General features: G+C 49.6%; 101 protein-coding genes and 1 riboswitch (2 of these 102 only partly in view). Of the genes, 83 read left to right on the forward strand and 18 right to left on the reverse strand.

Features of this window, described 5'->3' with window-relative positions:
• The 7 genes in view from NST96_RS04905 to ltaE are tightly spaced (at most 29 nt apart) and all read left to right on the forward strand, a layout consistent with a single transcriptional unit that may run on beyond the window.
• Nucleotides 1-3,851, forward strand: partial view of an amino acid adenylation domain-containing protein gene (locus NST96_RS04905; RefSeq protein WP_342405652.1) — the end only. 4,327 nt of this gene lie to the left of the window's left edge; only the last 3,851 of its 8,178 coding nucleotides appear in the window; its start codon lies off the left edge, out of view; it ends in the stop codon at nucleotides 3,849-3,851.
• Between the two features lie 29 nt (nucleotides 3,852-3,880).
• The gene (locus NST96_RS04910; protein ID WP_327956236.1) at nucleotides 3,881-7,828 is read left to right on the forward strand and encodes an amino acid adenylation domain-containing protein; all 3,948 of its coding nucleotides are present in this window, start codon (nucleotides 3,881-3,883) and stop codon (nucleotides 7,826-7,828) included.
• 4 nt (nucleotides 7,829-7,832) lie between these two features.
• Complete coding sequence (locus NST96_RS04915; RefSeq protein ID WP_003389359.1) at nucleotides 7,833-9,338, forward strand: lyase family protein; 1,506 nt, start codon at nucleotides 7,833-7,835, stop codon at nucleotides 9,336-9,338.
• Nucleotides 9,335-10,225 (forward strand): hypothetical protein, encoded by an 891-nt coding sequence (locus NST96_RS04920; protein ID WP_003389357.1) that lies wholly within the window; start codon nucleotides 9,335-9,337, stop codon nucleotides 10,223-10,225. Before NST96_RS04915 ends, NST96_RS04920 begins: the two co-directional genes overlap by 4 nt.
• Complete coding sequence (locus tag NST96_RS04925) at nucleotides 10,225-11,280, forward strand: cysteine synthase family protein (RefSeq protein ID WP_003389356.1); 1,056 nt, start codon at nucleotides 10,225-10,227, stop codon at nucleotides 11,278-11,280. Before NST96_RS04920 ends, NST96_RS04925 begins: the two co-directional genes overlap by 1 nt.
• Complete coding sequence (locus NST96_RS04930) at nucleotides 11,255-12,511, forward strand: ATP-grasp domain-containing protein (protein WP_003389355.1); 1,257 nt, start codon at nucleotides 11,255-11,257, stop codon at nucleotides 12,509-12,511. Before NST96_RS04925 ends, NST96_RS04930 begins: the two co-directional genes overlap by 26 nt.
• Nucleotides 12,492-13,538 (forward strand): low-specificity L-threonine aldolase, encoded by a 1,047-nt coding sequence (ltaE, locus tag NST96_RS04935; RefSeq protein WP_003389354.1) that lies wholly within the window; start codon nucleotides 12,492-12,494, stop codon nucleotides 13,536-13,538. The genes NST96_RS04930 and ltaE overlap by 20 nt, the downstream gene beginning before the upstream one ends.
• Here ltaE and NST96_RS04940 read toward each other — a convergent pair.
• Nucleotides 13,486-14,532 (reverse strand): helix-turn-helix transcriptional regulator, encoded by a 1,047-nt coding sequence (locus NST96_RS04940; protein ID WP_342405655.1) that lies wholly within the window; start codon nucleotides 14,530-14,532, stop codon nucleotides 13,486-13,488. The genes ltaE and NST96_RS04940 overlap by 53 nt on opposite strands.
• A 232-nt stretch (nucleotides 14,533-14,764) precedes the next feature.
• Here NST96_RS04940 and NST96_RS04945 point away from each other — a divergent pair, with 232 nt between their 5' ends.
• The 21 genes from NST96_RS04945 (at nucleotide 14,765) to NST96_RS05045 (ending at nucleotide 40,562) form a co-directional block, all read left to right on the forward strand.
• On the forward strand, nucleotides 14,765-15,412 hold the full coding sequence (locus tag NST96_RS04945; protein WP_003389352.1) for a response regulator transcription factor: 648 nt from the start codon (nucleotides 14,765-14,767) through the stop codon (nucleotides 15,410-15,412).
• Between the two features lie 148 nt (nucleotides 15,413-15,560).
• Complete coding sequence (locus NST96_RS04950; RefSeq protein WP_024984241.1) at nucleotides 15,561-16,208, forward strand: GNAT family protein; 648 nt, start codon at nucleotides 15,561-15,563, stop codon at nucleotides 16,206-16,208.
• Nucleotides 16,189-16,950: a 3-oxoacyl-ACP reductase family protein gene (locus NST96_RS04955; protein WP_231504325.1), complete on the forward strand. Its 762-nt coding sequence runs from the start codon at nucleotides 16,189-16,191 to the stop codon at nucleotides 16,948-16,950. The genes NST96_RS04950 and NST96_RS04955 overlap by 20 nt, the downstream gene beginning before the upstream one ends.
• A gap of 19 nt (nucleotides 16,951-16,969) precedes the next feature.
• On the forward strand, nucleotides 16,970-17,905 hold the full coding sequence (locus NST96_RS04960) for an ACP S-malonyltransferase (protein ID WP_031932066.1): 936 nt from the start codon (nucleotides 16,970-16,972) through the stop codon (nucleotides 17,903-17,905).
• Nucleotides 17,906-17,917: 12 nt separating this feature from the next.
• Complete coding sequence (locus tag NST96_RS04965; RefSeq protein WP_024984243.1) at nucleotides 17,918-18,829, forward strand: hypothetical protein; 912 nt, start codon at nucleotides 17,918-17,920, stop codon at nucleotides 18,827-18,829.
• 10 nt (nucleotides 18,830-18,839) lie between these two features.
• The gene (locus NST96_RS04970) at nucleotides 18,840-20,294 is read left to right on the forward strand and encodes a class I adenylate-forming enzyme family protein (RefSeq protein ID WP_342405661.1); all 1,455 of its coding nucleotides are present in this window, start codon (nucleotides 18,840-18,842) and stop codon (nucleotides 20,292-20,294) included.
• Nucleotides 20,276-21,502, forward strand: coding sequence for an aldehyde dehydrogenase family protein (locus NST96_RS04975; protein WP_003389346.1), 1,227 nt, complete (start codon nucleotides 20,276-20,278; stop codon nucleotides 21,500-21,502). The genes NST96_RS04970 and NST96_RS04975 overlap by 19 nt, the downstream gene beginning before the upstream one ends.
• Entirely contained in the window at nucleotides 21,499-23,181 is a 1,683-nt protein-coding gene (locus NST96_RS04980) for a thiamine pyrophosphate-binding protein (protein WP_342405664.1), read from the forward strand. The genes NST96_RS04975 and NST96_RS04980 overlap by 4 nt, the downstream gene beginning before the upstream one ends.
• The gene (locus tag NST96_RS04985; protein WP_024984244.1) at nucleotides 23,182-24,219 is read left to right on the forward strand and encodes a ketoacyl-ACP synthase III; all 1,038 of its coding nucleotides are present in this window, start codon (nucleotides 23,182-23,184) and stop codon (nucleotides 24,217-24,219) included.
• 13 nt (nucleotides 24,220-24,232) lie between these two features.
• The gene (locus NST96_RS04990; protein ID WP_003389343.1) at nucleotides 24,233-24,493 is read left to right on the forward strand and encodes an acyl carrier protein; all 261 of its coding nucleotides are present in this window, start codon (nucleotides 24,233-24,235) and stop codon (nucleotides 24,491-24,493) included.
• Nucleotides 24,494-24,621: 128 nt separating this feature from the next.
• Complete coding sequence (locus tag NST96_RS04995; protein WP_024984245.1) at nucleotides 24,622-25,368, forward strand: 4'-phosphopantetheinyl transferase superfamily protein; 747 nt, start codon at nucleotides 24,622-24,624, stop codon at nucleotides 25,366-25,368.
• 311 nt (nucleotides 25,369-25,679) lie between these two features.
• Nucleotides 25,680-26,213 (forward strand): RNA polymerase sigma factor, encoded by a 534-nt coding sequence (locus NST96_RS05000; RefSeq protein ID WP_003389340.1) that lies wholly within the window; start codon nucleotides 25,680-25,682, stop codon nucleotides 26,211-26,213.
• 67 nt (nucleotides 26,214-26,280) lie between these two features.
• Nucleotides 26,281-27,261 (forward strand): hypothetical protein, encoded by a 981-nt coding sequence (locus tag NST96_RS05005; RefSeq protein WP_227277704.1) that lies wholly within the window; start codon nucleotides 26,281-26,283, stop codon nucleotides 27,259-27,261.
• Nucleotides 27,262-27,471: 210 nt separating this feature from the next.
• A complete protein-coding gene (locus tag NST96_RS05010) occupies nucleotides 27,472-28,611 on the forward strand; it encodes a response regulator (protein ID WP_122957596.1) in 1,140 nt (379 codons plus the stop codon).
• A gap of 43 nt (nucleotides 28,612-28,654) precedes the next feature.
• The gene (locus NST96_RS05015) at nucleotides 28,655-29,311 is read left to right on the forward strand and encodes a class D sortase (protein ID WP_342405666.1); all 657 of its coding nucleotides are present in this window, start codon (nucleotides 28,655-28,657) and stop codon (nucleotides 29,309-29,311) included.
• Nucleotides 29,312-29,402: 91 nt separating this feature from the next.
• Nucleotides 29,403-29,489, forward strand: a riboswitch (cyclic di-GMP riboswitch).
• 14 nt (nucleotides 29,490-29,503) lie between these two features.
• Entirely contained in the window at nucleotides 29,504-30,307 is an 804-nt protein-coding gene (locus NST96_RS05020) for a transglutaminase-like domain-containing protein (RefSeq protein ID WP_342405667.1), read from the forward strand.
• 368 nt (nucleotides 30,308-30,675) lie between these two features.
• The gene (locus NST96_RS05025; protein WP_342405668.1) at nucleotides 30,676-35,529 is read left to right on the forward strand and encodes a collagen binding domain-containing protein; all 4,854 of its coding nucleotides are present in this window, start codon (nucleotides 30,676-30,678) and stop codon (nucleotides 35,527-35,529) included.
• 200 nt (nucleotides 35,530-35,729) lie between these two features.
• Entirely contained in the window at nucleotides 35,730-36,047 is a 318-nt protein-coding gene (locus NST96_RS05030) for a metal-sulfur cluster assembly factor (protein ID WP_311067788.1), read from the forward strand.
• 510 nt (nucleotides 36,048-36,557) lie between these two features.
• Nucleotides 36,558-37,499, forward strand: a complete 942-nt coding sequence (erm, locus tag NST96_RS05035; RefSeq protein WP_003389332.1) for a 23S ribosomal RNA methyltransferase Erm — start codon at nucleotides 36,558-36,560, stop codon at nucleotides 37,497-37,499.
• 402 nt (nucleotides 37,500-37,901) lie between these two features.
• Nucleotides 37,902-38,669 (forward strand): ABC transporter ATP-binding protein, encoded by a 768-nt coding sequence (locus tag NST96_RS05040; RefSeq protein ID WP_003389331.1) that lies wholly within the window; start codon nucleotides 37,902-37,904, stop codon nucleotides 38,667-38,669.
• Nucleotides 38,670-38,681: 12 nt separating this feature from the next.
• Nucleotides 38,682-40,562, forward strand: a complete 1,881-nt coding sequence (locus tag NST96_RS05045) for an ABC transporter permease (protein ID WP_251247369.1) — start codon at nucleotides 38,682-38,684, stop codon at nucleotides 40,560-40,562.
• Between the two features lie 48 nt (nucleotides 40,563-40,610).
• Here NST96_RS05045 and NST96_RS05050 read toward each other — a convergent pair whose 3' ends face one another.
• From NST96_RS05050 to NST96_RS05060, 3 genes are all read right to left on the reverse strand, one after another.
• Nucleotides 40,611-41,264, reverse strand: coding sequence for a Crp/Fnr family transcriptional regulator (locus NST96_RS05050; RefSeq protein ID WP_003389329.1), 654 nt, complete (start codon nucleotides 41,262-41,264; stop codon nucleotides 40,611-40,613).
• 41 nt (nucleotides 41,265-41,305) lie between these two features.
• Nucleotides 41,306-41,953 (reverse strand): Crp/Fnr family transcriptional regulator, encoded by a 648-nt coding sequence (locus tag NST96_RS05055; RefSeq protein ID WP_003389328.1) that lies wholly within the window; start codon nucleotides 41,951-41,953, stop codon nucleotides 41,306-41,308.
• A gap of 64 nt (nucleotides 41,954-42,017) precedes the next feature.
• Nucleotides 42,018-42,857, reverse strand: a complete 840-nt coding sequence (locus NST96_RS05060) for a methyl-accepting chemotaxis protein (protein WP_003389327.1) — start codon at nucleotides 42,855-42,857, stop codon at nucleotides 42,018-42,020.
• A gap of 430 nt (nucleotides 42,858-43,287) precedes the next feature.
• On the opposite strand from NST96_RS05060, the gene NST96_RS05065 reads away from it, so the two are divergent.
• From NST96_RS05065 to speD, 21 genes are all read left to right on the forward strand, one after another.
• The gene (locus NST96_RS05065; protein ID WP_003389326.1) at nucleotides 43,288-44,328 is read left to right on the forward strand and encodes a TRAP transporter substrate-binding protein; all 1,041 of its coding nucleotides are present in this window, start codon (nucleotides 43,288-43,290) and stop codon (nucleotides 44,326-44,328) included.
• 21 nt (nucleotides 44,329-44,349) lie between these two features.
• Nucleotides 44,350-44,829 carry a TRAP transporter small permease gene (locus NST96_RS05070; protein ID WP_342405669.1) on the forward strand — a complete coding sequence of 160 codons (480 nt, stop codon included), beginning with the start codon at nucleotides 44,350-44,352 and terminating at the stop codon, nucleotides 44,827-44,829.
• Nucleotides 44,826-46,112 (forward strand): TRAP transporter large permease, encoded by a 1,287-nt coding sequence (locus tag NST96_RS05075; protein ID WP_003389324.1) that lies wholly within the window; start codon nucleotides 44,826-44,828, stop codon nucleotides 46,110-46,112. Before NST96_RS05070 ends, NST96_RS05075 begins: the two co-directional genes overlap by 4 nt.
• 145 nt (nucleotides 46,113-46,257) lie before the next feature.
• Nucleotides 46,258-47,766: a 4-hydroxyphenylacetate 3-hydroxylase N-terminal domain-containing protein gene (locus NST96_RS05080; protein ID WP_039070020.1), complete on the forward strand. Its 1,509-nt coding sequence runs from the start codon at nucleotides 46,258-46,260 to the stop codon at nucleotides 47,764-47,766.
• 163 nt (nucleotides 47,767-47,929) lie between these two features.
• Nucleotides 47,930-48,490 carry an NAD(P)H-dependent oxidoreductase gene (locus tag NST96_RS05085; protein ID WP_003389321.1) on the forward strand — a complete coding sequence of 187 codons (561 nt, stop codon included), beginning with the start codon at nucleotides 47,930-47,932 and terminating at the stop codon, nucleotides 48,488-48,490.
• A 43-nt stretch (nucleotides 48,491-48,533) separates the two neighbouring features.
• Nucleotides 48,534-49,070, forward strand: a complete 537-nt coding sequence (locus NST96_RS05090; RefSeq protein ID WP_243014518.1) for a 3-hydroxyanthranilate 3,4-dioxygenase — start codon at nucleotides 48,534-48,536, stop codon at nucleotides 49,068-49,070.
• Nucleotides 49,061-50,059: an amidohydrolase family protein gene (locus tag NST96_RS05095; RefSeq protein WP_031932079.1), complete on the forward strand. Its 999-nt coding sequence runs from the start codon at nucleotides 49,061-49,063 to the stop codon at nucleotides 50,057-50,059. The genes NST96_RS05090 and NST96_RS05095 overlap by 10 nt, the downstream gene beginning before the upstream one ends.
• Before the next feature lie 7 nt (nucleotides 50,060-50,066).
• Nucleotides 50,067-50,528, forward strand: a complete 462-nt coding sequence (locus tag NST96_RS05100) for a RidA family protein (RefSeq protein ID WP_031932080.1) — start codon at nucleotides 50,067-50,069, stop codon at nucleotides 50,526-50,528.
• Between the two features lie 11 nt (nucleotides 50,529-50,539).
• A complete protein-coding gene (locus NST96_RS05105) occupies nucleotides 50,540-52,009 on the forward strand; it encodes an aldehyde dehydrogenase (RefSeq protein ID WP_031932081.1) in 1,470 nt (489 codons plus the stop codon).
• 33 nt (nucleotides 52,010-52,042) lie between these two features.
• Nucleotides 52,043-52,828 carry a fumarylacetoacetate hydrolase family protein gene (locus NST96_RS05110; protein ID WP_003389316.1) on the forward strand — a complete coding sequence of 262 codons (786 nt, stop codon included), beginning with the start codon at nucleotides 52,043-52,045 and terminating at the stop codon, nucleotides 52,826-52,828.
• 20 nt (nucleotides 52,829-52,848) lie between these two features.
• Nucleotides 52,849-53,733, forward strand: a complete 885-nt coding sequence (locus tag NST96_RS05115; RefSeq protein WP_003389315.1) for an acetaldehyde dehydrogenase (acetylating) — start codon at nucleotides 52,849-52,851, stop codon at nucleotides 53,731-53,733.
• A 16-nt stretch (nucleotides 53,734-53,749) separates the two neighbouring features.
• Entirely contained in the window at nucleotides 53,750-54,778 is a 1,029-nt protein-coding gene (gene dmpG, locus NST96_RS05120) for a 4-hydroxy-2-oxovalerate aldolase (RefSeq protein WP_003389314.1), read from the forward strand.
• Between the two features lie 12 nt (nucleotides 54,779-54,790).
• A complete protein-coding gene (locus tag NST96_RS05125) occupies nucleotides 54,791-55,576 on the forward strand; it encodes a fumarylacetoacetate hydrolase family protein (RefSeq protein WP_122957602.1) in 786 nt (261 codons plus the stop codon).
• Between the two features lie 191 nt (nucleotides 55,577-55,767).
• The gene (locus NST96_RS05130; RefSeq protein ID WP_342405670.1) at nucleotides 55,768-57,669 is read left to right on the forward strand and encodes a 3'-5' exonuclease; all 1,902 of its coding nucleotides are present in this window, start codon (nucleotides 55,768-55,770) and stop codon (nucleotides 57,667-57,669) included.
• A gap of 29 nt (nucleotides 57,670-57,698) precedes the next feature.
• Nucleotides 57,699-58,937 carry a crosslink repair DNA glycosylase YcaQ family protein gene (locus tag NST96_RS05135; RefSeq protein WP_342405671.1) on the forward strand — a complete coding sequence of 413 codons (1,239 nt, stop codon included), beginning with the start codon at nucleotides 57,699-57,701 and terminating at the stop codon, nucleotides 58,935-58,937.
• A gap of 251 nt (nucleotides 58,938-59,188) precedes the next feature.
• Nucleotides 59,189-60,244 carry a fatty acid desaturase gene (locus NST96_RS05140; protein WP_342405672.1) on the forward strand — a complete coding sequence of 352 codons (1,056 nt, stop codon included), beginning with the start codon at nucleotides 59,189-59,191 and terminating at the stop codon, nucleotides 60,242-60,244.
• A gap of 66 nt (nucleotides 60,245-60,310) precedes the next feature.
• Nucleotides 60,311-61,447 (forward strand): sensor histidine kinase, encoded by a 1,137-nt coding sequence (locus NST96_RS05145; protein ID WP_243015141.1) that lies wholly within the window; start codon nucleotides 60,311-60,313, stop codon nucleotides 61,445-61,447.
• The gene (locus tag NST96_RS05150; protein ID WP_003389308.1) at nucleotides 61,444-62,043 is read left to right on the forward strand and encodes a response regulator transcription factor; all 600 of its coding nucleotides are present in this window, start codon (nucleotides 61,444-61,446) and stop codon (nucleotides 62,041-62,043) included. Before NST96_RS05145 ends, NST96_RS05150 begins: the two co-directional genes overlap by 4 nt.
• Nucleotides 62,044-62,221: 178 nt before the next feature.
• Entirely contained in the window at nucleotides 62,222-62,569 is a 348-nt protein-coding gene (locus tag NST96_RS05155) for a PadR family transcriptional regulator (protein WP_024984255.1), read from the forward strand.
• Complete coding sequence (locus tag NST96_RS05160) at nucleotides 62,562-63,110, forward strand: DUF2812 domain-containing protein (RefSeq protein WP_122957606.1); 549 nt, start codon at nucleotides 62,562-62,564, stop codon at nucleotides 63,108-63,110. The genes NST96_RS05155 and NST96_RS05160 overlap by 8 nt, the downstream gene beginning before the upstream one ends.
• Before the next feature lie 176 nt (nucleotides 63,111-63,286).
• Complete coding sequence (speD, locus tag NST96_RS05165; RefSeq protein WP_024984257.1) at nucleotides 63,287-64,105, forward strand: adenosylmethionine decarboxylase; 819 nt, start codon at nucleotides 63,287-63,289, stop codon at nucleotides 64,103-64,105.
• A 78-nt stretch (nucleotides 64,106-64,183) separates the two neighbouring features.
• Here speD and NST96_RS05170 read toward each other — a convergent pair whose 3' ends face one another.
• From NST96_RS05170 to NST96_RS05185, 4 genes are all read right to left on the reverse strand, one after another.
• The gene (locus NST96_RS05170; protein ID WP_122957607.1) at nucleotides 64,184-64,360 is read right to left on the reverse strand and encodes an aspartyl-phosphate phosphatase Spo0E family protein; all 177 of its coding nucleotides are present in this window, start codon (nucleotides 64,358-64,360) and stop codon (nucleotides 64,184-64,186) included.
• 521 nt (nucleotides 64,361-64,881) lie between these two features.
• The gene (locus NST96_RS05175) at nucleotides 64,882-65,022 is read right to left on the reverse strand and encodes a hypothetical protein (protein WP_155807985.1); all 141 of its coding nucleotides are present in this window, start codon (nucleotides 65,020-65,022) and stop codon (nucleotides 64,882-64,884) included.
• Nucleotides 65,023-65,035: 13 nt separating this feature from the next.
• Nucleotides 65,036-66,328 carry a helix-turn-helix transcriptional regulator gene (locus NST96_RS05180; RefSeq protein WP_024984258.1) on the reverse strand — a complete coding sequence of 431 codons (1,293 nt, stop codon included), beginning with the start codon at nucleotides 66,326-66,328 and terminating at the stop codon, nucleotides 65,036-65,038.
• 125 nt (nucleotides 66,329-66,453) lie between these two features.
• Nucleotides 66,454-66,654, reverse strand: a complete 201-nt coding sequence (locus NST96_RS05185; RefSeq protein WP_141334151.1) for a hypothetical protein — start codon at nucleotides 66,652-66,654, stop codon at nucleotides 66,454-66,456.
• 338 nt (nucleotides 66,655-66,992) lie between these two features.
• On the opposite strand from NST96_RS05185, the gene NST96_RS05190 reads away from it, so the two are divergent.
• The 7 genes from NST96_RS05190 (at nucleotide 66,993) to NST96_RS05220 (ending at nucleotide 75,332) form a co-directional block, all read left to right on the forward strand.
• Nucleotides 66,993-67,772: an amino acid ABC transporter substrate-binding protein gene (locus tag NST96_RS05190; RefSeq protein ID WP_024984260.1), complete on the forward strand. Its 780-nt coding sequence runs from the start codon at nucleotides 66,993-66,995 to the stop codon at nucleotides 67,770-67,772.
• 123 nt (nucleotides 67,773-67,895) lie between these two features.
• Entirely contained in the window at nucleotides 67,896-68,555 is a 660-nt protein-coding gene (locus NST96_RS05195; RefSeq protein ID WP_003389300.1) for an amino acid ABC transporter permease, read from the forward strand.
• A 14-nt stretch (nucleotides 68,556-68,569) separates the two neighbouring features.
• Complete coding sequence (locus NST96_RS05200) at nucleotides 68,570-69,316, forward strand: amino acid ABC transporter ATP-binding protein (protein WP_003389298.1); 747 nt, start codon at nucleotides 68,570-68,572, stop codon at nucleotides 69,314-69,316.
• Nucleotides 69,317-69,424: 108 nt separating this feature from the next.
• Nucleotides 69,425-69,637 carry a hypothetical protein gene (locus tag NST96_RS05205; RefSeq protein ID WP_003389297.1) on the forward strand — a complete coding sequence of 71 codons (213 nt, stop codon included), beginning with the start codon at nucleotides 69,425-69,427 and terminating at the stop codon, nucleotides 69,635-69,637.
• Nucleotides 69,638-69,820: 183 nt separating this feature from the next.
• Nucleotides 69,821-72,520, forward strand: a complete 2,700-nt coding sequence (locus NST96_RS05210) for an ATP-binding protein (RefSeq protein ID WP_003389296.1) — start codon at nucleotides 69,821-69,823, stop codon at nucleotides 72,518-72,520.
• 6 nt (nucleotides 72,521-72,526) lie between these two features.
• Nucleotides 72,527-73,384 (forward strand): protein-glutamate O-methyltransferase CheR, encoded by an 858-nt coding sequence (locus NST96_RS05215; RefSeq protein ID WP_051567392.1) that lies wholly within the window; start codon nucleotides 72,527-72,529, stop codon nucleotides 73,382-73,384.
• The gene (locus NST96_RS05220) at nucleotides 73,326-75,332 is read left to right on the forward strand and encodes a PAS domain S-box protein (RefSeq protein WP_342405673.1); all 2,007 of its coding nucleotides are present in this window, start codon (nucleotides 73,326-73,328) and stop codon (nucleotides 75,330-75,332) included. Before NST96_RS05215 ends, NST96_RS05220 begins: the two co-directional genes overlap by 59 nt.
• A 151-nt stretch (nucleotides 75,333-75,483) precedes the next feature.
• On the opposite strand, the gene NST96_RS05225 is transcribed toward NST96_RS05220, so the two are convergent.
• Nucleotides 75,484-77,001 (reverse strand): class I adenylate-forming enzyme family protein, encoded by a 1,518-nt coding sequence (locus NST96_RS05225; RefSeq protein WP_339167345.1) that lies wholly within the window; start codon nucleotides 76,999-77,001, stop codon nucleotides 75,484-75,486.
• A 276-nt stretch (nucleotides 77,002-77,277) separates the two neighbouring features.
• On the opposite strand from NST96_RS05225, the gene NST96_RS05230 reads away from it, so the two are divergent.
• Nucleotides 77,278-77,808, forward strand: a complete 531-nt coding sequence (locus NST96_RS05230) for a GNAT family N-acetyltransferase (RefSeq protein WP_003389292.1) — start codon at nucleotides 77,278-77,280, stop codon at nucleotides 77,806-77,808.
• 113 nt (nucleotides 77,809-77,921) lie between these two features.
• Here NST96_RS05230 and NST96_RS05235 read toward each other — a convergent pair whose 3' ends face one another.
• Complete coding sequence (locus NST96_RS05235; protein WP_171505755.1) at nucleotides 77,922-79,073, reverse strand: hypothetical protein; 1,152 nt, start codon at nucleotides 79,071-79,073, stop codon at nucleotides 77,922-77,924.
• 314 nt (nucleotides 79,074-79,387) lie between these two features.
• Here NST96_RS05235 and NST96_RS05240 point away from each other — a divergent pair, with 314 nt between their 5' ends.
• The 8 genes from NST96_RS05240 to NST96_RS05275 all read left to right on the forward strand — a co-directional run bounded on the left by NST96_RS05240 (nucleotide 79,388) and on the right by NST96_RS05275 (nucleotide 86,967).
• Nucleotides 79,388-80,752: a family 10 glycosylhydrolase gene (locus tag NST96_RS05240; protein ID WP_031932089.1), complete on the forward strand. Its 1,365-nt coding sequence runs from the start codon at nucleotides 79,388-79,390 to the stop codon at nucleotides 80,750-80,752.
• A gap of 184 nt (nucleotides 80,753-80,936) precedes the next feature.
• Nucleotides 80,937-81,278, forward strand: a complete 342-nt coding sequence (locus tag NST96_RS05245; protein WP_171505754.1) for a cupin domain-containing protein — start codon at nucleotides 80,937-80,939, stop codon at nucleotides 81,276-81,278.
• A 364-nt stretch (nucleotides 81,279-81,642) separates the two neighbouring features.
• On the forward strand, nucleotides 81,643-81,999 hold the full coding sequence (locus NST96_RS05250) for a PadR family transcriptional regulator (RefSeq protein ID WP_171505753.1): 357 nt from the start codon (nucleotides 81,643-81,645) through the stop codon (nucleotides 81,997-81,999).
• The gene (locus tag NST96_RS05255) at nucleotides 81,996-82,664 is read left to right on the forward strand and encodes a permease prefix domain 1-containing protein (protein WP_171505752.1); all 669 of its coding nucleotides are present in this window, start codon (nucleotides 81,996-81,998) and stop codon (nucleotides 82,662-82,664) included. Before NST96_RS05250 ends, NST96_RS05255 begins: the two co-directional genes overlap by 4 nt.
• A gap of 1 nt (nucleotide 82,665) precedes the next feature.
• Nucleotides 82,666-83,229, forward strand: coding sequence for a DUF4825 domain-containing protein (locus NST96_RS05260; RefSeq protein WP_171505751.1), 564 nt, complete (start codon nucleotides 82,666-82,668; stop codon nucleotides 83,227-83,229).
• Between the two features lie 590 nt (nucleotides 83,230-83,819).
• Nucleotides 83,820-85,067, forward strand: a complete 1,248-nt coding sequence (locus tag NST96_RS05265; protein ID WP_171505750.1) for an amidase domain-containing protein — start codon at nucleotides 83,820-83,822, stop codon at nucleotides 85,065-85,067.
• Between the two features lie 64 nt (nucleotides 85,068-85,131).
• Nucleotides 85,132-85,635 (forward strand): hypothetical protein, encoded by a 504-nt coding sequence (locus tag NST96_RS05270; protein WP_171505749.1) that lies wholly within the window; start codon nucleotides 85,132-85,134, stop codon nucleotides 85,633-85,635.
• A gap of 117 nt (nucleotides 85,636-85,752) precedes the next feature.
• Nucleotides 85,753-86,967, forward strand: a complete 1,215-nt coding sequence (locus tag NST96_RS05275) for an IS256 family transposase (RefSeq protein ID WP_342405674.1) — start codon at nucleotides 85,753-85,755, stop codon at nucleotides 86,965-86,967.
• Between the two features lie 277 nt (nucleotides 86,968-87,244).
• Here NST96_RS05275 and NST96_RS05280 read toward each other — a convergent pair whose 3' ends face one another.
• Complete coding sequence (locus tag NST96_RS05280; RefSeq protein WP_003389284.1) at nucleotides 87,245-87,586, reverse strand: GIY-YIG nuclease family protein; 342 nt, start codon at nucleotides 87,584-87,586, stop codon at nucleotides 87,245-87,247.
• 67 nt (nucleotides 87,587-87,653) lie between these two features.
• Nucleotides 87,654-88,409: a DUF2087 domain-containing protein gene (locus tag NST96_RS05285; RefSeq protein ID WP_171505748.1), complete on the reverse strand. Its 756-nt coding sequence runs from the start codon at nucleotides 88,407-88,409 to the stop codon at nucleotides 87,654-87,656.
• 425 nt (nucleotides 88,410-88,834) lie between these two features.
• Here NST96_RS05285 and NST96_RS05290 point away from each other — a divergent pair, with 425 nt between their 5' ends.
• Nucleotides 88,835-89,263: a CPBP family intramembrane glutamic endopeptidase gene (locus NST96_RS05290; protein ID WP_327986039.1), complete on the forward strand. Its 429-nt coding sequence runs from the start codon at nucleotides 88,835-88,837 to the stop codon at nucleotides 89,261-89,263.
• A 34-nt stretch (nucleotides 89,264-89,297) separates the two neighbouring features.
• Complete coding sequence (locus NST96_RS05295) at nucleotides 89,298-89,738, forward strand: GNAT family N-acetyltransferase (RefSeq protein WP_003389281.1); 441 nt, start codon at nucleotides 89,298-89,300, stop codon at nucleotides 89,736-89,738.
• 237 nt (nucleotides 89,739-89,975) lie between these two features.
• Here the strand turns inward: NST96_RS05295 and thrC are convergent, their stop codons facing one another.
• Complete coding sequence (thrC, locus tag NST96_RS05300) at nucleotides 89,976-91,238, reverse strand: threonine synthase (protein ID WP_031932097.1); 1,263 nt, start codon at nucleotides 91,236-91,238, stop codon at nucleotides 89,976-89,978.
• A 228-nt stretch (nucleotides 91,239-91,466) separates the two neighbouring features.
• Here thrC and NST96_RS05305 point away from each other — a divergent pair, with 228 nt between their 5' ends.
• Nucleotides 91,467-91,892, forward strand: a complete 426-nt coding sequence (locus NST96_RS05305) for a PH domain-containing protein (protein ID WP_157211829.1) — start codon at nucleotides 91,467-91,469, stop codon at nucleotides 91,890-91,892.
• 15 nt (nucleotides 91,893-91,907) lie between these two features.
• Nucleotides 91,908-92,756 (forward strand): dienelactone hydrolase family protein, encoded by an 849-nt coding sequence (locus NST96_RS05310; RefSeq protein WP_342405675.1) that lies wholly within the window; start codon nucleotides 91,908-91,910, stop codon nucleotides 92,754-92,756.
• A gap of 116 nt (nucleotides 92,757-92,872) precedes the next feature.
• Here the strand turns inward: NST96_RS05310 and NST96_RS05315 are convergent, their stop codons facing one another.
• Both NST96_RS05315 and NST96_RS05320 read right to left on the reverse strand, forming a co-directional pair.
• Nucleotides 92,873-93,568: an MBL fold metallo-hydrolase gene (locus NST96_RS05315; RefSeq protein ID WP_003389276.1), complete on the reverse strand. Its 696-nt coding sequence runs from the start codon at nucleotides 93,566-93,568 to the stop codon at nucleotides 92,873-92,875.
• Nucleotides 93,565-94,206, reverse strand: a complete 642-nt coding sequence (locus NST96_RS05320; protein WP_024985486.1) for a TetR/AcrR family transcriptional regulator — start codon at nucleotides 94,204-94,206, stop codon at nucleotides 93,565-93,567. Before NST96_RS05320 ends, NST96_RS05315 begins: the two co-directional genes overlap by 4 nt.
• A gap of 307 nt (nucleotides 94,207-94,513) precedes the next feature.
• On the opposite strand from NST96_RS05320, the gene NST96_RS05325 reads away from it, so the two are divergent.
• The 9 genes from NST96_RS05325 (at nucleotide 94,514) to NST96_RS05365 (ending at nucleotide 105,849) form a co-directional block, all read left to right on the forward strand.
• Nucleotides 94,514-94,939, forward strand: a complete 426-nt coding sequence (locus NST96_RS05325; RefSeq protein ID WP_003389273.1) for an NUDIX domain-containing protein — start codon at nucleotides 94,514-94,516, stop codon at nucleotides 94,937-94,939.
• A 128-nt stretch (nucleotides 94,940-95,067) separates the two neighbouring features.
• Entirely contained in the window at nucleotides 95,068-96,768 is a 1,701-nt protein-coding gene (locus NST96_RS05330) for a DUF262 domain-containing protein (RefSeq protein WP_003389272.1), read from the forward strand.
• Between the two features lie 548 nt (nucleotides 96,769-97,316).
• Nucleotides 97,317-98,591: an ethanolamine utilization protein EutH gene (eutH, locus tag NST96_RS05335; protein WP_003389271.1), complete on the forward strand. Its 1,275-nt coding sequence runs from the start codon at nucleotides 97,317-97,319 to the stop codon at nucleotides 98,589-98,591.
• Nucleotides 98,592-98,776: 185 nt separating this feature from the next.
• Entirely contained in the window at nucleotides 98,777-99,433 is a 657-nt protein-coding gene (locus NST96_RS05340; protein ID WP_003389270.1) for a TetR/AcrR family transcriptional regulator, read from the forward strand.
• Nucleotides 99,430-100,179 (forward strand): type I methionyl aminopeptidase, encoded by a 750-nt coding sequence (map, locus tag NST96_RS05345; protein WP_003389269.1) that lies wholly within the window; start codon nucleotides 99,430-99,432, stop codon nucleotides 100,177-100,179. The genes NST96_RS05340 and map overlap by 4 nt, the downstream gene beginning before the upstream one ends.
• Nucleotides 100,180-100,398: 219 nt before the next feature.
• Complete coding sequence (locus NST96_RS05350) at nucleotides 100,399-101,853, forward strand: nicotinate phosphoribosyltransferase (protein WP_003389268.1); 1,455 nt, start codon at nucleotides 100,399-100,401, stop codon at nucleotides 101,851-101,853.
• 302 nt (nucleotides 101,854-102,155) lie between these two features.
• Nucleotides 102,156-103,412, forward strand: coding sequence for a cytosine permease (gene codB / locus NST96_RS05355; RefSeq protein ID WP_031932101.1), 1,257 nt, complete (start codon nucleotides 102,156-102,158; stop codon nucleotides 103,410-103,412).
• A gap of 49 nt (nucleotides 103,413-103,461) precedes the next feature.
• Complete coding sequence (locus tag NST96_RS05360) at nucleotides 103,462-104,727, forward strand: cytosine deaminase (RefSeq protein WP_003389266.1); 1,266 nt, start codon at nucleotides 103,462-103,464, stop codon at nucleotides 104,725-104,727.
• A 228-nt stretch (nucleotides 104,728-104,955) separates the two neighbouring features.
• A complete protein-coding gene (locus tag NST96_RS05365; RefSeq protein WP_003389265.1) occupies nucleotides 104,956-105,849 on the forward strand; it encodes an AraC family transcriptional regulator in 894 nt (297 codons plus the stop codon).
• A gap of 5 nt (nucleotides 105,850-105,854) precedes the next feature.
• Here NST96_RS05365 and NST96_RS05370 read toward each other — a convergent pair whose 3' ends face one another.
• The 3 genes from NST96_RS05370 to NST96_RS05380 all read right to left on the reverse strand — a co-directional run bounded on the left by NST96_RS05370 (nucleotide 105,855) and on the right by NST96_RS05380 (nucleotide 107,691).
• A complete protein-coding gene (locus NST96_RS05370) occupies nucleotides 105,855-107,087 on the reverse strand; it encodes an MFS transporter (protein WP_342405678.1) in 1,233 nt (410 codons plus the stop codon).
• Between the two features lie 183 nt (nucleotides 107,088-107,270).
• A complete protein-coding gene (locus NST96_RS05375) occupies nucleotides 107,271-107,483 on the reverse strand; it encodes a hypothetical protein (protein ID WP_024985480.1) in 213 nt (70 codons plus the stop codon).
• 85 nt (nucleotides 107,484-107,568) lie between these two features.
• Nucleotides 107,569-107,691, reverse strand: a complete 123-nt coding sequence (locus tag NST96_RS05380; protein WP_255320373.1) for a hypothetical protein — start codon at nucleotides 107,689-107,691, stop codon at nucleotides 107,569-107,571.
• A gap of 651 nt (nucleotides 107,692-108,342) precedes the next feature.
• Here NST96_RS05380 and NST96_RS05385 point away from each other — a divergent pair.
• The 5 genes from NST96_RS05385 to NST96_RS05405 all read left to right on the forward strand — a co-directional run.
• Nucleotides 108,343-109,866, forward strand: a complete 1,524-nt coding sequence (locus NST96_RS05385; protein WP_342405679.1) for an MDR family MFS transporter — start codon at nucleotides 108,343-108,345, stop codon at nucleotides 109,864-109,866.
• 255 nt (nucleotides 109,867-110,121) lie between these two features.
• Nucleotides 110,122-111,039, forward strand: coding sequence for a homoserine O-succinyltransferase (gene metA / locus NST96_RS05390; protein WP_031932107.1), 918 nt, complete (start codon nucleotides 110,122-110,124; stop codon nucleotides 111,037-111,039).
• Between the two features lie 354 nt (nucleotides 111,040-111,393).
• Entirely contained in the window at nucleotides 111,394-112,575 is a 1,182-nt protein-coding gene (locus NST96_RS05395) for an ROK family transcriptional regulator (protein WP_035980150.1), read from the forward strand.
• Between the two features lie 198 nt (nucleotides 112,576-112,773).
• A complete protein-coding gene (locus NST96_RS05400) occupies nucleotides 112,774-114,432 on the forward strand; it encodes a peptide ABC transporter substrate-binding protein (RefSeq protein WP_003389255.1) in 1,659 nt (552 codons plus the stop codon).
• Between the two features lie 71 nt (nucleotides 114,433-114,503).
• Nucleotides 114,504-115,343 carry the 5' portion of an ABC transporter permease gene (locus tag NST96_RS05405; RefSeq protein WP_342405680.1) on the forward strand. 96 nt of this gene lie beyond the right edge of the window, so the window shows 840 of its 936 coding nt (coding positions 1-840); the start codon lies at nucleotides 114,504-114,506; its stop codon lies beyond the right edge, outside the window.

Here is a 115,343-nt window from a genome sequence, read left to right on the forward strand (position 1 = left end):
ACAATCCGGAAAGAACGGCTCAGTCCTTTATTCCCGATCCGTTTTATCCGGGGGAGTTCATGTACCGAACCGGTGATAGAGGGTACTTGAAACCAGATGGAAACATTATGTTCCTCGGCCGCCAGGACAATCAAATCAAGCTAAGAGGAATGCGTGTCGAACTCGGTGAGATCGAAACCACGCTGAGGGCTATCGCGGGGGTTTCCGAAGCTGTCGTCATCGTCCATAAAACCGAGTCTGACATTCAATATTTGGCTGCCTACTATACGTCCGCAGAAGGCGACATTCAACCCGGCGTATTAAAGCATGAGCTGAAAAAGGTGCTGCCTGATTATATGGTTCCCAGCTATTACGTTCAACTGCAGGCGTTCCCGTTAAATGCGAATGGGAAAATCGATCGGCACCAGCTGCCAAAACCATCCGAGCAAAATCTTGCTGCTGTTGGCGCTTACGTTGCCCCCAAGAACGACAAGGAACAAGCTATTTTGTCCATTTGGCTTGAGAAATTGGGCGTACAAAAAATAGGAGTCCAAGATAACTTCTTCGAGTTAGGCGGACATTCCTTATTAGCGGTTCAGATTATCTCGGAAGTAAATAAAAAGTTTGAGTCAAGGCTTTACGTGAAAGATCTGTTCGAAAATCCAACGATTGAAACATTGGCTGGCGTTTTGGAAAAGCGCAAGAACAGTGATGCGAGCAGCCCGGTTATGGAATTGGCTGATCGCAATCAACCGTTCCCTCTTTCGGATGCCCAAAAGCGGATTTGGTTTTTAGACCAGCTCTACCAAGACACAAAACATAATATGCCGCTCGTTTTAAAATTCCATGGATCTGTCGATTCAGAGAGATTGCAGGATTGCCTGAACCAACTGATTGACAGGCATGAATCATTGCGCACCGCTTTTCTCAATAAAAACGGCGAGCCAATCCAACGCATCTTGCCCCACGCCACAATTTCTTTGCAGGTGGAAGAGTGGGGAGATCGGGAATTGCAACAGATCGTGCGACGAGAAATGTCCATTCCGTTTGATCTTGCTGCGGCACCCTTGGTCAGAGGCACTCTGGTGAAAGGGAAGTCGGCGGATGTCCTGGTGCTTACCTTCCATCATATTATCAGTGATGGCTGGTCTCTAAAGGTTGTGAAAGAAGAGCTTCTGAAGCTGTATGCGGGTGAACGGACATTTTTAGAGGAAAAGCCTGTGCAATATGTGGACTACCTGTTAAGACACAACGATTTTATCAATCAGGCGGAATATCAGGAGCAGCTTTCCTATTGGAAGAAAAAGTTTGACGGAGAGATTCCCTTGCTTCAGCTTCCCATTAGCAGAAGCCGGCAAAGGGAGGGCAAGACGGGAAATGAAACGCTGAGAAAATCTTTGTCCATGCAAGTATCAAGCGACATAAAAGCTTTCAGTCAGGAACAGAGAGTCACACCTTTTATGACGCTGCTATCCGTATTCGGCGTACTGCTGTCCAGACTGTCCCAGCAAACCGATTTGATCATCGGCACTCCCGTAGTCAATCGGAATACCTCAGAATTGGAGAAGTCCGTAGGTCTCTATTTGAATACATTGCCATTGCGGATGGAACTTGATGCAAATGCGACATACAGAGATGTGTTGGATCAGGCAAAACAGACGGTGCTGGAGGCGTTTGCCAATCAGGATATTCCTTTTGAAAAAATTGTGGAAGAAGTGAATCCGAAGCGGAACCTTAACCGCAATCCGTTATTTGATGTGTCCATTAACTATCGCAGCTTCGATGAACCTAAGACATACGCAGCCGATAATGTGGTCGTGGAAGAGATCGAAGTGGATGAAATTGAATCGAAGTTCTTCATGACGCTCTATATTGAGGAAGCCGCAGACGGATTCCATCTAACGCTCGCCTATCAAAATCAATTGTTTGAAAAAGAGCGGATGGCTGAGTTTCTGAATCAGTATATCCACTTGTTGCAGCAGGCGATGAAACTGGCAGATCAATCCATCCAATCCTACTCATTGGTCACTGAACAAGCCAAACGCATTTTGCCTGACCCAACCGCGAGACTTCAACAGATCGATTATCCACGTATTATTGAACAAGTGAAGTACTGGAGTGAGCAGGCTCCCCATCAGGTTGCCGTAGAAGATAACGAAAAATCGTATACCTATCGGGAATTGTTCCAAGATTCCCTGCGGATTGCAAAAGGTTTGCGCCGCCGAAATGTACATTCCGGAGATGTAGTAGCTCTATATGGAGATAGAAGCTATGAAATGATTATCTCGATGATGGGCGTACATTTGGCAGATGCCATTTTTATGAACATGGACACGCAAGTACCGGAAAAAAGATTCGAGTCCATGCTACAGATTGCAAACGCACGCGTGATCGTAACGAGCGAGACACTGGGCCAAACATACAAAGACGCACTGGCAGCAAGTGGAGTCCAATCATTTGAAGTGAGCGACCTGCTAAAAGAAGAAGCGGAGACGGGCACTGATCTGCCTCCAGCGTATACTTGTCCGGATGCCTATATTTTCTTTACATCAGGAACAACGGGAGAGCCGAAAGGAATCCTGGGTACGCACAACAGTATCTCTCACTTCTTGAACTGGCAGCGGCAAGAATTCGGTGTCACGACTAAGGATCGCAACGCGCAGCTCATTCACATTACATTTGATGCGTACCTGCGAGATGTCTTTTTGCCATTGACAAGTGGAGCGTCTCTCTTCATTCCTTCGAAGCAAGAAACAGATATGCTCGATTGGCTGGCGAAAAAAGAGATTACGATGCTCCATACGGTCCCATCGCTCGCGGGCCATTGGCTCAAGCAACCAGCAAAGACAAAGTCATTGCCGTCATTGCGACATGTATTTTTTTCAGGAGAACCTTTGCTTGCCAGTCTCGTTCATGCTTGGCGTGAAATCACGGATGCCCAAATGAATAATTTCTATGGCCAGACAGAGACGACTCTGATCAAGTGCTTCTATGTAGTTCCAAAGGAGCTTGCCGAAGAGGTCCAGCCGCTAGGCAATCCAATGCCAGACACGCAATTGCTGATTGTCAATCAGGAAAAACAGCTATGCGGGATTGGGGAACCAGGAGAGATAATGGTTCGCACTCCTTATCGGACGAAAGGATATTTGAATAAGGAACTAGAGGCGTTTATCCCCAACTTTTTTGATCCAGAAGATGATATTTACTTGTATCGCAGCGGTGACATGGGACGCTATCGACCGGATGGAAGCTTGGAAATCATAGGTCGAGCAGACGATCAAATCAAAATAAGGGGCGTCCGTATTGATAAAAACGAGATTGTCGCAGCTATTCTGAGACAGCCATACACGAAACAGTGCATCATTTTAGATGCAAAACAAGCAGATGAGATCCAGTTGAATGCCTATATCGTAATGGAGGACGGCCACAAGCTCTATCCGGATCAGCTGCGGAAAGTTTTGCGCAATGAATTGCCACTGGTTATGATTCCGAACCGATTTATCCAGATTGATGAGGTGCCTGTAACCTCCATAGGCAAAATCGATCGAAAAAAACTGGCGGCTCTTGAAGTTTTTGAAGAGGCAGAATCAGATGACGTTTTCCAAACTCCTTTGGAAATGGAGCTGGGAAAAATTTGGACAAAGTTGTTGCCTGTGTCATCCGTAGGGCCCAACAGCAATTTCTTTGAATGCGGGGGGCATTCTCTGCTCATTGTAAAAATGATATCACGCATAGACAGCCTCGGTTATGAGATCAGCTTAATGGATGTCTTCGAATATCCCACGATCAGAGGCTTAGCTGCCCTCATGCCAGAGAGAAAGAAAAAGGATCTATCTATTCGAAAAGTCACACGGATTAAGCAAAAGTTATAAACTTCATTATGAATGAAGGCAGGGATAACATGGGTTCGCTATCCGTAGAAAATGAAGTCTATCTGCTTCCGTCTTCCTATGGTCAAAACCGAATTTGGTTTTTTGAACAAATGCTTCCAAATAGTCCTACCTACCATATACCGATTCTCCTGAAAATAACAGGAGATCTACAGCCAGCCGTATTAGAGAAAACGATTCAAAAAATAATAGAACGACATGAAGTTCTTCGCACTACTTTTTTAGAAGTCGAAGGGGAACTGAAACAAAAGGTTTCCCTTCACTTCCCTTCTTTTAGATTAGACGTGAAGACAAAAGAGGAGCTGGAAGAAGAGAAGCCTTTGACGGAGCATCTCAAGGAATTTGCTCTTGAGCCATTTGATTTGGAAAAAGGTCCGTTAATCAAATTCCAGCTTGTCCAGCTAAGCGCTGACCAATATTATTTGCTAGTGAATATTCACCACATTATTTTTGATGCTTGGTCCTTGGAAGTATTGCAGAAGGAAATTGTTACCATCTATACGATGGTTGAACAAGGCCGAGAAGCTGAATGCGGGGAACTTCCCCTCCAGTACGCAGACTACGCAAACTGGCAAAAGGAAATGTTCGAGGGAGAAACGCTGCAAAAAAAGTTGAATTTTTGGCAACAGCATTTGGATAATATCCCCTCCTTGCTGGAGCTTCCAACGGATCGGCCGAGGCCTAAAGAAATAACTTACGCAGGAGACATTGTCAAATTTGACTTGCCATTGGATGTAATTGAGCCCATAACGACTTTTTGCCGGACCCATCAAGCTACCCATTATACATTCTTTCTTGCCACGTTTAATGTGTTGCTTTACCGGTATACGGGACAAAAAGATATTGTGATCGGGACACCGATCACCAATCGACCTAATCAGATGATTCAAGATTTAATCGGTTTTTTTGTAAATACACTACCGGTGCGGACGTTTATCAGACCGTATAGCAGCTTTTTGAATATCTTGAAAACCACGATCAAATCATTTCTGCAGACCTATGAAAATAGCGAGGTTCCCTTTGAAAAATTAGTTCAGGAGTTAAAACCTGATCGGGACAGCAGCTACCATCCCATTTTTCAAGCGCTGTTCACTCTCCAAGACTATCAGAAAAAGGAAGTAGAAGTTCCGTTTACGATGGAATATGAAAAAATCAGCACAAATACTTCGAAATTTGATCTCGTGCTGTACATGTCATGCAGCAAACAAACGATGTCGGGTGAGATCGAATACAGCACGGATTTGTTCAATCGAAAAACAATGGAGCGTTTCGCTCAACACTATATTACGTTGATCCGAGAAATCTTGAAAAATCCTGACAAGCCCATTTGCAAATTGAACATTTTGACAGAGGAAGAGAAAAACCATGTTATTGAAAATAACGTCATTCTTGCCGAAATGGGAACAGATCTCATACACCATCTAGTAGATAAACAAGCCCTCAAACACGCAAGCAAGATTGCAGTAAAGGGACATGATCATTCGTTTACGTACGAGGAATTGTATAAAAAGTCGAACCAAATAGCCCATGAGCTGATTCGACGCGATATTCAGCCGGGGAGCATCGTGGGAATCCGGTTGAAACGCTCCCCCGACCAAATTGCTTGTATATTGGGTGTTTTGAAAAGCGGCTGCGTGTATATGCCGATTGATCCTTCCTTGCCGGTTGAACGGGTTGAAATGATGGTAGATGATTCCAAAGCGGCCGTAATTATTACAGACGATCTTTCATTCAATGAATGGAAAGAGAAAACAATCCTGGAACCCGATGTGGTTTTTAACAATCAGACTGCCAAAGATGCAGTGGAACTTTCTCTGCCGCCGGAAGAGGCAGTTGCCTACGTCATCTATACTTCGGGAACAACAGGCAAACCCAAGGGTGTCAGCGTTACGCATGCGGCCTTAATCAACCACGTTCAAGGATTTATTCAGGAGTTCCAGATCGGGGAAGGCGAGATGTTTCTGCAAAACATCAGCTCCAGCTTCGATCCATCCATGAGTGAGATTTTTTGCTCGCTGGTAAGTGGGGGAACATTGGTAATTACTCATCCCGACAAGCAATTTGACATTGATTATTTAGCAGATGTGATAGCGCATGAAGCAATTACGGTAACACATTTGTTCCATAGCTTGATAGAAAAGCTGTTGGATCTTCCTTCCTTCAGGCAAAATAAAACCCTCAAGTATATATTTACCGGGGGCGAAGCATTGCCTAATCAGCTTGTTCGGAAATTTTATGAAAATATGAAAGGGGAGGTTGCATTCGTCAATTTATATGGACCAACAGAAGCGTGTGTGGCCGCAACCTATTGGAGATGTCATCCTGAGCAACAATACCCTACCGCTCCAATCGGCATCCCCTTCCCGAATTATCATCTCGTTGTGTTGGATGAAAACTTGCAGGCAGTCCCACAAGGTGTCGTCGGGGAGTTGTTTATTGGCGGGCATAGTGTTGCCAAGGGGTATGAGAACAATCCAGAGTTGACGGCTGAGGCCTTCCCCCTATTAGACGTGGCAGGTGTGACACGTCGATATTATCGCACGGGAGATTTGGTTAAACAGCTGGATACAGGAGATTACCTCTTCATTTCAAGGAAGGACACGCAGGTTAAGGTTCGGGGTTTCCGTATCGAGCTAGATGAAATTCGTCATGTATTGCAGCAACAGCCTGAGATTGAAGAGGCCGCTGTTCTTGTTGAAGAGGTAAAAGGGGATAAAAAGATCTTTGCTTTTGCCGTGAAGGAGCCCGGCGTGGAGATTTCTGCGAATGAATTGAAAAAACGCCTGGCCAAAAAGCTGCCTTATTATATGGTTCCGCATGTAATCAGGTGGCTCACGGAATTGCCGGTTTCCATTAATGGAAAGCTGGATAAAAAGCGGTTGTCATTTGACGTCAGCGACTTGGCAAGTGGCGAGAAAATACCGCCTCGCAATCAGATTGAGCAACAATTAGCTGATATTTGGAGGGAAGTTCTGGCTATCGACGACATTGGAATAAACGAAGACTTTTTTGATTTGGGTGGGCATAGCATCAAGGTCATCGAGATCGTGGGTCTAACGAGAAAAAGAATGAACATTCAGCTGTCCCCTTCTCAATTATTTCTTTATCGAACAATCGAAACGTTAAGCGAGTTTATACAGAGTGATCAATCTCAAGCTGGCAGCGGACTGATTCTCAAATTAAAAGAAGGCCGTTCCGGTGATCCCCCACTGTTTCTTGTTCATCCAGGGGGAGGGGGAGCAATCTGCTACGTTCCTCTTGCAAGAAATATAGCTCGGGATATCAACATTTACGGCATTCAATCACTAGGGTATGAAAAAAATGTTGAACCTCTGCAAGATATACGGGAGATGGCAAAGCTGTATGTCCATGAGGTACAAAAGATTCAACCGAAGGGCCCTTATCAGTTGGCAGGGTGGTCTTTTGGAGGAACAATCGCGGTTGAGATGGCGAGAATTTTTGAATCAAAAGGGGAAAAGGTGTCGTTCCTGGGATTGCTGGATGCCTACCCGTTTGATCAAGTAGCGAAAAAAAAGCACCGCTTGGATCCGTTAAGCGTGTGGGCAGACAGCTTGTCCATAGAAATCGAGCAGTTTAGCAGCAAACCGAAATTGGAAAAATGCCAGATTATTTTGGAAGCTGCCAAACAAAAAAAGCTATTGCCTCGAACGGCTGAATTGGAAGACGTATTTCGAATTATTACGGTAATGGCAGCAAATAACATGGCAAGCGATCACTATACATTTTCTGCTCCGATTAAAACAGATTTACATGCCTTCACTTGTCAGGAAGTCGATCCCAGAAAACTCCATGAGCTGGTGGATGTTGATAAATGGAGAGGAAGAACAACAGGGAAAGTGTACACCTACCCGATAATGGGGCATCACAATAATCTCATGTCGTCTCCTCAAGTCGAGTATCTCGGACAGAAAATCTCAGAAACTTTGAAACGGGGATAAGCTCATGAAAACACAGGTGACCGGGCGCGTGAAAAAAGCACCGCATGACACGTATACAGCAGCTGTTCTTTACCCGCAGTTTGAATATGAACTGGAAAACTACACAGAGCATTATATCCACATAGAAAAGGCTCTCTTGCAGTCTTACGAGAAAGCGAACATTCTCTCAAAGGATGAGGTCCGTTCCCTCTTGCAAGCAATAGACAGGATTGAGCGAGATGCTTTGTTGCAAAACTCGAAAGAAAATCTAACGGACATCGCCTTGACGTTGGAAAGAGCGATAGAGAAACAGTTGGAACAACCCGTGGTGAAATGGCATATTGATCGAAGCCGCAACGATTTTCAGGCATGTGCCCAACTGATGTTTGCCCGGGAGCAATGGATGCATCTGATTGAAAGAGTTGAAATACTGCGGGATGTCATCCTGGACAAAGCCAAGACATATGATTCCGTAATCATGCCCGGGTACACACATTTTCAGTCAGCTCAAATTATTAGTGTTGCCTTTTATCTTACGGCAGTCAGCAAACACCTTCTTGAAACAGAAAAGAGGATGCTGGGCGCATTAGAATCAATGAACAGGTACTGCCCACTCGGTTCCGGGGCTATGTCTGGTCAGGAGTATCCAGTGGACAACCTGCAATTGGCAAATGCTTTGGGATTTTCATCATACATAGGTCACGCCTTGAGCGGGGTTGCTTCGCGGGACTGGTTATTGGACATTGGAAGCTGCCTGACTTTCTTTGCGAACAATATGAGCCGCTTCTTGACTGACCTGATGAACTGGGGGAGCAGCGAGTACCAATTTATTGATTTTCCTGATGAACTCGCTGGCATTTCATCATCGATGCCACAAAAACGCAATTTTCCTATCTTGGAAAGAGCGAGAGGAAAAACGAGCCATCTCATCACCTACCATGTGGATTTTTTGCTGGGACAACGAAATACGGCCTATAGCAATCTGGTCGAAGTTTCCAAAGAATCAAGCAAAAATCTCCTCTCCCTTTTCAATGAGACGCACGTATTGTTTGATTTACTGATGCTGGTGTTTGAAAACATTTCTTTTCAGAAAGAAAAGATGCAGCAATGCTGCACAAAGGATTACTACGGAGGTTTTTCACTGGCAAATCGAATCACTGAAAAAAGCGGGATACCGTATCGCCAAGCGCAGGTGATAGCAGGACGATTTATCACACAGTCCATCCAAGCCGGACACTCCCCTCAGCATGTTTCGGTTGAGACCTTGCAAGAGATTTGTCATGAGTACGGCTTTGAAAACCAAATTACACAGCAAGAGTTGCAAGCGCTCTTTGCGGTCCATTCTGCCTTAACCATGAAGCGATCAACAGGGTCCACAAATCCGGATGCCGTAAAAGACATGATTGCCTTGCAAATGCAGGAGGCCGCCCAATGCAAGCAGGTATTCAATGGGATTTCCACCGAGGTCAAACGGAGATTGGAAGAATTGGATAGATGGATGATGTCTGAAGGTAAGGAGTATAGCCGATGAGACTGAAAGTAGGCAAAGGGGAAGCTCATGGCACATTTGGTGAGTTGTTGCAAGGCGTTTTGCCAAGCGGTCAGGACTTTTTGGTAACGTTTCCTGTTGACAGGTACTCGACATGCCAGTTTGTCTATTCCGCTCAGGACGAAGATCTGTGTGTACATCCTTCCTGGAAGAGGAAATCTCTGTATTTTGGCCAGAGAATTCTTGATTATTACCACTTGCCCATCAAAGGCACATTGTATCTGGAAAGCCAGCTTCAACAAGGAAAGGGATTGGCGAGTTCTACAGCAGATATGATGGCGACTGTGAAAGCAATTGAATCCTGCTATGACATAAACGTTCCTACCGAGGTGATCGAGGAGATCCTTCGCGATATCGAACCATCCGACGGCATCATGTACCCGGGCATCGTCTCTTATTATCACAAAGAAGTGAAACTGAGAGAATGGATAGGAGAATGCCCACCGTTGACTGTGATTGCTTTGGATGAGGGAGGAGAAGTAAATACAGTCGATTTCAATTGCAAGCCCAAACCATTCACTGATGAAGAGAAGCAAGAATATGGCATGCTGCTTGAGAAGATAACAGCTGCCATACGTGCTCAAGATGCAGAGGCAATTGGCGAGGTCGCTACCAGAAGCGCGGAATTAAACCAGAAGCTGCATCCGAAAAAGATGTTTGCCGAGGTGAAAAGAATATGCCGTTCAATTGAAGGAACGGGGATTGTAACGGCTCATAGCGGAACATTTATCGGGATCCTCCTTTCTGAAAACGACAGTGCGTATTCTGAAAAAGTAAAAGAAGGACTGTCTTTGTTGAAACAGCTTGGCTGCCCGACAGAAATATTCCATTCCATGTCCACTATAGAAAGAAAGAAGGTTCTGGTGTAATGGACAAGAGTCTGATCGAACTGATTGGAACAACGCCGTTAATTCGGCTGCGGTTGGACGAGAACAGCAAAGCCCCTGTCTATGCGAAACTAGAGCTGCTTAATCCCTACGGCATGAAAGACAGGGTAGCGAAAGAAATGATTATGGATGCCAAGAGAACCGGGCAGCTGCAAGAAAATGCACCGATTGTGGAAAGCTCGTCAGGAACGCTGGCTTTGGGCATAACCATGATCGGCACTTATTTGGGACATGAAGTCCACATTGTCACCGACCCGCGCATCGATGAACTAACGTTGGCAAAACTCAGAGCATTGGGAGCGCAGGTCCATATTGTAGAGAAAATGGAGCAGGATGGCGGCTGGCAAAAAGCAAGGCTGAACTACTTGCAAGGTTTGCTGGACAAATATCCAAATGCCTATTGGCCAAAACAGTACGAAAATCCGCAAAATCCGCTGGCCTATCAACAACTGGCCGATGACCTGGTTAAAGAGCTGGGACGCGTCGATTATCTTGTCGGATCGGTTGGAAGTGGAGGCTCCTTATGCGGGACTGCCAAAGCGTTGCGGGAAAGAAATCCCGACTTGACGGTCATAGCTGTAGATGCCGTAGGCAGCGTTATCTTCTACCAAACAGACAATCCGAAGCGTTTGCAAAGCGGCCTGGGCAACAGTTTGCGCTCACCCAATGTTGATTTTTCCGTAATCGACGAAGTTCACTGGTTAAACGATGAAGAAGCCTTCACATGGACACGTGAGCTCGCCAAACAGGAAAAAATCTTTGCGGGGAACAGCTCAGGCAGCGTGTACGCCGTATCAAGGTGGCTCAGCAGCCAGGTATCCGAACATTCAGTGATCGCGTGCATCTTCCCGGACAGGGGGGACCGATATATTCACTCGATTTACAACGATGATTTTTTCAATGTCCATCATCTGAATAAGGACAACCTGCGTCTTTCACCCAATCGCATGGAAGAATTAAAGGATGTCTCCGATTGGACCTACTTTCACTTTAACAAGGGGAAATTTCGGCATGAAGAGAAAACTGCTGTTTATTGAGTCAAATACGACTGGCACAGGCATGCTTGCTTTGGACAAAACAAAGGAATTGGGATATGATCCCGTGCTGTTGACCAATAAGCCGAGCCGCTATGAGGGCTTGTCTGACCAAAGCTGCGAAATCGTCATCTGCGATACAAACGATACGGAAAAGCTGGCTGATACAATTCAGCTCCGTTTTACCCTGGAGGATATCGCAGGAATTACGACGACAAGCGAATATTATATTTATACCGTTGCGCTTCTGGCTAAGCGATTCGGTTGGCGTGGCAATTCTCCCGATACGGTGAAAACGTGCAGGAGCAAAGCTGCTGTTCGCGCATTGCTGAGGGACACTCCCGAGCTTTATCAGCCCTGGTTTTTTACAGTCGACAACGTGCAGAAACTAGAGGAGATCAAGCAGCAGATACGATTCCCGTGCATCGTGAAGCCAGTGGATGACAGTGGCTCCAATCAGGTGGTAAAGTGTCTCTCCTACGAAGAGCTGTATCAGCGGGTGACGGACATATTGGCTGTGAAAGAGAATGTCCGTAGGCAACCGGCGGCTGGGGTTGCTTTGATCGAAGAATACGTGGAAGGACCTGAGTACAGTGTCGAAGTTTTCTCTTATGAAGGCCGACATTCGATCATCGGAATTACAGATAAAAGCATTGGGGGAGAGCCTTACTTCATAGAAACAGGCCATATTTTCCCATCCTTGTCTACCGACCAGATCAAAACAATCGTGGAAACGGGTGTGCTGTCCCTGCTGGAAAAGCTGGATTGGCGTTTTGGCCCGTGTCATCTGGAAATAAAAATCGTCAATCAAAAGGTTTTCCTGGTTGAGTGCAATGGACGATTGGCCGGGGGGATGATTCCGGAACTGATCCGGCATGCGACCGGTATGGACGTGTTGAAGGATCAGCTCAAAGCAGCGGTTGGCTTGTCCCCCGAGCTTGGCCGTCCGCCTATTCAATATGCAGGGATTCGCTTTCTGATCCCGCAAGAAACAGGCGAAATTGAGGAAGTGACCGGTATCGAACAGCTTCAGCAAATGCCAGGTGTGAAGGAAGTCGTATGCAGGGCAGAGCCGGGAAAGCTGGTGGATAGAATCGTAAATGCATACGGACGCTTGGGTTACATAATCGCAGTGGAAGCAGACGCAAGCAAGCTTCATCAGCTGCTGAATCTAATTGAAAAAGTCGAACTAAAGATGAAGGAGCGTGTGTCTGTTGCTAAACTTTCTGAGTGACACGGTTACCTTGCCGACGCAGGAAATGATGGATGCCATTCAACATGCCATGCTGGGAGATGACGTGTACGGACAGGATCAAACCGTAAATGAATTGGAGCGATTAGCCGCCAGCATGCTGGGGATGGAAGCTGCTTGCTTTATGCCCAGCGGCACAATGGCGAATCTATCATCGATCATGGCCCATTGCCCTCGTGGATCAAAGGTTTTGGTAGGCAATGAATCAGACATCTACATTTATGAAGCAGGCGGCGCTTCCGTATGCGGCGGGATTGTTTATGAGCCCATACCGACTCAAGCGGATGGACGCTTGTTGCTGGAGGATCTTGAAAGAGCGTTCCCCGTTGATGAAGAGGACCCTCAGTTTGCTTTGCCTGCTTTAATTTGTCTGGAAAATACCCACAATCGCTGTGGTGGAAAAGTTTTGCCGATCGCTTATTTGCAAGAGGTAAAGGAATTTGCAACAGAACGCAATGTTCCTGTCCACATGGATGGTGCCCGCATTTTTAATGCGGCAGTTGCCCTTGATGTGGATGTCAGGGAAATCACACAATATGCCGATTCGGTTCAATTTTGTTTATCAAAAGGATTGTCTGCCCCAATTGGTTCGATTGTAGCGGGAACTCAGTCCCATATAAACAAAGCGAGAAAAGTAAGAAAGATGTTGGGCGGAGGAATGAGGCAAGCGGGAATCGCCGCAGCGCCTGGTATTGTAGCTTTGCAAACAATGATTACGAGGTTGGATCAGGACCACAGGCATGCGAAACAATTGGCCGATGGATTGGCAAAGATAAACGGAATCGAATTGAATGCCCAAGAAGTGCAAACAAATATCGTCATCTTTCGCGTAACAGATCCTCGTTATACATGGAATTCATTTTTGCAGATGGCCAAGTCTCATGGCGTGATTTTTTCAGAGATGGGCTATGGGAGGATTAGAGCAGTTGTTCACAGGCATATAACGAGTGATGATATTAATAGAGCGGTTCAATTAGTAGAAGAGATGATGAAGAAAGGCCCGTCATAGCATACTGATTCTCGGTATGCTCTATTTTTTGTTCCCCTTCATCCAAGTGGTTTCGATCCGCAAGACGCTTGCATATTTTCTGGGTTTTTTGCAAAATGATGCGGCCTTCTTCTTTTTCTCCAAGCTGGAAATGGATTTCTGCAAGACTTCTTCCTGCTCGGGCGTACAATCGCTCGCGAAGCTCATATTTGAAGATGGAAACAGCATGCTCCAGATATTCTCTGGCATGTTCAAGGTTGCCCGTATGGCCATAAACAATGCCCAGCATATGATAGATTTCTCCTGCCGAATAATGCAAGTGATGAGAATATAAGTAGTTGAGCATTCGATAGCCCAGCTCCAGGCAGAGATCAAATCGGTTTTGGTGGTAGTGCATGTAGGCCAAGTTGTAGCCCAATCTGGGGAAAAGGGTTTTGTCCTCTACAAAAGGGAGGTTCTCCAATACATGCATGCTGCTTGTTAACAGTTGGTATGCCTCCGCTTTTTGATCCATTTCGATCAGTAACAGCGCAAGCGTGTTGGCAATATTGATATCCAGCTCATTGACGATTTTGTTGTTGGAAATCAACTTTCGAAATGTTTGCTCCGCTTTTCGCGGATGGCGGTCAATCCGGTAATACAGAATGCCCTTTTGCCATTCGATAAATCTCAGGAAGCTGCTGTCTCGAAAGTTTTGGTTCTTTTTGATAAAAGCGGTAGCTTCCTCGACGAGGTACTGGAGAGTGGTGTAATCATGAAAATATAGACTTTCCCGGCACAACCGATGAATCTTTGCAACAAAATGAATGAGCGTCTCGTTTTCATAAGAAAGCAGATAATCCACGGGAATCTTTAGTTTCCGGCATATGCTCTGCAAAATGTCCAAACGTGGTATATGGCTCCCCTTTTCAATCCGAAACAGAGTGGACTCGTCACAAATGTCTTCGGCGACATACTTTCTGGAATAGCCTCGTTTCTCTCGAAAATACTGAATTTTATCCCCAAGCGTTTTCATGACCAGTCTCCCTTGTATATCCTCTTTTACCAAATATTGCATGTTTGCATATACATTTTAACAGAATTCTCCCGTATATTTGAAGTATAATTTTTCAAAAATGGGAGGAATAAGATGGGTAGGAAAAAAATACTAGTAAATTCGCTTCAGTTATTCCCGTTGTTTCAGCAAACGCCTGTTTGCGGAACCGACATCAGATTACTAGCTACAATCAAGTAGAGGTGAATAAAGAATGGGTGTCCGAAACATCTTAATCGTAGATGAGAGAGAAGGAAAACAGCCATTTTATTCAAATTTACTGTCCGAAAATAGATATGACTGCCATTTTTTGAACAATGAATATTTGCTCTCGGATCCCGTTTTTTTGGAAAAATTCGATTTGGTCATTTTGAGTCTCACGAAGGATAATCTCTCGTTCCATTTAAAAAATAAGCACACTCGGACGATTATCCTGCTGAGCAATAAATATAAGCACTACGTAAAATATATACAAGGCGCACAAGCCATCTTGATGAAGGACTGCCCCAGTGAACTAATGATCGCGATCAATGCTGTGGAAAGAGGAAGCTGCTATTTTTCCAGTGAGTTCATGGAATCTCTCTTTTCTAGCTGGGGAAGAGAAGGGATCGAAGATGATATCGAGATGGATCTCCATTTGCCGGAAACGTTGACAGAAATGGAACTTCGTGTGGCTGAGGAATTGGCGAATGACAGAACCAATCAGCAAATAGCAGATACGCTCTATCTCAGCAAAAGAACGGTGGAGTACCATATTGCTGCATGCATGCAAAAATTAGGGGTAAAAAGCAGGGTAGGGTTAGCTGTGAAAATGACAAAAGCCAATTTGTTTAGACAAATATTGAATAAACGAATACTTTAACAGGTTTCGCAAAGTAGCGGTGCCGACGATGAACAGCTCTGTCATGAAAAATGGCAGAGCTGTTCATACTTTGCGGGAATTACGGGGGCACTCTCCGGGTTGCTTGTTTATGATGAAGATACGACTCTAAAGCGGAGGAGAAGAATCGATGAGGGGTAATTTCGTTAGATTGCAAGCTCTCGAAGAAGAAGATTACAAGCTCTTCTCTCAATGGGTTTGCCCATCCAAAGTCAGTGCGTTGGCAAGAGGGGGGCAAGACTTTGTGACTGAGGAAGAGGTCAGAAGAGATATCGCAAACGGAAATACACGCTACGCCACAGTGGTAACCCACGACGGGAAAAAAATCGGGTTCGTATCTTGGCAAACGCTGAGATACGAGGGGAGCTACATGCTAGGCGGCGTGATAGGAGATCCGGAATTATGGGACATGGGCTACGGTGCGGAAGCTTCGGTATTGCTCATGGACTACCTGTTCCACTTTAAAAATGCGCATAAGATTCAATTCATTAACGGTTTATTCAACATGAGATCCATCCGCTTTTTGATCAAGAACAAAGTGGTGATTGAAGGGATCCTGCGCGATTACTTCTTTTTGGATGGAGAATACCATGACGCGGTTATTTCATCCATTTTGCGCGAGGAATACTACAGTTACGGTGAGCCGCAACCAGAAGATATGATTCCGAAAAGCGAAAAGCAGCAAATCCGGGAGGAGCTGTACGAGTATCTTCAAGGGTATTGGAAGGAAGTGTGTTTGCCAAATTTGTTGAGGCAAGGTGAGAAGGTTGGAAGCTAAAAAAAATGTCGTGCTTGTAACCGGCGCTTCGAAGAGTCTTGGCAAGGCGATTGCAGAGCATTTCGCCGAGTCCGGAGATCAGGTCATCTTGGGATACAGGAGTTCATTGGAGGAAGCTGCCCAAGCAGTTGAAGAGATTAAGGCGAAAACCGGCAATGAGGCAGTTTCATTCGTCAAACTCGACGTAATTGACAGACAGCAAGTACAGGATGCCGTGAAAGAAATCATTGGGCAATTTGGAAGAATAGACGTTCTTGTAAACAACGCGGGAGTCAGCTACGGAGGGGCGCTGATTCCGAGCAATCCTCTCGAAAAATGGGAGGAAATCGTCCAGATCAATGTCATGGGGACCATCAATTGCATCCACGCCGTTTCTTTTCACATGCTGCTGGAACAAAAAGGAGCAATCGTCAACATCGCATCGGTCGCTGGCTTGATCGGGGTGGATCGTTTAAGCGCGTATAGCGCGAGTAAAGCAGGGGTTGTCGGGCTGACGCGTTCATTGGGGAAAGAGTACGCCCCGTACAACGTGAGAGTGAATGCGGTTGCTCCCGGCTATACGGAAGATACAGGCATGGTGGATCGCATTCCTGAAGACCAGATGAACAATTTCAGGAAGCGCATTGCCATGGGAAGGCTGGGAACTGCCAAAGAAGTAGCAGAGGCGGTTTCCTTTCTAGCATCGGACAAGGCCAGCTATATAACTGGGCAAACGCTAGTCGTCGATGGAGGCTTTATGTAAAGAAGGAGCGTGAGAAACAATGAAAACGGCACTGATCTTTCCGCCTTTGGTGAAATTGAAGCAGGGGAGCTTTTTGGACCTTTACGAGAGCTTTCCCAGCGTAAGGGCCAAGTTTGAAGAGGCAAGCGAAATTATGGGAGTCGATCTTGCCGCCAAATTCTTTTTTGAGAGTGAAGCGATGACGAATTTCGGCGTGATTGCCAGGCCCAGCATCGTCACAATCAGCACGGCTCTGTTTGAATTGCTGCGGGAGGAGATCGGGCAGCCGGCGTACTTCCTCGGTCCAAGCCTGGGTCAAGTAACGGCTATTCATTGCGCAGGGGGATTGCCCTTCCCGGAAACGCTTCGCATGCTGAAAAGGATGTGTGAAATGGAGGAAGAGGAGTTTCCTGACAAGCGATACGGCGTCTACTTCTTCTACAACATTGATATCGCTATTCTGGAGCAATCGATCCAAGAGCTTACAGCGATGGGCAGATTTGTCGAGCCCTGTGTGACGGTAAACGCCACGCAAATGATCGTGAACGGTGATCAGGAGAGCTTGGAGCTGCTTCACCAAAAAATAAGTCCTTACGGTGGTCTGGGTGTCACGATTCCGTATGGCCCGCCTGGACATTGCTCGCTTCTTCAAAACGTCAGGATGCGTATGGAAAAAGAGGTGCTGCCGCATATTACCTTCCGCTCTCCCGACGTTCCCTTGATCAGCAATGTGAATGCCGAGGAAATTTCCGATGCTGCCGGCCTGGCAACCGAACTGACAGAGCAATATACCAACAGTGTCTGCTGGTATAAATGCCTGCAGCAATTGTGGAGTAAGGGTGTGGAAAAAGTAATCATGCTCGGTCCCGGAAACTTTATTCACAAATCTTTGGGATTCACGGATATACCATTTGCCGTTCAGAAGCTGCTGGACAGTCATGATGTTGAAGCAGCCCTGACAGCAAAGCAGAAGTAAGGAGGCCCGTACATGATTGGATTGGTATTGCCCGGTCTAGCTCCTTCAAGCTATGAAGAAGTGAAGGATTTTATTGAAACAAACCCGTTTGCGAAAAAGCGTTTCCAAGAAGCAAGCGACATCATCGGGTACTCCTTGGCCGAGGCGTTTCGAGAGGCGACAGAAGACCAGCACGAAGTGATTGAATCCGCCTTTTTGGCGAACTCGATTGCTTTGCTCGATTATTTTTACGAACGATACGGTTTGCACCCGGATTATTCGATTGGAGCAAGTTTTGGCGGCATGTCCGTTGCCGTTCAGTCAGGCGGCTTGACCTTTGGGGAATGTTTGTGGCTGACACACGAAAGCGCAAAACATTCAAAAACCTACTTCCAGCAAATGGATGCGGAGTATCACACTCATTTTATTTTCAATTTGTCCCTTGAGGAGACGGAGGAGTTAATAAACGACTTCCAAGCAAAGGGAATGGAGCTGGAGTTGGTCGGGCATCTGGAAAAAGTCGTTTGCTTATGTGGCGAGAAAAGCGTTGTCCAATCTCTAAAGGAAGTCATCAATCAAAGAAGCAAGTGCTTTTCGTTACATACGATGAAACAGCCCATTCACAGCCGATTGCTGACGGAGCTCAAGCACCAGCTGCGGGACAAATTCTATAGCCAGGTTGTCTTCAAGCCGCTGCAAGTCCCTATTATTTCCGATGTTGACGGACATATTTACAAACAATCCGAAGAGCTGAAGCAAATGCTTCTGGATGGCTACGACCATCCCGTCAGGTGGGATCTCGTCAGCAAATCCATGAAGCAAGAGCATATCGAGACCGCGTATGTGGTTGGTCCACGGAATTTGTTTACACAGTTGTTGAAATACGAATTTGAAACGATTGGAATATCGCCTGACACCGTCATGCATCAGGTGGGAATTTCATGAGGTGCAATCCATGGCTCATATTATAAAGTCGGATGAGACAAGCTGCTCAAAGGAAAGGTTTTTGGGGGATGTACAAAGCTGTGTCGCCCAATTGAGAGGCAGTCATATCACTGATGAGGACAGGGTAATCGTCACAGCCGAGAACTCCTATGAATTTTTAGTCGCCTTTTTCGCCCTGGTTGAAATAGGCTGCTCCATTGCTTTGGTTGATTGTATGGCAGATGCGCGGGAAATCAATGAAATTGCCCTGGATTCAGAGAGTCGAATATGCATTTCCGACCGTCCTTTGCTGCTATCGGATCCGATCAGGACGTTTCTGCTTTCGGAAATCGTGAGAGACGGGGGAGGGGATCCAGCCAGCGAACTGTCATTTTCGACTTGGTCAACAAGAGAAGATGCCCTCATCCTTTATACGTCCGGTTCGACCGGCAAGCCAAAGGGGATTGTAAAGTCCGGCCATTCTTTTCTTTCCAACCTGGAGGAAAGCATGGAAGTCATGAAATACAAAAGCGAGGACGTGCTGCTGCCCCTTATCCCGTTTACGCATTTTTACGGATTGTCGATCGTTTTCATCTGGTGGTTTGCGGGATGCGACTTGATTTTATGCAATTACAAAAACATCCGCACCGTTCTGAAAGCAGTAACGGAAAGAGGAGTTACCGTTGTAGACGGCATTCCTTCGACCTATTATATGCTGACCCAAATGTGCAAAAAGCGGGAAAAGCTGTGTGCAAAAGTAAGGGATTCCGCGGTTCGCATGTGGTGTGTGGGCGGGGCGCCGCTATCCGAGGAATTGGCTGTAAGCTTTTACGACTTGATAAAACAGCCGTTGCTGGACGGATATGGTTTGTCCGAAGTCGGCAATGTCGCTCTAAACACGGGAGATTATCGGGATGGCTGCGGAAAACCGCTGCCCAGCGTGAAGATCAAGGTGGTGGACAACAGGGGAAATGAGCTTCCATCAGGGGAAACAGGCGAAATCTATGTCAATAGTCCGGGCGTCATGAAAGAGTATCTTCATTTGTCTGAAAAGACGGAAGAAGTGTTGGCCGATGGTTGGTTCAAAACCAACGATTTGGGATACCTGGATGAACGCGGAAATCTGCATGTTTTGGGGAGAAAGGGAAATGAAATTGTCCGCAAAGGCTATGTCATCTACCCGGCGCATATCGAGACCAGGCTGGAGAATGAACTGAAGCTGCGGGCGAGAGTTGTATCTCTTCAGGATGAGAAAAAGGGCGCATACATGATCCTTTTCGTTGAAACCCGGCAACCATTTACGCAGCAGATCGAGAATGCGATCAATGAGGCACTCGGATCTATTTTAAAACCGGACAAAATCATGTTTTTGCCCGCTTTTCCCTATCGTCGAAACGGAAAGGTTGATTTTGTGGCATTGCAAAATCAGGCAATTCAATGGAAGAACGCTAGAGAGGAGGAAGGGAAGTGCATGGTACAACAGTAGACCTGGAGCTGTCTATCCCGCTTGGCCAGCGCAGAGAAGCGATCATCCGCTGCATTCATTTCATCGAGTCCAATCCGGAAATGATCAGAGAGATCCTGACGGAAATCTCGACGTACCAGACGGCGGAACTGGAGATTCAAGCATCATTGGGGGCTTTGAAAAATGCCTTCAACGAGGTGCACAACAATCGGCCTCCCCTCATCAATCGAATGTCCGTATTTATGCCTTCAAATGTTATTCTGTATTCTTACGTTTTGTATTTGCTGATTCCCTCGCTGTATACCGAGAGTATTGAATTTCGGAGTTCTGCTTCGGTGCTTCCCCAAGTAAGGAAACTTCATCATTTGCTGCAAAACATACACCAGTTGCCATTGAAACTATTGGAACTCTCCCACAGAGAATATATGAAAGCGTCCGTCTTGCATGCAGATGTCGTCGTGTTTACCGGTACGTATCAAAATGCGGAAAGCATCAAATTCCAATTGGCCAAAACGCAAATGTTTATCTTTTTTGGTCAGGGAATCAATCCTTTTATCATATCCGAAACGGCTGAATTGGAAAAAGCGGTTCACGATCTCATCCAAGCCCGTTTGTACAACACAGGACAAGACTGCATGGGACCGGATGTCATTTATGTTCCGGAAACCATAAAGGATTCGTTTCTGTCTTTATTGACAGAGAAGCTGGACGCGCTCAAATACGGCAGCAATGTGGACAAGGACGCGGCATACGGTCCCATACACTATACCGGAACGCTGGAAATGGTAGGTCAGCATCTGACCCAATACAGCGAAAATATTGTGTACGGGGGGAGGATCGATTACCGGGATAGGATCATTCAGCCGACAGTTCTCGTAAGCACAATTGCAGAGAAATTGAAAATCCTCGAGTTTTTTTCGCCGGTATTTAATGTAGTCATCTATAGCGAGGAAGAGGATGTAAAACGGATCGTAACCCAGGAGTATTTTGTGGAAAGAGCATTGGGGGCTACCTTCTACGGCCGATCAGACAGCCCGATCATTGAGCTTCTTCGGAAAAAACATACCGTTTCCGTCAATGAAACACTGTTTGATATTGAAAATGGCAACGCTCCCTTCGGAGGCTACGGTCCCATGGCCAACTTTGTGTACTACCAGGGGGAATTGATCATTAAACCCATTTTGATTTCGCAAATCTTGCATGAATATTGGCAACGAGGTGACCAATGAACCAAATCAGTGTATACGACGCAATAGCGCAGGGACTGCGAGCGTATGGAGTGGAATTGGTGTTTGGGCTTCCCAATGACGAGCTTTACATGATGAATGCCATCGAGGATTGCGGGATTGAATTTTTGGTTGCCAAGGATCAGCGCAACGCCGTGTTTATGGCGACAGGCTACGCATTAGCCTCGCAAAAAACGGGCGTTTGCATCGTGGGAAAAGGCCCTGCCGTTTCCAACGCGATCACAGGCTTGTTGGAGGCAAACTCCCAAAGCTGCCCGCTGTTGATCATTTCATCAGGCACTCCAACGCGCTCCTATGGAAACCAAAAAGCATTTCAAGAAGCAGACCAAATGGCGTTCGTTTCCCCACTGGTGAAATGGAGTCATCGCTTGGAGAACAAAGACGCGATCGGATGGGTCTTGCGAAAAGCGGTATTTATGGCTGAACAAGGAACACCCGGTCCGGTATACGTCGAGATTCCCGAAGATATTGGCAGCCAGCTGCTTGATGAGGCAAAGCTGAACTTTTTTCCTCTTTCTGTCTTAAGGCCGTTGCCAGAACCATCTGGCATCAAGCGGGCTTGCGAAAAGATCATGCTTGCCAAAAAGCCGGTGTTATTGCTGGGCGGAGGATGCAAACGGATCAAAACCCGCGGCGTCCTGGAAGCACTCGCCGAACGATTGGGAGCTCTGGTTCTTGTCACTGCTTCAGGCAGAGGCAGTTTTGATGAAGAACATCCGCTCTTTTGCGGGCTGGCGGGGCTGTATCTGCACCGGCGTGTCAAAACGCTATTGCACGAGGCGGATCTGGTGATTGCCATGGGCAGCAAGCTGGAGGAAACGGCTCTGTTTGGCTGGGAGGAGAAGCTCCAGGCCATAGACAGCATTCAAGTGAATCTAAACGAAGAGCATTTTCATCTGGACTACAGCAGCATGTACATGGTTGGTGATGTGGAAGCAGTCGCAAATGAGCTCCTCGCGCAAGTTCGGGAGCAGCCGGCTAATCGCCAATGGCGAGCGGAGATAGAGGGCTGCAAGCGAGACATGTTTTTGGAAAAGGCGGAAAGGCAGCGAGATTCCTCCCGGTTGAGAATCGCGGATATTCTCGATGAACTGCAAGCCCGCCTTCCTTCCAACAGCATCTATGTGCATGAAAACGGGTTGCAGGACATGTGGTCTTATTTCTTTCCGTATCTCGGGCTTGGCAAAGAGCAAAATGCTTTTGTCCCGAGTGAACAGACAAGCCTGGGCTTTGGGGCATCTGCCGCCATCGGGGTAGCCAAGGCCAAGCCGCGGCAGACTGTCGTTGCATTCGTAGGAGATGGCGCATTCAACCTGTTCCGAAGCGATCTGCCAACAGCGTTAACGTACCAGATTCCACTCATCTATGTCGTGTTGAAAAACGGCGGGTACGGGTGGCTTGAATTCCAGCATATCAATATGGGAAGACAGGGGAACCCCCGATTTTTAAACCAGACCTTGCAGATGATCGACACTCTTCATCCACATTTGACAGTGATACCGCTGCAAAAAAGCGAAGAGATCACACATGTTGTTGTGCAAGCTCTGGAAGCGTATGAGAAAAATCAAATCGTCGTGATCGAAGCGATTGTGTCGCTTGATGACGTACCCGATCCCATAAAAAGACTACATGGGGATTTTCCCGCAAAGGAGCTGGTGTGAATGAAGACGGGAACGTTAACGAAGCCATCCACTGTCAACCAAAGTGGGCTGGCCACTTCCTTTAGCATTCAAGGATCAGGCTTTTACGTACCAGAAGACATTGTGACAAACGAAATGCTCACGCGAACCTTGGACACGACTGACGAATGGATTCAGGATAAAACCGGGATTCGCGAGCGCAGGTACTTGCAAAGCGATATGGCCACATCTGATATGTGCGTCCATGCCAGCTTAGATGCGATAAGTGATGCAGGCATTACTAGTGAGGATATCGATGCGATTGTCCTGTGTACCACGACTCCGGATCAACAGATTCCTTCTACCGCGCTGATCGTCAAGGAAAAAATAGGTGCAAAAAACGCGATTCCCTTTGATTTAACGCAGGGGGCTTGTGCAGGAGGCATTTACTCCATCCTTTTTGCTTCCCATCTTTTGCAGAATCAGTTCATCAACAATGTGCTGGTTATCGGGGCAGAAGTCCTGTCGCGATACATCGATCCGACGGACCGGATTACCAAGACGTTTTTTGGGGACGCTGCCGGAGCGATCCTCCTTCAAAAAACAGGTGAAGGCAGCGGACTGCTGGCATGGGATCTAGACTCTTATTTAAATCTGGCAGTCACCCTGCACGGCGGAGGTACTGCACGGATGCCAGAGGGAGCAGACCTCAAAACCAGCCATTTTATCAGGATGAACGGCAGAGAGGTCTGGAAGACGGCCACCCGAAACTTGCCCCTCTCGATTAAAAATGCCGTGCATAAGGCCGGATTGCAAGTATCGGATATTGATCACTTTATTCTGCATCAAGCCAACCTGAATATCATCAAGAAAACGATGGCGGCATTGGACGTGCCGATGGAGAAAACGACCGTAACCATTCAGGACTATGGAAATACGGGGGCTGCTTCCATTTTTTCCGCTCTGCATAAATCTTTGGAGGAAAAAGCCATTAAACCAGGGGATTATCTGGTGATATCCGCCATTGGCGCCGGATTTTTATGGGGTTCACTATGTTTGCAATATACAAAAAACGAGTAAAGGAGAATGGGTTATGATTAAACAAACGGTAAGAGAAAAATTTTTGGAAACATATAAATTGAACGTTTCTTTGGAAGAAGTGAAGGATGATCAGCCATTGTTTGGTCCCGACTCGCCCTATGGCCTTGATTCCATGGATGTTCTGATGTTCATCAATCTGATCAAAAAGGAATATGATCTGGACATTGGTGCTGTCAATACAGACACGTTTAAAACGATTAACAGCATTGTGGCCTTTATTGAAAAGCAAAAGGGCGCACAATTGTCAAAATGATCGCAGAAAGAAGGGGGGCCTCCCCCTTTTTTTCATGGATGCGGATAATTGCCGGGTTAAGGAGGCAAAGCCGTTTCAGATAAAGAACGCTTCTACATGCAAACTATCGTGAAGGAAGTCGGGAACCAATGGAAAAGAGGGTTGAAATCTATTGGCTTCATGTCGATGAAGAAATGCAGCCTGCACATCTGAAGAGCTGTTTGGAAGTACTGGACCAAGAAGAAAGAACGGTGTATGAGAGATATCTCGTCGATTTCAAAAAAGTAGAGTTTTTGCTTGGACGGATGCTGCTCAAGAGCATGATCGGACAAAAAAGGGGAGTCCTCCCGGAAGAAGTCAGGTTTATCAAAAATGAATACGGGAAGTTGTTCCTGGACAGCCGCCACGTGGCGGGTAGCATCAAGCGACCGTTGTTTTTTAATTTGTCCCATTCAGGTAGAATGCTGGTATGCGCCTTTTCCGAGATCGAGAAGACGGGGATCGACGTCGAAGCGGTCAAAAAGGATTGCTGTTTTGAAGTAATGCGGACTGTTTTCGTGCCAGAGGAAATAGCCTACGTCGAGCAGCAAGAGACACCTTCCATGAAGCGAGAGGCATTTTATCAGGTTTGGACGAGAAAGGAAGCAGTGATGAAGGCGCTTGGGAAAGGCTTCTCGCTGCCGCCTCTGTCTTTTTCCGTGCCGCTTGCCCGGGGCAGAGTCGACGAGCAGCCGTTTTCCTATTATACATGTGCACCTTTGGAAGGGTATATGGTTTCGGCAGCGGTAGAGCGAGAGGAAGGAGCGGACATTCGGTACGAGGTCCAAAAAGTCGGGTTGGCCGAATTGAAGGCAAGCGTACGGTCCCGTACACCCAGCAGTGCATTCTACGGATAAAATATCTATAGACGCGGTTCACATCGATCTTATCGTATACCAAAATCCAGAAGATACCACTCGAATGAACAGGTCTCCAATTGTTGAACACAGGTCTTGCGATTGGGGGGCTTATGATTCGGGCAGGTGTCTTTTTTGTTGCAATAGCTTTATCGTCTGTCAGTGTCATTGCTATTGCCATATAAACAGGAAGCTGTTGAAAAGAAGCTAAGAAAAACTCAGCAATAGGAAAAGCCAAAAAAATTTACGATAAAAGTGAAAGATAGTCGGAAGGCCCTCCGTCTATACAGTGACAAGGAGGTGGAACCCAGTTGGATGATAATGTCGGCGCACGTATCGAGCAATGGTTTCTGGCATACAGCAGCGATATTTATCGCTTTCTCGTTTACTATACCGGACGCACGGATATAGACGATCTTGTACAAGAGACCTTTATTCGCGCCCTGAAATCACCTCAGCAAACAGAGATTGCAAACCCGAAAACATGGCTGTTTGCCATTGCCAGAAATGCGGCCATTGATGAGAGGCGCAGAAAAAAACTGATCAGCTTGCTGCCGGAAACATTCCTGCAGCATCTTATTTCCCGGGACAAGACACCCGAAGAGTCTTTAGAGTTGAGCGAGAACAAGCGCATGCTCTACGACATCATCAATCAGTTGAAACCCTCTTACAGAGATGTGTTGATATTGCGCGGGATCAAGGGATTGTCCAGCAAGGAGACTGCGGAGATATTGGGATGGAGCGAAGCCAAAGTGAATCTCACTATGCATCGGGCGATGAAAGCTGTTCAGAGCAGCAGGCAAGTTTCTGTTATGGAGGCGATGAAAAATGCCGTCACGAGATGAACAGAGAATCTGGGAGGATTTAAGGAGTTTTCCTGATCAAAAACTTTCTTGGGAGCGAAAACAAGTGATGTTGGAGAACATTCGCGAAGAGCGAAGAAAGATCAGCAAGCAGCAAAAGCGAGCAAAATACGTATGGGTGGCGAACGGGCTTGTCGCATGCGCAGCGGTGTTTTTCGTTATCTGGATGAAACCATTCTCTACTCCGGTAGAAACATCGGCGAGTCATGCTTCTATCGACCCGGCCTATGTTGAGGCTGCCCAAAAGGCAATTAAATCGGCAGGAATCAACAAGGAAATTCTCTTTGATGAGTTTGAGAAAGATGGAGATTACGATATTATCCGGAAAGCGGATCGAGAGGCCATTGTGACATTTTACCCGAATACGACAAAAGTTCGTACCATCTTGGTAGAGTGTGCGGTCAATGAGTTGCCGACGAGTTATCAAAAATATGTCGATACCGCCCAAAAGGCATTCAAAGAGGCCAATCAACAAGTCGTTTTTCAACAAGCCCGTTTCTTTAAAAGCGATGAAGGAACAGACCTGTCATTTTATTTAGAAAATCAACAATACGTCAGCGTCGATGTGAATACAAACAGAGTGACCGATTACTCCCTGGATTACAAGCTGGATGATGTGGATAAAAAGTATGTGTATCAGGCCCAAAAAGCGCTCATGCTCCTAACGGGCAAGCAGAGCTTCTCATTTTCGCATGCCAATAAACGTTCGGGTAAAGTAGAAGAAGTGTGGACACTCAAGAATGAAAACGAGCGGTATACTGTCCGGATCGGTGCGAAATCCTCCCGAATATACAAGGTTGACCACGTAACGGACCGATATAAAATAAACTCGAAAGAAGAAGCGATCTCAGTGACTAAGCCGCTGATTGCAAGCATATTTGGAATCGATATCGCCGGGTACAAGGCGGATGGCGGCAAAGATTGGGGAGGCTATGTGTTGACCAGCGAAGGGAAGCCGGTTATCAGGGTTATCATTCATGATTTACATATCGGCGATATCTCAGGCATTTACGTTGAATGGGACGAATGACGGGAAAAGCTACTGACTTGTTGCATGGTCGGTAGCTTTTTTGTGTCTTGGTTTTGATCGGCAGCATTTATCCCCCTTTGCCAGCAACCGCCAAAATGGTTTATACAGCTTGGACATCTCATTGACCTATTGCTACAATAATATGGGAGAGTTGTTAGCGGCTGTTGTCCCAAAAATAGTTACAGCTGAAGCAAAATAGGAGAGATATGCTTGAAAGCGATTATCGTAGACGATGAGAGGCTTGCATTGAGAAGAATGGAAAAGCTCCTGAAGGAACAGAACGCGAACACTCCCATTCACTTGATGGGGTCTTTTCAAGATCCGCATGCCGCATTGGAGGCCGCGAAGCAAGAAAAACTGGATGTAGCGTTCCTGGATATTCAGATGATCGATATGGATGGATTTGAATTGGCTGAGCACTTGTTGAACATTCAGCCGCAACTTCACATTGTTTTCGTTACCGCCTTTCAAGAGTATGCCGTGAAAGCCTTTGAAATGAACGCACTCGACTATTTGTTGAAGCCTGTCCATCAGGGCAGATTGGCTGTGACCCTGCAACGGGTGGCAGAATCCGCCGGGAAGACCCCGGTCAGCTACAGCAGCCAAAAACATATGACACTCTGCTGCTTGCAAAGCTTGCATTATCTCGATCAACAAGGCAACGAACAATATCTTCCCTGGAAAACACTGAAGGGGCAGGAGCTGTTTGCGTATCTGGTACACTATCGGGATAAGACAGTGAGCAAGCAGGTTTTGATAGATTTGCTCTGGCCTGATTACGATTCAGTCCGGTCGAGGACACAACTGCATACGGCCATTTATCAGATTCGGAAAATGATTAAGAGCATTGGCTTCGATTTGGAGATTAAATACAAGGATGAAGGGTATCGGCTGGTGTGGGGAGATGTGAAGCTGGATGTTGAGGAATGGGAAGCCTTGGTGCGAGATGCTCCCAAAGTTACAGAAGAGACATTGGAACAGCACTTGTCTATCATGGCCAAGTACACAGGCGATTTTCTGGAGGAGCATCCGTATTTGTGGGCAGAGTACGAGCAGGAGCGCTTGCGGTTGCTCTGGTTGAACCATGTCAAGCAAATTGCTGAATATTACGTATCGGTTGAACAATATACCGAGGCGATTTTGATTTATCAAAAGATACGTGAAAAGTTTCCAGTAATGGAAGAGGGCTACTTCTATTTAATGAAGATATACGCCATGTTGAACCACCAAGGCGAGGTGAGCAAGCAGTTCAAGCTGATCTCGACCAAGCTGAGAGAGGAATTCGATGTTGCTCCCAGCAAGGAACTGACGGAGTGGTATGAACAATGGAAAAAAGGGGATCAAACCTAAAACGGACAGGGACGGGCAAACCATGAAAATGAGACTGTTATCAATGCTTCTGATCGTGGCCGGAATCGTTGTGCTGAGCTATCCAACACTGGCTGAAGAGTATCAGGACTACCGGCAGCAAAAGCTTGTCGAGGAATGGCAAAACAGTTTGCAGAATATTTCCAATGGGGAAGAGGCCGCTGGATCAAATCCTGCACCGGCAATTCCTTCCTCAACAGAAGATAGCGAGACAGCGATAGAAAGTGCCGATGTTGCGACCGAGAAGGAGAACGGGAAAAAGCCGGCACCGGACTTTGGCAGCTATAAGAATATGGAAGGTATTTTGACGATTGAAAAGATTGGTCTAATGCTGCCCATTTTGCACGGTGCATCAGATAACAATATGAAAACGACGGTTGCGAGCATCGAAAACACCGGGAGGGCCGGGGAAGTCGGCAATTATGCCATCGCTGGACACAGAAACTTTACATACGGTCGAAATTTCAATCGATTGGATGAGATGGCTGCAGGAGACAAGATCGAGGTTGACAACGGCAAGAGCAAATTTTCCTATACCGTTACAGAAAAATTGTATGTAAAGCCCGAAGAGGTGTGGGTTTTGGAAGGGAACGGAAAAGATAAGGAGATTACGCTCATCACCTGCCATCCGATGCACAATCCGACACACCGACTGATTATTAGGGGAAAAATGACAGAGTGATTGATATTTTTCAAGAAAAGATAGGATGAGGCTCCCTTTTCTAGTAAAGTTATGCTATTATTTTTTTAGTATATTTGATTTTAAAACTTTCAAACGATAATGGCAAATCTAATGAAAATTAGAGACGCAAAGCTATAGGGCCTTCCTTGTGTATGCAAGATGGCAGCCAGCTACCGAAAGGGGAGTTTTTTTGTGTTTTTTCGACGACTTTCGATGACAGTGGTAGGCATGTGTTTGCTGGCGGCTCCAGCGACTGCGTGGGCGAGATCCGCTCCTTCCTTTATTGATGTAAGCGAGCTCAATAATGGAATCGTCAAAGTTCAACACCATCATTCGGCACAGCCAGTCAATGAAAAAGTAAAAATCACGAAAGACAACCAGAACTTCTATTATAGCGTAAAAGACAACAACCGTTTCCCACTACAGCTAGGAGATGGCAAATATACGATTACACTCCTGCAACACGTTGCGAACAATAAATACCGTTCGATAGAAAGCAAGGAAGTGAACCTGACGGCATCAAGCCCGCAGGCCGTTTTCCTGCAACCGATCCAGATGATCTACTGGAACGACAAGACGAATGCGACCGCAAAAGCCAGAGAGCTGACCAAGGGCTTGAAGACCGACAAGGAAAAGGTACAAGCTATCTACAATTATGTGATCCAAAACGTCCAGTACGATTACGCAAAAGCCAATCAAGTTACGAGTGAATACATCCCTTCGGTAGATGCGACATTGACTGCAGGGCAAGGCATCTGTTACGATTACGCATCGCTGTTTGCCGCCATGCTGCGCAGCCAGGGGATTCCTGCCAAGCTGGTGATGGGACGGAAAAACGACATCCCGCAATACCATGCCTGGAATGAGATTTACTTGAAAGAGACGAACGAATGGATTACGGTCGATACAACATATGATTCGATTATGGTAAAGGGAACGAAAAAGCCGGCCATGATCAAGAATAAAAGTGAATATGTCATAGAAAAGCAGTATTAGGACACGATGCAGGAACTGCTCAGAAGCCGCTCCCTCTCATAAAAGAGGCGGGCGGCTTTTCGTTTTCTCCTATTCAGAATAAATTCAGAGTGATCTTTTATAGTGTGTTTTGTGGCTTAACAGCCAAAACCATACAAATTTTGATGTAAGTCGCCACCAAGAAAGAACAGCTTTAGACACTTACAAATAAAGAACAATGGAGAGGAGGAAGCAACGAAAAAAACATGCTCTCAGGATTGTGCAAGGTGTCATATTCTTCTTCCCCGGCGAAAAGGGGACTGGCAGCATTATCAAAACTTCATATGGGTAATCGCTGCTAGAGTCGTACGACCTTGCCAATTTAAACATGCGAGGTGAACGTAGTTAAGATGTGGCAGCGAAAGAAGCTTTTATCTGTTTACTTAGTATTCGCTTTGCTGGTGAATCTCTTCTTGCCATCCGCGTTTGTCAGTGCCAATGAAGTACCGATGAACGCAGGAATCACCAGTGAAGAAGGTGCCCCAACAAGTGGCGAGGTGTCCGAGCCGGGAACGGATCAAGAACCAGGCGCGGAGAATCCAGAGCCAGGTGCGGAGAATCCAGAGCCGGGTGGGGAGAATCCAGAGCCGGGCACGGAGAATCCGCAGCCGGGCACGGAGAATCCGCAGCCAGGTACGGAGAATCCGCAGCCAGGCACGGAGAATCCGCAGCCAGGCACGGAAAATCCAGGAACCGGAACGAATCCGGTGCCAGACCCGCCACCGCCACCACCGCCACTACCCCCAGCACCACCTGTAGAGCCCGAAAAATCACCAGAGAACATCATAACAAAAGTGGCGATGAAGGATGAGGAAGGTAATAACATTACCGAGATTCGTCCTGATCAGGGATCAATGGTAAAGATCATCTTCGACTGGCATCTTCCGGAGGGGCACACCTATAAGGGTGGCGACACTTTTACCTTCGATCTGCCGGACAAATTTAAGGTAGACCGACTTTTGGATGGACCTCTCACGGGGGACGTAGGGACATTTGAAGTAACACCGGAAGGCACCGTTACCTTCACTTTTAGCGAAGATGTGGAGAATGACGAATTCGTCGGTACGTTTGAGGTTTGGCGAACCTTTGACGAAAGCAAATTTTCCGGGGGAACGAAGCAGCAGATCGAATTTCCGTTCGGAGAAACGATCAACGTTCATTTCAAAGCCAATATCCGGGAAGAAATGGACAAGCAAGGAACAGCCAAGAAAATGAACCCAAGCGAGATCGACTGGGTTGTCGATTTTAACAAGGGCGAGCAAAAGATTACAGGCGCGACCTTCCAGGATAGCATACCTGCCGGACTTGAACTCGTTTCTTCTTCTGTCGAGGTATATGAGCTGGAGGTCATGCTGGACGGAAGCGTAAGGCAGGGAAGTGCTGTGACGATACAGCCAACAGTCTCCGGCAATCAGTTCCAGCTGGTCTTTGGAGATATCGATAAAGCGTATCGCGTCAAGTACAAAACAAATATCCTTGAGGCCAAAAATACGACATACACCAACAATGTGTCGGTTACGGGCGGTTCGTACGCAAAGGACGATTCAGCATCCGTCAGTGTGGCATTCAGCGAACCGCTCGCGAAAAAGTCTCTTGATTACAAGTCTTCTACACAAACCCTCACTTGGTCCATTGAGTACAATTACAATGAGCAAGTGATCGCACCGGGAAGTGCCTGGATTGTCGATACCTTTGAAACTGAGCAGACTCAGGAATTCCTCAAGGACACACTGAAAGTCTACGAGGTTACCATCGACGAAAACGGTAAGGCGACCCGGGGAAACCAAGTGGCTTCTAATGAATACATCATAGACGATACGGTTCCAAACGGCTTTAAACTGGACTTTCCGAACGGCGTTCAGTCTGCCTATGAAATCATTTACGACACAAAAGCGAAGGACCGTGTTCGCAAGAGTGTCAATGTGACGAACAAGGCAGAGATGTACGATGGCACGACTAAACAGGCAACGAAAGGGATGTACCAGGTCATCTTTTGGAAGGACGCCAAAAACGAGGACATCAACTACAGCACCAAGACCATTCTCTGGAAGATGTATCTGAACTATGACAACTATCAAATGGACGAAGTTGTCATCACCGACCACTACAAGGGCCAAGGGATTGAGCTTGACAAAGATAGCCTGAAAATTTCCGGATTGACAGAGGGGACAGATTACACGATCGAGCCCATCAACAATTATCGCGAAGGGTTTACGATCAAGTTCAATCATCCGATCAGCACGAAAGTGGACATCGAGTACAAGACAAAGTTTGACCCGAACTACTTCAATGCCCATGACATTACCAACCATGGAAAGCTGACATGGCTTGAAAACGGAGTGTCATACGAGAGGGAAGATTCGGCAACGGTTTCCTCGGACCGTTACACCAAGAACAACGGGAATAAAACGGGGACGTATAACCCTAAAACGAAAACCATCACCTGGATCATCGATGTAAACTACAATCTGCAAGAGATTAACCAGGCGGTGATCAAGGATTTCTATCAGGGAGAGCAAACATTTGTCAAGGAATCCCTGAAGGTGAATCGTTTGAACCTCCAGGGTGGAGCCGACCAGGTAGAGGTTAAAGAAGAGCTGCCTAGCAGTGCGTATTCGTTTGAAGGCGGGCTGAAGAACAGTGAAGGTCACGAAGGCTTTGCACTGACGTTTAAAGATCCCATCGACTCTGCATATCGCATCACGTACCAGACGAGCCTGAAAGGCCATGAGGTCTTGGCAGAATACATGAACGATGCAACCATGAGCGATGGCGGCGGGCCGGCGTTGTTTGCCCAATCCGCTTCGGTGAAGCCAAAGCATGGTGGGGAGTATATCCTTAAACAAGGCAAGCAGGGAACAGGGGCAGATGCAGAAAATGCGTTCTGGACCATTTACCTGAATCGAAATCAGTCCTGGATCGATGCCGGTGCGAAAGTAACGGACAAGCTGTCTGACAATCAAGTGCTCCTTCCGGAATCCTTCCAGCTCTATCAGACGGTGGTGGATGCCAACGGGGTAGTGAGCAAAGGCGAACCAGCCGATCCCGCGGACTACGAACTGAAAGTTCTTACGCCAGCGGATGGGGAGCATAGCTTTGAATTGATCTTCAAAAAGCCGATTGAGAGCGCCTATATTTTGGAATACAAGTCGTTCATCATCGCGGAAAATGGAGAATACATCAAGAACAGCGCCGCTTTTGCCGGAAGAACGTCCCTGGCTGACGATGGCAGTGGACAAGGTGGAATCAAAGTCAGCTTGTCAGGAGCTGGCGGAGGGGCGTTCCCTGCTGGGAAAGCATTCATCAAAATCGTGAAAACGGATGCCGCATCAGGTGAATTATTGGCAGGAGCCACATTCGAACTGTATGACAAGACAGGCAAAATGCTGCTTGAAACGCTTGTAACCGATGAACAGGGAGTAGCAGTAACAAAGAAAAAATACAGCTTTAAAGAGTATGTACTCAAAGAAAAATCGGCCCCATCTGGGTATCTCGTCGATGAAGCGTACGCAAGCGGCAAATTGATTGCTTTCAAAGAAGACAAAGAAATTTCGGTTACAAACCAAAAAGGCGACTGGAGCTTTAAATTGACGAAAGTCGATTCGGAGGATGGCGAGAAGAAGCTCGAAGGCGCTGTCTTCAAACTCCAGCGGAAAAACGGCGATAAGTTTGAAGACGTTGCTGACCACACTTCGCTTGTAACTGACGCAAACGGAGAGCTCTATCTCGCGAAATTGGAGCCTGGAGATTATCAGTTAATCGAAACAAGTGCGCCGAAAGGGTACAAGCTGGATGAAACACCGATTCCTTTCACGATTCGGCCAAATCAGACTGCCGTGATTCCATGGACGATGAAGAATGTTGCGAATCGCGGTTCAGTAGAACTCGTGAAGGTAGACGAGTTTGACCATAACATTACGCTGGCAGGAGCGGTATTTGAGCTCCGCGATGCAGACGGCAAAACGCTGCAGTCGAACCTTTCAACAGATGAAAATGGCAAACTGGTGATACCAGACCTGAAGGCAGGAAAGTATCAATTTGTCGAAATTACAGCTCCAACTGATTATCTGGTCAGTCAGGAAACATTGGAGTTCGAGATCGTAAATGAAGGCGAAGTCGTACAGAAAATCTTTACGAACAAGCTGATCCCGGGTTCTGCAACACTGACCAAAGTCGATTCCAATCGACCAGACGTCAAGCTGGAAGGTGCGCAGTTCAGAGTGTTGGACGAGAACAAGAAGCCGATCCTGAGCGGACTGTCCACGGACAAAAACGGTGAATTGCACGTTCCAGATCTCAGACCTGGCCTTTATTATTTCGAGGAAACACGAGCACCCAGCGGTTATGTCATCAAAGACAGACTAACTGAATTCGAGATTAAAAAGAATGAGATTACAACCGTAACGATCGGGAACGTCCGCTACTCTGGCGGAGGCGGCGGTGGAACGCCACCGGTAGACCCACCCAATCCACCAGTAGACCCGCCAAATCCTCCGGTAGATCCACCGAATCCACCGGTAGACCCGCCAAACCCACCGGTTGATCCGCCGAATCCGCCGGTAGACCCGGAGAAACCGGAAAAGCCTGAGAAACCAGGCAAGGACAAGCCGGACAGACCGGATCGGGACGAGCCTGAAGAGAAACCAGAAATACCGGGCGTTCCGTCCAAGCCGTCCAAGCCTGGCGAGCCTTCCATGCCGGAAGTGCCTGTCACGCCAACTCCGGTAGAACCAACACCGGAAAAACCTGTAGATCCAGCGCCGGTGACACCGGTAGATCCGGAGCCAACTACCCCAAGCCCGAGCGTGCCTACGAGTCCAACGAAGCCCGTTGAGAAAGTAGACAAGCCTGTCGGCTCGGTGAAAGTGCCAGAAGGCGGAACGGCAACCATCGGCAAACAGCCTAAGCATGGTACTGTCACAGTCGATCCGAGCGGCAAATGGGTATACACGCCTAACGGCGGTAAAAAACAAAAAGATTCGTTCTCGATTATTGTCAAAGATAAAGACGGCAATGAAGAGGAAATGCTGTATGAGGTAGATGGAGATGTTCCGACTGGCGGCATCCATCCGGACAAGGCAGCCAAAAAGGTCCTGCCGAAGACTGGAGAAGAGAGCCACCTCCCGCTTCAGTTGGCGGGAGCCGGCCTCATTGTTCTTGGAGCGTGGCTCTACAGAAGAACCCGTTCCATGCGCAACATGTAACGGAATTACGCACATTCAAACGGACATCAATAAACCATAAGCCTGCTTGGGGCTGTCTCGCAAGTAGTTGTACTGCTGGCGGGGCAGCCTCTTTTTATTTGCGGGAATGCTACGGCTTGAAGCATATGGATATGGAATCGCGCGGCCAATGCAATAAACAGGGCGACAAAGGAAAACCTATCCTCATGAAGGGGGATGGAATGATGGATGTAACAGAAAAGCTCTGGGCAGAGCTCGAAGAAGTGATCGATCCGGAAGTAGGTGTGAACATTGTCGATCTGGGCCTGGTATACGACATTGCGGTCGATGAGGAAAACAATGTGACTGTCACTATGACGTTGACCATTCCCGAATGCCCGCTTCGCGATATGATCGTCAGCAATGTGGAAGCCAAAGCCAAAAGCATTCCAGGGGTAGGGAACGTTCATGTCAACCTCGTTTTTGAGCCAAGATGGAGTCCGGCCCGAATGAATGACCGTGCGAGGGAAGAGATCAGAAATCGAAGGGCCCATGTGTAAGCGGCCGGGAAAAGTCTGAACAACAAGCTCCAAACAGCATGACAAAAAGCTCAAGCCTGACATACTTGAGCTTTTTGCCGCTTCACCAAAACGGGCGGTCCGATCAGGAGCCAACAGCAGCAGCGGATCAGTGAAACCCTGAAGATTTCTACACGCACCCTTTTTTGCACAGTGATATGCAAGATTGCTGGCCCGCGGAAGCAGCATAGAAAATAAATCGGGAATTCAAAGGAAAGAATAGACTTGTTCTTTCCCGTAAGTTACTCTATAACTTGAGTGCGCCCCGAAAAAACTGCACTCATGTAGAACGATGTTGCTAACCGATAGATGTACATCCTTTATGAATTCCCATTAGGGAGGACCCGATTTTATGTGTTGCATCGCATTCATGCGTACAAGGTAATGTAAGGTACAGAACATGTATAACCTGTCCATTTTTTTAGAAATGGTCCAGGTTTATTTGTGCTGTGCCTTTTTCATTCCCTACTACGAATGAATGAGGTGCTTTTTATGCCCAAAAATAGACGGACATCCAGGGGAAAATCCCGGATCTCCTCAAACTTCTCTGCACAACATTTGTTGATTAATAAACAATTGAGCAAAGACATGATCGACATGGCGAAGATAACGCCGAATGATACGGTAATAGACATCGGCGCCGGCAAAGGGGCGATAACATTCCCGTTGGCAAAAAGAGCGGCAAGAGTCATCGCTGTGGAGAACGATCCGGTTTTTGCCGAGAAGCTGCTCGATAAGATGCAAGGAGTAGCGAATATTCGGATGAACAGGCAAGATTTTTTACAGTTCAACCTTCCCAAAAGTCCGTTCAGTGTCGTGGCCAATATTCCATTCTCCATCACCACGCCGATACTCGGGAAGCTTCTGGACGACCCTGCTGTTCCGTTGCAGAGAGCCGTGCTCATCATGGAAAAAGGGGCGGCCAAACGGTTTACCAGTGTGCGGATTACGAATCCACGAATCCTGAAATGGCGGATGTGGTTTGATCTCAGGCTCGTCCGGACGGTATCGCCAGACCATTTCTCACCGCCGCCAAAGGTCGAGTCAGCAATAGTAACGATCTTCAGAAAGCAAAGTCCATTGGTTCCACTGCATGCTCATGCAAGGTTTATGGCGTTGGCCACTTATATCCTCCAGCAGCCGCAAGCGCCTGTCTTTGCGGCCTTACAGGGAATTTTTACCCCTTCCCAAATCAAGCATGTGGTAAAAGCGTTGAGACTGGAGCGGAATCAAGCGGTGTCTTCTCTAAATGAGCAACAGTGGGGGGAGCTCTTTCACTCGATGCTCCGGTATGTTGACCCAAGCCGATGGCCGAAGGTGCCAAAGAAGAAGATGCCGAAGATTCCGAGGGCGAAGGCGCCAAAGATGCCAAAGCCAAAAATGCCAAAGATATCAAAGCCAAGGATGCTAAAAAACCCAAAACAAAAGAAATAATCTTTAAAACAAAGCAAGAAAAACACGAAAAGCGATAGAGATGAAAAAGGAGAAAACGCGAAAGTCATTGGGACACCTACCTAGGCGAAATGGAAAAAGCGGAACACTCTTTTAAGAGTCCAACCTTTGAAAAGCACCGGGAACCGGCTGCTTTGGACGCGGTTCCGCTTTTGGAATGCAGTCGGCCAGTACAACCCTCGAGCAGGTGTCCCACCGTACTTTAAGCGGTTTTCTCCTTTTTCATCTCTCCACCCAAGCTCGAACAAAGTTTTCCTTACAAAACCGAAAGCAAAATGTAAGGTAGATCAATAGCTACTTGTCTGGAAACTGGTTACAGTTAATACAACGAGAAGCAAACCGACTGCCATTTGAGTTTCGGGAATAAGCTTGGGAGGAATAAATGTGAAAGCATCTGTACTTGAAGTCAGAGACGTTCAAAAAATATACGGAAATCGAGGAGAAAGTCAGTCGCATGCGTTGAAAGGAGTATCGCTGACTATCCAGGAAGGCGAATTTGTCGGAATCATGGGTCCTTCCGGCTCCGGAAAAACGACGCTGCTGAATGTCATTTCCACACTTGATCGCCCCACGGACGGATTCATTCAGATCGCCGGAACGGACATCACCCAGATGAAACAGAATCAGCTTGCGGACTTCCGTTCGCAAAAGCTGGGCTTCATTTTTCAGGATTTCAACCTGCTGGAAAACTTGACGGTGTATGAAAATATCGCCCTGCCCCTGTCGCTGCAAGGCGTCTCTTCGAGCGAGATTGCCCCCAAGGTGCACAAGGTGGCGCAAACGCTGGGGATTCAGGAGATATTGCAGAAGTACCCGGTCCAGATTTCCGGCGGGCAGAAGCAGCGGGCTGCGGCCGCACGTGCGCTGGTGCATGATCCGGCCATTCTGCTGGCTGATGAGCCGACCGGTTCGCTTGACTCCAAAAACGCGAAAAGCTTGCTGGAGACGATGACCGATCTGAACGAGAACCACGGCGTGTCGATCATGATGGTCACGCACGACGCTTTCAGTGCAAGCTATTGCAGGCGCATTCTCTTTATTCAGGACGGAAAATTGTATACGGAAATTCACCGGACACAAGACCGTCAGCAATTCTTCAAGCAAATCCTGGATGTACTTGCCGAGCTGGGTGCATCGCATGATGTGCGCTAGGAGGGAATGCACATGCTGTTGAAGCTTTCGCTTTCAAGTATGCGAAAAATGATGAAGGACTATCTGGTTCTCCTGATCGGTCTGGTCATCTCGATTACGATCTTTTACATGTTCCAGACGCTGGCGCTGAATGGTGACTTTACGAAACAAAATTCGGTGATCAGCTCGATCCAGCTCGTTTTTAATGTAGGCTCTGTTTTGCTGGCGTTCATTACCTTCTTCTATATCTTTTACGCCAACTCGTTCTTGCTGTCGCTCAGACGCAAAGAACTCGGGATGTATATGATATTGGGCGCGAAGAAGAGGAAGATCAGCCAAATCCTGTTTTTGGAAACGCTTGTGCTCGGGATCATTTCCCTGGTCATCGGCACCATCGCGGGAGCAGGGCTGGCGAGCGGGGTAGGGAGCCTGCTGATGAAGCAGCTCGATATCTCGCTTGAAGGCTACCAGCCCTTCTATCTCCCTTCCATCATGATGACGTGCGGGTTCTTTTTGGTGCTCTTTCTGCTGACGTCATCGGTCAATGCAATCAAGCTGGCCCGTACGACAGAGCTGGACCTCATCCGGGCCGAACAGCAAAATGACAGGGTACAGCGAAAGGGCTTCGCTACGGTTCTGCTTGCACTGATCGGCCTTGCCGGACTCGCAGCAGGTTATTATGCGCTTGTCCATATGGAAGAGCTCAGGGAAATCGGACTCTTCATCGCGGCATCAGCTACCACCATTGGAACCTATTTGATTTTCATCACCCTGCTGCCGGTGTTTGTAAATGCGTTGAAAAAGAATCGGGTGTGGAATGAGCGTAAACTAAATGCTTTCACATTCGCGCAGCTTCGCTTTCGCGTAAACAACCTGACAAAGGTGCTCGGAACGGTAGCGATGCTGATCGCGCTCGGCGTTGGGGCAATGGCTGGGGGCATGGCTTTTCAGAAAAACGTGAGCCTGATGGCGGAAATGGGAAAAGTCTATGACGTCATTATTCACAAGCCTGTGCCTGCAGACTATGAAGCCTTGAAAGCAATGACGGTCGAGGAACAAAACACGTACCGATACAAGGTGGATGATGCGGGGATTTACTACCTGAAGGACGATTTGCTGGCGGATCCGCCGCTAATCAACACGATCGGATTGGAGGACTACGATCCGGACAACCGGGTCAAGCGCGTGTCAACGTCTCTCCCGTCCAAGGTGTACAGCGTGTATGATCATCCTGAGGAAAACCTGGGGCCGGACATCGAGTCGATGCCCCCTGACTGGCAGGAAGCGGTCACGGGCGAATTTATCAACAGCTACGAGATGATCAACGGCAAGGCAGTCCGCATCGTCGATCAAACGACGTATAGCGGTATCCAGGGAGAAGAGCGCTCGGTCGTGCTCGCCAGGGTGGATGACTTTTTAAAGTACAAGCAGGAGCTGAAAGAAATCGATGAGCGGCAAACCCGGTTGTATGCTGATGAGACTGGAGCCGAGGGTCCCCAGCTTTATTCGAAATACACCACATATGCCAGCCTCTATGCCTTTACGAGCGGGACGATGTTCATGGGCTTCTTCCTCGGAATTGCCTTTTTGGCGATGATGGCTAGCTGCCTGATGTTTAAAATCCTGTCCGGGGCTACCCGGGACAAAGACCGCTACAGCATGCTTCGCAAAATCGGAGTTCGCCAGGAATGGCTTGTCGGTTCGATTTACAAGGAGCTGTTCGTCGTCTTCGTGTTTCCTGCCCTGATCGGTCTGGTTCACGTTCTCGTAGGGATGAACATGTTCTCGTTTATCCTGGAAGAACCGTATGTGGGCATTTGGGTACCGATCAGCATTTTCCTGGTCATCTACACATTTTACTATTGGATTACGGTACAGCTTTACAAAGGAATTGTCCTGCCGAAAGAAGCATAAGCGAAAATCCCCCGATTTCCCGGGGGTTTTTTTATGGAGGGAAGCGGCCTACTGCCAAAGGCTCATTCCCTCCAACTCCCCGGTTTTATAAGCAATTTCCCTGATCTTTTCGACATCTGCAATGCGAATCGCACCGCGGTTGGAAAGCTCGATCAGCCCTTGCTGCCGCCATTTTTGCAAAATCTTGTTTACGGTAATGCGGGAGGTGTCGATGTAGCGGGCAAATGACGTTTGATCGATCGGGACGTTTTCATTTTCATGAACGGTGTATAGTCTGATCAAATAATGGGCCATCTGCTGTTCGACCGGACAGTCCTGGAATGCGATGATTTCAGCCAGCAGCCGAACCTTGTATATTTGCGAATTGGTAAAAAGGACGGCGGCCTGGGGGTGATCTTTGCATATATTGGACAGCGCTTCATCGGAGAAGAAGTACAAAACGGAAGGGGAGGTGGTGATGGCGGAAGTCACGTAGGGCCCTTTAAAGGCCCCGTGCTCGCCAGACAATCCGCCGGTTGGCACGTAGTCGATGGTGCGCTCGTGTCCGTTCGCGGATAAGAGGATGATTTTTAAACCGCCGCGATCCAGGTAGTAAAAACCGTTTCCCTGTTCGCCCTGTCGATAGACGGTGGCGTTCTTTTTATACTCCAGCTTTTGGCCATACATCAAAAACGGGGCCCATTTGTAGCGCAGATTGGTCATGGCGATCTCCTTTTCTCGTGATCTGCCTTGGACAGCGGAAGCTAGACAGTCAACGCCGTCTGGGTGTATCGATACGGATAGCGGAGCAATTCCGGTTTCTGGATGACAAAGGTCCGGTTTTTGATCTCGATAATTCCGCTTTCTTTCCACTGCTTCAGAATCTTGTAGACGGTGATCCGCGTCAGACCGGCACAGTCGGCCAGGTCTTGCTGGGTGAGCGGAACCTCGTAGTTCTTAAAATCATCGCAAAGATTCAAAAGAAGGGAGGCGATCTGTTCTTCCGAGGTAAGCGCTTTCATGTTGATGGCAAAAAGGAGAATGCGCAGTTTCTGGCTGACAGTTTGTGTGAACAGCGAGAGCAATTCAGGTTGAGCCTTGAGCATTTCTTGAAATTGGGCACAGGAGAAGTGGTAGACGACCGAGTTCTTTACGGCAACGGCTGTGGTGAAGTGCGTATGACGATCCATGGATTGGACGCCCATGATCTGGCCGGGAACGACGATGTTTAACAGACGGTCATTTCCTTTTGCCGTTGTGGAAATGATTTTTACGAGACCTTTATGGAGGTAGTAAAAACCTTCTCCCATCGTGCCTTGCTTGTATATGATCGTTTTTCCTTTACAAAATTGCCGGGTCCCGTACTTCAGGAACGATTCCCATTTCACATCGGTTTCAAACGGAGATACCATATCGAACACTCCTTACAATTGGAATTGTGGATGCTCGAAAAACGGGCTCGGTTGGCGGTTTCGACTACCCGGTCGGGGAGCTTGAGTGAATTTTTGACATCTGCTGGAGCAGGGTGGCTTCCTGGTTTACTTCCTGTATGGCCGAAGCCAGCTCTCTTATGCCTTCTGTCTGTCCCTGGGTCAGATTCTTCGAGTCCAGGACCATTTCCGAGATCGAGGCCATTTCTGCTTGGAGTGAAGAGAGGTTCTGAGAAATCTCTTTGGCAAAATCTCCGGACATCGTTGCCAAACGGCGCATTTCTCCGGCGACGATGTTGAAGCCTCTGCCGTGTTCGCCAGCCCGTGCGGCCTCAATCGAGGCATTCAGGCTGAGAATTTCGGACTGCTTGGCAATCTGCGAGATCGATTTCAATACGGTAAAAGTCGTTTTCAACTGCTCCAGCATCCCGGTCGTGACGGTATGCAGTTTTTCGCTGTGCAAGGATAAGACTTCAGAGCCTTTCTGCATTTCGATGGATTGTGCAGAAACCTCTTCGACGATCGACGACAAATGCCCGGCGATCTGTGTCAGCGTATTTTGTCGATCCAGGCCGACTCCAAAGACAAGGACACCGGCAATGATTCCATTTTCCTTGATGGGAAGTCCGCCGGCCAGATAGGCAATCCCGTATACGGAGGAATCCATGACTTTGCTGACGGGCATGCCTTGCTCCAGGATGTGCTTGGCAAGACTGCCCTCCTTGATCGGAGCGTGAGGAGACAAGCCAAACTGCAGGGTTTTTCCAGGAATATAGGTTATAAATTTTTCCCGATCCGTTACTCCCAGCGTAAAGTCTTCTTCAAAGCATAAGACCATTTTATGCATGAGAGAAGAAACGCGGACGACATTTTCCAACAGGCTCATTGCCTTCAAACCCCTTCACCAAAAACGTTTTCCGTATCGTTTTGCCACACCAATTCTAAATTTTCAGAACCTTCCACGGATATTATAGATGAAGAAAAAGAGTATTTTCAATCTATGGAGCATGGACAAAACAAAAAAACAGAAATCATGTTAAATGGTTTACATTCAGATGCGATATCAAGCCGTTTTTTGTCAAAAAATGTGGTTGAAACGTTAAGCGCTTTACAATACTCCAGCTTCCCATTTAGTAAAATCATAGCACCGTCCTTTTTGCCTGAAACGGAAAGCGGGCACAAAATTATCGAAACATTCCGATATTGGATAGGGGGTAAGGGAACTATCCGGCGAAACGATCCGGCAGGTTAGACGAAAGCAGCTTGTTCAATGATTCATGAATGGGTTCGTACATGAAAAAATGGAGGGGTAGTCAATGAAAAAGGTAAAAAAATGGGGGGCATCCCTTTTGACGGCTTGTCTGATGATTGTCATGACTGCAGGCTGCGGCGGAAATGCGGCGCCAAGCGGTACTTCCAATCAGCCTGCGGCAGCAGGCGGCGACTCCAAGCCGAGCTACAACTTCAAGCTGGCCCATATTACGCCGCCTACACACACATGGCATTTGGCGGCGGAAAAGTTTAAAGAAGAGTTGGACAAGCGTTCCGGAGGCCGGATGAAGCTGGAGATATATCCGTCCAGCCAGTTGGGAACGGAAGCTGACATGGTTCAGCAAATCGGTGCCGGTTCGGTCGATTTCGGCTTGATTACAGCGGCCTATCTCAGCTCCAGGTCTCCTTCATTTTCTGCCTGGTTTACGCCTTATGCATTTCCTGATCTGAAGGCGGCAAATGAAGCCAGGCATACGGACGTAGCCAAAAAAATTCTCGCGACACTGGAGCAGCAGGGATTGGTGGGCCTTGATTATTTATTCGCCGGGCAGCGCGTGATGCTGTTTAAAGACAAAGAGGTACTGAAGCCGGAAGACATGGCGGGACTGAAGCTGCGGGTCACCCCGAGCCCTCCGCTGCAGGATTTTTACAAGTTTGCAGGCGCATCGACGGAAGGACTGCCGCTGCCCGAGGTGTATTCGGCCGTTCAAACCGGCGTGATCGACGGAATGGATATGGACCTCGATGCGACCATCACCAACAAATACTACGAAGTCGTGAAGTACGGGGCTGTGACCAATCATATGGTGTGGCCTGCGGTCGCGATGGTCAGCAAAGGGACGTTCGACAAGATGCCGGATGAGGACAAGCAGATTGTTCGCGACGCCATTGCCGCGGCGGCTGATTTTTCCGCAACGACCAGAGCGGGGCAGGAAGAAGAGTTCAAAAAAACGCTCAGTGACAAAGGAATGAAAATCTATGAGATCGATCCGGCTCTGTTTGGTCCCATCATGAAGGAGTTTGACCAAAAATACGGACCGACCAACCCGCTCATCCAAGAGTTTATCGATACATTCCGCAAATAGGCAGCCAAAGGGGAACAGACCATGAAAGCATTGAGCGACCTCATTTCTACGGTGGAAAAGTATTTAGCCATTGTCCTCATGTTTGCGATGGCTGTCATTGTTGCACTCGCAGTCGTGTTTCGCTACGTGCTGAATGCCCCCCTGTCATGGGCGGGGGAGGTGTCGATCTTTTTATTGATCTGGAGCAGTTTTATCGGCGGCAGCCTGGGACTGAAGTACAAGTCTCAGGCCGCCGTTACCATTGTCCTTGAGTACGCGACGGCGAAGGTAAAGAAAATGGCAGGCATTGCCGGGCATATCCTGATGCTCGTATTTCTCGCGGTGATGCTCTATTACAGCTATACATGGGTGCTGTCGCCAGGCGTTGCTTTTCAAAAGTCGACAGCCATCCTCCTCCCGATGTGGATTCCGTTCAGCGCGGTGCCGGTCGGCTTGACGTTTGCCGCCATCCATCTGTTGTCCAATCTGATCGATCTGATCCGAGAGGAGGAATTCCGTTGACCACATTGGTAATCCTGCTGTTTCTGCTCTTTTTATTGATGGGCATCCCGATTTCCCTTGTCCTGGGCATGATCACGATCGTCTATTTCTTACTCATGGGGAACACAACACTGCTCACATCTACACCGATGCGGCTTTACTCCGGTCTGGAGAATTTCGGCTTGCTGGCGATCCCGCTGTTTATGCTTGCCGGGGAGCTGATGAACGGAGGCGGCATCACGACCAGGCTGGTCCAGTTCGCGAAGGTGTTCGTGGGGCATGTTCGCGGCGGGCTGGCTTATGTGACAGTTGTGTCGAACATGTTTCTGGCTTCGATTCTCGGATCGGCCAATGCGCAGGCTGCGATGATGAGCAAGGTGATGGTTCCGGAAATGGAAAAGGAGGGCTATGACCGGGAATTCTCCTCGGCCTTGACGCTGGCGTCGTCCATCGTCGCGCCGATTATCCCGCCGAGCATGATCTTTATTATTTACGGGACGCTGTCAGGGACCTCGATTGGCGGGCTGTTTATGGCGGGGATTGTTCCCGGCATTATTTACGGGATTGGCTTCACGGCTCTGATCGCTTATTTGGGGTATAAGAACAATTTTCCGAAGAGCAAACGCGCCTCGGGAAAAGAGATGCTGAGGAGTACGGTTCAAGTTTTGCCAGCGCTGCTGGTGCCCTTTATCATCATTTTCGGGATTTTGAGCGGGGCGTTCACGGCGACTGAATCGGCGGCGATTGCCTGTGTCGTCGCATTCCTTGTCGGCACGTTTTTGTACAAGGAGCTGCACGTAAAAAAGCTGCCGCAAATTTTGATCAATACCGTCATCAGCACGGCTACGGTCACCTTTTTGATCGCGATGGCCAACATTTTTGGCTGGATGATCGCTTTTGAGCAAATCCCTCAATTGATCGCGGGTACGATGCTTTCCGTGTCCGACAGTCCGTTTGTGTTTCTGCTGCTGGTCAATCTGCTGCTGCTCTTGCTCGGGATGATCCTGGACGGCATTGCCGCGCTGATTATTTTGGTGCCGGTGCTGATGCCGCTCGTCACTGCATTTCAGATCGATCCGATCCATTTTGGCGTGATCATCTGCATCAACCTGACGATCGGTCTGTTGACACCGCCGGTGGGTACGGGACTCTTTATCGTCTCCTCCATTGCGGAGGTCAAATTTGAGCGGCTTGTAAAAGCGACAATGCCGTTTTTGGTGATGGCGATTGCCATTTTGTTTGTGATCACCTATTGGGAAGATGCCGTCCTGTTCGTGCCGAAAATATTGGGCTTGTCCCAATAACCTCCCTTTGTATGGCTGATGCCAAATTTTCATCTGCCCGCCAAAAAACGGTGAAAAACGTTAAATGCGCTACAATATTCGAAAAAATTCGATATTATAATCCGTTTCAAGGTGAAAAAACAACATTGCCAGGGGAGGATTGTTTATGGGAATTCGTTCAGGTGCTGAATACATCAAAGGTTTGCAATCCCGGCAGCCGGAGATTTGGCTGCAGGGGCGCAGAGTGACAAGTGTGTACGATGAGGCGGTTTTCAAGCAGCCTATACTCGAAATCGCCAAGCTGTACGACATGCAGCATGATCCGGAGTATCAGGACAAGATTACGCACATTTGCGAGGAAACCGGTGAGAGAGTAAACAACGCCTTCCTCCCGGTAAAAAGCGCGGAGGATCTGGAAGCAAGGAGAAATCTGTATGAGGCGTACGCCAAGGCAACGTTCGGCCTGATGGGGAGAACGCCGGATTTTCTCAATATCGTTCTGACTTCCTTGTACAGCAATGCTTCGTTTTTGGAAAAGTACAACCCACAATGGGCGGAAAATGTAAAGAGCTACTACCGGTACATTCGCGACAATGACCTGTTCCTTACACATGCGATCATCAACCCGCAAAATGACCGGAGCAAGACCTCGCATGAACAGCAGGACATGTTTACGCATTTGGGTGCAGTCAGAGAGACACCGGAAGGGCTGATCGTCAGAGGGGCGAAAATGCTGGCCACGCTGGCGCCGATCACGGATGAAGTGATCATCTATTCGTTCCCCGGCTTCAAGCCTGGCGACGAGCGTTACGCGCTTGCGTTTGCCATCCCGATCGATACGCCGGGACTGCGCATCCTGTGCCGCGAGCCGATGCAGGACGGAAAGCGCTCCGTCTACGATCATCCGCTGGCGTCGCGGTTCGAGGAAAGCGATGCGGTGCTCGTCTTCCACGATGTGCTGGTTCCATGGGATCGCGTCTTTTTGTACAACAACGTGGAAGCGGCGAACGGGCTCTATCCGAAAACGGGAATCGCCCAGCAGCCGGCGCACCAGACCGGAGTGAGAGGGCTGATCAAGCTGCAGTTTGCCACGGAGGTGGCGGTCCGCCTGGCTGACTCCATCGGGGTAGACGTGTATCTGAACGTCCAAAATGACCTGGGAGAGCTGATTCAGTCCGTCGAGTGCATCCGGGCGCTGCTGCGGACAGCCGAGCGGGAGTGCGATGTGCTGCCTTCGGGTGAAATGATGCCAGGCTGGGTGCCGCTCGAGACGATTCGCGGACTGCTCCCGAAAATGTACCCGCGGGCGATCGAAGTGCTGCAAATCATCGGCGCAGGCGGATTGCTCATGTCTCCGACGGATGCCGATATGGTTCACCCGGAACTGGCCGAGGACATGGAGAAGTACTACGCCGGACGGGCGGGCATCTCCGGATCGGAGCGCGTCCGACTGTTCAAGCTGGCCTGGGATTTGTGCGGCGAAGCGTTCGGGCAGCGGCTGCTCCAGTACGAGCGCTATTACACGGGCGACCCGATCCGAAAAAGGGCGATTTTCTACAACAACTACAAACGGGAACGTTCTTTTTCCCTTGTGGATGACGCTCTCAGTGTGTTTGAGGGGAAAAAGACAGCGGAGTCGGTGCTTCCGGTCAAGCGGGCAAGCGGAGCTGACTAAGCGGCGAAAGCGGTAAAAGCGGCGAAAGCGGTAAAAGCGGCGAAAGCGGCGAAAGCGGTAAAAGCGGTAAAAGCGGTAAAAGCGGCAAAAACCGCAAAAGCCGCAAAAGCCGCAAACGTAGTGTAAGTCTACCGAAAGAATCTGCCTGAAGGGAGGGTTTCCGGTGAAAGTGCTGGGTATATCCGGAACCATTATCGGAGCAAAGACGAGCATCCTCGTGCATAAAGTCTTGGAAGAAGTGAAAAAGGAAGCCCCTGAGCTTGAGACAGAGCTGCTGGACCTGAGGGACTTCAAAATGTCGCTGTGTGATGGGCGAGATCCGTCCACCTATCCCGATGACACGAAAAAGGTAATTGATCTCGTAACGTCGGCTGATTGCTACATCATTGGAACGCCGATTTTCCAAGGGTCGCTGACCGGCGCCCTGAAAAACTTGTTTGACCACATTCCGCCGCAGGCGCTGCGCAACAAGGTGATGGGATTTGTCGCCAATGGCGGGACGTACCAGCATTACCTGGTGGTGGAGAACCAGCTGAAGCCTATCGCAGGATATTTCCGGGCCTATGTGGCCCCGGGCTTCGTCTACGCCCACCCGGACCATTTCAATCAGCAAAACGAGATTGTGGACGAGGATGTTCTGAGCCGCATCAGCCATCTGGCAAAAGAAGTCGTACTGCTGCAAAAAGCGCTGAAGGGCGCGGCCGATCTGTCAGCGCAGCGGTAATCCGCTGAAAAGCAACCATCAAAAGCGAACGGGAGTGATTTGCATGAGCATCCTGGCACCGATAAATTTGGCGAAGTTCATTGAGGAGAACAAAGACCAGCTCAAGCCGCCGGTCAACAACAAGGTGATCTGGAAAGACGCCGAGCTGATGGTCATGCTGCTCGGCGGCCCCAACAAACGGCGCGACTTCCACGTGGACCCCTCGGAGGAGATTTTCTATCAGATCAAGGGCGACTGCTATGTGGAGATCATCAACTACGAGGGAAAACGCGAAGTAATTACGGTCAAGGAGGGAGAGATGCTCCTGCTTCCTCCCAACGTTCCGCATTCGCCGCACCGGGTAGCCGATACGATCGGGCTGGTCATCGAGCGAAACCGGGCGGAAGGAGAGCTGGAGGACTTCGTCTGGTTCTGCGACGAGTGCGACAGCGAAATGCATCGCGCCACCGTGCAGCTGACCAATATCGAGGTTCAGGTGAAAGAAGCGATTCACGGCTTCAACAGCAATCTGGAGCTGCGGACATGCAAAAATTGCGGGCACGTCATGCCTCCGGAAGCGAGTGAGTGGAAATGCGAGTAGACTTCCACACGCACATCATTCCGGAAGACCTCCCCAATCTGGCTGAGAAATTTCAAGGCGAGCGCTGGCCCGTCCTGCAGCGGACCTGCGCGTGCGGCGCCAACATCATGGTCGCGGGCAAAGTGTTCCGGGAAGTGACCGATCAGGTGTGGGACCCTGCCAAGCGGATTTCTGACATGGAGCGGGAAAAGGTCGACATGCAGGTCATCTCGCCGATTCCGGTCACGTTCTCCTACTGGGCCCCTGCTGAAGAAGCGGAGCTGATGGCCCGCATCCAAAACGATTTTATCGCGGACACGGTCAGGCAGCATCCCGAGCGCTTTCTCGGGCTTGGGACCGTGCCCCTGCAAAATGCGGAGATTGCGATTCGTGAAATGGACCGCTGCATGCATGAGCTCGGCCTCAAGGGGATCGAGATCGGTACGAATGTGAATGGCAACAACCTGGACGATCCGTCTCTGATTCCCTTCTTTGAAATGTGCGAGAAGTGGGAGGTGCCGCTGTTTGTCCACCCGTGGGAGACACTCGGCCGAGAGCGGATGCCGCGGCACAACCTGATGTATACGGTGGGGATGCCGAGCGAGACGGCCTTGGCTGCTGCCAGCCTGATTCTCGGCGGCGTGATGGAAAAATTCCCTCGGCTGAAGATTTGCTTTGCCCACGGCGGAGGGTCATTTCCTTACATTCTTCCCCGCCTGGACCAGGGCTGGAAGGTATGGCCGCATCTGAGGCTGACCGAGCAGCCGCCAAGCCACTACGCCAAGAGCTTTTATTTCGATTCGCTGAACTACGATCCGCTGAACATTCAATACATGGTGGACCGCTTTGGCGCCGACCGCATTTTGATGGGGTCGGACTACCCGTTCTTGCTGCGGGAAATTCCTCCGGGCGAGGTCATAGACAATGCGCTTTCGCTCACCGAGGAGCAGAAGCGGGCGATGCTGGGCGAAAACGCGCTGCGCTTCCTGAATATGAGCGAGGGCAGGTGAGAGGGAGATGACTACGCATGCGGCTACACCGGAACAAAGATTGCAGGAATTGGGGCTATCGCTTCCGGCCCCACGGCAGGCAGCAGGAAACTACGTAGGCTGTGTCCGCGCAGGCAGCCTGTTGTTTACCGCCGGACAAGGGACAGATGAATACCGCGGCAAGCTCGGCGATGATGTGTCGGTGGAAACAGGCTACATGGCAGCCAGGCAATGCATGCTCAACCTGCTGGCTGTCGTCAAGGCGGAGATCGGCGAGCTGAGCCGCGTAAAGCGGGTGGTGAAAATCCTCGGGTTTGTCAACAGCGCCCCCGATTTTACGGATCAGCCCAAGGTCATGAACGGAGCGTCCGATCTGCTGGTGCAGATTTTCGGGGAGAAGGGGAGGCACGGGCGTTCCGCCGTCGGGATGGCCCAGCTTCCGCACAATAATGCGGTGGAAGTCGAAATGATTCTGGAAATCGAAGAGTAGGAGGCTTTCACATGAGTCAGACTACACAGGCAAATCAGCGAAAGTTGAAGGACGCAAAGCTGTTTATCGACGGAGCATACGTGGACGCGATCTCCGGGGAGACATTTGACACGCTCGATCCCGCGACCAATCTCAAGCTGGCCTCGGTGGCAAATGCGGGCGAAGAGGATGTGAGAAAGGCGATCGAGGTAGCCCAGCGCACGTTTGAAAGCGGCGTCTGGAGCAGGATGCCCGTCGAAGAAAGAGCGAAGATTCTCTGCAAAATGTCCGATCTCGTCATGGAGCGGGTGGAGGAATTGGCGCTGGTGGAGACGCTTGACGTCGGCAAGCCGATCAAGGAGAGCTGCGGCTTTGACATCCCCAGAGCCGCCTGGAATTTGCGCTTTTTCGCCGAAATGGCCAAGTATCTCGTACATGAACATTACGAAATGAACGGCTTCATGTCCTACGCCAAATACGCTCCCGCAGGCGTGACCAGCCTGATCATTCCGTGGAATCTGCCGTTTATGCAGATGACGTGGAAAGCGTCGGCTGCACTGGCGGCGGGCAATACGGTCATCGTCAAGCCCGCCTCCTATACGCCGCTGAGCGCGGTCATGATGGGCGAAATCGCCAACGAGGCAGGCTTGCCGCCGGGCGTTTTGAACATCCTGACGGGGCCGGGCGGAACAGTCGGCACCGCGATGACCACACACCCGCATGTCCGCCGGATATCGTTCGTCGGGGAGACCACGACAGGCAAAACCGTAATGCGGAACGCTGCTAGCCAGCTCATTCCCGTTTCGCTCGAATTGGGCGGCAAATCAGCCAACATCGTCTTTGCGGACGCAGATCTGGATGAGGCGGTGAAAGGGTCGATCGAGGCGATTTTCCGCAACCAGGGCGAAATTTGCCTGGCCGGATCGCGCCTCTTGGTCCAAAAGAGCATCTACGATCAATTCCTGGACAAATTTGTGCAGGCGGTGAAAAAAATCAAGGTTGGCAATCCGCTCGACCCGGATACCGACATGGGGGCGCTTGTCTCCCGCAGCCACCTGGCCACGGTGGATGAATACGTCCGGATCGGACTGTCAGAGGGAGCCAAGCTCGCTTTTGGCGGCAAGCGCATCACCAGTCTGGGGGACGGCAATTTTTACGAGCCGACCGTGCTCTACGATGTGGACAACAAAATGAGGGTAGCCCAAGAGGAGATTTTCGGTCCGGTCATCGTCATCATTCCGTTTGAAACAGAAGAAGAAGCCATCCAGATCGCCAATGACTCCATCTACGGGCTGGCCGGCGTCGTCTGGACGAACGACCTCAGACGCGCTCACCGCGTGGCGGATCAGGTGCAGTCCGGGCTGCTGTGGATCAACTGCTGGTATGTGCGCGATTTGCGAACGCCTTTTGGTGGAGCAAAAGCGAGCGGAATCGGCCGGGAAGGCGGACGGCACAGCTTCGAATTTTATACGGAAGCCAAGACGATCACGATGAAAAGATAGCGGTCGGAAACAACGTGCGGGAGGGATACGGCAATGGACGAGGAAAAAATCAAGCGGCTCGCCGACCATCTGGCGGAGGCGGAGAGAAGCGGCCTGGCTGTCGAGCCGATTACGAAAATAGAGCCGGAGATTTCGGTCGAAGACGCGTATCGCGTGCAGCTTTTGACCGTCGGGCGGAAAGTGAATGCGGGCGATGTGATTACGGGTAAAAAAATCGGTCTAACCTCGCTGGCGATGCAAACCCTGCTCGGGGTAGACCAGCCGGACTACGGCCATCTGCTTGACAGCATGGCTGTGGAAAATCACGGTCACATCTCCTGCAAAAAAGTGCTGCAGCCGAAGGTAGAGGCGGAAATCGCCTTCTTTCTGAAGCGCGACTTGAAAGGCCCGCGCGTGACGGCTCTCGATGTCATGCTGGCGACCGAATATGTGGTCCCAGCACTCGAAGTCGTGGACAGCCGCATCGCCGACTGGAAGATCAAGCTGGAGGACACCGTTGCGGACAATGCGTCCTCCGGCTTCTACGTATTGGGCGGGCGTCCGGTGAAGCCAGACCAGATCGACCTCGTCATGGCCGGCATGGTGCTGTACAAAAACGGCGAAGTTATGAATACGGGTGTGGGCGCGGCGGCATTGGGCAATCCGGCTGTATGCGTCGCCTGGCTCGCCAACAAACTGGCCGAATTCGATATTCCGCTCAAAGCGGGGGAAGTGATTCTATCCGGTGCTTTGTCTGCGGCCATCGCGGCGGAGCCGGGCGATTCGTTCCGCGCCAGGATTGCCCATCTGGGCGAAGTCGGTGTCCGGTTTACAAGCTAAGTGTCAAGGGAGGGAGAGCCATGTCCAGGAAAAAGGTTGCGATCCTTGGATCGGGGAACATCGGCACGGATTTGCTGATGAAGCTGGAGCGTTCCAAATATTTGGAGGTTACGGCGATGATCGGGATCGATCCCGACTCAGACGGACTGTTGCGCGCGAAAAAAGCGGGGTACGAGGTGTTTGACGGAGGGCTGAAGCAGTTTTTGGACAATGCTCCGGAGCTTGCCGACATCGTTTTTGACGCGACCTCGGCGAAAGCGCATATCCGTCACGCCAAGGCGCTCAAGGAGGCCGGAAAGCTTGCCATCGACCTGACTCCGGCAGCAGTCGGCCCGTATGTCGTTCCAAGCGTCAATCTGGGAGAACATCTGCATGAATGCAATATCAATCTGATCACCTGCGGCGGGCAGGCCACGATCCCGATCGTCCATGCGATCCACCGGGTTTGCCCTGTCAGCTATGCGGAGATCGTCGCAGCCATCTCCAGCAAAAGCGCAGGTCCGGGCACCCGTGCCAATATCGACGAATTTACCGAAACGACCGCCCGCGGTCTGGAAGTGATTGGCGGGGCCAAGCAGGGCAAGGCGATCATCATTCTCAATCCGGCCGAGCCGCCGATCATGATGCGGGACACGGTGTACGCGCTGGTGGAGGGCGAGGTGGACGAACAGGCAATAACCGCTTCCATCGAGCAGACCGTTGCCTTTATTCAGTCATACGTGCCCGGCTATCGCCTCCGTACAGAGCCGCTGTTTGACGGCAACCGCGTAACGGTGGTACTGGAGCTGGAAGGCGCGGGAGATTACCTGCCCAAATACGCAGGGAATCTGGACATCATGACTGCGACTGCGGTCAAAGTGGCGGAGGAATTCGCCAAGCCTCACGTCGGGGCGGCGTCTGTCTGAAAGGGAGGGAAGAGAAATGACTGATAAACGGGAGATTCTCGTCACCGAAGTAGCGCTTCGCGACGGAAGTCACGCGATCAACCACCAGTTTACCGTCGAGCAGGTCGTCCGTGTGGCTCGTGCGCTCGACGAAGCAAACGTGCCCTTTATCGAGGTCTCTCACGGAGACGGGCTGGCCGGTTCTTCTCTGCAATACGGCTTGTCGCGTACAAATGAGATGGAATTGATCGAAGCGGCCGTCTCCGTCTGCAAGCAGGCGACCATCGGCGTTTTGCTGCTGCCGGGGATCGGCACGATCAAGGATTTGAATGCCGCCGCGAAGCTTGGTGTAGGCATGGCACGGATTGCCACCCATTCCACCGAAGCGGACATTTCGGCACAGCACATCGCCCGTTCCAAGGAGCTGGGGCTTTTAACGGTCGGCTTTCTGATGATGGCCCATATGGCCCCGCCCGCCAAGCTGGCGGAACAGGCAAAATTGATGGAAAGCTACGGAGCAGATGTCGTCTATATCGTCGATTCCGCAGGAGCGCTGCTCCCCGACCAGGTCGCGGAGCGAGTCCGGGCGCTCAAGGAAAGCCTGGAAGTCCCGGTCGGCTTTCACGCGCACAACAACCTGTCTCTGGCGATGGCCAATACGCTGGCCGCGATCAAGGAAGGCGCTACCCGCATCGACGGCAGTGTCCGCTGCCTCGGGGCCGGGGCAGGCAACACGCAGACAGAGGTGTTCGTTGCCGTGATGGAGCGGATGGGCATCCATACCGGAATCGATCTGTACAAAATGATGGACCTGGCGGAAGACATCGTGGCGCCTCTGATCCAGGTGCCCCAGGAGATTACGAGAAACTCGCTCGTGCTCGGCTATGCCGGCGTCTACTCCAGCTTCCGCCTGCATGCGGAACGGGCGGCAAAGCGCTTCGGGATCGATTCCCGCGACATTTTGATCGAGCTTGGAGCGCGAAAGGCTGTCGGCGGGCAGGAAGACATGATCATCGATGTCGCCGCCGAGATCGCGAAGCGACAGGCAGCGGTTGAAAGCAGATAGGAGGGAAGCGGCATGCTCGCGGAACAAGTATGCAGAGCGCTCGCGCAAAAGCTGGTCGACGCCGAGCTTGGCAAGCAGGAGATCGTGAAATTGACGGCAGAGTATCCCGAGCTGTCCGTTGAGGACGGCTACCTGATTCAGGAAGAGCTGATCAAGCTCAAGAACGAGCAGGGACACAGTGTACTGGCGCTGAAAATGGGCCTGACCAGCCAGGCCAAAATGAAGCAGATGAACGTGCATGAGCCGATCTGCGGCGTCATTTTCGATTATATGGCGATCGACAACGGCATTCTCCCATTGGGCGAGCTGATTCATCCAAAGGTGGAGGCGGAAATCGCGTTTGTTCTGGGCAAAGACATCGCGGGACCGGGCGTCACCGGAGCGCAGGTGCTGGCCGCGACGGAGTATGTGCTGCCGGCGCTGGAGATCATCGACAGCCGGTACAAAAACTTCGAGTTCACGCTTCCCGATGTCATCGCTGACAACACGTCGTCATCCCGGGTCTTTTTTGGCTCCCGCCTGAAAAGGCCGGACGAACTGGAGCTGGACCTCGTCGGAGTGACTCTCTCGATTAATGGACAGATGAAGGACTTGGGGGCGGGAGCCGCTGTACTTGGGCACCCGGCCCACTCTGTCGCGATGCTGGCCAATATGCTGGCAAGAAAAGGGGAGAAGCTCCGGGCGGGGCAGGTCATTTTATCCGGCGGCATTACAGGCGCACATCAGCTGTTTGCAGGTAACGTCGTATCCGCACACTGGGACGGACTGGGCGGTATTGATTTTGTGGTGAAAGAGTAAGCGCTTTGCCTGCTGCGGCGAAGCGGAATGGACACGAGTTTGCGCTGGTTTGGGCGGGCTCGTGTTTTTTGTTTTTTTCTGCGACTAGCCAGTGGCCCGTTCCGGCTCATCTGTATTTTCGTCTGCTTCTTTGCTGTCATTTATACTATAATAAAATGAAATTAGGAATAATGTACTAGGAGAGACAGATCGTGGCTTATATGGTACCGGAAACAATCCCAAGGGGAGCGACGGCTGGAGAGAGAATGTTATTTGAGTGCCTGAAAAACCATTTACCAAGTGATTATATCGTTTACTACGAACCGGAGATACGGGGAAGAAGGCCGGATTTTGTCATAATAGGGCCTGACCTTGGTCTTGTAGTTTTAGAAGTGAAAGATTACAAGAGCAACACCATCTATCAAATAAATCACGATGACTGGATACTGCACAAAGAGGGCGGTGGGATGGTCACAACGAAAAGTCCCTTAAAGCAAGCGAGGGACAATGCCCGTTTGCTTACTGATCACTTGAAAAAAGATCGGAATTTGCTACAGGACAACAGCTCATATTTAAAATTTTCCTACGGCTATGGTACGGTTTTTACCCGCTTAAAACAGGAGTATTTTTTGAAGCATAATCTTTATCATGTGATTGAACCACAGTTTGTTCTTTGCCAAGACGAGGTTGACCCTGATGAGGACGGATTTTCTCCTGAAATACTATTGGAGAAAATACGCGGGATGTTCACTGTTCGCAACACGAAGAGATATATATTGACCAATGAAGACATTCAGGCAATTCGTTTCCACCTGTTTCCCGAGGTTCGAATTGGTGCCGAGTTTACATCACCGGTTCGCCATCAGGACCAACTGCTTTTATCTCTGCACAATATCAAAACAATGGATTTGCATCAAGAGAACCTAGCAAAGCAGTTGGGAGATAAGCATCGTTTAATCCGCGGGGTCGCTGGCAGCGGCAAGACACTTGTCTTGGCTAGTCGAGCCAGGCTGCTTGCGAAAGCACATCCTGATTGGCGAATTCTCGTTCTCTGCTACGGGATTACATTGTCAAAAAGTTTAAAGCAAATGATTGAAAAAATGCTGAATGAACCGGAAGATCTGTATGAGATGATGAATGCCCCAGGAACTCCTTCCGCTGCCAATATAGAGGTTTACAATTTTCATGAATGGCTCACCCAGCATCTGAAGATGAGCGACACTGATATTCCCATCCTTTTGGAAAAGGCGCAGCGTAAAGAAGCGGTCCTTCCGATGTACGACGCAATATTAATCGACGAGGGGCAAGATTTTGAGCCTGATTGGCTGAAATTGTTGTGCCAATGTTTGAACCCGACCACACAGTCTTTGTTGCTGGTAGAGGATCGCGCCCAATCTATTTTCAGGAGAAAAACGAGTTTGGCTCAAGATGTTGGCCTTGATTTTCGTGGGCGGTCAAAAATACTGACGATTAATTATCGAAATACGGCTCAAATCGTGCAATTTGCTTGGAACTTTTTTCAGGCACACTCCCATCTGCAGAACAAAGTAAAAAGCGGGACGACAGAAGGTGTGGAGATCATTCCTCCGCAGTCAACCAAAAGGAAAGGTCCCGAACCGATCATCCAACGATTTCAAAACATTCAAGAAGAGATGAACTTTGTTTCCAAGTCCATTAACTTTCTAACACGAGAGAAAAAAATACCGTATAGTGAAATTGCTATATTATACCGTGTAAAAAATACCCATCGAGTCTCCTATATAGATGAGATCAAAAACAGTTTAGAACAACACGGGCTGCCGTACACATGGGTTACAGAAAATGCCGAAACGAAAAGAAACTTCTCGCGTGAAGAAAACAAAGTGAAAATATCTACCATAGATAGTGCCAAAGGTCTCGATTTCCGAGCGGTTTTTATCGTGGCAGTCGAAAATATGCCATTCCCGCTGGAAGAAATAGAAGAACGAGAGGTATCACTGCTTTATATAGCCATGACCCGAGCTTTGGAATGGTTATTTTTAACTTACAGTGGCCATTCAACCTTTACGCAATTTTTGGATGAAGTGGCGGAGAAAAAGAAGCTGTCAAACCCGAAGGTAAAAGAGCTAGGATAACGAAATGACCAGCCTCGGAGGTTCCTTTAATGAAAACGATCAAATCAATCAAACGAGCGGTCCGGCGTTTTCTGCTGGAGACGCAAATGCTGCTCGGCAGCCCGGAAGCGGAGAAGGGCACCTCATTTGACTCGGCACAAGTCCTGCAAGACCGCGTGCGAGACGCAATCCGGCGGCTCGAATGCGTGCAGATCGATCCGGTGAATGCCGTCCGCCCCAATCAACATCTGGTCTTGGCAGCGCGGATTCCCGGCTACCGGCCAGAGGTTCTGGATGAGCTGCTTCGGGCCGGAGCTTTTTTCGAATACCTGGCGAATGCCGCCTGCATCATTCCGATGGAGGATTACCCGATCTTTGAACCGACTCGCCAGCGGCTGCGCGAGCGCGTGCAGCCTCAGCTCGACCAGTTCAAAGCGATTGCGGACGGCGTCCTGCAAAAGCTGGGCGAGGAAGGCCCGCTGCCGTCCAAAGCATTTGAATCCGATCAGCGAGTTCATGGCTATTGGGACAATGTGAGCGCCAAAACAAAGGCGACGTCCCATGTCCTCAATCTGCTTTTGGATGCGGCGCATATAGCGGTCGTGGGGAGAGAAGGGAACCAGCGCCTGTTTGATCTGTCCAGCCGGATCGTTCCTGGCGAGCTTCAGGGCCGGAAGATGGAAAAAGGAGAGGCCCTAAGCGCGCTCCTGGACAAGTATTTCCGGGCGTACCGGGTATTCGAACCGAGCGATCCGCGGCTGGGCTGGCAGCGGCTGAGTGCGGGAGAACGGCGGGAGGCGATTGATCGGCGAATTCAAGCGGGTGAAGTGGTGCGAGTAGAGGTGGAGGGACTTGCCAAGCCGTATTTTATCCTCGCTTCTGACAGCGGCCGCCTCTGTTCTCACATCGAAGCAGAGCAGGACGGGATTGCCGATGACGACAAAGACATTTCCGTTTACTTCCTGCCGCCGTTGGACAATTTGTTATGGAGCCGCAAGCGGTTGGAAGACCTGTTTGCATTTGAGTACCGCTGGGAAATTTATACGCCGGCCGCAAAGCGAAAGTACGGTTATTACGCGATGCCGATACTGGCGGGGGACAGGCTGATCGGCCGCATGGACCCCCGGCTGGATAAAAAAAGCCGCCATTTGACGGTTCAATTGCTGCAAATCGAACCTCATGTAAAATTCACCGGACCACTGAAAAAACAGGTATTGAACGCTTTGCAGACTTTCGCCGTCAGCCATGGCGCAGATACCTTCTCCATTGAACAGACAAGGCTGAAATAGACAAGCGTCTCTTCGTCATGCATGCTTTCTCGCTCAAAAATAAAAAGGAACGGCTCTGCTCAAAACCGCAAACCAGCAATTAATTCCACAACAGGAAATAAAATCTGAAAAACCATGACAAATGTCATATCCTCAAGTTGACGTTTATGACTACAGTGAACAGGATGCGCTTTCTATAATGAAAGTAAGAAAAATTTGCGCCCTACGTTCCTGAACGTTTTCTAAGCGTCAAATCGAGGAGGCAATACGCAATGCACGAATCCAACATAGCTACTCTGAAAAAGAATGTCGCCCCCTATGAGAAGAACGATACGAAGTCGAGTATCAGACAGCTTTTCAACACCCTGGTTCCTTTTTTGTTGTTATGGTTCGCAGCGTATCAAAGCCTGGCCGTTTCGTATTGGCTGACGCTTCCTCTTTTGATTATCGCTGCCGGATTTGTGATTCGGACGTTCATTATCTTTCATGACTGTTGTCACCAGTCGTTCTTCAAGAATCGCCTGGCGAACGATATACTTGGCACCATTACAGGTGTGATCACGCTCTGTCCGTATGAGCAGTGGAAGCATAGTCATTCGATCCACCATGCGACGAGCAGCAACCTCGACAAACGGGGTGTCGGCGACATCTGGATTCTCACCGTCGAAGAATACCTGTCGTCCCCGCTGTGGCTCCGGATCGCTTATCGGATCTACCGCAATCCGTTTGTCATGTTTGGGCTCGGTCCGATCTACGTCTTCGTGCTCCAGTACCGTTTTAACCGCAAAGGAGCGAGAGCCAAGGAGCGGATGAACACGTATTTGACCAATGTTGCCATCATCGCTTTGTATGCACTGATGATTTGGGCGGTGGGCTGGCAAGCGTTTCTGCTCATCCAAGGCCCGATCTTCTTCATCTCCGGCCTGCTCGGCATCTGGCTGTTTTACGTGCAGCATCAATTCGAGGATTCCTACTTTGAAAACGAGGAAGAGTGGAGCTACGTGAAAGCGGCCGTGGAGGGGAGCTCCTATTACAAGCTGCCCAAGCCATTGCAATGGATCACGGGAAACATCGGGTTTCACCACATCCATCATTTAAGTCCGAAAGTTCCGAACTACAATCTGGAGAAGGCGCATAATGCCACGCCTCCGCTGCAAAAGGCCACAACGATTACACTTGCCACCAGCTTGAAATCGCTTCAGTTCCGGCTGTGGGATGAGCGCAACAAGGCGTTTGTCAGCTTTAAGGAGATCAAGGACTTGCTGGATAAAACAGGATCTGCTCCAGAGCCGTTGCCAAGAAGAAGTCCCAGTCTGGAAGGAAAATAAACCTGCGAAAACCTTTCTCTTCATATACACTTAATGTAGACAGTGTAGTGGAAAAGGTGGGCGATCATGCAGAAGTGGTATCAAATTCTTCACAAAAACACCGGTCTTAGCCCTTATGTGTGGGTCGTCTTTTATATCCTTCCGTTCTATTTCATCTTCCGCTCCTCCTCTACACTTGAGGTTGTGAGCGGAATTGTGATGATTCTCGTGTTCTTTGTCTGCTACGTGTTTTCGTTTCTCTCCAAGGGATGGCTGATCTACTTCTGGACGAGTGTGCAAATCATCATTTCCATCACGATGACGCTGCTGTTTGGCTATGTATATTTCTCGCTGTTCCTGGCGTTTTTTATCGGGAATATTCAGAACAAGGTCGGTTTTTATACGCTGTACTCGATTCATCTCGTCAGTACCGTGGTCACGATCAATCTCGGGTTTATCATGAAAAACGCGCAGATGATCAACCAGCTGCCGTTTGTGCTTGTCAGCATGATCGCCGTGATCCTCCTTCCCGTCACCACCTACAACCGGAACAAGCGGGAAAAGCTGGAGGGACAGCTGGAGGACGCCAATAAGCGGATATCGGAGCTGGTCAAGCTGGAGGAACGCCAGAGGATCGCACGCGATCTGCACGATACGCTTGGACAGAAGCTCTCTTTGATCGGGTTGAAATGCGATCTGGCGGGCAAGCTGATCAGCAAGGACCCGGACCGGGCGAAAGTTGAAATCAATGAAGTTCGCCAGACGGCGCGGATCGCATTGAAGGAAGTCAGGGAAATGGTAACCCAGATGCGCGGTACGCGGCTTGAGGAAGAGATGTTTCGCATCAAGCAGATTCTCGAAGCGGCCCAAATTGATTTTCAGCTAGAGGGCGACCCCAACTTGACGAAAACCTCCCTGATGACCGAGACGGTGCTCTCGATGTGCATAAAGGAGGCAGCGACGAATGTGGTAAAGCACAGCAGTGCGTCAGCCTGTTCGGTCGTAATCGAGCCATCGCGGACCGATCTGGTGGTCAAAGTGAAGGACAACGGGATCGGCATCGCCGACGAGTCGGCTTGCTACCGCGGAAACGGTCTGCGGGGAATGCGGGAGCGGCTCGAATTCGTAAACGGGAGCATGGAAATTGTTTCAGACGGCGGGACGACGATCGTCCTGCGTGTGCCAAACGTCTTCAAACAACCGGAAAAGGAGGCGGGGATATGATTCGGATCGTCATTGCCGAGGACCAGCGGATGCTGTTGGGTGCTCTTGCGTCCCTGCTCGATTTGGAAGAGGATATGAAGGTCGTTGGCAGAGCCAGCAATGGCGAGGACGCTGTGAAGCTCGTCCATCAGCATCAGCCGGATATTTGCATCATGGATATTGAGATGCCGGTGAAGAGCGGGCTGGATGCGGCGGAGGAGCTGAAGACATCCGGCTGCAAGGTCATGATCCTCACCACGTTTGCCAGAGCCGGATATTTTGAGCGTGCATTAAAAGCGGGAGCGGACGGCTATCTGCTGAAAGACAGTCCCAGCGAGGAGCTGGCCAGCTCGATCCGCAGCATCATGGCGGGCAGACGCATCTACGCGCCGGAGCTGATGGATGAGGCGTACGGTCAGGAAAATCCGTTGACCGAGCGTGAAAAGGAAGTCCTGCTGCTGATCGCCGACGGCAAAAATACGAAGCAAATCGCGAGCCAGTTGTACCTGACAACAGGGACGGTCCGCAATTACATCTCCGTCATCCTGGATAAGCTGGGGGTCAGCAACCGGATCGAAGCGATTATGCATTTCAAGGAGAAGGGCTGGTTTAAATAACCGGCCAAAGCGGATATTTCATGAATACGGTATGGACCAGACACCGGAGCGGGAGCCGGTGTCTTCTTTTTTTGGCAAGGCGTCCATTGACAAAGAAAAAACGGTGGTTTACTATATCGTTAATGGATATATCCTGAATGGATGCATTGAAAATGGATATACGATAGGAGGTGCTTTCTTGTCGCGGAATAATACGTTTGCCACAGAGCAGCTTACCGACTCTGCTTACTATATCCTGTTGTCCCTGCTCACTCCCAGGCATGGTTACGGCATTATGAAATACGTGGAGGAGCTGACAGAGGGAGAGGTTACGATCGGACCGGCGACCCTGTATACGCTGATAAAAAAAATGCAGGAAGCAGGCTACATCGTTCTCGGCGAAGGCGAGGACGAACGGCGAAAAACCTACACTGCCACAGAAAAGGGAAGGACCATCATCGAAGGCGAGATCAACCGGCGTTCCAGGATGGTGGATCACGGGAAAGCAGCATGGAAATCAGCGACGGAGGGGATCAATCATGAATAGGACAGGCAAAACGCGCTACATGAGTTCGATGGGCCTCGCATTTGCCGAGGAAAAGGAAATGAAAAAGCTTGGCGAAATGGCTGAGCAGGGGTGGCTGCTTGAATCATTTGCCTTCTTGGGGTACAGGCTCCGGAAGGGTGAAGCGCAAAAACTGCAATACAGCCTGGACGTCCATGAACTCAAGCCGTCAGAACAGAACGAGTACTTTGAGCTGTTCGAAGCGGGCGGCTGGTCCCACGTTTGCACGCAAGGGAAACTTCATATCTTTTCAGCGCCTCCCGGAACAGTGCCGATTTACTCGGATAAAAACACGATGTATGAAAAGTACAATCGGGTAATCGGTGTCTGGAGGATGCTCGCTGCGGTTTTCGTCATTTTCAGTATCGTTTTCCACCTGATCTACCGTCAGATTGTCGAAGCGCAGGGGATTACACTGTTGTCAAATGTGTTTCTCGTTCTGGCGACACTGTGCTTTGCTTTGGCTGTCCCTTCCCTGATGACATTTACGGCGTTTCTTGTCAGGCGCAGGAGATTCCGATAAAGCAGGCATTAAAGACACCAGACCGGTACGGTTTTTCTCCATACATGCTGATCGTGGTATTTTCATGGTAAGGCGGGGTATCCTACCAAATAATGTGTTTTTTCGGCAGACAGCAATGGCCACAATCTGGACGGAATATCAACCGCAGCCATCAGATCAGTCAAAGGAGCAAAAACATGAATCTGACACCTGAGCAGCGCGTTACTTTGCATGGCTTCAACAATCTCACCAAGTCGTTGAGCTTCAACATGTACGATATTTGCTATACAGAAACGAAAGAAGAGCGCGAAGCCTATCTGGCGTATATCGATGAGCAGTACAATGCCGACCGGCTAACGACGATTTTGAACAACGTAGCAGAGATTATCGGGGCCCACGTTTTGAATATCGCAAAACAGGATTATGTTCCCCAGGGAGCGAGTGTGACTTTTCTTGTATCGGAAGGCCCTGTCGTAGAAGTCCCTGAGGAGTCATTCGAGGAATCGCCGGGCCCCCTCCCTGAATCTGTCGTCATGTCGCTGGACAAGAGCCATATTACCGTTCATACGTACCCGGAGTACCACCCGGATGAGGGGATCAGCACATTTCGCGCCGATATTGACGTATCTACCTGTGGGGAAATCTCGCCGTTGAAGGCGCTCAACTACCTGATCCACTCGTTTGATACGGACATCATGACGATTGATTACCGCGTAAGAGGCTTTACGAGAGATATTTGCGGCCACAAGCTGTTTATTGATCACGACATCAGCTCGATCCAAAATTACATACCGGATGAAGTAAAAAGCTTGTACCACATGATCGACGTCAACGTGTACCAGGAGAATATTTTTCATACAAAATGCAAGCTGAAAAATTTTGACCTGAACAACTACCTGTTCGGACGGACAAAGGAGCAGTTGAGCGAGCGGCAACAGGAGGAAATAACCAATCGTTTGACAATCGAGATGGATGAGATTTTTTACGGAAAAAACATCCCGGCCAATGGAATATAAACTCATAAGTTAATCAGAAGAATGGATGAAAAACTCCCAGTCTGTTTTCAATCCGGTGATGGAGCAGGTTGGGAGTTTTCAGCGACGGCTGTACTTTTTCATGTTGCGTTGAGCCAGCACGATGTATTTGTCCAACTTCTGACTCAGTTCAATGACGGCTTCATCCTGAAGTCCCTTGTTTTTGACCAAATGAAGCAGTTGTTTTTTTAAGTCCTCAATGATTTTACTAATCTTTACTTCATCTGTTGTATCCATATCGTCACTCTTTACAGTTTTAGATTTGGAGGTTTTGCCTGTTTTCATCTCGCTAATTTGGTTAAACTTGCAACAAAATGAGACGTTTCTTTTCTGCGTGGCGAAATGAGGAATGTCTCTTTCATTTTTTCATTGATACATCGAGCGGTCATAGGATCATCCCCTTTACAGAAATAAATGCATCTTCTTTGCCAGTATACAAGCCGTCGCACATTTATTTACAAAAATTGGAGATGGGTGATTGTTTACAATATTCGACGAGAATCTACAAGGGAGTAAATCAAAAAGGAACGCATTGACAAGCGTTCCGTAAAAAGATAGTTGAATGAATAACCTAGGTGCCGCCCAACAATCGGTACTACATTAGCAGGAAGAGGGACAACAATTCTCGTCTACTTTCCCGGTTTCTACCCTATATATAAAAATAAAGTAAAACTCCCTCAGTTATTGGTACACCGAGGGAGTTTTACCTACATTCTACGGAACGTTCGACAATCGTTTCGTCTAAAAACTGTTTCGCATTAATAACCTGGGTCTGCTACATTTTTAACAATCGGTGCAGAATTGGCAGGAGGGGAAACGACAATTTTCCCCGCGGTGAACGAGCCTACCGTTACCATCAGGGCTAGAGATAAGAACATAGTCATCAGTGCTTTTTTCATTTCACTTTCCTCCCTACTTCCTAATTTTACCTGTAATACTATTATACACATTGCTTAGTTCCGTGACATATTGAATGTCAATAGATATGGAATTTTTCGAGAAAAAGGAGAAGATGTCATTTATGCATTTCATGATCTCCTCAAGCGCATGAATCTCTCCGTATGCTCGTAGGCTTTTGATGAAGCTTTCCATTCCTTCGGGAATCAATCCGGTTTGTACCTGGTAGGAGCCTTTTCTCTGGTAATATATCCCTAGTGACAAATGCTTGTAGGGTGTCTCTACTTTTCTTGGCAGTAGGTCCTTCTCTTTTTTTATTAACTCGGTGATTTTATCCAAGTTTCCGGTCTCTAAATAAATATCAAGCAACTCGTTCGCCATATGGATTCTGTTTTCTTGTGCCAGCTCCCACAAGTACGTTTTCAACATTGGGATCGCTTCGTCATACTCTTTCTTTCTTACCTTGGTAGCGGCACGATTGATCTTGGTCGAGTCGCTAACAAAGTCGTACTCAAATTTTTCAAATACATCCAGATGTTTTTCTACGGCATCAAATTGATCCAGGAAGTAGTAGGAGTTGATCATAGCCAGATAAGCTCTAGCTTTGAGCTCAGTATCATTCGTTTCCAGTGCAAGACCCGATTCGCATAATTTGATACATTGCTTGTATTTTTTGATTGCAAAGGCTTGGAGCGCCATTCTGAAGTAATAATTAATTTTTTGTTCTTTGGAAAGAAACTCAATATAATGTAATATCTCTTCTCCATCTTTATAGGATTCGTCCATGCGCTTCAGATCAAGGCGCTCGATCATATAGGTTTGCAGCAATCCCTTTGCAATAAATAGAGGGATTCCTCGTTCGCGAGAGTATCTCACAATCAATTTAAACAGCGCTAATTTCGAGTCAGTATCGGTAAGGGTATCAGCTAGATCGTACAGTTGCTCAATTGCAGTATTAGTATCTTCTAGAGGCGATTCGAGGAGTTTCAGAGCCACCTTTGAAATCAATGTCTGGTTCGAAAAACGAATGACCTCCAATAAAAGCTCACGTAGCACATCGACCCGCCGCTCTACTTCGATGTATTGCTCGACTATTTCCGGAAAGGGGATTCCCAGAACATTTGCAATGGGTTTGATCGTTCTGAGTTCAGGGCGTTTCGTGTCGCCCAATTCTATTTTTGAAATTACACCTTTGTGAACTCCGGATAGATTGGCAAGTTGTGTGATAGTCAGTTGTTCCCGTTCACGGTATCTCTTTATCATATCACCGATGGTCGTATAGTGAAGTACGCCTACACTGTCCCCCATGATACTTTCACCTTCCGATTATACCTTTTGATTTCCTGATTTTTCCCATTTATGAAAATAGCACATTTCTCATAATTTGTAAAATTTTATAAAGTTCTTTTATCCTATGCAAAGCCACAACTCCCTCAACGCTTGATCCACAATTTCGAAAAGTCTACCCAGCTGAACGACTCAATGGACAATCCTTTCAGTGCAGGGTGATAGCGTGCTTCTTTCTGCTTGTGAAAGCCGTACAGGAGCCAGTTTTCATCCCGGATCAGCTGCTCGATTCGGTCGATGATCCGTGCTCGCTCCGCTTCCTCAAGCAGCGCTTTGGCTTTTGCCAAGGAGGTTTCCGGGTAACGGGCCTGTTTGCTTTTTTCCGGCAAGAAGCTGTCGGCCGGTGCTGCATGGCGATAGTCGAACCACAATCACAAATAGCAAATGCATCTCCTCCCTTGTAAATCAATGGGGGAGTTTTTCCTTTAAGGAGTTCAATAAAGGTGAAAACAAAAGAAAACGTGAGAAATCACGAGAATGATAGAACTAAAACAGCAAAAAGAAGATATTTTAGTATATTATCGAATTAGCAATTTACCGTAATAAAGTATACACTCTTAAACGTGAAGCACTTAAAAATGTTTATAACTACTAAACACGGTCCATTATTCAGGGGGTATACAAGATGAAGAAAATAGGAGCACTGTGGCTGGCATGCGGGATCATCCTCTCGCTGATCACCGGATGTTCCGGCGCCAATTCCGCCAATGGGGACGACAAGACGTTGGTGATCGGGATTGACGACAAGTTTGCGCCGATGGGTTTCCGCGATGAGAAAAACGAGATTGTCGGCTTTGATATTGATTACGCGCGGGCGGCAGCAGAAAAGATGGGCTACAAGGCGACCTTCCAGCCGATTGATTGGAATGCGAAGGAATCGGAGCTGAACAGCGGACGCATTGATCTGATCTGGAATGGATATACAATTACGGACGAGCGAAAACAAAAGGTGCTGTTCACCAAGCCTTATCTGAAAAATGCGCAGGTGGTAGCGGTTCTGGCGAAATCCGATATCAGCAAGCTGGACGACCTGACAGGGAAAAAGGTCGGCCTGCAGGCCCAGTCTTCTGCCGCCGATGCGCTGAATGCAAGCGCGATTAAGGACAAGCTGAACAGCGTCACGGAATTCAAAGACAATGTACTGGCGCTGAGCGATTTGAAGATCGGCCGCGTCGATGCGGTCGTCATCGACGAAGTGGTGGCGCGCTATTACATGTCCAAGGAAAAAGACACCTTCAAACTGCTGGATGAAAGCCTGGCGCCTGAAGAGTACGGAGTCGGCGTGAAAAAAGGAAACGAACAGCTGCTGGAGCAGCTTCAAAAAGCGCTCGATGCCATGAACCAGGACGGTACGGCAGCAAAGATTTCCGAGAAGTGGTTTGGCGAGGACAAGGTTTTAAAATAATAGGGAAACCGGATTGTTTTTCAAATCCGGTTTTGCCATTTGTACGAACGGAAGATTTCGCGCAGTCATGTTTCTTGAAGGGAAAAAGAAGGCGGGCTGCGTATCGCAAGGAGCCAATCAAAGATGAACATCGATTATCTAATCAATATTACGGTGCCGATGCTGGAAGGGGCACAGATGACGGTTTTGCTGTTCTTCATCGCGATCATCGCGTCTTTGCCGCTCGGCTTTGTACTGACGCTCATGGCAAACAGCAAGAGCAAGCCGCTTGCCTGGTTTGCCCACACGTATATATACGTGGTCAGAGGAACGCCGCTGCTGTTGCAACTGTTGTTCATCTGCTTCGGGCTGCCGATCATTCCCGTCATCGGCGACTACCTCGTCATGGATCGCTTCGTCGCCGCTTGTCTCGGCTTCATCCTGAACTACGCGGCCTATTTTGCCGAGATTTTCAGAGGCGGGCTGCTGGCGATTGACAAGGGGCAGTATGAGGCTGCCCAGGTGCTCGGCTTGAACAGATGGCAAACCACTACCAAGATTATTGTTCCGCAGATGGTTCGCGTCGCACTGCCGGCGATCGCCAACGAGTCGATTACGCTGGTCAAGGATACGGCGCTTTTGTATGCCGTGGCTGTGCCCGAGCTGCTCTATTTCGCGCAGACCGCCGTCAACCGCGACTTTACCATCGCTCCCTTTTTCATAGCCGGCATTATCTATTTGCTCATGGCTTTCGTATTGACACTGTTTTTCAAATCGCTGGAGCGACGGTTCAAATTTGAGTAAGGGACTGGAGACGAATGGGGATCATCGAAGTAACCAATTTGAAAAAATCATTCGGTACGCTGGATGTGCTGAAGGATGTTACCTTTGAGGTCGGCAAAGGCGAGGTCGTCGCTGTGATCGGTCCGTCCGGCTCGGGCAAGAGCACCATGCTCAGAAGCCTTGTGAACCTGGAGCAGGTGAACGGCGGGAGCATCGCTGTGGAAGGCGAGTACCTCGTAAAGGACGGCGTTTATGCAAATCCTCAGGGGATCAAGCGCATCACATCGAAAATGGGGATGGTATTTCAGCACTTTCACCTCTTTCCCCATCTGACGGTACAGGAGAATCTTGAGCTGGCTCCCCGGCTTGTGAGGGGAGAGCCGGCAGAAGAGAGTCGCCGCAAAAGGGATGAGCTCCTGCGGAAGGTAGGCCTGACCGACAAGAAAGAGGCGTATCCGGCCAAGCTGTCAGGCGGCCAAAAGCAGCGGGTGGCGATCGCCCGGGCGCTGATGATGAATCCGGCCATCATGTTGTTTGATGAGCCGACTTCCGCCCTCGATCCCGAGCTGACAGGCGAGGTGCTGCAGGTGATCAAGCAGTTGGCCGAGGAACATATGACGATGGTCGTGGTCACGCACGAAATGGGCTTTGCCAAAGAGGTGGCGGACAAAATCGTCTTCATGGACAACGGCGAGATCGTCGAATCGGGCTCGCCGGACGAGCTGTTCCACAATGCCAAACACGAGCGGACAAAATCGTTCCTGCACCGGTCATTAAAGTAGCGGCTATTGTAAAATCCGCTCAATCTCAGGGCAACATGGCTGGAACTTTTACCCCGGAGATGGTAAAATTTCAGACATATGGCACAAGAACCTTGAGGTGAAAAGTAGATGGAGCAAAACGACAAATCGAGCGTTGCCGGAGCAGGAGAAGAAGTGAAAAAGGTAAGTCTGGCCGAAGCCGCAAAGCGCATGCTGGAGCAGAAGAAGCAAGCGCAGCAAGGTGCGAAAGGCCAACAGAAGCATCAAGCGGCGGGCAATCAAATGATGAAGAGCCAGCAAACAAAGAAAATCAGCAATCAGCGCAGAAAAATGGGCGTATAAGGAACAAAATAAAGTTTGACAAGGTCAGTTGGGAAACCAACTGGCTTTTTTTATGCACAATTTCGGATTGCGAAACAAAAAAACGAGAAGAATTGAAAGGACTGGAAGGATTCACTAATGTGATAGAGAAGAATAGAAAATTGTCAAAACCTTTACACATTTCGAGGAAGAGAGGAACCTTCCATGAAATATAAAACGAAGCTGCTGATTGGCTTTGGCTTCTTGCTAGTGCTCATGCTGGTGCTTTTGGGCACCATTTCCAATGCGCTGACACACCTGACTCAAAACATCAATGAGATAGTCGATGACAGGTACATGAAGCTGAAAGCGGCCAATAATATGCAAAATCATGTCAACAACATGAGCAGACTGGTAGCCGGGATCGTCATCGATGAAACGCCGCAGAGCATTAATAAAGACAAGCGGGCTTTGGAAGAATCGATTAGCAAAGCGTCCGCCGCATTCGATGTCCTCACGCAAAAAACGGAACATGACCGTACAAAGGTATTGCTGAGCCAAATTGCATCCGAATATCAAATCTATACGCAATTGTCCAGAAGGATCAGCGAACTGGCAGAAGCCGGACAGAAAACAGAGGCGATCGCCCTGATCAACGCTGATATGAAAGGTCAGAAGGACGAGCTATTCCATATGATCGACAACGTAAAGGCCCTGCAGGAATCGCTCCTGGACGACGCTTACGACCGCTCCATGGAACAGTACGAGTTTATCAAAAAGCTATCCTTTTACCTGATGATCTTCGGACTGCTGTCGGGGAGCGCTGTAACGGCCTGGGTCATACGAGGGATCAGCAAAAATCTGACGGGAATCACTTCCATTATTTCGTCAGTCGGGTACAGGTCAACGGACAAGTTCCCGCGCATTCCCGTCACGAGTCGGGATGAGATCGGAGACATAGCCAGAGCTTTTAATGAAATGGCCCAGACGCTGGAAGAGCATGCCGAGCAGGAAAAAGAATTCACGTTGGCCATGCAGGAGCACAGCTGGCTGAAGACACAGCTCGCCGATATCACAGCCACCTATCAAGGCGTGCACGACATCAATAAGCTGGCGGAGCTGTTGATTCGGAAGCTTACCCCCTTGGTCGGAGCGAGTTACGGCGTATTTTACATCAGGGAAGGACAGTCCGATCATTGGCGTTTTGTAAAGGCGGGCACTTTCGCGAGGGATTCACAAGAAATCGGGAGCCTTGCTTTTGAGGAAGGCGAAGGGCTGGTAGGGCAGTGCGCAGTGGAGAATAAGGTCATCCAGATCTCCAAGCTGCCGGAGCATTACGTGAAGATTTCATCCGGACTGGGCAGCTCGGCCCCCAGTTCGCTCATCCTGGTGCCGGTCTCACACGAAGGACAAGTGCTGGCTGTTCTCGAGCTCGCTTCGTTTCTCCCGTTTACGGAGCTGCAAAGAAATCTGCTGGAGGAAGTCGCCGGTACGATGGGAACCGCCATCAACAGTATTTTTGTTCACATGCAGGTCCGCAAGCTGCTGAAGGAGTCACAGACGTTGACAGAAGAGTTGCAAAGCCAGTCCGAGGAGCTGCAGCTGCAGCAGGAAGAGCTGCGCAGCATCAACGAAAAGCTGGAGGAACAGTACAAAAATTCCGAGTTGAAAGCCAGAGAGCTGGAGAAGGTGAAGGAAGAGCTGGAGAAGCAGGCCGAGCAGGTACAAAAGGCATCACGGTACAAGTCCGAATTCCTCGCCAACATGTCCCATGAGCTGCGAACGCCTTTAAACAGCCTGCTGATCCTGTCGCAAATCCTGTCCGAGAACAAGGAGAAAAACTTGACAGACAAGCAAGTAGAATATGCCACCACCATTTTTACCTCAGGGAAAAACCTGCTTACCTTGATCAACGAAATTCTGGACCTGACCAAGGTCGAATCGGGAAAAATGGAGATCAACAGAGGCGAGGTGTCGATCAAGTCGATTGCCATTTATGCCGAACGCGGTTTTCGGCCGCTCGCCATTCAAAAAGGACTCGGGTTTTCCGTAGAGATTGCTGACGATGTGCCAGACAAACTATGGGCCGATGAGCAGCGCCTGCAGCAAATCATCACCAACCTGCTGTCCAATGCGTTTAAATTTACGTCTCAAGGCGAGATTCGCCTCAAGCTATCGCGGGAGGAAATCGACGACATTGCGTACGTCTCCATCGCGGTACAAGACACGGGAATCGGCATACCTGCGGAAAAACAGGAAATTATTTTTGAAGCGTTTCAACAAGCTGACGGTACCACCAGCCGCAAGTATGGAGGGACGGGGTTGGGACTTTCGATCAGCCGGGAGATGGCCAAGCTGTTGGGCGGCTTCATCCAGGTGGAGAGCGTCGAAGGGATGGGAAGCACGTTTACCCTGTATCTGCCGATTGAGGAGCAAATCAGTACCGGCTCCGACCCCTATTCCCTGCCGCCAGTCGCGGCGGGGATGACCGCGGCGGAGGATCAGCCGCCTGTCAGTGTTGATGGCGAAGGGCTGATCGGGAAAAAGGCACTGGTGGTCGACGATGACATGCGAAATATATTTGCGTTGACCGCCGCTTTGGAAGAGCGCAAAATGACGGTCATCTATGCGGAAAATGGAAGGGAAGGCATCCAGGCTCTGGAGGACAATCCCGACGTCGACATCGTGCTGATGGATATCATGATGCCGGAAATGGACGGGTATGAAGCTATCGAAGCGATCCGCAGAATGCCTTCGATGGAGAAGCTCCCGATCATCGCCCTGACAGCCAAGGCGATGAAGCACGACAGGGAAAGATGCATCGAAGCAGGGGCTTCCGACTACATCAGCAAGCCAGTTGAAATGGAACAGCTGATCTCGCTTATGCGAGTATGGCTGTACAGTCCAATGGAAGGAAAGGAGTGAGTATCCATTCTTGGCGAAAGTCATCCGGATCTGAAACCAGACGAATTTGAAGAATTGGAGAAGATCGAGATCAACCTGCTGCTGGAGGGAATATACCGTCAGTATGGATACGATTTCCGAAATTACAACTACTCATCGATCCGGCGCCGGATTTGGCACCGGATACGGATCGAACAAGTCCCCACGATCTCAGCCCTGCAAGAAAAGGTGCTGCATGACCCGAAGATGATGGATAAGCTGTTATCGGACTTTTCGATTAACGTCACGGAGATGTTTCGCGATCCGCTCTTTTTTCTCGCATTTCGGCAAAAAATTGTGCCTGAGCTGCGGAGACTTCCGTTTATTCGAATATGGCATGCTGGCTGCTCTACCGGACAAGAGGTTTTTTCGATGGCCATTCTGCTGCATGAAGAAGGACTGTTGCCGAAAACGAGGCTGTATGGAACCGACATCAATGAAAAGGTGCTGCAAAAAGCGAAAAAAGGCATCTTTCCGATACAAAAAATGCAGCAGTACACAAAAAACTATATGCGTGCCGGGGGGAAGCGGGCTTTTTCCGAATACTACAACGTGATCAATGGTTCCGTCCAGTTTAAGCCCTTTTTGATGGATAACATGGTATTTGCCCAGCACAATTTGGTTACGGACCGTTCCTTCAATGAGTTCCACGTCATTATTTGCCGCAATGTCATGATCTATTTCAATGAGACTCTTCAGAACCACGTTCACAAGTTATTTTATGAAAGCCTTTGCGCCAATGGTTTTCTCGGTCTTGGGGATAAGGAAGGAGTTGTATTTACAACCCATGCGAACTGCTACGAGGAAGTTTTCGGAACGGAAAAGCTTTATCGCAAATTGCCATGACCCTTTTGCAAGCATGCTTGTCAAGCAAAGTGAGGGAGCGGGGGAGCCGGAAGACAAGGTGAATATCCTGCTCGTGGATGATCGGAGAGAGAACTTGCTGTCGCTGGAGGCCGTGCTTGATTCTCCCAGGTATCATCTCATCTCTGTCCAGTCCGGAGAAGAGGCGCTTCGCTGGGTACTGAAGGAGGACTTTGCCTGCATCCTTCTCGATGTGCAGATGCCGGGGATAAACGGCTTTGAGACAGCGAAGCTGATCAAGCAGCGGGAGCTGTCGAGGCATATTCCCGTCTTGTTCATCACGGCGATCAGCAAGGCGACCGAGCACGTCGTCCAAGGATACGAAGCAGGAGCGATTGACTACATTTTCAAGCCGTTTCACCCGGACACTTTGCGCATGAAGGTAGAAGGATTTATCCAATTGTACCGGAAGCAGAAGCAGATCGAGTACCAGCGGGAAATGCTCCGCATTCGCACGCTGGAGCTGCAGGAAGCGAACAAGAGCCACCAGCACACCATGCTGGAGCTGCAAAAAAGCGAAGCGCTTTCCCGGACGATCGTCGAAACGTCTGCCGACACCATTCTTACCTTTGATCAGGAGAGGATTGTTTTATCTGCAAACCCGATCATCGAGAGCATGTTTGGCTATCGGGTGGAGGAGGTTGTCGGAAAGCCGATCGGCCTTTTGCTATCCGCTCTCGGAGGGGCCGATGAGATTCCGGTAGACAATATCGTGGAAACTGTTGCCGGCAGGAAGGATAAAAGTGTCTTTCCGGTTGATGTGCAGATCAGGAAGGCGACGATTCAGCAGAAGCACGTCTACGTTTGTTCGATTCGGGATATTACGGAGAGAAAGCAGCTGGAGATTGAGCGGAAACAGCATTACCAGCACCTGGAGGCACTGGTGAGCGAACGGACACAGGAACTGGTGCTCTCGCAGGAGCTGTTTCAGAAGATTTTCCAGTCGAGCCCCTGTCTGATCGCGATCCGGTCATGCGAGGACCGCAGATATATCGATGTCAACAAGAGCTGGCTGGCTTACACCGGCTATGATTATCAGGAAGTAAAGAATGTCTCTGAAGACCGGCTCGTTTTGGCGGGGGACTTGCGCAAACGGGAGCGGGCCATCGATCTGGAGGACGCGATCCGAAACGAAAAAATTACGTACATGACAAGAACGGGTGACATCCGGGAAGGATTGTTGTCTACCGAGACGATCAAAATTCAGGGTGAACGGTGCATCCTTAGCGTGGTCACCGATATTACCGAGAGAGTCTATTTGGAAAAAGAGATCGCTCGCCTGGATCGCTTGCATCTGATCGGCGAGATGGCAGCCGGGATTGCCCACGAGATCCGCAATCCGATGACGACTGTCCGGGGATTTTTGCAGTTGGAAAAAGGAAATCAGGAGAAAGGGTCGCTCCAATACGTCGATATTATGATTACCGAGCTGGATCGTGCCAATACGATCATTACCGAATTTCTTACTCTCGCCAAAAACAAGACAAGCGATCTGAAAAAGCAGCATTTGTTCCATACGATTGAACCGCTGCTGCCGCTCGTTCAGGCGGAAGCGGCTCTGAGCGGAAAAAACATGCAGACGATGCTGGAGGATTGTCCCGAGCTTTATTTGGATGGCAAAGAAATTCGCCAGCTTTTCCTCAATCTGGCATTGAACGGGCTCGAAGTGATGGAGCGTGGCGGCACCTTGACCATCAAGACATATGTGCAGGGCAGAGAAGCTGTTTTGGAAGTCGCGGATCAAGGACCTGGAATCCCGGAAGACCTTTTGGACAAAATCTGGACTCCGTTCTTTACGACAAAGGCGGAAGGCACCGGCTTGGGGCTGGCTGTTTGCTACAGCATCGCAAACCGGCATCAGGCGCGAATTGATGTGGAGACAAGCAAAGAAGGCAGTACGTTTTATGTCCATTTTCCGCTACCTGATTAATATACAGGCAAGGCCGGAAGAGACCGCTCCATTTGGCCCGACTGCCGCCATGGAGCGCTGCAATGCGGGCCGGGAGAGGCACACGTCCGAATATGGTTTGCTTGCCATAGTGAAAAACCGTCCCACTCTAAAGTCTGGGACGGTTTTTTCGTCAGGTGGAACGTACTGGCATTTCGGACAGGGCTTGCTCCCGCAACACATGCTTCATGACTTTTCCCAGTCCGTTTTTAGGGAGGTCAGCGACAAACACCACCTCGGGGATTTTGTATTCCGCCAGCTTTTCCTTGCAAGCGCGAACGATGTCCGACTCCGTCAGCGGACTGTTTCCGCTTTTGATTACGTACGCCCGGGGCGCCTCGCCCATCGTCTCATGCGGGACTCCGATGACGGCCACTTCCATCACGCCCTCGATCTGGTGAATCACTTCTTCGATTTCAGCCGGGTATACATTGTCTCCCCCGTAGAGAATCATCTCCTTGTACCGTCCGGAGATGTACAAAAACCCGTTTTCGTCGAGTCTGCCGGCATCGCCCATACGTACCCAGCCGTCGATTAAAACCTTTTGTGTAGCTTCCGGATTGTTGAGATAGCCCTTGAAAATATAGGGGCTTTTCACCATCAGTTCTCCTGTTTGTCCCGGTGGCAGCTCTTCGCCTGTGTCGGGATGGACGATCTTCAGCTGGACGCCGGGAAAGAGCTTGCCCACGGATTCTGCCGTATCCAGCCCCATTTGCAAATTCCAGTGACTGACGAAGGATGCCTCCGTGCTTCCGTATCCTTGCCCCATCGGGATCCCCAGTTCGGCATAGCTCCGGATGAGCGAGGCAGGAACACGCGTGCCTCCCGATGCCACGTGGACAAGAGAGGAGAGGTCCCACGTATTTTGCCTGATCTCCTCCAGCAGATAGGTGTATACGGAAGGAAAGGCAAACATCGCGTTGATCTTTTCCTTTTCGATTGTCTTCAGGATCGAAACCGGAGCGTCGTCGTCGAGAAACACCATCGTATTTCCCAGGTAGACGTTGAACAGGATCATGGACGTACTGCTCATGTGAAAGAGCGGATGAACGGCCAGAAAGCGGAAGCCGGAACGCAGATCGGGATCAATGCACCGCAAATAAGCGTCGTAGCATCCGTGGGAAATCATGCAGCCCTTGGAAATCCCGGTCGTTCCCGAGGTGAACAGAATCAAAGCGAGATCTTCATCCGAAACGGGAACGGCAGGGGGCTCGGGAGGAGGAGAATTTTCAAAAATAGAAGCGAAAGCATCGGTCAGCTCGCCGCCTGCCTCGACAGCGATCGCAAACTCGATCATTCCTTTGACATGAGACAGAGAATGGGCAAATTCCTCGTCGTAAAATAAAACCTTGGGAGCTCCTGTCTGAATGATTCCTTCCATTTCGTAGGCGGTAAGTCGCCAGTTGATCGGCATCGCCACCGCTCCTGCCTGCAAGACGGCGAACAGAATCGTCGGGAAGGGGTGATTGTTTTTGCACAGGATTCCGAAACGGTCTCCTTTTTGCACTCCAATCGATTGCAAATACATCGAAAGCTGGTTTACACGCTCAAAAAAAGCTTGATAAGTAAAACGTTTGTCGCCGGAAACGACTGCCTCCGCATCAGGCGTTCGCTCGGCACGATCGCGCAAATAAACGTGCAGGCCCCCCATTACGTAAACCTCCTGGCAGGAAAAATAGTGTGAGACTCTCTCCCCCAAGTATTTGCTTGAGTCAGCCTCGTTATAAATTCTTTCTATTTTATGATGGAATAACTTTATTAGAATGCGCATTGACGCCGAAAAATGGCGCATGTATAGTTACAATCATAATTCCTATATAACCTATATGAATTTATGGTTATAATTACGACAGCTTCCAAGCGAAGACTCCTTTTTCGCGGGTCTCAGGCAAAGCATGGACGAAAAGAGGAAGGGTGGGTGTGACAGATGGGCGGTTCAAGTCAAATTCGTGTTCGCGTCGCCGCTCCCGGGGACCGGGAAGCAATTCAGAAGCTCTTGGTGGAAGCGTATGAAGAGTATGAGCACCTGTTGCCGGAAGGAAGATGGGAGGAGTATCGGGAAGAGCTGCGCGAGTCGGCGGCAGATGACCGTCCGCTCGCGCGCATCGTAGCCGAATACGATGGAGAGATCGTTGGCGCCGTGCAGTTGTACATGTCAGCCAAAGAGGCATATGGCTTGCCGGAGCTGCAGATCGACACCCCGATTATTCGCTATTTATCGGTTCTGCCAAAAGCGAGAGGAAAAGGGGTAGCCACTGAATTGATCAAGGAGAGCGTCAGGCGTTCGCGCAAGCTGGGTGCATCCGCACTGCATCTGCACACGACAGACATCATGGCATCTGCCATCAGCCTGTATGAACGCCTCGGTTTTGAGCGCGCTCCCGAAAAGGATATTCAAAGCGGTCCGACCTTGGTAAAAAGCTACCGGCTGCCCATAAAAGAGGCGAGTATTCTGTGATTCTGCAGGCATTCTGTAATTCCGAAGGCATTTGGTGATTCTGCAAGCTTTCTTTGCTTGTGCAGGCATACCTTGCATGATCACGTCAAACAGGCCTTTTTTTCCTTTATGCATTACACAGCTTGCTCGCGCTGCTGCTTTTTTTCTTTTCGATCGCGCAAGAGCTGCCGAACGATCATGAAAATGGCAAACGGCGCGTAGAGAAAGCAGTTCAAAAGCCAATGCGAGTAGACAGCGAACGAAAAACCATCCGGCACTGACACACTGACGAGAGTCCAGAGAAGGCCGACAGTCAAACCGCCAAAGAGCACCAGCATGTCAACTAACGGGTCGAACCACCGGCTCGACTGCGTGAAGAACCTGATCACAAGCAATCCGATCAAAGTGAGAAACAAGACCAGGGTATCATCCGCTTTATCGCTAAAGACAGATTCGTCTACAACGCGCCAATCGATAAACCAATAACGGACCATCAACATTTGCAAAATCCCCAAGCCGATGAGAAAGCCGCGCATTCTCTTCCGGTTTTTTTTCTTTTTCTCCGCCTGCTGTTTCTGCTGCTCTTCTGTCAGGAACACGTTGTCGAGCTCTTTTGCTTCCGAGCCGATCCGAAACGGGAGGGTACCCTGGTATGGAGCTTTCGGTACCGCATCGATCCCTTCTTTTGTATAAGGAACAGCGCTCAATGCTTTATCTGTAACAAGGACCGGGACTTGATTGGCTTGAAACACGTTCACCCATTCGTCAAGCGTAGGCTGATCACCGATGGGAAAGCTGACCACTTCATGCTTCCTATCTGAACTGATGCCGCTTATCATGAGTTTGACGACCCGGTAAAAAACAACTTTGCCGCCGGGGCCAGTAGAGCGGGGGGTTGCCTTCACCGCATACTGATAATCCATCCCCAGCAAAACGTACTCCATCCCGGCAAACGGGAGAAAGATGGTCTGCTTCTCGTTCGTTTTTTGGTTGGAAAAAGACGTAAAGTACCCGTCCTCCCGCAGCTCCACGATCAACCGCTGCTGCGTATATTGAAGCAAATTTTTGTAGCAAAAACGCCCGAACCAGAAAACCCCCCCGCCGATAATGCCCAAGAACAGAAAAATAGACAGGTCGTCCTCGGTAAACAAGGCGATCAGGCTGAGTACGCAGAGGGGGACGGCAATAAGAAAGAGAAGGGAAATCATCACCTTATGTACGATGAGGGCCCATTTCGGAAGTTCATTGGTAAACAGGCGGTTTGTTTTTCGCTGCATTTCGATCAAGGAAATCACCTCTTTGTGACGACTTGCGAAAAAAAATCGGAAGTTCATGATAGGAGCCTGCAGCCCGCATTACCATGAAGTATACGGGTTTCTTCCAGCGAAAATCATCAATTTTTTCCTGAATCTGATGAAAATTGGGAAATAAGTAGCATGTTTGGTTCCATGTTGACACCCTTCGCGTTTTCTATCCATTTTTTTCAGCCATTTCAAGCAACAAAATCTTCCTTGGTGCGTCTACTAGATTGATAGATAAAACAGACAAGCTCGTATAGTACATATCGGGGAATTTTTTTGGCTGTTAGGAGGATTAGAAATTGAAGAAACAAGGCTTTCTCATGGGTTTGTTCGTACTGCTGTTAGGGCTTACGCCAGTCGTTGCAGCAGCTCAGCCGCAAACGGCGGCAGGCGCTTCCATCGCCGCGTCTGCAGCGGGCAATGTACAGCTGGGTCTGTCTGCAGCACCGCCTGACATCGTGAGCAATGGTTCTGTAGTAGCTCCAGCTCCTGCGATCAATGCTGGTTCTGGCGCTTCGGCGAACGGAACAAACACCGCACCAATCAACGCAGTAGGTCAGCAGCAAGAAATGCGTGCAGCATGGGTAAGCACGGTGTTCAACATCGATTGGCCGTCAAAAGCGGGCCTCCCTGTAGAGCAGCAAAAAGCGGAGTACATCCGCATGCTGGACGAGCTGAAGGCGACCGGTATGAACGCCATTATCGTCCAGGTAAGACCGGAGTCAGACGCGATCTACCCGTCCAAGCTCGTTCCATGGTCCAAGTGGCTGACTGGCACACAGGGGAAAGACCCCGGCTACGATCCGCTCGCGTTCATGATCGAAGAAACGCACAAGCGCGGCATGAAGTTCCACGCCTGGTTCAACCCGTTTCGGGCCAGCACTACGGTAGCAAAGGAAACCCTTGCGCCACAGCATCCAGCCAGGCTCCATCCAAACTGGGTCGTCGCTCACAACAACTTGCTGATTTACAACCCGGGCATGCCGGAGGTTCGGCAGCATATCATCGACACCATTATGGAGGTCGTAAACAACTATAATATTGACGGCGTGCATCTGGACGATTATTTCTATCCGTACGGAAAAGAAGATTTCAAGGACGCCGCCACCTTTGCCGCCTACAACCAGGGGCGCTTTGCCACCAAAGGAGATTGGCGCCGCGATAACGTCAACGCTTTTGTCAGAGACCTGTATGCGTCGATCAAAAGCGTGAAGCCGCAGGTGGAGTTCGGAATCAGTCCGTTTGGCATTTGGCGCAATGCAAAAGATGATCCAACCGGCTCGGATACAAACGGTCAAAGCTCCTACGACAACCTGTATGCCGACGTCCGTACATGGATTCGCAGCGGCTGGCTTGATTACGTGGCTCCGCAGCTCTATTGGAGCATCGGCTACAAGCCGGCAGCCTATGACAAGCTGGTTCAATGGTGGTCTATGGAGACGAACGGTACGCCGGTCAAGCTCTACATCGGGCAAGGCGCGTACAAGGTCGGCACCAACACGACAGATTGGGCGTCGAGCAACGCCATCATCCAGCAGCTCCAGTTCAACAAAGCCTTCCCGCAAGTGCAGGGCAGCATTTTCTTCAGTGCAAAAACGCTGATGAAGGATACCGCCGGAATCCGCTCCAGCCTGAAGCAATACTATTCGGCAGAGAATCAATAACAATCCGGGCTAGGATGCCGTAATCCAGGCCGGTCATACGGAAAAATGCAGAATAAATGCTTCTTGGCCGCAAACAGCGAATCGTACCGCTGCGCCAAGAAGCATTTTTCTATGTGATCCACTGTCGGAATAGCTTTTTCTATAATCTGTTTAACAAGAAAAGCGGATGAGGGGAGTTGCTCAAATGAAAATAAGCAAACACCGTGCCGAACATTATATTTGGGGCGATAATTGTGACGGCTGGCATTTAGTGAAAGGCCAGGATCTAAGCGTTATCCACGAACGGATGCCAGCAAATACTTCGGAAGTAAAGCATTACCATGAAAAGGCTCGCCAAGTTTTCTTTGTCCTGTCGGGCACAGCAACGATGATCATTGGCGACAAGGAGTTTGTTCTCAATCAACAAGAGGGAATCGAGATTGCACCACTGATTTCGCATCAAATGTGTAACAATTCAAACGAGGAAATTGAATTCTTGGTAATCTCGCAGCCAACCAGTAAAGGTGACAGGATCACAGTAGAGTAACGACAAGTATGGAAGCGCTGCATGAACCGCCTATCTAAATAAAGGGCGGTTTTCTTTTTGAGCAAAACGAACATGGCGAACAAACTTGTTCCTGAGTAGTAATGGAGCAGCTTATCTCTTACTGTTCATACGGCGGAAACCCGTTTTTTCAATCGGCTGGTGGCATGGTTCTGACACCGGAAGCAGCATTCCTTTCGTTTCCCGGATGGGCTCAAAAAAGCCCGTCCAACACGCTTTTTCCAACCATAAGCACTAAACATCAAACGAAGCGAAGAACAAAACCGCCTATCTGTGCCAATGTACTTTGTCACACATAGTAATATATGTTATGCTATACTCAGCAACTGATTGGAGGCGTGTGCGATTGGATGAAACCTTAAACAATAGCGATCTAGTCCGTGGAAGTATTGATACGATCATTTTGTCTGTGCTTCTGACGGGCGATAACTACGGCTATCAAATCATCAAGGAAATCTATAGAAAAAGCCAAAACCGGTTTGAGCTGAAGGAGCCGACCCTTTACTCAAGCCTGCGCCGCCTCGAAAAACAGAAAATGATCGAGTCCTATTGGGGAGAAGAAACGCAGGGAGGGCGCAGGAAGTACTACAGCATTACGGAGCTTGGCCGGGAGCTGTACCGCACCAATTGCGCGGAATGGGAGCTGGCCCGCAATCTGATCGATCGTCTGATTCGTGTGGAAAAGGATGTGGAAGAGCGATGAAAGAATTACGGGAATACGTAGACAGACTGTTCGCTGCCCATAAAGAGAGCAGAGAAACCCGTGAGCTGAAAGAGGAGATCATCAGCAATCTGGAAGCGAAGGTAGCAGACTTGATGGAAGAGGGACTGCCCTTTCCCGAAGCCTTTTCGCGTGCGACAAGAAGCTTGGATACCGTTGATTTTCTCGTGGACGGCAGCCAGCCGATCTATGTCAACCGCTACAAAGTCGAGCTTGCCCAGTCCGTGCTGCTTTACATGCTGGTCGTCTGGATTTTGTCGATACCGCTTCGGTTTACCCTGTCGGGCATGTGGTTCAACAATATGGCTACGATGGCGGTGCTGCTTTGCGGGGGCATCTACGTTGCGGGTTTGCTGAGAAAGAGCCACGATCTTCAGGCCGTCGCTGTCATGAACGTTGCCAGATTGGAAAAAACGAAGAAAGCGGCATGGATTGTATGGGGGCTGTATGCAGCAATCATGACCCTGTATACGACGGCGATCAAATTTGGCAGCCACCTCTGGTTTGGCCGCCCGATCAGTATCGACGGGCCGTATCAGTTTGGGCTTCTCATCGCGGATTATGCGCCTCCTTTCCTTCTGATTATCGTGCCGCTGATGTTTTGGAAGGCGTCCCATTTGGCGGAGAAATGCGAGGTGAAAGAGTGAGATGAAAAGCAAAAACGTATGGATTGTGATTCTTTTCCTCGTAGGCGCCGTTTCACTGACAATGGTAGAAGGCTACCTGAAGCCTGAAGCAGAAGCAAAGGAAGAGCAGTACAGAATGGAGCAGAAGAACCCTTTGACTCATGATTTTGAAAGTGTCCTGCCCTATAAACATAAATATATGGGGGACGCGGGCAATCTGGGCAACTTGAACTACCATCTTCCGCTTTCCGACATACCCAAGACCTTTCAGCTTTTTCCTGAGGAATACAAGGTGGAGCTTATTTTCGAACTGGACGCCGCCAACATTGATGAAAGGCTGCTCAAGCAAGCGCTGCTTTACAATGCGACAGCCAATTTTGTCCTCATCGACAACCTGCAAACGTATCAAATGAGCTTTACCGATGGTGCCTATTCCATCTCGAGAGATGCGGCAGAAAAATGGTACGGGGTTTCCTTTGCCGATCTTCAAGAGAAGGAAAAGTGGAACCAAATCGTACGAGATCCTTTGGCAGATGCAAGCTATGTGGAGCGCTTCTTTACGCAGGTTGTAAAGAAAGTGGAGTGAAGTTTCGAGAGGTCGTGATCTTTTGGTCGAAATGAAAAGTGAATGCACTCATAAAAAAAGTCGTACGCAACTGCTTTCATGTCGTGTACGGCTTTTTTACGATTCGAATTTTTAATGGTCAATATATGATTATTGTTCATTGTTTACTCGTAAAAGCTCCTAATCGGTTATACTATGCTGTTTGCTACGGTAACAATGGGTCATCAGAACATGTTTTTCAGAGTCCACTCATACTTTTTAAAAGTTTTCCCATCTTAGAGTAGAAAAACTTTACTGACTATTACAAAAGCAGGAGATGTTCGATGTTAAAAGGCAGATTTAGAGAAGTATTGTTTCGTTCTTTTTTCATGGGAGTGAAACTAATACAAGTTGGTGAATAAAAATAATTTTTTAAAGTTGTATAAGGGTTAAAAATCAAAAAATAAACTTGAAAAACCGATTTATTGTTGGTAAAATTTGTCTAATCACTTCCAATAGTTACCACTTAGGTAAAGGGGGCGAATGTCTTCTATAGTTCTCATAAAGGAGGTGTTTGAAATAGAGTAGATTTTTTATTATAACAAAAAAGAATCAAAGGAGGCTTAGTATTTATGAAAAAAAGTATCTTTATACTTATGGTTTTGACACTTGCTTTAAGTCCAGTTACGGTTTTTGCAAAAACTCAGAATGAATCTGAGGAAACAAAAATTAAATCAAAACTACAGGAGTATTTTGATTTAGAACTATCCTCTATTAAAGATAAAGACAAAGATGCTCTACAGGATTTGGGCAAATTGTTTAATAATGATGACATTATTAGCCGGAAATTCTTAGAGTATGAGATCAATCGTTCCGAATTTCTAATTAATTCTCATGAAGAGGATGGGACTGAAATTAGTAGCTTCAACAATAAAATTGACATCTTGTCAATTAGTATTAAGGATAAGGAAGCAAGCGTTGAGCTTTCTCTTAATCAAAGTATTGATTACAACTTTTTAAAAGAGCCATTCGAAAATGAAATAAATCATAAGGTGAAATTAGTTAAAGAAAATGACCAGTGGCTAATTTCACAAGATGATTATTCGGATAATTTAAAAGAATTGTTCGGCTTTGGAACAGATTTTAATAGTATTAGTAAGTTAGGAAATGAGGTGATGTCACAGGCTGAAGATGCGGATGTCCCTCAAACATGGGAGGAAAAAAGATTGAAAATTGAAGGAAACGTATCAGGACATAGGTCATCTGATAATGTATCAGTATTAGGTGTCCCAGGAGATAAGTGGGATAGATTTGACCAATCTGCCCGAGAGGATGCTGTTTATTATGCGAGAAAATATACAGATGCAACAAATTCAACATCAACAAAAAACTACAATAATAGTCAATTTAAAGCATATGGAGATACCGACTGTCAAAATTATGTTTCCCAAGCTATTTGGTATGGCTTAGGAGGCAGAGATAGCTCTTCTAAGGATTACCCAATGAGAAGAGATTGGTGGGCAAATACAAAAGGGGAAACAAATACTTGGAATTGGACAGGGACTAAGTATTTTTTCAATTGGATAACTTATAATGACGCTAATGAGGATTATGGAATACATGGACGGGAGTCAAAAAAACCAAACTTAATTGAAATTGGTGACTATATTTATGTACCAGGGCACGTGATGTTCGTTACACGGGTTGATGACGACAATGATAATTCGATAACTGACTATGAAGAAATTTATATTAGTGCTCATACAAATAACCAAAAGGATAAAAATCTAAAAGCACTCTATGGGGGAGCTTCTCCAGACAAATTAGGTATGAAATTCGTGTTTATTTACGGAAATAAGTGGAATGTAGAAGAGTATTAAACAATATATAGTGTCGAGGGTAACCTTGACACTATATATTGTTTAATTAGGGAGGCGCGAAACTGTGAAAAAAATGTACGGGATATTAGTATTGATTGTTCTACTTGGGGCTGTTTTTTATCTAGTGATCCCACGAGATAATAATACTACTGCTGCCACTCCTGCTTCTGTCGAAGCCGCAGATTCCGACAATGTAAATGATGAAATAACCCAAAGAATAATCCTGCAATATATGGATGAAGTGGATTCCATATTCTCTGAAATCCACGACGTTTTGCCAGCAGTCAAGCTTGCCGATAAAAAGAATGCTGAACAAGTAAATATTGCAAAAGAGTGGTTGCGAAAAAATGGTGAGGTAGTTAAAGACAATCAGATCGTGCTGAGCATTTCGGATGATGGTGAAGGGAGCGACCATAGTTTTCTAGTGGGGGCAAAACTTTACACAAAACAGTCAAAGACTCCGTTATCTATCAATGATGTTGGCATGGAAAGAATAAGCTACGGACAAATTATTTTAGTAAAAGAAAAAGACAAATGGGTAGTGAAAGAGTTCAAAAGGAAGTTTTGATAAAGTATCCCCAGCACCGCCGATTCTGGGCATTACAAGAGAAGAGTCTGTAAAATATTTTGTGTAAACTCTCAACCTCTAAACTACAATTAGGAGTAGAAAGGTTGGGAGATTTTTATGATGTCAAAAGAGCAGATCAAGCAGTGGATCAAAGAGAAAAACATGAAGTCAGTGGACGACGTACAGTCAGCGTTAAAGGATCTATTCGCAGACACAATCCAAGAAATGCTGGAAGCTGAAATCGAGTCCTCTCTTGGATACGCCAAGCATGACATGAAAAACAAGCGGACAACCAACAGCCGCAATGGGTATAGCAAGAAAACCGTCCGTTCTGAGTACGGGGATGTCGACATCCAAGTCCCTCGAGATCGAGAGGGTGATTTTGAGCCAAACATTGTAAAGAAACATCAGTCCAACGTGACAGGGATCGAAGATCAAATTCTTGCCCTCTATGCCAAAGGCGTATCCACACGCGATATCCAAGACCATCTGCAGCAGCTCTATGGCATCGAAGTCTCACCAACGCTCATATCGAATGTAACCAATAAGATTGTACCGATGATCAAAGAGTGGCAAAATCGCCCCGTGCAAGCGGTTTATGCTGTTGTTTTCCTTGACGCCATTCACTTTAAGGTAAAACAGGACGGAGCTATCGTCAATAAAGCAGCCTATATGGTAATTGGTATTGACCTTGACGGTCATAAAGATGTGCTTGGGATCTGGATTGGGGAGAATGAATCGGCAAAATTCTGGCTGCATGTACTCAATGAACTGAAAAATCGTGGGGTCCAGGATATTCTTATTACAAGCGTCGATAACCTTCGTGGCTTTACAGAAGCCATTTCAGCATGTTATCCGAAAACGGAGATTCAGAAGTGTGTCATCCATCAAATCCGAAATTCCATCAAATATGTTTCCTATAAGGATCTCAAAAAGATCACGTCCGAGCTAAAACCCATCTATAAAGCTCCAACGGAGCAAGCCGCGTTGGAAGAGCTTGAGCAGTTTGAACAAACCTGGGGCAGTAAATATCCCTTGATGGTTCGTTCCTGGCGGAATAACTGGGACGAGATCGCCACTTTCTTTAAATATCCTCCCGAGATTCGAAAGCTGATCTATACAACTAACGTCATCGAGAGTTATCATCGACAGCTTCGAAAGGTGACAAAGGGAAAAGCCATGTTTCCCACAGACGATGCCCTTTTGAAGATGTTATATCTCGTAACCATGGATGTTCTGCGAAAATGGACGGGACGAGTCCAGAACTGGGGCCAGATTCTCTTACAGCTATCCGTTTTCTTTGAAGATCGGGTACAGCCGTACATCCGTTAACAAATGAAAGGCTTCATCCCCGAAGGGATTATCTTTCTCTCCACCAACGCGTCAAGGGTTCGCTTCGCCTCACGCCCTTGACTCTATTGGCTCCGAAAAAGATGTCCCAATTAGGGGGATGAAACCTGTTCATATATCGGTTGATTGAGTTTACACAAAAATCTTGACAGACCCCAAGAGAACGAACTAACCGGATCATTCAACTATTGTGCCGACCTTACATGGAAACGGGCATGATCAGCAAGCCATCATGCCCGTCTCTCCATGTAAAGTCTCATCAGTTATACCCGCGCTCACCGTACGGCTGAAGCTCTTCCAGCCATTTCTGCTCCAGCTTTTTCAACTCGTCGGCTTCATCAAAATAGCCCGTTTCTTTCTTTTTCAACACTTCCAGCACTTCAAAGACAAAGGCGTCCTCGCCGTACTCATTCCAATCCTTCTGGAGCTGTTTGTTAAAATGGCTGCCCGCCTTCAGTTGAAACTTTTTGCCGTTTATCGTTTTTAAGTTTTTCGTGCTCTCGATCAAAATTTTGTTGTTTTTAATGTTCTTGATCTGATAAACGCCTGCTTCCGTCTTGATTTCTTTAAATTGCTGCTTCAATTCCTCTTTGCGGTTCATGGGAAATACCTTCCTTTCTTTCTGTCGACTACTGCCATGCAGCGCCACAACGTGCACAGGGAGATCGTCATTTCTTCAGCCAATACTGGCTGCCATCTGCTTTTCGGTCCAAAAAACCGTAATCAACCAAATAACGTCGGACGGTTACATAATCGTCATAAACAGCCTTCAAAATTTCATTGACTTCCTTCTCGGTATAGGTGCGATCCGCCTCAAATCTGGTGGCGATTTGCCGGAGAACGACTGCCCGCTGCTTTTCCCTCAGTCTGAACGTCTTGAGAGGTCCGTCCGTGCCTTCGGGAAAGTATTTTTTCAAAATGGCCTGGCTTTCTTCCGCGGTTACGTTGTACCGATTATCCACCATGGTGGCGGTCTGATGCACGTCGATAAAAGCGGGAGCGTGCTTGTCCTTTTCCTTCAGCAGCTCCATCAATGCGAGGAATACCTTGGCCTGCCGCTCTTTCTCCTTCAGGACAAAACGGTGGTTGCGGATTGTGGAGGCGCTGCCGATGCCCAGCTCCTTTTGCACCTCGGCGTCGCTTTTACCCTGGTAAAACAGGTGAAGCAGGCTGTTTTGGTGCTCGGTCAGACCGGTCAGCTTTTTATCGAGCTTGATCAGGTAGTCAAACACCGATTGATGCGTTTTCCCAATATGATGGCGCACGTATCTTTCTGTTTCATACAAGACACCATCTTCCGGATAAATAATTCCCTTCTCAAAAGCCTTTCCGCAGAGCAGGCAAACAAAGCGATCCTCCTCTTGAACATATCCGCGCTTCAGCTCATCCAGTGACGCATTCCAAAAGCGTTCGGAAACAGTCATTAAATAAACACATCCTATTTTTCGTTTGTATTAATATAAACATTTTACTAAATCGTCTATTGTTTGTCGAGTGTCGGAAGTTGATTCCACCGGTTGCGCTGGTACCACAAGAATTTGGTACTGCTTTATTTTTGTTTGAGGAGATAAAATTTGTGAAGATACATCTGATGCGGAAATGGGTGGTGCTGGGATGAAGCTGTTGCTGCTGTTGTGCGGACCTGCTGTCATGATCTTGATTGGACTGCAGGGAGTGGGGAGCGTGCCGGTTACGTTTGTCCTTTTCTATAGCTGGCTCCTGCTGGTTCCTCTCGTGGACATGCTGCTGAGGAAGGAAAAGAAGCTTTCGCAAGCGATGAGAGACTGCGGGCTCGTGTTTAGACGGAAAAATATGTATAGTGGAATGAGTACGGGAATCTTCTTTTTTTTTGGCTATTCTTTTGGGAGGTTATTTCTTTCACTCGCATGTTTTCCATCGGGAGAAGCTGCAAAGCCTGCTGATCGAGTGGAATTTTTCAGGCGATCATCTCATATGGCTCATTTTGATTCTTTTATCGGTGAATCCCTTTCTGGAAGAGCTGTACTGGAGAGGGTACATATTTCATAGATTAGCAAATACATACAAACAGCATACAGCGATTTTCTTTACGGCATCGTTTTACACCTTGTATCACTTCCTGTCCGTCATTCCTTTGTTTGCCTGGCCGTATAACGTGTTTATGGTCGTTCCGGTATTTGTGGCGGGCTTGATCTGGGGATACATGCGGGCGAGAAGCGATGCTGTGGCAGGAGGGATTGTCAGCCATATTCTGGCCGATGGCGGCATTATGGCTGTTTATCTTTTGTTTTTATCTTAGTTTTGCTGAAGCAAAAAGGAAGGAAAGAGGAGTAATGGACATTCGAAAGCCAACCGGGAACGAGCTTGCAGCGATTCTGGAGTTATCTGTGCAAGCGCTGTTCGATGGAACCATCGGGAGAGCGAGACCGACAGAAGAGAAGGTCAGACAGCTGGTTGAGCCGCTGCTGGCCAAAGGAGGCTACTACCTCATCGCGACAGAGGAAGATCGGCTGATGGGCTGGGTTTTGCTCGGGACGAGCAGGGATCAGTTCACCGACATTCCGTTCGGATTTATCTACGAGCTGTATGTGATCGAGGAGTACCGGGGAAGGGGAATCTCCAAGCAGTTGATGGAGCGGGCGATCGAGCAGTTGAAAGAGGCGGGGTTGCCGGAGGTTCGCTTGAGCGTTTTTGTGGAAAACCACGCTGTCGGGCTTTATCGGAAGCTGGGCTTCACAGAAAGAAACGTCACGATGAGCATGCCGCTAAAATAGGCGGCGAAGTGGTCGGCGTACCACTCTTCGTGGCTGCGTTACAGCTCAAGATGTACTTGTCTGCATTGCCCGCAGGTAAAGAAAAACAGGCATGCAATTTCGCGCACGCCTGTTTTTTGTTGCCTGTTTGTAAGAAGGATCGCCAGCCGGGAGCAATATTGCCCGGAAAATGTGAGCCAATACCTGAGAGCCGATACCCGGGGGTCAATCAACAGAGGGTAAATCGCAAGCTGACAATCACAGAAGGCGCTGAATGTCCTCCAGGGCAAGGTCAGCCGACAAGATGCCGTTCCGGTAGTTGCCCGCCGAGGCTTCGCCGAGATGATATTCGTGCAGAGCATCGGTATCCTTGAGCATGTTGCCGGTCAGGATGCATACTGCTGTCTCGTCCTTGTCGATGATTTGCTGTGCGACCAGCTTGCGCAGTCCGGCTACAGTCGCAGCAGAGGCCGGCTCGCAGCCGATTCCGCTCTGGTCTACCTTCGCTTTGGCGTCGAGGATTTCCGCGTCGGTCACGGAGCAGGTCACGCCGTTTGTTTGCTCCAGCGTGCGGAGCGCTTTTTTCCAGCTTGGCGGATTCCCGATGTTGAGGGCGGACGCGCGGGTATACGGGCTTGGCTCGGGAGTCAGCTCCTGCTTTCCGGCAGCCGCCATCTTGTGGAACGGGCTTGCCCCCTCAGCCTGGATCAGGGCTACTCTTGGCACCTTGTCGATCAAGCCGAGCGTTTTCAGATCGTGCAGCCCTTTGCCGAGTGCCGTTACATTGCTCAGCGCACCGCCGGGGATAACGACCCAGTCGGGCAGGCTCCACTTCAGATATTGCGAGATTTCGTAAATGATGCTCTTTTGTCCCTCGATGCGGAACGGGTTGATCGAGTTGCAAATGTACAGCTCCAGCTCCTTGCTGTACTGTTCATAAAAGCGGATGCCGTCGTCGTAGGTGCCGCTAAAGCTGATCACCTTTGCCCCATAGGCCAGTGTCTGCAGCACTTTGTTCAGCGAGATGTTCTTGTTCGGAACAAACACGTAGGATGAACCCTGCGCAAGCGCGGCGTACATCGCCAGAGAGGAAGACGTGTTGCCTGTCGAAGTGCAAGTAAAGCGCTTATAGCCGAGCGAGCGCCCGTGCGAGACAGCCACGGTCATGCCGTTGTCTTTAAAGGAGCCGCTTGGATTCTCGCTCTGGGCCTTCAGCCAAATTTTGCGAATCCCTGTATAGGCTTGCAGCAGCTCGGAGGAATACAGCCCGGTATTTCCCTCGTATTTCGTCGTGATAAACTCTTCGGGAAGCTCGGGGAAAATCAGCTCCTTGTAGCGCCATACTCCGCTTGCGTAAGGGGTCATGCGTTCTGAAAGGCGTTCGTCAAAAACGCGCTTCAGTCGGTCGGCATCCAAGTCTTTCATATCGTGGACGATGTCGAACAAACCGCCGCATCCGCACTGATAATCGAACGCATCCAAAGCCACTTCCCGGCTACAATTCACGCATACCAGTTTCATTTGTTGCGAGATCCCTGACCAGACGCAGCAGGGCTCTCTCCACCTCTTTTCGGAATATATCTACAACTCTGTCTTATCAATTACTATACGTCAAAGGGTCAAGTCCGGCAAACCCAGGAGATGGGCCATCAGGTAAAAAACGGATGAGCGATATGTTACAATAAGTGGAAGACTGCGCTTGCGAGGCTCATCGTCCTCATCATGAAAAAACGGAGACAAAGCAAAAACGTGAAATTTCCTTCCAAGGTAGATATGTGGCTGGCTGTACTGATCGTGGGAACGATGCTGTTGGTCATTTTAGAGGGACTGCGGACCATGTTTGCAGGAGGCTTGATGAGCACGGGTGAAAGAGCAGTGCTCTTCATCGTTCATTTTGCCGTTCCCTGCTTTATCCTGTGGCTGTTCTCCTCCACGTACTACGTCATCGGGGACAAGGAGCTGCTCATCCGCTATGGCCCGTTTCGCCGAGCAGTTCCGCTGGACAGCATAAAAACAGTGCGAAAAACCTCCAATCCCGCTTCAAGTCCGGCTTTGTCCCTGAAACGGCTGGAAATCTCATACGGGAACGGCAGCATAGTCCTGATTTCACCGAAGGACCGGGATGCGTTTTTGACGGAGCTGCGCCGAAAATGCCCCGGGGCTTTCATTGAGTAAAGGGAGGTAAGAACGATGTTTATCTATGACAAAACATTGCCGCTCAGTTGGGAAGAACATTCTGTTGCGGAAAAAGAAGGGTACAGCGTACGGGATATTTCCTACGACAGCCCCCACGGAGGGAAGGTTCCTGCATATTTGGTGACACCGGACGGAAGAGGGCAAACACCGCTCCCGGCTGTACTGTTTCTGCATCCGGGACAAGGGAACCGCTCTTCGTTTTTGCCGGAAGCGGAAAGACGTGCGGCCCAAGGGATCGTTTCTTTGTTGATTGACGCTCCGTTTTTACGGCAGGAGCTTTCCTCGGAGCTGTCTCAGGCGGAAAGAGCTGTGCAGCTCGTCGAGATGATGGTAAAAAAAGAGTTGTATATCCAAACCGTGGTCGATTTGCAGCGAGCGGTAGACCTTTTGACCAGCCTGGACATCGTCGATGCGGATCGGATCGGCTATGTCGGCCACAGCTATGGAGCGACCTGGGGCGGTGTCTTTGCAGGTGTGGAAAAGCGGGTCAAGGCCTTTGTCCTCATGGCTGGCTACTCCAGGTCCACAGTCTGGCACAGGACGAGCGGGCACCCGGTAGCCGATCTGGTCCGGCAAATTTTGCCCAAGGAGCGGTTTGAGCAGGTTTTTGCCGAGCTGGAAGCGCTGGATGCGGTCCATTACATAAAGAATGCGGCACCAGCTTCTGTCTTGTTTCAATTTGTGCACAATGATGAATTTATCGACAAGGAGCAGGCGGATCAGTATATCGCTGCCGCCAGCACTCCCCGAGAGGTCAAATGGTATGAGAGCGACCATCTTTTCACAGGCTGCGGGGAGGCCGAGGCCGATCGGAGAGACTGGCTGCTCAAACAGCTGGGGTAGACGCGACTAGACGCGACGAGAGTGCGTGCAGATAGAGGAGCCCAGTCCTGCTTCTTGTCTGAAAGACCTGAACAACCAGACAGCAAAAGGAGGAGTGTTTTTCACACTCCCCCTTTTTAAGAAGTCCGCAAATCAACCGAGTAGGCCCGCGCCGTCTTCTCCATATACGCATCCAATTGTTCAACTGCATTCATGACGGGCCCACCGTGGCATACTTCCAGACGGCGAGGGGCCAATTCCCTGACGATCGCGCTGCTTTGAATGGCCTCGCCCATATCAGCCGTGAACATCGGCATTGGTCTGTGAAGCTTTCCTTTCTTCGAGGTAAACAAATCGCCAGCCAACAGCACCTGGTCTTCTTCGTGAAAGTAGACGACGTGTCCGGGCGAATGCCCCGGGGTGAGATACGGCCGCAGACCGGCTACGGTCATTAACTGTCCATGCTCGTTCTCGCCGAGCGCTTGCGCGAGGCCGGGGGTTACATTTTTCTCCGCTTTCTTGCGGCGCGGATACGGAAGCTGGCCTTCCATGTACGGAATCTCCGTACGGTGAGCGTAGACAGGAATGGATCGGCGCTCCACGAGTGCCTTGACGGAACCGGTATGGTCGGAATGCCCGTGAGTCAGGAGAATTCGCCGGAGAGGTCCCGCCCCCAACTGATCCACGACGTTTTCAATCCCTTTTGCCATAAACGGCATCCCCGCATCCACCAGCGTTACCCCTTCTTCATCCGCTACGGCCCATACGTGTACGGGAATCAGCATCCAGGAACGGATGCTCCAGATGTGCTCCGAGATTCTCTCCACTTTCATTTCGCAGCAGCCTCCTCATGTGCAATTTGCTTGCAGCCAGCCAGAGCGACCCGCAGAGCCAGCTCAAAGGTGGGAGCGAGTCTTTCCATCAGCATGTCAAATGTTTCGTCCGACTGGGAATACGTGCCGATCACGCCGTGCAGCGTGAAAAAATAGACGCGGGCATAGGCCCATGACTGCTCTTCTGTAAGGTGGGGCGGAAGGCAAGCGATCACGGCGTCTTTCAGCAGTCCAAACAATTGGTTTCGCAAATGCTGGAGTTCAAGCGAAGGCTCTTTTTCGTCCACGCGGGAGGACTTGGCCATGAAAAAAAGCGGATACATGCTTCGATTCAGCAAACAAAAACGAACGAAGCTGGTACTGACAGCCAAAAGTCTTTCGTCTGCTGAAAGCAAGTGATTTTGCACGCCCGCCTCCATTTCCGCAAACAAGGCTTGCAGAGGCTCCATAGCGAGGTGGTGAAGCAATGCTTCTTTATCCTTGAAGTAAATATAGATCGTCGTATGTGAGCATCCCGCCGCTTTGGCGATTTCCCGCATGGTCACCGCGTCGTAGCCCCGCTCCGCGAAAAGCCTGCCCGCCGCTGTCAGTATCGATCGCTTGGTCTCCTCCGAACGCTGCTCCTGTTTGTTTGTCATATGATCACAATCCCTTTCGAAGTCCATTTCATAAGAGAAAGACAAAATTTATAACCAACGGTTACTAACCGTTGGTTATAATGTAACCGATGGTTATATTTTTTGTCAAGCAGCTTTTGCCCAAAATATGGTTGGAGGATTTTTGTTCATATAAATGTGAGGATTCCCAAGAAAGACAAAGCTCGTGTGTGAAGTGTACAATATCGTATAGATAAGTATAGATAAGATACATAAGGCAGATAAGGCTGATAAGGACAGTGAACGAACCGCTGTAGTCGTTCTCGAAAAAATGGACAGGAGATTGGATATGACCCAACAAGCACCCCGGATCGGCGTCGGCGCCGTCATCCTCGATTCAGACAACAGGCTTTTGCTCGTCTACAGAAACCGCGAACCGGAAAAAGGGACCTGGAGCATTCCGGGAGGGAAGGTAGATCCCTACGAACCGTTGGAGCAGACAGTGGTGCGGGAAATCAGAGAGGAAGTAGATTTGGACGTGCAGGTAGAGAGGCTGCTCTGCATGGCGGAAACGATTCGACCGGAGCGAGGCGAGCATTGGATTTCCGCTATCTATGTGACCCGCATCGTATCAGGAGAGGCGCGGAACAGGGAAGAGGGCGGAGCCATCGGGGCGATCGGCTGGTTTGCACTGGACGAGCTGCCGGAAAACCTGGCTTGCTTCACAGTGCCCGCGGTCGAGAAGCTGCTCGGGGAAGCGCGGTCTCAAGCTTAGCTGCAAATGGCGGCCCCCTTCTTGGCATCCTGCCGAATTGCACCTGGAGCAAAGCTGTCCGCTCGTATATGATAGGAATATAGTACTACTGGCAGTATGTGAAAATAATAGAAAAGGGAGCGGCAGAAATGACGGCAGGGACGATTGATGCAAATAAAGAGATTCTGCAGAAAATCTTTTCAGAGGATTTTTGGTTTGTCATTCCCGAGTACCAACGGTCTTACGTATGGCAAACAGACAATCTGACCGAACTGGTCGATGACCTCGTGTTTGCGTTTGAAAACAAACCGGACAATGATTACTTCCTGGGGTCGCTCGTACTGAAGCGGATCAAGGCGAGTTCCTATCCGGAGTACGAGGTGCTGGACGGGCAGCAGCGGCTGACCACTTTCTTTATCATGATGGCCGTACTGCGCGATTTGATCGGGAGTGATCAATTCAAGCAGACGCTGCAAAAGAAGATTTATCAGGAAGAGAACCTGCTGGAGAACGTTCCGGCCAGGATGAGAATTACATACAAAATCCGCGACAAGGTAGAAGACTTCATTCAATCGCATCTGATCGCCCACGGCGGAACAGCGAAGGAAGAAGAGCTGCAGGCCTTGCGGGAGAGCGAAAACGTCTCTTTGGAAAACATGGCGAATGCCACGCTCGTGCTTCGTGCCGAACTGCAGGACAAAATTGCGGCGGGGGACTTGCCCCAGTTCGTACGCTTCATTTTTAACAAGGCGTTGTTTATCTACGTCTCCACGGACAATACGGAAGATGCGTTTCGGATGTTTACAATCCTGAACAACCGGGGCATTCCCCTGACCAACGCGGACATTCTCAAATCGCAAAACATCGGGGCTCTCGCATCGGAAAAGGAAGTAAACAAATACGCCAAGGTCTGGGAAGAGATCGAAGGAAAGCACGGAGAAAATTTTGACCGCTTTCTCCAGTTCATCCGGACGATTCTGGTGCAAGAAAAAGCGCGCGCGAATCTGCTGGAAGAGTTCCACGACCACATTTATCACCCAAAAGCGCCGAAGCAGCCAAGCCTGAGGATGGGGAAAGACACGTTTGAACTGATTGAGCGATACAATGCGATTTACGAAGAGATCATCGAGCTGCAAGGCTCAAACCTGAGCAATGGCTACAAGAACCTCATCACTGTCATGCGGATCGGCCTTCGCTCGGAGGATTGGATACCGCCGCTCATGCACTACTATTCCAAATTCGGTGCCGCCGATCTGGAACGATTCCTGAAAAAGCTGGAGCATAAATTTACGGGCGACTGGGTGTGCGGAATCACACCGACGCTGCGTCTGGAAGCAATGAACAGCATTTTGAAGGCCATTGACAGCACCCCTGCGAATCAGGTGGAAGAGTTGTTCAAGAAAAAAGAGCTCTTCGAGATTGATGAGGATGAATTTGTCCGGAACATTGAAGGACATGTGTACAAAAAGCAGTTCGCCCGTCATCTGCTGCTGAAGCTCGAATACCTTTTGAGTGACAACACCGTGCATCTCTCCGGACACAGCTACATAACAGTGGAGCACGTGCTGCCGCAAAACCCGGCTGATTCGAGTCAGTGGAAACGGGATTTCACGGATGAAGAGAGAGAATATTGGACCAATCGCCTGGCCAATCTCGTACTCATCAGCCAGAAGAAAAACAGCGCGCTTGGCAATCACGATTTCGAGGACAAGAAGAAGCTGTATTTGCAAAAGAGGATCGACGCTTTCCACGCCAACAAGGTATTTATCGAGCAGCATGCAAAGTGGACGCCTGATGTATTGCGGGACAGACAAGCGAAAATCATCGACCTGCTGAAGAAGGCGGACTAGTTCGTTCTCGGCAGGAAAAGCACCCCTGTTACAAAGCTGGCAGGGGTGCTTTTCCCATCATTTTCGAGGCGGCATGGTGGGGGCGAGGTTTGTGAGTCAGGCAAAAAACGAGTGTTGACATCGTGACTTACCGCCCATATAATTGGGTTACGATGGGAGTAAAGCAATGGAGCTTTACTGATGAATTTTCAGAGTATATGAAGAAGTATAAATTATGCGTACCGCTTTTATTTTTTTGCCTGATTGTAAGCGGTTCCAGTTTTGTCCCGCTTGTTCACAATTCACAAGTGTATACGAAAAAGCAAAGGCGCTTGGGTAATCTGCTACCAGATTACTAGGCGCCTTTATTGTTAATTTTTTCCATGCCTTTGCGAAGGAGGAGAACCATGAGGGAGAAAGCAAGCAGCCGCTGTCCAAGTCCGTGCGGCTTGCCGACGGAAGCCCCCGACAGCCGGGGAAGCCCGCAGGCAAATGGGGTGTCACGCTGGTTTAGGATCGTTTTATGCCTGACAGACGATAGAACGCGCGAGAAAAGGTGGGGTTGATACATGGACCAAATCGGCAGTTACGTCATTTACTTTATCATGATTTGTGCGGTGATCGGCGCAATCGCAGCGATCCGCAACAGTGATGAAGGGCTCGGCAAAGAATTTATGGAAGGTCTTCATTCCACCGGTTATATCTTCGTACCGGCAGCAGGTATCATGGCCTCAATTCCGTATATTTCCTGGTTTATCGACAAGGTCTGCGGGCCGATTTTCAACAAGATCGGAGCCGATCCGGCGCTTGCGGCCACCGCTATTTTGGCCAGCGATATGGGCGGCTACCAGTTGGCCAACGTGCTGAAAAGCTCCTATGAGGGCTGGATCATGGCGATGATCGTCGGATTCATGGCGGGAGCTACCATCGTGTTTTCCATTCCGATGGGCCTGGCGATGCTCGACAAACGGGATCACAAATACATGGCGCTTGGCGTGATGTCCGGGATTTTGACGGTTCCTATCGGCGCCTTTATCACCAGTGCTATTCTCGTAATGACGAATACCAAGGTGCGCGAAACAATCTCGACTGATGCGGAATCCACCTACGCCTTTGCCATCGGATACGGAAAAATTCTGATCAATCTGTCGCCGATCCTGGTGTTTGTGGTCGCCATTGCGCTCGGTCTACGCTTCCTGCCCGACCTGATGATCAAGGCATTCATGATTTTCGGGAAGACGATGGATGCAGGCATCAAGCTCGTCCTCGTATTCTCGATCGTGGAATACTTCACAGGCGTCTTTTCCAAGGTATTTGGCTCCTGGGGCTTCGATCCGATCATTGCCGATCCGACCGATCAGTTCCGCGCCCTGGAAACGGCCGGTTATATCGGTATCATGCTGGCGGGTGCTTTCCCGATGGTGTACATGCTGCGGAAATACGCGGCGAAGCCTCTGCAGGCGATGGGCAACCGGATGGGCCTGAGCCCGACGGGAAGCGCCGGTTTGCTCGCGACGATCGCCAACATCCTGGCGATGTTCCGACTCGTTCGCTCCATGCCGCCAAAAGACAAGGTGATCAATATCGCGTTTGGGGTATGTGCGGCGTTCTTGCTGGGCGACCACCTGTCGTTCTCCGCCAACTTCCAGCCTACGATCATCCTGCCTCTGATTATCGGGAAATTCGGTGCCGGCGTGATCGCTATCGGTCTGGCCTACTGGCTGTCCGTGCCAAAAGCGCTGGAGCTGGAGAAACAGGATCGTGAAAAAGGTATTATCGGTCCAACGGAGTATCTCGAGGGACAAAAAGAGGCTGCCGCTGCGAAGGATGTTGCGGCGTCGTAAATAAAAGAACTTCCTTCCCCCTGCTATTCATCGAAAACTCACGCGGTTTTCATGAATCCAGGGGGATTTTTATTGCGTTTTTTCAAAAGGGCGCACTATGGCTGGCCAAATCGCTTGCAGCTCAGTCCAAAAAGTGGTATTTTATTATCGACATACTTGTAGGTCTAAAAATAAGGAGGATATCCATGTCTCCGCGAACAAAGGAACAATGTGAAGAGTTGCGGGAAAAGCGCATTCAACAGATCATGGAGGCTGCAGGACAGATCTATTTTGAGAAAGGCCTTCTCTTTGATATTCGCGACGTCGCCAAAAAAGCGGGACTCGGTTATGGCACTGTCTACCATTATTACAGCAACAAGAACAGTCTCGTCAGTGATTTGCTGGATAGAGGCTTTGAACTGTCGGAAGCTTTGACAAGCGCTTTCTTTTCTCGGCAAGAAAAGTCGGCGGAACTGCTGGATGAGTTCTGTGCCGGGCTTTTGCGGCTGTGGCTGGAGGCACCCGCAGCGTTTATCGTCTACAAATGGGCCGCGGAAAACTTCGTGGGAATGGAAGAGCAGCTTCGCCGCACAGCCAAACAGAGATTCGACGATACCCTGTATCAGCCTCTGCTGGAGTGTATCACGCAGATGCAGGTTCAGTCGGAAGCGCTCGCGACGGGGACCGATCCCGGCCGAATCGCCAATTTTATCATCGGCACCCTGGTCGGATGCTTCGGCATTTCCATGTACCACAAGGATGCAGACTTTTCACCGGAGGGAGTGCTGCTGATGATCCGAAAGAGCGTAAGTGAGCGCCGCCTCTCAGAGAGCGGAGAGAGCAAAGGGAGGAGCCGGGCGTGATTTACTTGAAGACTCGCGAAGAGATCGAGCAGATGAGACCGGCAGGCCGGATCGTGGCGACATGCCACAAGGAAATCGCCAAAAGAATCAAGCCGGGCGTCACTACGCAGGAGATCAACGATTTTGTCGAAAAGCTGATCAGGCAGCAAGGTGGAGGGACGTACACGGACGGTTACAACGGATTCCCGGCAGCGATCTGCGCATCGGTCAACGACGTCATTGCACACGGCTTCCCGAGCAGAAAGCCGCTTAAAAACGGGGATATCGTCAAAATCGACATCGTCGCCACGTACAACGGCTGGGTAGGAGATTCTTGCTGGTGCTATGCGGTGGGCGAGGTTTCCGACGAAGCGAAAAGATTGATGCGGGTGACCAAGGAATGCCTGTACAAAGGGATCGCGCAAGCTGTGCCGGGAAACCGGATCGGAGACGTGATGCACGCGGTTCAGAGTCATGCCGAGGAAAACGGGTATTCTGTCGTGCGTGATCTGCTGGCGCATGGAGTAGGCCGGGAGCTGCATGAGGAGCCCAACTACAATCACGTCGGAGTGCCAGGCAAAGGATTCCGGCTGAAAGAGGGAATGGTGCTAACCATCGAGCCGATGCTGAATGCAGGAACCCATCGGATGAAGATTGACGCGGACGGTTGGACAGCCCGGACGCTGGATGGCAAGCTGTCAGCCCAGTACGAGCATACGATTGCGATCACGAGCGACGGACCAATCGTGCTGACGGATCAAAACTAGATCAAAGCGAAAGCCTGCTGGCGAACGGATGCGATGGCGCATTGTCGTCCGGCAGGCCTTCTTTTGCATTTCAAAGCTATACCTTGTCATCGACAAAGGCTAAAATAGAGAGAAGTATTCATGCGTTTTTCGTATACGCCAGATTCGAGGAGGGCGTCCAGCGCCGCGGTGTCCGCCGGTTTTCCGCACAGGCGCTGCAACAACAGGAGGCGAAGCAGCTTGCTTTCACCAGGATTGGCTTTACATACAGACAAGTATCAAATAAACATGATGTATGCGCATTGGATCAATGGCACCCACAATCGCAAAGCGGTTTTCGAGGCGTTTTTTCGGAAGCTTCCGTTTGGAAACGGTTACGCCGTATTTGCGGGCTTGGAGCGGATCGTCAAATACGTGGAGGATCTTCGCTTTGAAGAAAGCGATCTGGATTATTTGCGCGAGCAGGAGGAAAATTACGATCCCGGCTTTCTCGAGGAGCTCCGCAATTTTCGCTTCACGGGGACGCTCCATTCTGTCAAGGAAGGTTCGCTGGTGTTTCCAAACGAGCCGTTGGTTCGCGTGGAAAGCAGAATTTTTGAAGCGCAGCTCATGGAGACAGCGCTGCTTAATTTTATGAACTACCAAACGCTCATTGCCACAAAGGCGTCGCGGATCCGTCAGGTAGCCAAAGACGATTTGCTGATGGAATTCGGCATCCGGCGCGCCCAGGAAGCGGACGCTGCGCTCTGGGGAACGAGGGCTGTCTATCTCGCCGGGTTTGACTCTACGTCAAACATGCTGGCAGGAAAGCTGTTTGGCATCCCGACGGCAGGGACGCATGCCCATTCCTGGGTCCAGTCGCACGAAAACGAGGAGGAGGCGTTCCGCCGTTATGCAGCCGCTCTGCCTGACCAAGTGACATTGCTGGTGGACACGTACGATACGCTGGGGAGCGGGGTGCCGCATGCGATCAATATCGGCCTGGAGATGCAGCGGCAGGGCAAACGGCTGCGGGCTGTTCGTCTCGACAGCGGCGATATTGCCTTTCTTTCAATCAAAACGCGGGAGATGCTCGATCAGGCAGGGCTTTCCGACGTGAAAATCGTCGCGTCCAATGATCTGGACGAGCATACGATCTTGAGCCTGAAGGTGCAGGGGGCGAGGGTCGACTCCTGGGGAGTGGGGACGCAGCTGATTACGGCAGCAGATCAGCCTACCTTGGGCGGTGTGTACAAGCTGGTCGCCCGAGAAGGTGACGACGGCGAGTACATCCCGACGATCAAAATATCGGCCAACCCGGAGAAAGTGACGACTCCGGGAGCGAAAGACATTTACCGGCTGATCGACAGAAGCACCGGAAAAGCGATCGCGGACTATCTCTGTTATCCGTCAGAGACGGACATCCAGGAGCAGGCGCCGATCAAGCTGTTTCACCCGAGCCACACGTACTTGAGCAAGCTGGTGGAAAACTACGTGGCCGAGCCGCTGCTCGTCCCTGTCTTTGTGGAAGGCAAGCGTGTGTATCAATTGCCTGATCTGGCAGAAATCCGCCGTCATCACAAGGAGCAGCTGCAGATGTTCTGGCCGGAGTACTTGCGGATGATGAATCCCGAGCATTACCGGATTCATCTGAGCGACCAGGTCTGGCTGACCAGAGCGAGCCTGATGCAGCGCTATATCGACAAAGGAAAATAAGTTCTTGTCATAGCGATGAAAGGGTCCGCATACACTTGTGAAAAAACTAGCGGGGTCTCGTCGGCAGGTTTTCATTGACAGATGGACAAGAATCGCAGATAATTCCAATGAACTAGATACGGTACCTTTAAATCAGTCCCGTGAGGCTGACAAGGTAAGTCGGAAATCCGCTGATGGCAGGCTGGGAATCTTTGTGTCCCTTTCTGTCGTTGTGGTGAAAGAGGCCTCTTGTCAGGAATTACGGCAGGAGGCCTCTTTTTGGTTGGGTGCCGGTCTACAAAATAACAACAGGGGTGGTACAGATGAGCACTTCATCCGTCGATAAGGAATATTCACTCGAAGCGGTTCCGAAATCGCAGCGCAGCAGTTTTTGGCACATTCTCGTCGTGATGCTCGGCTTTACGTTTTTCTCGGCCAGCATGTGGTCGGGCGGTCAGCTCGGGACGGGGCTTACCTTTACCCAGTTCGTACTGGCCGTACTTGCAGGAAATCTGATTCTTGGCATCTACACCGGGGCATTGGCGTATATGGCCGCTGATACGGGCCTGTCCACGCATCTTTTGGCCCGCTTTGCCTTCGGGGAAAAGGGCTCGTACCTCGCTTCGTTCATGCTGGCGGCGACGCAGATCGGCTGGTTCGGCGTTGGGGTAGCGATGTTTGCTTTGCCAGTCAACAAGGTGACGGGGATCGATACGCTTTTGCTGATCGTGGTGTTCGGTATTGTGATGACGGCTACTGTCTACTTCGGCATCAAGGCATTGGCCATACTGAGCTTTATCGCGTGTCCGTCCATTGCCGTACTGGGCATGATTTCGGTTACTGATGCAGCGAACTCTGTGGGGGGACTGCAGGGACTTTTGCAATATCAACCGGCGCAAGCGATTTCCATGGCGACAGCCCTGACGATCTGCGTCGGGTCTTTCATCAGCGGCGGAACGCTGACGCCGGACTTTACCCGCTTTGCCAACTCCAAGCGAAACAGCGTGATCGCGACTGTGATCGCCTTTTTCATCGGCAACTCGCTAATGTTCTTCTTCGGGGCGATCGGGGCCATCGCGACGGGACAGTCCGATGTTTCTGAAGTGATGTTCTTGCAGGGAATGATTCTGCCGGCCATTATCATTCTCGGTTTGAATATCTGGACGACCAACGACAATGCGCTCTACGCTTCAGGCCTTGGCCTGTCCAACATTACCAAAGTGAAAATCAAAAAAGTGGTCATTTTCAACGGCGTGGTCGGGACCGCCTTGGCTTGGTGGCTCTACAACAACTTCGTCGATTTCCTGACCTTCCTCGGCTCCACGCTGCCGCCGATCGGAGCCATTATTCTGGCGGATTACTTCTTCGTCAACCGGGAGAAGTACAAGCATTTTGAGACAGCAACATTTGCCAGCGTCAATGTAGTCGCAATCATTGCCTGGGTAGCCGGTGTCCTGCTCGCGACATTCGTGCCGGGGATTCCGCCGCTCAATGCAATCATCGGCTCGGCGCTGATCTATGTCGTCGTCATGCGAGCCATGGGAGCGCACCGTTCAGCGAATCTGACGGAAAACAGGTAAAATAAAGCAGACACAGAAGCAAGCGACAAAAATGAAGAGGTGAAAGATTGTGCTTATTACCAACGCAAAGCTTCGCGGACGCGAAGGGCTGTGGCAAATCGCCATCCGTGACGGCAAGATCGTCAAAATCGCCACGGAGATCACAGGTTTTGAAGGAAAAGTGGTGGATGCGGGTGGGGCGCTAGTTCTGCCGCCGTTCATCGAGCCGCACATCCATCTGGATACGACTTTGACAGCAGGAGAGCCTAGCTGGAATGTGAGCGGAACGCTGTTTGAAGGCATCCAACGCTGGTCGGAGCGCAAGCAGACGCTGACCAAGGAAGATGTCAAAGAGCGGGCCAAAACAGCGCTCAAATGGCAGGTGGCACAGGGGATTCAGCATGTTCGCACGCATGTGGACGTCACAGACCCCAGCCTGACCGCGCTGCACGCCATGCTGGAGGTTAAGGAGGAGATGGCTCCGTACGTCAATCTCCAGCTCGTCGCTTTCCCGCAGGAAGGCATTCTTTCCTACGCCAACGGAGCGGAGCTGCTGGAAGAGTCGCTTCGTCTCGGCGCTGACGTTGTCGGAGGAATCCCGCATTACGAATTTACCCGCGAATACGGCGTCGAATCCATGCGGCTCGCTTTTGGCCTGGCTGAGAAATACGACCGTCTCGTAGACATTCACTGCGACGAAATCGACGATGAGCAGTCCCGCTTCGTCGAGGTGGTAGCCGCCGAGGCACTCCGTCTGGGGATCGGGGAAAAGGTGACGGCTTCGCATACGACGGCCATGCATTCGTACAATGATGCCTATGCGTCGAAGCTGTTCCGTCTGCTCAAGCTGTCCGGCATCAACTTCGTGGCCAACCCGCTGGTCAACATCCACCTGCAGGGGCGGTTTGACAGCTATCCAAAACGCCGCGGCATCACGCGCGTGAAAGAGATGGTGCAGGAGGGCATCAACGTCTGCTTCGGCCATGACGACATTTTCGATCCGTGGTATCCGCTCGGTACCGGGAATATGCTGCAGGTGCTGTTCATGGGCATTCACGCCTGCCAGCTGATGGGCTACGAGCAAATCGTCGACTCGATTGATCTGATTACCGTCAACAGCGCGAAGACGCTGCATATCGAAGCGGAGTACGGCATCGAGGAAGGAAAGCCGGGCAATCTGATCATTCTCAACGCACAGGACGAATACGATGCGATTCGCCGCCAGGCTACCGTCCGTTACTCGATTCGGCACGGGAAGATCATCGCCGAGACGGAGCCGAGCCAGCCTGTTCTCCGGTTTGGAGATACGAGTGAAATCGTGACGTTTAAAAAATAGGAAAAGCAGTTTGCTTTTGCGCCAGAGAAACATGTTCTACGACAGATAAGCAGCCTGATGCGATCAAGCCGCTTATCTGTTATTTTTATTTTAGTTCGCTTTGAAAGCCGGCCTGGACGCGGACGTCTGCCGATGCTGTTGATACTCTAGACAATGAACGGATTGCCCGGTATCTGAATAGGGCCCATCGTATGTCTACAAGGGGGTGCTTGTATCCACCAATTACTCTTGCTTCAAAAAGCAATCGATTATATCGAAGATCATATTAAAGATGAAATCGATCCGGAAAAGCTGGCGGCGATGGCTGGATATTCGCCCTACCATTTTTATCGGATTTTTCACAAGCATACCGGTTTCACGATCATGGACTACGTTGTCAAAAGAAAGCTGCAATACGCGATGTATGAATTGGCGAACGGCGAAAAGATCATTCAAATCGCGATGGATTATGGCTTCGAGACCCATTCCGGCTTTACGAAGGCATTCAAGAAATGCTTTGGCAGCCCTCCAAGCTTATACAAGCTGCATTGTCCGCTATCGCTGCCGCAAAAATTAAATCTCTTAAGCCTCCATGAAAAAAATACAGGCGGAATCATTATGCAGCCGAAGATCGCGAAGCGGAGCGCGTTTTATGTAGCGGGTAAAGCGTTCGAAGGCGCTTTTGAAAATGTCCGTTATACGAGGGACGCCCCGGCATTTTGGCAGCAACGAGGGTTAACCGATGGCTCGATAGAACGGTTTCTCTATCAATTATTATCCCCTGAAAAGCATGGCGAGTACTGCATCAATATAAGCAACGAGCAGGACAAGGACCGATTTACGTATTTATTTGCCGTACATTACGATAACGATCGCCCTCTTCCAAAGGAACTGACGGCCTTTCTCATCCCGGAAACCACGTACGCAATCTTTCGGACGCCGCTCGTGGAACCCGCACAGTTCGTCCCCTCCATTAAAGGAACGTGGCAATACATCCTTGAAGATTGGCTGCCGCAATCGTCTTACGAAATAGATGAAGCCGGCTTTGATTTCGAATACTACGATGAACACTGCCATTACTGGGATTACGAAAAAATCTATATGGAAATCCATATTCCCATTATCGAAAAAGAAAGAGGGTGATCGATTCACCCTTTCCGTTTTTTCAAGAGCTTATGGTAGAAAACTAGAACAGGGGTCAACAGAATGGCGCTTGCCACAATAGCCGTCCTGATGGTAAAGCTCGAAGCGATATAGCCGATTACGGGTCCGCCGCTGATTTGCCCGATGGCGTCGACTTGCCCTTTGACGGAAAAGAAGGTCGCACGCGTGGACGAGTCGGGAATGATTTTATTTAACCAGATGTCCTCCAAAGGATGCATCACAGATCGCGTCACCTGGATGATGACGTAGAATGCGATTAAAACAGCGCCAAGCGAAGAGAACGCAAAACCGAGCAATGAGGCGATAATCACGCTGCTCCCGATAAACAGCGATACATAAATCAGGCGCAGATGCTGATGGATCGGGCTTCGACTTACAAAGTGCAGGATCACGTAGGAAATGAGCACGATGATGAGCTGAATGCTGCCAACTACCGCCACGAAACTACCATCCATTACGTCCGATAAATGGGATACGTTCAAAAACTGGGATATCCACAGCCGGTCGAATCCTTCACTATAAAATCCGACAAACAAGGCAATGAGAAATAGGATGCGGATGATCGCGCTTGTTTTCGTAAAATGAATGATCGTATTCATATTCACCTTGATGCTCTGCCAACTCGATTTTCGTTCCTCGCGATCCGCAGGTTTGAAATTTTCTTCTCTCATGGCAAAACTCAAAAATACAGCAAGCCCAATCATACAACTCCCGCCGATAACGATCGGCAGATTAACCATAAAAAAACCTGTGGCCATACTAAAAGGGATCGCGATGATTTCCCCAAGCCTGTTCGCTTTAGCCCCTTTCATAAAGGCAAGTGAAGCGCGATCCTCCCCTATTTCATCGGCAATCCAGGCTTGTTGCGAGCCGCTTGTACATGTATAGCCGAGCCCCCAAAGGACTTGGCTCAACAGCACGGGTATAAAATGCGGAAAGAGCCCCTCTACCAGAAAGCCAATGCCGATCAACGCATAGCCAATGATGATAGAAAGCTTCCGGCTTTTTAAATCTGAAACAACTCCCGTTGGAATCTCAAAAAGAAAAACGGATAGTTCCAATACCGTTCCAACGAGAACGAGCTGAAACGGATCGAGCTTCACGACTTGTACTTGATAGAGCAGATTCACCGTAAATACAAAGGTGAAAAATAGCTGTGACAGGAAACACGTATAGATGTATACGTGAAATGGATCTCTTGTTTGCAATGGCTTCATTTCTTTCCCTCCCGGCTTGATTATAGAGGGGGAGGAAAATGATTTCTGTTCCAAATTTGCGATCATGGGAGACATTGCCGGGACCGGCTTGGGATGTTTGACAATCTGGTTTTGATTGCGGAGGAATGGCGTGTGAGGGACGCAAACAGGAGGACGAATACGCTCTACATGGCAGGCACAGCATTAATATCTTTTGCCGTTATGTGAAAAAAGCGTCCTGACTTTGGCGTAAACGCGCACGGGCAAGCTCGGAAATACAAAAGCCAGCTCTCCCGGCACGAGAGAAGGAATCTCTTCAGGCGTTTCAATGATATGTTCGATACCAAGCTTTTTCAGTGCGTCCGAATACTGCTTGGCGTCCGCCCAGCTAACGACGAAATAAAGTGATTTTTCCACGGAACAGACTCCTTTTTGCTCTGATGATAGGCTCGTCGTGACAATGAATGAATCCTCCCCCAAAAACAAGGGGAGGATTTGCATGTTAGCCCAAGTAATATTTGGCGGCCAGCAAACCTGCCACCACGAACCCGATGAAGATGACAAATATTTTCAAATCTTTTACGGTTCTCCGAATCATTTCGGCATCTTGTTTTGTATGTTTCATGTTCCGCTTTTCCCCTCTCTGGAATGTAATGCGTTCCAAAAGGGGAGCTGCCCACGAAGATCGACCCGTATCGGATCGGCATTAGCAAGGTCCATTTTAGCAGCGTCTGGATCACAAACAGGAATGTCACGAGCGGGGCGGCGTACGTTTGCTGCAAATTCCGCAACTGGTCCATGAACAGGGAGCCTTGCAGCTTTTGCTTCAAAAACTTGACCGTAAAATGAGGCCGGTAGCTGACAATCTGGACGGCTTCGCTTTTTACGGACGTGTACTTGGCCGTTGCATCGGAAGCAAATGTATCGGCTGGCGAGGGGGTCGCCGGGAACATGCACAAGCAAGCGATGATTATCGCGAGAATCCATTTATATATCAACCATTTTGAGCGGGGGGCCATTTTGTCTCCCTTCTAGCAAAAGATCATTACCCTCTATCATACGCAAAAAAAAGGGTGATTTCCAGATTGGAGCCACGCTGGCCTCATTTGGCAGGACTCTTTCCCGCATGCTTTCGGTGGAGCGTATTTTCAGAGCTTTCGGGCATGCATACCGCCGTCAGCAACATAGCAATCGGTAAGAAATCTGTGCAGGCATTTCAGGCTAGAATAAGGTTCTAAAAACGAAGCGGGAGGGCGGCAACGGTTCAAGAGAGTCCATGAAACAGGGCGCATTTGCCAAGGAGAGGAGAGCGATTGTGGAAAAACGCGAAGTGCAGCATACAGGAGGGACTTTCGGGAGCAGAGGCAATTTTGTCGTGGTCATGGTCATGATTCTGGGCGTGTTCGTAGCCATCTTGAACGAGACCCTGCTCAACGTTGCCTTGTCCAAAATCATGGCCGACATCGGCATTTCACCAAGCAAAGCGCAATGGCTGACGACCGGGTACTTGCTCGTGATCGGAGTCCTCATACCGATTACCGCCTATTTGCTCCAGCGGTTCACGACAAGGAGCCTGTTCCTGTCGGCGATGGGCTTGTTCACAGTGGGAACATTCATCGCGGCGATCTCGCCAGGGTTCGCCTTGCTGGTAACCGGCAGGGTGCTGCAGGCTGCCGGGACTGGACTGTTGTTTCCTTTGCTGACCAATGTAGTATTTGCCATCGTCTCTATTGAAAAAAGAGGCTCAGCGATGGGGACCATCGGGATTGTAATCACCTTTGCCCCTGCGATCGGACCTACGCTGTCCGGCATCATCGTCGAGCATTTCAGTTGGAGGGTGCTTTTTTACGGTGTGCTGCCTATCGCTTTGTTTGTAATTGGCTTTGCCTATGCCAAGCTCAAGAATGTGACAGAGACGACGAATCCCAAAATTGACGTCATCTCGCTTCTTCTCTCGACCTTCGGATTCGGAGGGATTGTGTACGGTTTTAGCAGCGCTGGCGAAAGTCACGGGGGATGGACGGGCAATGGCGTCCTCATTCCGATCGTCACCGGGGCCGTTTCTTTGGGGCTGTTCGTATGGAGACAGCTCGTCATTCCGCAGCCGCTGCTGGATCTGAGGGCGTTTGGATACAAGGTATTCCGCATCTCGACGCTGATCATGATGATCGTCATGATGGCGATGTTCTCGGCGATGCTGCTGCTGCCGATTTTTCTGCAAAACGCGCTGGGATACAGTCCGCTGGAAGCGGGTCTGGTCATGCTGCCCGGCGGAGTGGTGATGGGGATCATGTCTCCGATCACCGGACGGTTGTTTGATAAATTCGGCGCGAGGTGGCTGGCGGTCATCGGCTTGGCGCTGATCGGAAATACGCTCTGGCAATTTGCCATCATTACGCTGTCTACCTCTTACGGGATGATCATGCTGTTGAACACGCTGCTCATGCTGGGCATCTCCATGCTGATGATGCCCGTGATGACCAATGCCCTAAATGAACTGCCGCCGCCGCTATACCCCCACGGCACAGCGATTATCGGCACGCTCCAGCAGGTATCGGGTGCGGTCGGGACAGCGCTTCTCGTGACGGTCATGACGAATGGCTCCAAGCGGTTTCTGGAAAGTCCGTCAGGCGCGCAAAATGATGCTACGGGAAAAATCCTGGCTATGCTTGCCGGGATGAAAAGCGCGTTCCTGCTGGCATTCGCGCTGATTGCCGTCGCTTGGGCCTGCTCGCTGTTTCTCAGACGGGCAGCCGCACCGGAAAAAGAGCCAGGCGGGAAGCGAGTATCTGTGCACTGACGGCTGCGGATGTCTGAGTCTGATGAAAAGCGGACGGCGGAGAAATGAAAGCGATAGGGACGTACGCGGAAAATATGCAAGCCAAAGCGAATGCCTGCCTAAGGCAGTACCCCCTGTAGTCCGTTTTCCTGCTATAGTAGAGACAGAACATTTTGAATGCAGGGAAAAGTGAAGCAGGAATCTTAAGTAGTCATGGCGAATTAGTCGGATTATTGTCTGGCGACAGCGTTGTGACGGACTGAAAGGGGGAGAAACATGCCAATCAAATTGCCTGATGAGTTGCCGGCGACAGAGATATTGGAGAATGAAAACATCTTTGTGATGAAGGAGAGCAGGGCGTTTACCCAAGACATTCGCCCGCTGCGCATCGTCATTCTCAACCTGATGCCAGTGAAACAGATTACGGAGACCCAACTGCTCCGCCTTTTGGGGAATACCCCGCTGCAAGTGGAGGTCGTTTTGCTGCACCCGTCCAGCCATACCTCCAAGAACACGCCGGAAGAGCATCTGGCCACCTTCTACAAGACCTTTGAGGAAATCAGGCACGAGAAGTTTGACGGAATGGTTATTACCGGAGCGCCCGTGGAGCAGATGGATTTTTGCGAGGTGAACTACTGGGAGGAGCTGCAGCAAATTCTCGACTGGAAGATGGCCAACGTGACGTCGACACTGCATATTTGCTGGGGCGCACAGGCAGGGCTGTACCATCATTTCGGCGTTCCGAAGCATCCGCTTCCCGAGAAGCTGTTCGGCGTTTTTCCGCACACCTTGAACAAGCAGAATGTGAAGCTGTTCCGCGGGTTTGACAACGTATTCTACATTCCGCACTCCCGTCACACGGAGAATCGGCGGGAGGACATCGAGAAAGTGCCGGAGCTGGAGATATTGTCCGAATCGGAGGAGGCGGGTGTGTACATCGTTGCGACGAAAGACGGCAGGCAAATTTTCGTCACCGGACATTCCGAGTACGATCCGTGCACGCTGCGGGAAGAGTATGAACGTGATGTGAGCAAAGGCCTCGAGATTGCCATTCCCAGAAACTATTTCCCGGGGGATGACCCGAGCCTACCGCCAGTGGTCAGGTGGCGCGCTCATTCCAACCTGCTGTTTTCCAATTGGCTCAACTACTATGTGTATCAGGAAACGCCCTACGATTGGAATTCGATCAAATAAGGCTTGCCAACCATCCGCATTTGCCGGGTGGTTTTTTCTGCGGTCAAGAGAGGAAAAGACGCGGTCGGTCGGCTCAAAATCAAGTATGGGGAGGGATGGCGTGAGAGGCATTTTCAAAAAAATAAAAAGCGTCGCACCATTTGGAAATAACAGTTGACTTCATACAGGATGCCAGATAAACTCATTATTAACACCAATGGAGAAATTAAAAAAGCTATCCGACCGAAATAAAGCAAAAATCGTCTGCTCCTCGTGTTTGATCGGAGTATTATCCATCTTTTATCACACAATTTATAACACTGTTGGATAAATAAACCTTGAAACGCGAATATGTGGAAGAGGAGCATGTCCGTGATGAAAAAAATCGTAAAGCAGGACCAGGACGTCATCAAGCAGCACAACAAGCAGATGATCCTGGACATCATTAAAAAGCAGCGTCCGATTTCCCGGGCCGAACTGGCCAAGATCACCAAAATGAGCGCCACCTCCGTCGGCCGCTTTGTGAGCGAGCTGTGCGAGGAGGGCTTGGTGCAGGAGACGGATTTGACATCCTCGGGTGTCGGACGCAAGGCGGTCCAGCTGGACATCATAGCGGACGCCGTTTATACCGTGGGAGTCGAAATCGAAAAAAAGCGCATCAAATTCGGGATGATGGATTTCAGCGAAACGGTGGTAGAGCATCACCGCGTCGCTCACACGGCATTGGAGTCCTCGCCTGAGGAAACGGCAGCATTGATTGGCCGAGAGATTTCCGGCCTGATCAAGAAATGCAAGATTTCACCCGAGAAAGTCGTAGGCATCGGAATCGGTGTCCCTGGCGTGATCGATTACGAAAAAGGGATTGTCCAGTTTTCCAGTACGCTCGGTTGGAAAAACGTGCCGTTTGCAGCTCTGGTGGAACAAATCCTCGGGATCAAGACGGTGATCGACAACGACCTGAAAGTGAAAATCCTTTCTGAATACTTGTACGGTTCGGCCAAGGGGTCGACGAAGACGACCTTGATCGGGATCGGTACCGGTATCGGTTCGGCACTGATTATCGACGGGGAGATCTTCCGAGGAGGATCGAACAGTGCCGGGGAGCTTGGGCATACGACCCTGGACCCCAACGGCAATTTGTGTGAATGCGGCAAGCGCGGCTGCCTGCAGACCTATGTAGACGAAAACGCCCTCATCACCGAAGCGCGGCGCGTCAAGGAGATCACTGACATCGGCCAAGTGTTCGAAGCGGCGCGTGCCGACGAGCGCTGGGCCAAGGAGATCGTCTCTCGCACAGCCCTGTACATCGGGATTACGATCAACAATATCGTCTGCATGTACAACCCGGATACGGTGATTCTCAGCGGAGACTTGATCGAGAACTACACAGAAATCGTGGATTTGGTTCACGAGCACTGCGAGCAAGTGATCTGGGAGCCGTTCAAGGGAACCTTCCGCATCATCGCTTCGGAGCTGAAGGCAGAAGCCATCGTGATCGGCGCGGGCGCTCTGGCGCTGCAGCACTTCGCCCCGCTGGCCGGAGCCGATTTTGCCTAGGGCAGTCGGTTCCCTAAGGCAGTTGGCTACATGAGGCAGTCGGCCTGTTTCTCTCCTGCTGATCGTCTGGCTTTCTCCGCTTGAGAAAAGAGCCGTGCGATGCTGTTACTCGTGTATGAGACAGCGCTTCGTCATGAAAGTGAAAGCGCCGTCTTTATGCAAATATACTTCTGACACCAAAAATAGGGGGACAGATCAATGAAGAAGAAGTGGTCCACATCCTTGCTATGTCTACTGATGCTGGTCAGCCTCGTCGCCACGGGATGCAACTTCAGCGGCGATAAGGGATCGAGCAGTGCTCCCGGAGGAACAGCACCTGCGGCAGACGGTCAGCAAGCGAAAAAAGAAAGCGTTATCAACCTTTCCTTTGAAAACGAGATTAAAGACCTGAACCAGTTCTCTACCTCGGACAACATTTCGTTCTCCGTGCTGAACAACGTCAGTGAAGGTCTGTACCGCCTCGATGAGAAGCACGAGCCGCAGCCTGCATTGGCAAAAGGCGTGGAAGTCTCTCCAGACGGCTTGACCTATACATTTACCCTGCGTGACGGGATCAAGTGGAGCAACGGCGATCCGATCACCGCAGCCGACTTCAAATTCGCCTGGCTCGGAGCGATGAACCCGCAAACCTCCAAAGGCGGCTATGCTTTCATCCTGTCCGACTACATAAAGGGCGGCGCTGAATACGCATCCGGAAAAGGCAGCGCGGATGCTGTCGCAATCGATGCGAAAGACGACAAGACACTGGTGGTTACGCTGAACCAGCCGACACCGTACTTCCTGCGTCTGACTACCTTCATCCTGTACTTCCCGCTCAACGAGAAGTTTGTAACAGAGAAGGGCGCGGATTACGCACTGAAACCGGAAAACATGCTGTATGCAGGTCCGTACAAGCTGACCTCGTTTGACCCGGCTTCCGGAGCGACGCTCGTGAAAAACGAAAACTACTGGGACAATGCCAATGTAAAAGTGGAAAAAATCAACCTGAAGGTCATCAAGGAGCAAAGCACAGCGCTTAACGCTTACAAGGCAGGCGAGCTCGACCGCGTAATGCTCTCTTCTGCAGACGTTGACACCTTCAAGAACGACCCTGAGTATACGACAGACATCGAGTTCCGTACCAACTACATCCAGTTCAACACCAAAGGGGAAGGCACGTCTAACCTGAACATCCGCAAGGCTCTGCAGCTTGCCTATGATGCGACCATTTTGGAGCAAGTGATCTTAAACAACGGCTCCAAAGCGGCAACCGGCATGATTCCGGTCCAGATGAGCGGTGTCGACCACAAATCGTTCCGCGACCTGCAGGGCGATCTGATCAAGGCCGATGCGGCGAAAGCGAAAGAGTACTGGGAGCAAGGCGTGAAGGAATTGGGCAAAGCGCCGCAATTGAAGCTTCTGGTACCGGATGATTCCCTTTCCAAGGACCTGGGTACCTTCCTGCAAAGCGAATACAAGAAAAACCTCGGGATTGACGTAACGGTTGAAACGAAAACCGTAAAAGCACGCAACCAGCAAATGGACGAAGGCAACTACCAGTTCGGCGTAACCGGATGGGGAGCGGACTACGACGATGCGATGACGTACCTCGACCTGTGGGCGAACCATACGCCTTACCGCGGCAACTACGAAAATCCGAAGTACGATGAGCTGATCGCATCCGCGAAAAAAGAAGTCGATGAAACAAAACGGATCAACATGCTGCTGGAAGCAGAAAAAATCCTCCTGGCCGAAGACGCGGTAGTTTCTCCGCTGTTCTACAGAGGAAACTCCTTCCTGCAAAAGCCGCACGTGAAAAACCTGATTTTCCATCCGTACGGTTCCCCGGTGGAATACAAGTACGCAACTGTGGAATAACAGCTTGACTTGCGGGAAGAAGAGAAGCCCCTTCTCTTCTTCCTTATCTTTCTGCTACAGGAGGTGTACGCATGAAACGATATATCGGCATGCGGCTGGTGTATCTCCTCATCACCCTGTTTGTCATCACGACGGCTACATTTTTTCTGATGAAACAGCTTCCCGGTACGCCGTTTGACGAGGAAAAACTGAACAGACTGCCCGTAGAGGAGCGGCAGCTCTTGTACGCCAGCTACGGTTTGGATCAGCCGGTGTACGTTCAATATGTGCGCTACCTGGCGAACGTCGTTCAAGGCGATTTTGGTACTTCTTTTACCTATAAAAACATGCCCGTCAAGGACATTATCGTAAACCGGATCGGGCCATCCGCCCTGATCGGTCTGCAGGCGGTCGTACTCGGTTTGTCGATCGGCCTGATCTTGGGAATTATCGCAGCCTACCGGCATAATTCCGCCTGGGATTACTTCACGATGTTTATCGCCGTGCTGGGGGTCTCGGTCCCCAACTTCGTTTTGGCAGCACTCTTGCAATACTACGTCGGTCTCAAGTGGGGGCTGTTGCCTGTCGCTTTCTGGGACAGCTACGAAAACTCGATCCTGCCGTCCGTCGCACTCTCCGTGGGCGTAGTCGCGATCATTGCCAGATTTGCCCGCAATGAAATGCTGGAGGTACTGCAGCAGGACTACATTACGACGGCAAAGGCGAAGGGATTGACCAATATGGCAGTAGTCATGCGGCACGCCGTTCGCAACTCGCTGATTCCTGTCGTCACCATTTTAGGTCCGATCGTCGTCAATCTGTTGACCGGATCACTAGTTATCGAAAACATTTTTGGGGTACCCGGCATCGGAAGCCTGTTTGTGGATTCAATCAAAATGAACGACTATTCCACGATCATGGGTATCACCATT

Origin of the sequence: Brevibacillus sp. FSL K6-2834, assembly GCF_038592925.1 — a bacterium.
In the GTDB taxonomy this organism is placed as follows: Bacteria; Bacillota; Bacilli; order Brevibacillales; family Brevibacillaceae; genus Brevibacillus; species Brevibacillus borstelensis.

Bases quoted from the DNA above. Each gene is read 5' to 3' on its own strand.
- NST96_RS04910 (WP_327956236.1), top strand. From the start codon at position 3,881: ATGGGTTCGCTATCCGTAGAAAATGAAGTCTATCTGCTTCCGTCTTCC.
- NST96_RS04915 (WP_003389359.1), top strand. From the start codon at position 7,833: ATGAAAACACAGGTGACCGGGCGCGTGAAAAAAGCACCGCATGACACG.
- NST96_RS04920 (WP_003389357.1), top strand. From the start codon at position 9,335: ATGAGACTGAAAGTAGGCAAAGGGGAAGCTCATGGCACATTTGGTGAG.
- NST96_RS04925 (WP_003389356.1), top strand. From the start codon at position 10,225: ATGGACAAGAGTCTGATCGAACTGATTGGAACAACGCCGTTAATTCGG.
- NST96_RS04930 (WP_003389355.1), top strand. From the start codon at position 11,255: ATGAAGAGAAAACTGCTGTTTATTGAGTCAAATACGACTGGCACAGGC.
- NST96_RS04940 (WP_342405655.1), bottom strand. From the start codon at position 14,532: ATGAAAACGCTTGGGGATAAAATTCAGTATTTTCGAGAGAAACGAGGC.
- NST96_RS04945 (WP_003389352.1), top strand. From the start codon at position 14,765: ATGGGTGTCCGAAACATCTTAATCGTAGATGAGAGAGAAGGAAAACAG.
- NST96_RS04950 (WP_024984241.1), top strand. From the start codon at position 15,561: ATGAGGGGTAATTTCGTTAGATTGCAAGCTCTCGAAGAAGAAGATTAC.
- NST96_RS04960 (WP_031932066.1), top strand. From the start codon at position 16,970: ATGAAAACGGCACTGATCTTTCCGCCTTTGGTGAAATTGAAGCAGGGG.
- NST96_RS04965 (WP_024984243.1), top strand. From the start codon at position 17,918: ATGATTGGATTGGTATTGCCCGGTCTAGCTCCTTCAAGCTATGAAGAA.
- NST96_RS04970 (WP_342405661.1), top strand. From the start codon at position 18,840: ATGGCTCATATTATAAAGTCGGATGAGACAAGCTGCTCAAAGGAAAGG.
- NST96_RS04980 (WP_342405664.1), top strand. From the start codon at position 21,499: ATGAACCAAATCAGTGTATACGACGCAATAGCGCAGGGACTGCGAGCG.
- NST96_RS04985 (WP_024984244.1), top strand. From the start codon at position 23,182: ATGAAGACGGGAACGTTAACGAAGCCATCCACTGTCAACCAAAGTGGG.
- NST96_RS04990 (WP_003389343.1), top strand. From the start codon at position 24,233: ATGATTAAACAAACGGTAAGAGAAAAATTTTTGGAAACATATAAATTG.
- NST96_RS04995 (WP_024984245.1), top strand. From the start codon at position 24,622: ATGGAAAAGAGGGTTGAAATCTATTGGCTTCATGTCGATGAAGAAATG.
- NST96_RS05005 (WP_227277704.1), top strand. From the start codon at position 26,281: ATGTTGGAGAACATTCGCGAAGAGCGAAGAAAGATCAGCAAGCAGCAA.
- NST96_RS05015 (WP_342405666.1), top strand. From the start codon at position 28,655: ATGCTTCTGATCGTGGCCGGAATCGTTGTGCTGAGCTATCCAACACTG.
- NST96_RS05025 (WP_342405668.1), top strand. From the start codon at position 30,676: ATGTGGCAGCGAAAGAAGCTTTTATCTGTTTACTTAGTATTCGCTTTG.
- NST96_RS05030 (WP_311067788.1), top strand. From the start codon at position 35,730: ATGATGGATGTAACAGAAAAGCTCTGGGCAGAGCTCGAAGAAGTGATC.
- erm (WP_003389332.1), top strand. From the start codon at position 36,558: ATGCCCAAAAATAGACGGACATCCAGGGGAAAATCCCGGATCTCCTCA.
- NST96_RS05045 (WP_251247369.1), top strand. From the start codon at position 38,682: ATGCTGTTGAAGCTTTCGCTTTCAAGTATGCGAAAAATGATGAAGGAC.
- NST96_RS05050 (WP_003389329.1), bottom strand. From the start codon at position 41,264: ATGACCAATCTGCGCTACAAATGGGCCCCGTTTTTGATGTATGGCCAA.
- NST96_RS05055 (WP_003389328.1), bottom strand. From the start codon at position 41,953: ATGGTATCTCCGTTTGAAACCGATGTGAAATGGGAATCGTTCCTGAAG.
- NST96_RS05060 (WP_003389327.1), bottom strand. From the start codon at position 42,857: ATGAGCCTGTTGGAAAATGTCGTCCGCGTTTCTTCTCTCATGCATAAA.
- NST96_RS05065 (WP_003389326.1), top strand. From the start codon at position 43,288: ATGAAAAAGGTAAAAAAATGGGGGGCATCCCTTTTGACGGCTTGTCTG.
- NST96_RS05070 (WP_342405669.1), top strand. From the start codon at position 44,350: ATGAAAGCATTGAGCGACCTCATTTCTACGGTGGAAAAGTATTTAGCC.
- NST96_RS05080 (WP_039070020.1), top strand. From the start codon at position 46,258: ATGGGAATTCGTTCAGGTGCTGAATACATCAAAGGTTTGCAATCCCGG.
- NST96_RS05090 (WP_243014518.1), top strand. From the start codon at position 48,534: ATGAGCATCCTGGCACCGATAAATTTGGCGAAGTTCATTGAGGAGAAC.
- NST96_RS05095 (WP_031932079.1), top strand. From the start codon at position 49,061: ATGCGAGTAGACTTCCACACGCACATCATTCCGGAAGACCTCCCCAAT.
- NST96_RS05100 (WP_031932080.1), top strand. From the start codon at position 50,067: ATGACTACGCATGCGGCTACACCGGAACAAAGATTGCAGGAATTGGGG.
- NST96_RS05105 (WP_031932081.1), top strand. From the start codon at position 50,540: ATGAGTCAGACTACACAGGCAAATCAGCGAAAGTTGAAGGACGCAAAG.
- NST96_RS05110 (WP_003389316.1), top strand. From the start codon at position 52,043: ATGGACGAGGAAAAAATCAAGCGGCTCGCCGACCATCTGGCGGAGGCG.
- NST96_RS05115 (WP_003389315.1), top strand. From the start codon at position 52,849: ATGTCCAGGAAAAAGGTTGCGATCCTTGGATCGGGGAACATCGGCACG.
- dmpG (WP_003389314.1), top strand. From the start codon at position 53,750: ATGACTGATAAACGGGAGATTCTCGTCACCGAAGTAGCGCTTCGCGAC.
- NST96_RS05125 (WP_122957602.1), top strand. From the start codon at position 54,791: ATGCTCGCGGAACAAGTATGCAGAGCGCTCGCGCAAAAGCTGGTCGAC.
- NST96_RS05135 (WP_342405671.1), top strand. From the start codon at position 57,699: ATGAAAACGATCAAATCAATCAAACGAGCGGTCCGGCGTTTTCTGCTG.
- NST96_RS05140 (WP_342405672.1), top strand. From the start codon at position 59,189: ATGCACGAATCCAACATAGCTACTCTGAAAAAGAATGTCGCCCCCTAT.
- NST96_RS05145 (WP_243015141.1), top strand. From the start codon at position 60,311: ATGCAGAAGTGGTATCAAATTCTTCACAAAAACACCGGTCTTAGCCCT.
- NST96_RS05150 (WP_003389308.1), top strand. From the start codon at position 61,444: ATGATTCGGATCGTCATTGCCGAGGACCAGCGGATGCTGTTGGGTGCT.
- NST96_RS05160 (WP_122957606.1), top strand. From the start codon at position 62,562: ATGAATAGGACAGGCAAAACGCGCTACATGAGTTCGATGGGCCTCGCA.
- speD (WP_024984257.1), top strand. From the start codon at position 63,287: ATGAATCTGACACCTGAGCAGCGCGTTACTTTGCATGGCTTCAACAAT.
- NST96_RS05170 (WP_122957607.1), bottom strand. From the start codon at position 64,360: ATGGATACAACAGATGAAGTAAAGATTAGTAAAATCATTGAGGACTTA.
- NST96_RS05175 (WP_155807985.1), bottom strand. From the start codon at position 65,022: ATGAAAAAAGCACTGATGACTATGTTCTTATCTCTAGCCCTGATGGTA.
- NST96_RS05180 (WP_024984258.1), bottom strand. From the start codon at position 66,328: ATGGGGGACAGTGTAGGCGTACTTCACTATACGACCATCGGTGATATG.
- NST96_RS05190 (WP_024984260.1), top strand. From the start codon at position 66,993: ATGAAGAAAATAGGAGCACTGTGGCTGGCATGCGGGATCATCCTCTCG.
- NST96_RS05195 (WP_003389300.1), top strand. From the start codon at position 67,896: ATGAACATCGATTATCTAATCAATATTACGGTGCCGATGCTGGAAGGG.
- NST96_RS05200 (WP_003389298.1), top strand. From the start codon at position 68,570: ATGGGGATCATCGAAGTAACCAATTTGAAAAAATCATTCGGTACGCTG.
- NST96_RS05205 (WP_003389297.1), top strand. From the start codon at position 69,425: ATGGAGCAAAACGACAAATCGAGCGTTGCCGGAGCAGGAGAAGAAGTG.
- NST96_RS05210 (WP_003389296.1), top strand. From the start codon at position 69,821: ATGAAATATAAAACGAAGCTGCTGATTGGCTTTGGCTTCTTGCTAGTG.
- NST96_RS05220 (WP_342405673.1), top strand. From the start codon at position 73,326: ATGCGAACTGCTACGAGGAAGTTTTCGGAACGGAAAAGCTTTATCGCA.
- NST96_RS05225 (WP_339167345.1), bottom strand. From the start codon at position 77,001: ATGGGGGGCCTGCACGTTTATTTGCGCGATCGTGCCGAGCGAACGCCT.
- NST96_RS05230 (WP_003389292.1), top strand. From the start codon at position 77,278: ATGGGCGGTTCAAGTCAAATTCGTGTTCGCGTCGCCGCTCCCGGGGAC.
- NST96_RS05245 (WP_171505754.1), top strand. From the start codon at position 80,937: ATGAAAATAAGCAAACACCGTGCCGAACATTATATTTGGGGCGATAAT.
- NST96_RS05255 (WP_171505752.1), top strand. From the start codon at position 81,996: ATGAAAGAATTACGGGAATACGTAGACAGACTGTTCGCTGCCCATAAA.
- NST96_RS05260 (WP_171505751.1), top strand. From the start codon at position 82,666: ATGAAAAGCAAAAACGTATGGATTGTGATTCTTTTCCTCGTAGGCGCC.
- NST96_RS05265 (WP_171505750.1), top strand. From the start codon at position 83,820: ATGAAAAAAAGTATCTTTATACTTATGGTTTTGACACTTGCTTTAAGT.
- NST96_RS05275 (WP_342405674.1), top strand. From the start codon at position 85,753: ATGATGTCAAAAGAGCAGATCAAGCAGTGGATCAAAGAGAAAAACATG.
- NST96_RS05280 (WP_003389284.1), bottom strand. From the start codon at position 87,586: ATGAACCGCAAAGAGGAATTGAAGCAGCAATTTAAAGAAATCAAGACG.
- NST96_RS05285 (WP_171505748.1), bottom strand. From the start codon at position 88,409: ATGACTGTTTCCGAACGCTTTTGGAATGCGTCACTGGATGAGCTGAAG.
- NST96_RS05295 (WP_003389281.1), top strand. From the start codon at position 89,298: ATGGACATTCGAAAGCCAACCGGGAACGAGCTTGCAGCGATTCTGGAG.
- thrC (WP_031932097.1), bottom strand. From the start codon at position 91,238: ATGAAACTGGTATGCGTGAATTGTAGCCGGGAAGTGGCTTTGGATGCG.
- NST96_RS05310 (WP_342405675.1), top strand. From the start codon at position 91,908: ATGTTTATCTATGACAAAACATTGCCGCTCAGTTGGGAAGAACATTCT.
- NST96_RS05315 (WP_003389276.1), bottom strand. From the start codon at position 93,568: ATGAAAGTGGAGAGAATCTCGGAGCACATCTGGAGCATCCGTTCCTGG.
- NST96_RS05320 (WP_024985486.1), bottom strand. From the start codon at position 94,206: ATGACAAACAAACAGGAGCAGCGTTCGGAGGAGACCAAGCGATCGATA.
- NST96_RS05325 (WP_003389273.1), top strand. From the start codon at position 94,514: ATGACCCAACAAGCACCCCGGATCGGCGTCGGCGCCGTCATCCTCGAT.
- NST96_RS05330 (WP_003389272.1), top strand. From the start codon at position 95,068: ATGACGGCAGGGACGATTGATGCAAATAAAGAGATTCTGCAGAAAATC.
- eutH (WP_003389271.1), top strand. From the start codon at position 97,317: ATGGACCAAATCGGCAGTTACGTCATTTACTTTATCATGATTTGTGCG.
- NST96_RS05340 (WP_003389270.1), top strand. From the start codon at position 98,777: ATGTCTCCGCGAACAAAGGAACAATGTGAAGAGTTGCGGGAAAAGCGC.
- codB (WP_031932101.1), top strand. From the start codon at position 102,156: ATGAGCACTTCATCCGTCGATAAGGAATATTCACTCGAAGCGGTTCCG.
- NST96_RS05370 (WP_342405678.1), bottom strand. From the start codon at position 107,087: ATGAAGCCATTGCAAACAAGAGATCCATTTCACGTATACATCTATACG.
- NST96_RS05380 (WP_255320373.1), bottom strand. From the start codon at position 107,691: ATGAAACATACAAAACAAGATGCCGAAATGATTCGGAGAACCGTAAAA.
- NST96_RS05385 (WP_342405679.1), top strand. From the start codon at position 108,343: ATGAAACAGGGCGCATTTGCCAAGGAGAGGAGAGCGATTGTGGAAAAA.
- metA (WP_031932107.1), top strand. From the start codon at position 110,122: ATGCCAATCAAATTGCCTGATGAGTTGCCGGCGACAGAGATATTGGAG.
- NST96_RS05395 (WP_035980150.1), top strand. From the start codon at position 111,394: ATGAAAAAAATCGTAAAGCAGGACCAGGACGTCATCAAGCAGCACAAC.
- NST96_RS05400 (WP_003389255.1), top strand. From the start codon at position 112,774: ATGAAGAAGAAGTGGTCCACATCCTTGCTATGTCTACTGATGCTGGTC.